Annotated in this window: 98 protein-coding genes, 4 tRNA genes and 1 pseudogene (2 of these 103 only partly in view); 62 read left to right on the plus strand and 41 right to left on the minus strand. The window is 50.7% G+C overall.

Going from position 1 to position 115,343, the window contains the following annotated elements; genetic code table 11:
* On the plus strand, nt 1–125 hold the final stretch of the coding sequence (locus ACJJI0_RS19340) for an Lrp/AsnC family transcriptional regulator (RefSeq protein WP_444883841.1). The gene continues 352 nt to the left of window position 1, outside the view; 125 of the gene's 477 nt are visible here — the last part of the coding sequence; its start codon lies beyond the left edge, outside the window; it ends in the stop codon at nt 123–125.
* A gap of 4 nt (nt 126–129) precedes the next feature.
* On the opposite strand, the gene ACJJI0_RS19345 is transcribed toward ACJJI0_RS19340, so the two are convergent.
* From ACJJI0_RS19345 to ACJJI0_RS19355, 3 genes are all read right to left on the minus strand, one after another.
* The gene (locus tag ACJJI0_RS19345; protein ID WP_444883842.1) at nt 130–840 is read right to left on the minus strand and encodes a DUF2238 domain-containing protein; all 711 of its coding nucleotides are present in this window, start codon (nt 838–840) and stop codon (nt 130–132) included.
* Nucleotides 841–937: 97 nt separating this feature from the next.
* The gene (locus tag ACJJI0_RS19350) at nt 938–1,510 is read right to left on the minus strand and encodes a tRNA-(ms[2]io[6]A)-hydroxylase (RefSeq protein WP_444885957.1); all 573 of its coding nucleotides are present in this window, start codon (nt 1,508–1,510) and stop codon (nt 938–940) included.
* A gap of 76 nt (nt 1,511–1,586) precedes the next feature.
* On the minus strand, nt 1,587–2,015 hold the full coding sequence (locus ACJJI0_RS19355) for an acyl-CoA thioesterase (protein ID WP_252084662.1): 429 nt from the start codon (nt 2,013–2,015) through the stop codon (nt 1,587–1,589).
* Nucleotides 2,016–2,495: 480 nt separating this feature from the next.
* Between ACJJI0_RS19355 and fabV the strand changes: the two genes are divergently transcribed.
* The 9 genes from fabV (at nt 2,496) to ACJJI0_RS19400 (ending at nt 11,150) form a co-directional block, all read left to right on the plus strand.
* Nucleotides 2,496–3,674: an enoyl-ACP reductase FabV gene (fabV, locus tag ACJJI0_RS19360; RefSeq protein ID WP_444883843.1), complete on the plus strand. Its 1,179-nt coding sequence runs from the start codon at nt 2,496–2,498 to the stop codon at nt 3,672–3,674.
* A 185-nt stretch (nt 3,675–3,859) separates the two neighbouring features.
* Nucleotides 3,860–4,903 carry an NADP(H)-dependent aldo-keto reductase gene (locus tag ACJJI0_RS19365; protein ID WP_444883844.1) on the plus strand — a complete coding sequence of 348 codons (1,044 nt, stop codon included), beginning with the start codon at nt 3,860–3,862 and terminating at the stop codon, nt 4,901–4,903.
* A gap of 73 nt (nt 4,904–4,976) precedes the next feature.
* Complete coding sequence (locus tag ACJJI0_RS19370) at nt 4,977–5,210, plus strand: DUF2789 family protein (protein WP_252084665.1); 234 nt, start codon at nt 4,977–4,979, stop codon at nt 5,208–5,210.
* Between the two features lie 112 nt (nt 5,211–5,322).
* Nucleotides 5,323–6,288 carry an LpxL/LpxP family Kdo(2)-lipid IV(A) lauroyl/palmitoleoyl acyltransferase gene (gene lpxL / locus ACJJI0_RS19375; RefSeq protein WP_252084666.1) on the plus strand — a complete coding sequence of 322 codons (966 nt, stop codon included), beginning with the start codon at nt 5,323–5,325 and terminating at the stop codon, nt 6,286–6,288.
* Between the two features lie 92 nt (nt 6,289–6,380).
* Complete coding sequence (gene dapA / locus ACJJI0_RS19380; RefSeq protein ID WP_252084667.1) at nt 6,381–7,256, plus strand: 4-hydroxy-tetrahydrodipicolinate synthase; 876 nt, start codon at nt 6,381–6,383, stop codon at nt 7,254–7,256.
* Nucleotides 7,257–7,290: 34 nt separating this feature from the next.
* Entirely contained in the window at nt 7,291–8,484 is a 1,194-nt protein-coding gene (locus tag ACJJI0_RS19385; protein WP_252084668.1) for an NlpB/DapX family lipoprotein, read from the plus strand.
* Between the two features lie 2 nt (nt 8,485–8,486).
* On the plus strand, nt 8,487–9,260 hold the full coding sequence (locus tag ACJJI0_RS19390; protein ID WP_444883845.1) for an MBL fold metallo-hydrolase: 774 nt from the start codon (nt 8,487–8,489) through the stop codon (nt 9,258–9,260).
* A 107-nt stretch (nt 9,261–9,367) separates the two neighbouring features.
* Nucleotides 9,368–10,192 (plus strand): sulfite exporter TauE/SafE family protein, encoded by an 825-nt coding sequence (locus tag ACJJI0_RS19395; RefSeq protein WP_444883846.1) that lies wholly within the window; start codon nt 9,368–9,370, stop codon nt 10,190–10,192.
* 133 nt (nt 10,193–10,325) lie between these two features.
* Entirely contained in the window at nt 10,326–11,150 is an 825-nt protein-coding gene (locus ACJJI0_RS19400) for a sulfite exporter TauE/SafE family protein (protein ID WP_444883847.1), read from the plus strand.
* A gap of 137 nt (nt 11,151–11,287) precedes the next feature.
* Here ACJJI0_RS19400 and ACJJI0_RS19405 read toward each other — a convergent pair whose 3' ends face one another.
* The gene (locus ACJJI0_RS19405) at nt 11,288–13,069 is read right to left on the minus strand and encodes a peptide MFS transporter (protein ID WP_444883848.1); all 1,782 of its coding nucleotides are present in this window, start codon (nt 13,067–13,069) and stop codon (nt 11,288–11,290) included.
* A gap of 241 nt (nt 13,070–13,310) precedes the next feature.
* On the opposite strand from ACJJI0_RS19405, the gene ACJJI0_RS19410 reads away from it, so the two are divergent.
* On the plus strand, nt 13,311–14,444 hold the full coding sequence (locus tag ACJJI0_RS19410) for a tetratricopeptide repeat protein (RefSeq protein ID WP_444883849.1): 1,134 nt from the start codon (nt 13,311–13,313) through the stop codon (nt 14,442–14,444).
* Between the two features lie 126 nt (nt 14,445–14,570).
* On the opposite strand, the gene ACJJI0_RS19415 is transcribed toward ACJJI0_RS19410, so the two are convergent.
* The 5 genes from ACJJI0_RS19415 to ACJJI0_RS19435 form a co-directional block, all read right to left on the minus strand.
* The gene (locus ACJJI0_RS19415) at nt 14,571–17,282 is read right to left on the minus strand and encodes a TonB-dependent receptor plug domain-containing protein (RefSeq protein ID WP_444883850.1); all 2,712 of its coding nucleotides are present in this window, start codon (nt 17,280–17,282) and stop codon (nt 14,571–14,573) included.
* A gap of 529 nt (nt 17,283–17,811) precedes the next feature.
* Complete coding sequence (locus ACJJI0_RS19420) at nt 17,812–20,805, minus strand: TonB-dependent receptor plug domain-containing protein (protein WP_444883851.1); 2,994 nt, start codon at nt 20,803–20,805, stop codon at nt 17,812–17,814.
* Between the two features lie 346 nt (nt 20,806–21,151).
* A complete protein-coding gene (locus ACJJI0_RS19425) occupies nt 21,152–24,061 on the minus strand; it encodes a TonB-dependent receptor (protein ID WP_444883852.1) in 2,910 nt (969 codons plus the stop codon).
* Between the two features lie 112 nt (nt 24,062–24,173).
* Complete coding sequence (locus tag ACJJI0_RS19430; protein WP_444883853.1) at nt 24,174–25,217, minus strand: FecR family protein; 1,044 nt, start codon at nt 25,215–25,217, stop codon at nt 24,174–24,176.
* Nucleotides 25,218–25,506: 289 nt separating this feature from the next.
* On the minus strand, nt 25,507–26,034 hold the full coding sequence (locus ACJJI0_RS19435) for an RNA polymerase sigma factor (protein WP_252084678.1): 528 nt from the start codon (nt 26,032–26,034) through the stop codon (nt 25,507–25,509).
* 235 nt (nt 26,035–26,269) lie between these two features.
* Here ACJJI0_RS19435 and dnaX point away from each other — a divergent pair, with 235 nt between their 5' ends.
* The 10 genes from dnaX (at nt 26,270) to ACJJI0_RS19485 (ending at nt 34,940) form a co-directional block, all read left to right on the plus strand.
* Nucleotides 26,270–28,264, plus strand: a complete 1,995-nt coding sequence (gene dnaX / locus ACJJI0_RS19440; protein ID WP_444883854.1) for a DNA polymerase III subunit gamma/tau — start codon at nt 26,270–26,272, stop codon at nt 28,262–28,264.
* A gap of 61 nt (nt 28,265–28,325) precedes the next feature.
* Nucleotides 28,326–28,670 carry a YbaB/EbfC family nucleoid-associated protein gene (locus ACJJI0_RS19445; protein ID WP_152451685.1) on the plus strand — a complete coding sequence of 115 codons (345 nt, stop codon included), beginning with the start codon at nt 28,326–28,328 and terminating at the stop codon, nt 28,668–28,670.
* 28 nt (nt 28,671–28,698) lie between these two features.
* Nucleotides 28,699–29,307, plus strand: a complete 609-nt coding sequence (recR, locus tag ACJJI0_RS19450) for a recombination mediator RecR (RefSeq protein ID WP_444883855.1) — start codon at nt 28,699–28,701, stop codon at nt 29,305–29,307.
* Nucleotides 29,308–29,312: 5 nt separating this feature from the next.
* On the plus strand, nt 29,313–30,443 hold the full coding sequence (rnd, locus tag ACJJI0_RS19455; protein WP_444883856.1) for a ribonuclease D: 1,131 nt from the start codon (nt 29,313–29,315) through the stop codon (nt 30,441–30,443).
* A complete protein-coding gene (locus tag ACJJI0_RS19460; protein WP_252084682.1) occupies nt 30,440–30,727 on the plus strand; it encodes a YcgL domain-containing protein in 288 nt (95 codons plus the stop codon). Before rnd ends, ACJJI0_RS19460 begins: the two co-directional genes overlap by 4 nt.
* A 9-nt stretch (nt 30,728–30,736) precedes the next feature.
* A complete protein-coding gene (locus ACJJI0_RS19465; RefSeq protein ID WP_252084683.1) occupies nt 30,737–31,186 on the plus strand; it encodes a YcgN family cysteine cluster protein in 450 nt (149 codons plus the stop codon).
* Nucleotides 31,187–31,245: 59 nt separating this feature from the next.
* On the plus strand, nt 31,246–31,626 hold the full coding sequence (locus tag ACJJI0_RS19470; protein WP_444883857.1) for a hypothetical protein: 381 nt from the start codon (nt 31,246–31,248) through the stop codon (nt 31,624–31,626).
* A 364-nt stretch (nt 31,627–31,990) separates the two neighbouring features.
* Nucleotides 31,991–32,671 carry a YEATS-associated helix-containing protein gene (locus ACJJI0_RS19475; RefSeq protein ID WP_252084685.1) on the plus strand — a complete coding sequence of 227 codons (681 nt, stop codon included), beginning with the start codon at nt 31,991–31,993 and terminating at the stop codon, nt 32,669–32,671.
* A 141-nt stretch (nt 32,672–32,812) separates the two neighbouring features.
* The gene (locus ACJJI0_RS19480) at nt 32,813–33,658 is read left to right on the plus strand and encodes an AAA family ATPase (RefSeq protein WP_252084686.1); all 846 of its coding nucleotides are present in this window, start codon (nt 32,813–32,815) and stop codon (nt 33,656–33,658) included.
* A gap of 100 nt (nt 33,659–33,758) precedes the next feature.
* On the plus strand, nt 33,759–34,940 hold the full coding sequence (locus ACJJI0_RS19485) for a vWA domain-containing protein (RefSeq protein WP_444883858.1): 1,182 nt from the start codon (nt 33,759–33,761) through the stop codon (nt 34,938–34,940).
* A gap of 128 nt (nt 34,941–35,068) precedes the next feature.
* Here the strand turns inward: ACJJI0_RS19485 and ACJJI0_RS19490 are convergent, their stop codons facing one another.
* Nucleotides 35,069–36,562 (minus strand): peptide MFS transporter, encoded by a 1,494-nt coding sequence (locus ACJJI0_RS19490; RefSeq protein ID WP_444883859.1) that lies wholly within the window; start codon nt 36,560–36,562, stop codon nt 35,069–35,071.
* Nucleotides 36,563–36,729: 167 nt separating this feature from the next.
* Here ACJJI0_RS19490 and hrpA point away from each other — a divergent pair, with 167 nt between their 5' ends.
* From hrpA to ACJJI0_RS19525, 7 genes are all read left to right on the plus strand, one after another.
* A complete protein-coding gene (gene hrpA, locus ACJJI0_RS19495) occupies nt 36,730–40,644 on the plus strand; it encodes an ATP-dependent RNA helicase HrpA (RefSeq protein ID WP_444883860.1) in 3,915 nt (1,304 codons plus the stop codon).
* 233 nt (nt 40,645–40,877) lie between these two features.
* Nucleotides 40,878–41,216 (plus strand): HvfA family oxazolone/thioamide-modified RiPP metallophore, encoded by a 339-nt coding sequence (locus ACJJI0_RS19500; protein WP_252084690.1) that lies wholly within the window; start codon nt 40,878–40,880, stop codon nt 41,214–41,216.
* Between the two features lie 81 nt (nt 41,217–41,297).
* A complete protein-coding gene (locus tag ACJJI0_RS19505; RefSeq protein WP_444883861.1) occupies nt 41,298–42,143 on the plus strand; it encodes an HvfB family MNIO-type RiPP peptide maturase in 846 nt (281 codons plus the stop codon).
* The gene (locus tag ACJJI0_RS19510) at nt 42,124–42,906 is read left to right on the plus strand and encodes an HvfC family RiPP maturation protein (protein ID WP_444883862.1); all 783 of its coding nucleotides are present in this window, start codon (nt 42,124–42,126) and stop codon (nt 42,904–42,906) included. The genes ACJJI0_RS19505 and ACJJI0_RS19510 overlap by 20 nt, the downstream gene beginning before the upstream one ends.
* A 173-nt stretch (nt 42,907–43,079) precedes the next feature.
* Nucleotides 43,080–43,979, plus strand: a complete 900-nt coding sequence (locus tag ACJJI0_RS19515) for an MlaA family lipoprotein (RefSeq protein WP_444883863.1) — start codon at nt 43,080–43,082, stop codon at nt 43,977–43,979.
* Nucleotides 43,980–44,017: 38 nt separating this feature from the next.
* On the plus strand, nt 44,018–45,196 hold the full coding sequence (locus ACJJI0_RS19520) for a PP2C family protein-serine/threonine phosphatase (protein WP_252084693.1): 1,179 nt from the start codon (nt 44,018–44,020) through the stop codon (nt 45,194–45,196).
* 204 nt (nt 45,197–45,400) lie between these two features.
* The gene (locus ACJJI0_RS19525) at nt 45,401–45,919 is read left to right on the plus strand and encodes an STAS domain-containing protein (protein WP_444883864.1); all 519 of its coding nucleotides are present in this window, start codon (nt 45,401–45,403) and stop codon (nt 45,917–45,919) included.
* Nucleotides 45,920–45,968: 49 nt separating this feature from the next.
* Here the strand turns inward: ACJJI0_RS19525 and ACJJI0_RS19530 are convergent, their stop codons facing one another.
* The 3 genes from ACJJI0_RS19530 to dusA are packed head-to-tail and all read right to left on the minus strand — an operon-like array spanning nt 45,969 to nt 48,437.
* Complete coding sequence (locus ACJJI0_RS19530) at nt 45,969–46,427, minus strand: tellurite resistance TerB family protein (protein WP_444883865.1); 459 nt, start codon at nt 46,425–46,427, stop codon at nt 45,969–45,971.
* Complete coding sequence (gene tal, locus ACJJI0_RS19535) at nt 46,408–47,403, minus strand: transaldolase (RefSeq protein WP_444883866.1); 996 nt, start codon at nt 47,401–47,403, stop codon at nt 46,408–46,410. Before tal ends, ACJJI0_RS19530 begins: the two co-directional genes overlap by 20 nt.
* A 56-nt stretch (nt 47,404–47,459) precedes the next feature.
* Nucleotides 47,460–48,437, minus strand: coding sequence for a tRNA dihydrouridine(20/20a) synthase DusA (gene dusA / locus ACJJI0_RS19540; protein WP_444883867.1), 978 nt, complete (start codon nt 48,435–48,437; stop codon nt 47,460–47,462).
* Between the two features lie 656 nt (nt 48,438–49,093).
* Between dusA and ACJJI0_RS19545 the strand changes: the two genes are divergently transcribed.
* Nucleotides 49,094–49,522 carry a GNAT family N-acetyltransferase gene (locus ACJJI0_RS19545; protein ID WP_444883868.1) on the plus strand — a complete coding sequence of 143 codons (429 nt, stop codon included), beginning with the start codon at nt 49,094–49,096 and terminating at the stop codon, nt 49,520–49,522.
* A 45-nt stretch (nt 49,523–49,567) separates the two neighbouring features.
* Here the strand turns inward: ACJJI0_RS19545 and ACJJI0_RS19550 are convergent, their stop codons facing one another.
* Together ACJJI0_RS19550 and ACJJI0_RS19555 are read right to left on the minus strand one after the other, a co-directional pair.
* A complete protein-coding gene (locus ACJJI0_RS19550; protein ID WP_444883869.1) occupies nt 49,568–50,776 on the minus strand; it encodes a glycerol-3-phosphate dehydrogenase/oxidase in 1,209 nt (402 codons plus the stop codon).
* Nucleotides 50,760–51,452, minus strand: coding sequence for a glycerophosphodiester phosphodiesterase family protein (locus tag ACJJI0_RS19555; RefSeq protein WP_444883870.1), 693 nt, complete (start codon nt 51,450–51,452; stop codon nt 50,760–50,762). Before ACJJI0_RS19555 ends, ACJJI0_RS19550 begins: the two co-directional genes overlap by 17 nt.
* A 271-nt stretch (nt 51,453–51,723) precedes the next feature.
* On the opposite strand from ACJJI0_RS19555, the gene ACJJI0_RS19560 reads away from it, so the two are divergent.
* Nucleotides 51,724–52,047: a hypothetical protein gene (locus ACJJI0_RS19560; protein ID WP_444883871.1), complete on the plus strand. Its 324-nt coding sequence runs from the start codon at nt 51,724–51,726 to the stop codon at nt 52,045–52,047.
* A gap of 182 nt (nt 52,048–52,229) precedes the next feature.
* Complete coding sequence (locus ACJJI0_RS19565; protein WP_444883872.1) at nt 52,230–52,913, plus strand: fimbria/pilus periplasmic chaperone; 684 nt, start codon at nt 52,230–52,232, stop codon at nt 52,911–52,913.
* A 267-nt stretch (nt 52,914–53,180) separates the two neighbouring features.
* Here the strand turns inward: ACJJI0_RS19565 and ACJJI0_RS19570 are convergent, their stop codons facing one another.
* The 6 genes from ACJJI0_RS19570 to ACJJI0_RS19595 form a co-directional block, all read right to left on the minus strand.
* Complete coding sequence (locus ACJJI0_RS19570; protein ID WP_444883873.1) at nt 53,181–54,188, minus strand: hypothetical protein; 1,008 nt, start codon at nt 54,186–54,188, stop codon at nt 53,181–53,183.
* On the minus strand, nt 54,130–56,559 hold the full coding sequence (locus tag ACJJI0_RS19575; RefSeq protein WP_444883874.1) for a TcfC E-set like domain-containing protein: 2,430 nt from the start codon (nt 56,557–56,559) through the stop codon (nt 54,130–54,132). Before ACJJI0_RS19575 ends, ACJJI0_RS19570 begins: the two co-directional genes overlap by 59 nt.
* Before the next feature lie 140 nt (nt 56,560–56,699).
* Nucleotides 56,700–57,227 (minus strand): hypothetical protein, encoded by a 528-nt coding sequence (locus ACJJI0_RS19580; RefSeq protein ID WP_444883875.1) that lies wholly within the window; start codon nt 57,225–57,227, stop codon nt 56,700–56,702.
* Between the two features lie 406 nt (nt 57,228–57,633).
* Complete coding sequence (locus ACJJI0_RS19585; RefSeq protein WP_444883876.1) at nt 57,634–58,584, minus strand: hypothetical protein; 951 nt, start codon at nt 58,582–58,584, stop codon at nt 57,634–57,636.
* A complete protein-coding gene (locus ACJJI0_RS19590; RefSeq protein ID WP_444883877.1) occupies nt 58,571–61,087 on the minus strand; it encodes a TcfC E-set like domain-containing protein in 2,517 nt (838 codons plus the stop codon). Before ACJJI0_RS19590 ends, ACJJI0_RS19585 begins: the two co-directional genes overlap by 14 nt.
* Before the next feature lie 48 nt (nt 61,088–61,135).
* Complete coding sequence (locus ACJJI0_RS19595; protein WP_444883878.1) at nt 61,136–61,663, minus strand: hypothetical protein; 528 nt, start codon at nt 61,661–61,663, stop codon at nt 61,136–61,138.
* A 275-nt stretch (nt 61,664–61,938) separates the two neighbouring features.
* On the opposite strand from ACJJI0_RS19595, the gene gltX reads away from it, so the two are divergent.
* From gltX to ACJJI0_RS19655, 12 genes are all read left to right on the plus strand, one after another.
* Nucleotides 61,939–63,414 carry a glutamate--tRNA ligase gene (gene gltX / locus ACJJI0_RS19600; protein ID WP_444883879.1) on the plus strand — a complete coding sequence of 492 codons (1,476 nt, stop codon included), beginning with the start codon at nt 61,939–61,941 and terminating at the stop codon, nt 63,412–63,414.
* Nucleotides 63,415–63,556: 142 nt separating this feature from the next.
* A tRNA-Ala gene (locus ACJJI0_RS19605) sits at nt 63,557–63,632 on the plus strand.
* A gap of 376 nt (nt 63,633–64,008) precedes the next feature.
* A complete protein-coding gene (locus ACJJI0_RS19610; protein WP_252084712.1) occupies nt 64,009–64,248 on the plus strand; it encodes a hypothetical protein in 240 nt (79 codons plus the stop codon).
* 326 nt (nt 64,249–64,574) lie between these two features.
* Nucleotides 64,575–65,129: a hypothetical protein gene (locus ACJJI0_RS19615; RefSeq protein ID WP_444883880.1), complete on the plus strand. Its 555-nt coding sequence runs from the start codon at nt 64,575–64,577 to the stop codon at nt 65,127–65,129.
* A 102-nt stretch (nt 65,130–65,231) separates the two neighbouring features.
* The gene (locus tag ACJJI0_RS19620) at nt 65,232–65,783 is read left to right on the plus strand and encodes a hypothetical protein (protein ID WP_444883881.1); all 552 of its coding nucleotides are present in this window, start codon (nt 65,232–65,234) and stop codon (nt 65,781–65,783) included.
* Nucleotides 65,784–65,887: 104 nt separating this feature from the next.
* The gene (locus tag ACJJI0_RS19625; protein WP_444883882.1) at nt 65,888–66,463 is read left to right on the plus strand and encodes a hypothetical protein; all 576 of its coding nucleotides are present in this window, start codon (nt 65,888–65,890) and stop codon (nt 66,461–66,463) included.
* A 151-nt stretch (nt 66,464–66,614) separates the two neighbouring features.
* On the plus strand, nt 66,615–67,334 hold the full coding sequence (locus ACJJI0_RS19630; RefSeq protein WP_444883883.1) for a hypothetical protein: 720 nt from the start codon (nt 66,615–66,617) through the stop codon (nt 67,332–67,334).
* Nucleotides 67,335–67,418: 84 nt separating this feature from the next.
* Complete coding sequence (locus tag ACJJI0_RS19635) at nt 67,419–67,751, plus strand: YnfA family protein (protein WP_444883884.1); 333 nt, start codon at nt 67,419–67,421, stop codon at nt 67,749–67,751.
* A 94-nt stretch (nt 67,752–67,845) separates the two neighbouring features.
* Complete coding sequence (locus ACJJI0_RS19640; RefSeq protein ID WP_444883885.1) at nt 67,846–68,145, plus strand: transposase; 300 nt, start codon at nt 67,846–67,848, stop codon at nt 68,143–68,145.
* 175 nt (nt 68,146–68,320) lie between these two features.
* Complete coding sequence (locus tag ACJJI0_RS19645; RefSeq protein WP_444885958.1) at nt 68,321–68,893, plus strand: IS3 family transposase; 573 nt, start codon at nt 68,321–68,323, stop codon at nt 68,891–68,893.
* The gene (locus tag ACJJI0_RS19650) at nt 68,883–69,038 is read left to right on the plus strand and encodes an IS3 family transposase (protein ID WP_444885959.1); all 156 of its coding nucleotides are present in this window, start codon (nt 68,883–68,885) and stop codon (nt 69,036–69,038) included. Before ACJJI0_RS19645 ends, ACJJI0_RS19650 begins: the two co-directional genes overlap by 11 nt.
* A 621-nt stretch (nt 69,039–69,659) precedes the next feature.
* A complete protein-coding gene (locus tag ACJJI0_RS19655; protein ID WP_444883886.1) occupies nt 69,660–70,670 on the plus strand; it encodes a KAP family P-loop NTPase fold protein in 1,011 nt (336 codons plus the stop codon).
* A 68-nt stretch (nt 70,671–70,738) separates the two neighbouring features.
* On the opposite strand, the gene ACJJI0_RS19660 is transcribed toward ACJJI0_RS19655, so the two are convergent.
* The 3 genes and pseudogenes from ACJJI0_RS19660 to ACJJI0_RS19670 form a co-directional block, all read right to left on the minus strand.
* Entirely contained in the window at nt 70,739–70,900 is a 162-nt protein-coding gene (locus tag ACJJI0_RS19660) for a hypothetical protein (protein ID WP_444883887.1), read from the minus strand.
* A gap of 509 nt (nt 70,901–71,409) precedes the next feature.
* Nucleotides 71,410–72,459, minus strand: a pseudogene (locus tag ACJJI0_RS19665) (IS3 family transposase).
* A 201-nt stretch (nt 72,460–72,660) separates the two neighbouring features.
* Nucleotides 72,661–73,950 carry a hypothetical protein gene (locus tag ACJJI0_RS19670; RefSeq protein ID WP_444883888.1) on the minus strand — a complete coding sequence of 430 codons (1,290 nt, stop codon included), beginning with the start codon at nt 73,948–73,950 and terminating at the stop codon, nt 72,661–72,663.
* A gap of 799 nt (nt 73,951–74,749) precedes the next feature.
* Here ACJJI0_RS19670 and cueO point away from each other — a divergent pair.
* Nucleotides 74,750–76,321 (plus strand): multicopper oxidase CueO, encoded by a 1,572-nt coding sequence (gene cueO, locus ACJJI0_RS19675; protein WP_444883889.1) that lies wholly within the window; start codon nt 74,750–74,752, stop codon nt 76,319–76,321.
* A gap of 31 nt (nt 76,322–76,352) precedes the next feature.
* Here cueO and ACJJI0_RS19680 read toward each other — a convergent pair whose 3' ends face one another.
* Together ACJJI0_RS19680 and ACJJI0_RS19685 are read right to left on the minus strand one after the other, a co-directional pair.
* Entirely contained in the window at nt 76,353–77,414 is a 1,062-nt protein-coding gene (locus ACJJI0_RS19680) for an FAD-dependent oxidoreductase (protein ID WP_444883890.1), read from the minus strand.
* Between the two features lie 336 nt (nt 77,415–77,750).
* Complete coding sequence (locus ACJJI0_RS19685; protein WP_444883891.1) at nt 77,751–78,212, minus strand: helix-turn-helix domain-containing protein; 462 nt, start codon at nt 78,210–78,212, stop codon at nt 77,751–77,753.
* A 1,236-nt stretch (nt 78,213–79,448) separates the two neighbouring features.
* Here ACJJI0_RS19685 and ACJJI0_RS19690 point away from each other — a divergent pair.
* Complete coding sequence (locus tag ACJJI0_RS19690; RefSeq protein ID WP_444883892.1) at nt 79,449–81,839, plus strand: chitinase; 2,391 nt, start codon at nt 79,449–79,451, stop codon at nt 81,837–81,839.
* A 150-nt stretch (nt 81,840–81,989) separates the two neighbouring features.
* Here ACJJI0_RS19690 and ACJJI0_RS19695 read toward each other — a convergent pair whose 3' ends face one another.
* Entirely contained in the window at nt 81,990–82,385 is a 396-nt protein-coding gene (locus ACJJI0_RS19695; protein WP_444883893.1) for a nuclear transport factor 2 family protein, read from the minus strand.
* Between the two features lie 925 nt (nt 82,386–83,310).
* On the opposite strand from ACJJI0_RS19695, the gene ACJJI0_RS19700 reads away from it, so the two are divergent.
* Nucleotides 83,311–84,696: an MFS transporter gene (locus tag ACJJI0_RS19700; RefSeq protein WP_444883894.1), complete on the plus strand. Its 1,386-nt coding sequence runs from the start codon at nt 83,311–83,313 to the stop codon at nt 84,694–84,696.
* Between the two features lie 523 nt (nt 84,697–85,219).
* A complete protein-coding gene (locus ACJJI0_RS19705; protein WP_444883895.1) occupies nt 85,220–86,380 on the plus strand; it encodes an NnrS family protein in 1,161 nt (386 codons plus the stop codon).
* A gap of 60 nt (nt 86,381–86,440) precedes the next feature.
* On the opposite strand, the gene ACJJI0_RS19710 is transcribed toward ACJJI0_RS19705, so the two are convergent.
* Complete coding sequence (locus ACJJI0_RS19710; protein WP_444883896.1) at nt 86,441–86,863, minus strand: GFA family protein; 423 nt, start codon at nt 86,861–86,863, stop codon at nt 86,441–86,443.
* A 75-nt stretch (nt 86,864–86,938) separates the two neighbouring features.
* Nucleotides 86,939–87,745, minus strand: a complete 807-nt coding sequence (locus tag ACJJI0_RS19715) for a PhzF family protein (RefSeq protein WP_444883897.1) — start codon at nt 87,743–87,745, stop codon at nt 86,939–86,941.
* A 168-nt stretch (nt 87,746–87,913) separates the two neighbouring features.
* On the opposite strand from ACJJI0_RS19715, the gene ubiM reads away from it, so the two are divergent.
* The 14 genes from ubiM (at nt 87,914) to ACJJI0_RS19785 (ending at nt 101,264) form a co-directional block, all read left to right on the plus strand.
* Complete coding sequence (ubiM, locus tag ACJJI0_RS19720; RefSeq protein WP_444883898.1) at nt 87,914–89,080, plus strand: 5-demethoxyubiquinol-8 5-hydroxylase UbiM; 1,167 nt, start codon at nt 87,914–87,916, stop codon at nt 89,078–89,080.
* Nucleotides 89,081–89,354: 274 nt separating this feature from the next.
* Nucleotides 89,355–89,431, plus strand: a tRNA-Met gene (locus ACJJI0_RS19725).
* A 39-nt stretch (nt 89,432–89,470) separates the two neighbouring features.
* A tRNA-Met gene (locus ACJJI0_RS19730) sits at nt 89,471–89,547 on the plus strand.
* A gap of 40 nt (nt 89,548–89,587) precedes the next feature.
* A tRNA-Met gene (locus tag ACJJI0_RS19735) sits at nt 89,588–89,664 on the plus strand.
* Nucleotides 89,665–89,800: 136 nt separating this feature from the next.
* Complete coding sequence (rimP, locus tag ACJJI0_RS19740; RefSeq protein ID WP_252083179.1) at nt 89,801–90,265, plus strand: ribosome maturation factor RimP; 465 nt, start codon at nt 89,801–89,803, stop codon at nt 90,263–90,265.
* 42 nt (nt 90,266–90,307) lie between these two features.
* The gene (nusA, locus tag ACJJI0_RS19745; RefSeq protein WP_444883899.1) at nt 90,308–91,810 is read left to right on the plus strand and encodes a transcription termination factor NusA; all 1,503 of its coding nucleotides are present in this window, start codon (nt 90,308–90,310) and stop codon (nt 91,808–91,810) included.
* A 64-nt stretch (nt 91,811–91,874) separates the two neighbouring features.
* Nucleotides 91,875–94,748, plus strand: coding sequence for a translation initiation factor IF-2 (gene infB / locus ACJJI0_RS19750; RefSeq protein WP_444883900.1), 2,874 nt, complete (start codon nt 91,875–91,877; stop codon nt 94,746–94,748).
* Nucleotides 94,749–94,838: 90 nt separating this feature from the next.
* Nucleotides 94,839–95,234, plus strand: a complete 396-nt coding sequence (gene rbfA, locus ACJJI0_RS19755; RefSeq protein WP_252083176.1) for a 30S ribosome-binding factor RbfA — start codon at nt 94,839–94,841, stop codon at nt 95,232–95,234.
* Between the two features lie 3 nt (nt 95,235–95,237).
* A complete protein-coding gene (gene truB, locus ACJJI0_RS19760; RefSeq protein WP_252083175.1) occupies nt 95,238–96,179 on the plus strand; it encodes a tRNA pseudouridine(55) synthase TruB in 942 nt (313 codons plus the stop codon).
* Nucleotides 96,180–96,323: 144 nt separating this feature from the next.
* A complete protein-coding gene (rpsO, locus tag ACJJI0_RS19765; protein ID WP_252083174.1) occupies nt 96,324–96,593 on the plus strand; it encodes a 30S ribosomal protein S15 in 270 nt (89 codons plus the stop codon).
* Between the two features lie 263 nt (nt 96,594–96,856).
* A complete protein-coding gene (gene pnp, locus ACJJI0_RS19770) occupies nt 96,857–98,980 on the plus strand; it encodes a polyribonucleotide nucleotidyltransferase (RefSeq protein WP_444883901.1) in 2,124 nt (707 codons plus the stop codon).
* Nucleotides 98,981–99,120: 140 nt separating this feature from the next.
* Nucleotides 99,121–99,771 carry a hypothetical protein gene (locus tag ACJJI0_RS19775; protein WP_252083172.1) on the plus strand — a complete coding sequence of 217 codons (651 nt, stop codon included), beginning with the start codon at nt 99,121–99,123 and terminating at the stop codon, nt 99,769–99,771.
* On the plus strand, nt 99,764–100,174 hold the full coding sequence (locus ACJJI0_RS19780) for a GFA family protein (RefSeq protein ID WP_444883902.1): 411 nt from the start codon (nt 99,764–99,766) through the stop codon (nt 100,172–100,174). Before ACJJI0_RS19775 ends, ACJJI0_RS19780 begins: the two co-directional genes overlap by 8 nt.
* Nucleotides 100,175–100,295: 121 nt before the next feature.
* Complete coding sequence (locus tag ACJJI0_RS19785; protein ID WP_444883903.1) at nt 100,296–101,264, plus strand: zinc transporter ZntB; 969 nt, start codon at nt 100,296–100,298, stop codon at nt 101,262–101,264.
* 40 nt (nt 101,265–101,304) lie between these two features.
* Here ACJJI0_RS19785 and ACJJI0_RS19790 read toward each other — a convergent pair whose 3' ends face one another.
* The 11 genes from ACJJI0_RS19790 to dksA form a co-directional block, all read right to left on the minus strand.
* A complete protein-coding gene (locus tag ACJJI0_RS19790; RefSeq protein ID WP_444883904.1) occupies nt 101,305–102,342 on the minus strand; it encodes an endonuclease/exonuclease/phosphatase family protein in 1,038 nt (345 codons plus the stop codon).
* A 436-nt stretch (nt 102,343–102,778) separates the two neighbouring features.
* A complete protein-coding gene (locus ACJJI0_RS19795) occupies nt 102,779–103,570 on the minus strand; it encodes an acyl-CoA thioesterase (RefSeq protein ID WP_444883905.1) in 792 nt (263 codons plus the stop codon).
* Nucleotides 103,571–103,659: 89 nt separating this feature from the next.
* On the minus strand, nt 103,660–104,472 hold the full coding sequence (gene panB / locus ACJJI0_RS19800) for a 3-methyl-2-oxobutanoate hydroxymethyltransferase (RefSeq protein ID WP_252083167.1): 813 nt from the start codon (nt 104,470–104,472) through the stop codon (nt 103,660–103,662).
* 5 nt (nt 104,473–104,477) lie between these two features.
* Nucleotides 104,478–105,164 (minus strand): deoxynucleoside kinase, encoded by a 687-nt coding sequence (locus ACJJI0_RS19805; RefSeq protein ID WP_252083166.1) that lies wholly within the window; start codon nt 105,162–105,164, stop codon nt 104,478–104,480.
* A 108-nt stretch (nt 105,165–105,272) separates the two neighbouring features.
* On the minus strand, nt 105,273–105,749 hold the full coding sequence (folK, locus tag ACJJI0_RS19810; RefSeq protein WP_444883906.1) for a 2-amino-4-hydroxy-6-hydroxymethyldihydropteridine diphosphokinase: 477 nt from the start codon (nt 105,747–105,749) through the stop codon (nt 105,273–105,275).
* On the minus strand, nt 105,749–107,128 hold the full coding sequence (gene pcnB / locus ACJJI0_RS19815; RefSeq protein WP_252083164.1) for a polynucleotide adenylyltransferase PcnB: 1,380 nt from the start codon (nt 107,126–107,128) through the stop codon (nt 105,749–105,751). The genes folK and pcnB overlap by 1 nt, the downstream gene beginning before the upstream one ends.
* A gap of 856 nt (nt 107,129–107,984) precedes the next feature.
* The gene (locus ACJJI0_RS19820) at nt 107,985–109,376 is read right to left on the minus strand and encodes a sigma-54-dependent transcriptional regulator (protein ID WP_252083163.1); all 1,392 of its coding nucleotides are present in this window, start codon (nt 109,374–109,376) and stop codon (nt 107,985–107,987) included.
* A gap of 127 nt (nt 109,377–109,503) precedes the next feature.
* On the minus strand, nt 109,504–112,464 hold the full coding sequence (locus tag ACJJI0_RS19825; protein WP_444883907.1) for an ATP-binding protein: 2,961 nt from the start codon (nt 112,462–112,464) through the stop codon (nt 109,504–109,506).
* A complete protein-coding gene (locus ACJJI0_RS19830; protein WP_252083161.1) occupies nt 112,454–112,630 on the minus strand; it encodes a hypothetical protein in 177 nt (58 codons plus the stop codon). The genes ACJJI0_RS19825 and ACJJI0_RS19830 overlap by 11 nt, the downstream gene beginning before the upstream one ends.
* Before the next feature lie 86 nt (nt 112,631–112,716).
* A complete protein-coding gene (gluQRS, locus tag ACJJI0_RS19835) occupies nt 112,717–113,589 on the minus strand; it encodes a tRNA glutamyl-Q(34) synthetase GluQRS (protein WP_444883908.1) in 873 nt (290 codons plus the stop codon).
* A 78-nt stretch (nt 113,590–113,667) separates the two neighbouring features.
* Nucleotides 113,668–114,105: an RNA polymerase-binding protein DksA gene (gene dksA / locus ACJJI0_RS19840; protein WP_152454721.1), complete on the minus strand. Its 438-nt coding sequence runs from the start codon at nt 114,103–114,105 to the stop codon at nt 113,668–113,670.
* Nucleotides 114,106–114,359: 254 nt separating this feature from the next.
* On the opposite strand from dksA, the gene sfsA reads away from it, so the two are divergent.
* The gene (sfsA, locus tag ACJJI0_RS19845; RefSeq protein WP_444883909.1) at nt 114,360–115,058 is read left to right on the plus strand and encodes a DNA/RNA nuclease SfsA; all 699 of its coding nucleotides are present in this window, start codon (nt 114,360–114,362) and stop codon (nt 115,056–115,058) included.
* Between the two features lie 49 nt (nt 115,059–115,107).
* On the opposite strand, the gene ACJJI0_RS19850 is transcribed toward sfsA, so the two are convergent.
* Nucleotides 115,108–115,343: the 3' portion of a Rieske (2Fe-2S) protein gene (locus ACJJI0_RS19850; protein ID WP_252083158.1), read on the minus strand. The gene runs 109 nt beyond the window's last position; the window shows 236 of its 345 coding nt (coding positions 110–345); the start codon falls outside the window, past its right edge; it ends in the stop codon at nt 115,108–115,110.

Consider the following 115,343-nt stretch of genomic DNA (forward strand, 5'->3'; position numbering starts at 1 on the left):
CTGGTTACGACCGCCTTTACAAGGCGCTGATTAAAGCTGACCTATTCGATGTCAGTTCCAGTTTTGTGATGGAGACCATGAAACAGACTACCCGCCTGCCACTGACTTACGCGGGTACAGGCTGACGGATTAATGGCTGTGCCGGTTGCGCCACCATTGCAGGAGTTTGACTTCTCCTCTGGCCCTGTCCCCTTCAGGAACCCGTATACTACTGCGTATTTCTTTCCAAGTATTGGAGTTCAGCCACAGGTTTAGGGCCAGTACAATCAACATAGCGACTATGGCGCCTAGGCCCGCCAGCAACATATCCTTCTGCGCATCCCAAATATCCCCCTGTGAACCGAGAAAGGCGATGCCCAATTCCGGGGAAACTGTGCGCGCCGCTTGCCACTCGATAATTTCATAAATGGAGGACAGGGCGAAGGTGACATCTACCGGGAAGAAGTAAGCCCAAAAACCGCGCAAGCCGGCGAGGCGGATCAATATCTCTCGTACCGGGTAGGCCAGTAATAAGCCAAAACTAAAATGCACCAACCGGTCGTACATATTGCGCTCGCTGCCGAGCCACTCTCCCATGGAGAAACCGAATGGTACCTCCGCGTAAGTGTAGTGGGAGCCGATGACATGCAGGCACATAAACAGGGTGATTAGCGTGTAGGAAACCCTGGATAGAGGAAATACCCGGGCGCTGAGCAAAATAACGGGAAGGGCTGCAAAGACCAGATAGTTTTCCAGCAACCAGTCATCCGGATGTAGGGGCTGCCAGGCGGACCAACCCCAAGTAAAGGCGAAAATGCTCAGTAGTACCAAGCGGTACCAGTGTTGGCGAAGGGTGGACATAAATGCGGAAACCTCATTACAGACAAGGTATATCCGCGCCAGCATACACGATTGCTTATCTCCGTGGGTTGTATCGGATTACTGCCTCCATCCCTGACTAGTGCAGAGCCGCACGGTAGGGCAGTGCCGCAGTGATTCGCGCTTCCTCATCCAGTAGATGGCAAAGGCGGTCTTCTACTGTATGGCTAGGAAAGTATTCCAGTGCCAACTCTAAAAAGAGTTCATGGTGGCGGGCTTCGCTCTCAGTGATTACCCGATAAAAAGTTTTCAGCGGCCCCTCTGGTAGTACTTCGGCCACCAGGCCAAAGCGCTCGCAACCGCGCGCCTCAATAATGGCTGCGGTGAGCAAGCGATCCATCAAGTATTCATCAGGGCCGCGGCGGATTAACTGTCGCAGGGCGTGGATATAGGGATCTTTCTCGTCCGCTGCTTGGTAGATACCTCGCTCGTGCATGATTTTGATGACCTGACGAAAATGGTTCATTTCCTCTAATGCCAGGTTCACCATGGCTTCCACTAACAGAGGTTTATCCGGATAGTGGGAGAACATGGAGACAGCCATGCCAGAGGCCTTCTTTTCGGCGGCGGCGTGATCCTGTAGAAAACGATTGAAATCTTTGAGCACTACCTCTGCCCAGGCCCTCGGAGTTTTAAAGCGTAGTTGCAACATGGTGGATAACGGCAGTGACAAAATGGTCATTATACCGCCATCCACAGGAATAGCTTTCTGGGGATTAAAGAGAGCTTTAACCGGCCAATCGACGCTCGCGAAGCTCCCGCTCACGCCGCGTAGCGATACGCGCCTGCTCAAGGGTCATCCCGGCCTTGGCGTGGGGAGTGGGTTTGCCGTTGGCATCCAGTGCCACGAAAACAATCTGTTCCACCTGCACAATCAGTTGTTGGGTCTGCTTGTTGCGCACTTCGCAGTGCACGGTCAGGGAGGTCTGACCAATACCAACCACTTCAAAGCCGAATTCCACGACATCGCCGCAGCAGGCTGAACTAACAAAGTCAATTTCTGACATCAGCTTGGTGACCAGCATGGGCGTGCCCATTTGACAGCCGGCAAAAATGGCGGCTTCTTCATCAATCCAGGCGAGCAGCTGACCGCCAAACAGGCGCTGTGCGGGATTCAGATCGCAGGGTTTGACGCAGTGACGGGAGTAATATTTCACGCTGACCTTCCTAACTTACTTTGGGTTTAACGCTCGACGGGTAAGTAATTGCGCAGTGGCTATTCGGATTGGATGCTTCCAGTATTCAAACCGATAGCTTTCGCATATGGAGTGTTCTGCACACAGCGTGCCAAGCCTGAGAAAGTCTAGCTGAGCTTTTCAGGTGGAATGCGTGCCATAACAAGAGATTTAAGCCGTATATCCGGCGTGAAATTAATCCTGATGCGCAAAAATAGTGCAAAAAGTCACTTTAGGGGTGTTTGGCCACTTTGGCCGCTATTGGGGAGGTTCTGGACAGTGAGGCTGTTTGAAGGGAAAAGGGGCTATGGGACTCCTAGGCCACAACCATTAGAATGACCTATCAGTGTGACTCAGGCGTCGATGCGCAGGGTTTGCAGCACCGTTTTCCCCGATGCGTGTTCCGCGTATCTGTGATCACATAACCACGATTCCCCAAGTGCATAGGGAGAGACTGTTAGGATGATTATCCAGCCGAAAGTTCGCGGATTCATTTGTACCAATGCCCACCCGCAGGGCTGTGCTGCCAACGTGCGTGAGCAGATTGACTACATCAAGTCGCAGCCAGCGATCGAAAATGGTCCAAAGCGTGTCCTGGTCGTGGGTGCTTCCACCGGTTACGGATTGGCCTCGCGGATAACTGCCGCCTTTGGCAGTGGCGCCGATACCCTGGGGGTGTTTTTCGAGAAACCGCCCACGGAGAAGCGCACAGCCTCTGCTGGTTACTATAACTCCGCAGCTTTTGAGGCCGAGGCGCATAAGGCCGGCCTTTATGCTAAGAGTATCAACGGCGATGCCTTTTCCGACACGGTAAAAGCCCAGGCTGTTGAAATGATTAAAGAGGACTTGGGGCAAGTAGACCTTGTGGTCTACAGTCTCGCCTCACCTCGCCGTACAGATCCCAAGACCGGTGAACTCTATAGCTCCGTATTAAAGCCCATCGGTGAATCCTATACCGCCAAAAACCTGAATACCGACAAACTGGAAATTTCCGATATCACTGTCGACCCCGCCAGCGAGGAAGAGATTGCCAACACTGTGAAGGTGATGGGCGGTGAGGACTGGGAACTATGGATGCAGGCCCTGGGCGAAGCTGGGGTTCTGGCCGATAACTGCAAGACGGTGGCTTACACCTATATCGGTGAAAAGCTCACCTGGCCGATTTATGGCCACGCCACCATCGGCAAGGCCAAAGAAGACCTGGATCGCGCCGCTAAGGCGATTACCGAGAGCGGTAAGGCAAACGCTAATGTTGCGGTGCTCAAGGCTCTGGTTACCCAGTCCAGCTCCGCGATCCCGGTAATGCCGCTCTATATCTCCCTGGTCTACAAGGTGATGAAAGAAGAGGGCACTCACGAGGGCTGTATTGAGCAGTTGTATCGTCTTTACACCGAAGGGCTCTATACCGATACGCCGCGCCTCGATGAAGAGAATCGCCTGCGTATGGATGATAAAGAGCTGCGCCCGGAGACCCAGGCTAAGATTGAAAACCTGTGGCCTCAGGTAACGGCGGAAAACTTGTTTGAGTTGACTGATTACAGTGGCTATCAGGCGGATTTTCTCAAGCTGTTTGGTTTTGGCTCTGAGAGTGTTGACTATGAGGCGGATACCAGCCCATTGGTAGAGGCGGAGTTCCGTTGATTTTTGCGGGGCTCAAGTTGGAGCCCCTACCCACGGGGAGTCGTGTCGCTACTCCCCTTTATTTTGCCTCACCGTTAAGGTCTGCATGGCATTTTCTCTCATTCCCTAATTACTTCTTCACCTCCCTGTTTTCTACCTGCGGCAAGGGGGCATAATTCCCATTTTGTTTTTGCGGGGAGGACTTCATGGAATACCGCCAGCTCGGTACCAGCAATCTCAAAGTGAGCCAGATCTGCCTGGGCACCATGACATTTGGCGAGCAAAATAGCGCCGATGATGCCGCCGAACAGCTGAATTATGCCCTCGAGCAAGGGGTGAATTTTATTGATTGCGCCGAAATGTACCCGGTGCCACCTCGGCCAGAGACCCAGGGGCGGACGGAAGAGTTTATCGGCAGATGGCTCTCGGCCCGCGGTGGGCGCGACAAGGTGATTATCGCCACCAAGGTAGCCGGGCGTGGGGAGGCAAACTCCGGCGTTGGGCATCTGCGCTCGGGCCCGCGGCTGAACCGTGCGCAGATACTGGAGGCCTGTGACCAATCCCTCAAACGGCTGGCTACCGATTATATCGACCTATACCAGGTGCATTGGCCCGAGCGCCTGACCAATTTTTTCGGCCGTCTCGGCTATCAGCATGGAGGGGATGATGGCATCGCTATTGCCGAGACTCTCGATGCCTTGGAGGAGCTGGTCAAGGTGGGTAAGGTGCGCCACATTGGCATTTCCAATGAGACCCCTTGGGGGATGCATGAGTATCTTAGGGAGTCGGTGATTTTAGGCAAGCCGCGCATCGCCTCGATCCAAAATCCCTACAACTTATTGAACCGTACTTTTGAGATTGGTTGTGCCGAGATGTCCCTGCGCGAGCGATGTGGATTATTGGCTTACTCGCCACTGGCCTTTGGGGTCCTCTCCGGGAAGTATCTGGGAGGGGAAAAGCCCGTCGGCGCACGCTTGACACTATATGATCGTTTCCAGCGCTATACGGGGGGGCGCACTGGTGCAGCTACCGAGGCCTATGTGAAATTGGCGCGTCAATTTGATCTAAACCCTGCGCAGATGGCCCTGGCCTTCGTCAATCAGCAGCCGTTTGTGACCTCTAATATTATCGGCGCCACAACCATGGAGCAGTTGCGCCAAAATATTGCCAGCCTTGATTTAAAGCTCGATGAGGAAGTGCTGGCAGCAATTGAGACAATCCACAGCGAAAACCCTAACCCGGCACCTTAGTGCGCGGGTGGAGATATCTATAATTGGGAGAGAAAATTGCGTAACCGGTAAGGGAAAATTTTAGGGAGTTTTTATGGAGACCACCGGGCATCACACTCTCAATGATTTGTTCGCCCAGCTGGGGCTGGCTTCAGAGGATGCGGAAATACATGAGTTTCTGATCACTCATTACCTGCATCGGCATGAGAAATTGTCCGCAGCATCTTTCTGGACCGAGGGGCAGCGACAATTTCTCGAGAGTGCCATAGAAGAAGATTCTGACTGGTGCGTCGCAGTCGATGAGCTGGACTCACTGCTGCGTCATTAATCCGCCGTGTCACTGGCCAGTTGTCCACCCCTGCGCCGTATCCCATAGGTTATACTACGCCGAATTCAACCGATTAAGCCGGGGGAACTCCCCGGCCGCGTAGCGATACCCGATGGAAAAACCTCGTTTTCGAGCGGCCCTGCTGCACCCCCGTTACTGGCCGACCTGGTTGTTGTTCGGTCTTTGGTTCTTGGTGGCTCAACTGCCCTATCGCTGGCAGCTGGCAATGGGACGCAGTTTTGGCCGAGCAATGCTTCGAATGGCCAAGAGCCGCCGCACCATAGCCGAGCGCAACCTGGCCCTGTGTTTTCCCGAGCTCGGTGATACCGAGCGGGCAAACTTACTTATCCGCAATTTTGAATCCAGTGGCATCGCGTTAATGGAAACCGGTATGGCCTGGTTTCGCTCAGCGCGCTGGTTGCGAAAGCGATGTACTTTCGAGGGCCTTGAGCAGTTACAGCAAATCCAGTCTCAGGGGCAGGGTGTGTTGTTGATGGCCATGCACTTCACCACTCTGGAGATGGGGGCGGCCCTGATGGGTATGAGTATTACCCTGGATGGCATGTACCGGCCCCATAAAAATCCGGTTTATGACTATATGCAACGCAAAGGACGCGAGCGCCATACAGGTGGTGGCAGCGTTTATCAGCGTAAGGATGTGCGTGGAGTATTGCGCGCCCTGCAACATGGTCGGGCGGTCTGGTATGCTCCGGATCAGGATTATGGGATTAAGCAGGGTGTTTTTGCGCCTTTGTTTGGTGTGCCTGCAGCGACCGTCACAGGGACTTCGCGATTTGCCCGTGTGGGGCGCGCTAGGGTTGTGCCTTACGTGCTTACCCGCCTGGATGACAATTCCGGTTATCGCCTCAAAGTGTACGATCCCATCGATGAAATTCCTTCCGGTGATGAACTACAGGACGCGATTCTGGTCAACCGCTTCATCGAAGCGCGTATCCGCGAGGCGCCAGAGCAGTATATGTGGGTTCACCGCCGCTTTAAGACCCGTCCAGAGGGCGCAACCAATGTCTATGAAGGTGTGCGCAAGAAGAAAAAGAAGCGCAGGAAGGTAGCGAGCTAGTGGCACTGGCATAGATTCTGCGCCCTAAGTAACATACCAGTTCGACTTTGGCGGTGCTATTCCAGGCCGAGCGCAATAAATAAGGAGAGAGGATGTTTACCGGCAGTATGGTGGCCCTGGTCACCCCAATGTTTGCAGACGGAAGCTTGGACTGGGACAGTTTGCGTAACCTAGTTGACTGGCATATTGAACAGGGCACACGTGCACTAGTGGCCGTGGGGACCACAGGAGAGTCCGCGACCCTCGACGTTAATGAGCATGTTGAGATTATCCGTCGGGTTGTGGATCAGGTCGCGGGGCGTATTCCGGTAATTGCCGGTACTGGCGCTAACTCTACCGCCGAGGCGATCGATCTAACTGAAGGTGCCGCCCGCTGTGGTGCCGATGCCTGTCTATTGGTGACGCCCTATTACAACAAGCCGAGCCAAGAAGGTTTATATCAACATCACCGCGCTATCGCCAAGGCTGTGCCGATTCCACAGATTCTATACAACGTGCCCGGCCGCACTGCCGTCGATATGTTGCCTGAGACAGTTCAGCGCCTGGCATCTATTGGTAATATCGTTGGGATTAAAGAGGCCACCGGTGATCTGGAGCGCGCTAAAGTTTTATTGGATACCTTGCCAGAGGGCTTTGCACTCTACTCCGGTGATGATAGTACTGCCATGGAACTGATGTTGATGGGCGGCCAGGGTAATATCAGTGTCACTGCCAATGTGGCCCCAGCGGCAGTGGCTCAGATGTGTGAGGCCGCGCTGGCTGGAGACGCCGTGACTGCACGGGCAATAGACCAGCGTATTCAAATATTGCACAAAGTTTTGTTTTTGGAGTCCAACCCGATACCGGTGAAGTGGGCTTTGCGGGAGATGGGCCGTATTGATGGTGGCATCCGCCTGCCGCTGACCAGTCTCTCGCCTGAGCATCATGCTACAGTGCGCGAGGCTCTTCGCAGTGCCGGCGTACTATAAACCTGCGAATCGTGAATTAACCAGGAAAGCTTTAATGAACAAATTGACCGTTGGAGTCGCGCTTTGTATTTCTAGTCTCAGCCTGGCGGGTTGTGGTGTGTTCGGCAACGATGGCTATTTTCGCGATCGCAGTAACGATTACCAGCAGGCGGACAGCCTGGCGCCGCTGCAGATTCCAGAGGGTATCAACGCCAAACACCAGGAAGAACTCTACGAGATTCCTCAGATCGCCGGAAATGGCTTAGAGGATGGGGACTTTGAAGTGCCGCGTCCACAGGCACTATCGGTCAATGCAGGGCTGGAGCGGGTAAAAATTCAGAAGCTGGGCAACAGCCGCTGGGTATTGATTTCCCAACCCCCCGAAGAGGTTTGGCCCCAGCTGCACTATTTCCTGCGCACTTCCGGGCTGACCGTGGAGATGTCTGATGCCAGTGCCGGTATTATGGAAACCGCCTGGATGACATTTAACGAGAGCCCCGATACCAAGGATAAATATCGCCTGCAGATAGAGACTGGTGTTCAGCCGGACACCACCGAGGTCCACGTGCGCCACTTATCTGTTGCGGTGGATGCTCCTGTGGGGGGAACGGTCAACTGGCCGCAACTCTCAAGCAGCCCGGAGCGCGAGGGCTGGATGATCGATGAGATGTCCACTGCCCTGGCCACAGATGCCTCCGGCGCCTCGGCCTCTCTGGTGGCCCAGGCCATAGGTGGTAGCTCTGTAAAGGTGCAGCTGCGTGAGCCCGTAGGTCACGAACCCTATATTTCCATGGGGCTCGAGATGGAACGTGCTTGGGCTACCGTTGCCCACGCTGTGAATGCCGGCGCTTATCGCTTGCATCGCGAGGATTCCGATATCGGTCTTTTCTACGTTACCTACGATGAAGAGCGCGAGTTGGCGGAGAGTGAAGAGGATGATGGTGGTTGGTTCTCCTGGGGTAAGAAGTCCAAGCAGGACGATGAGCTGGCCGAAAATGCCGACCAGATAACCCTGCAGCAGATCCTTGCCGGTATCGATACCTCTGAGGGTAGTGAGCCTGCGCTGTTCAAGGAAATCAAAGGCTTGGGTGTCGGCTCAATTCCTGAGGGCGGCTTCCCCGGCTACTTAATTGTGATTCGGGGTGGTGACGATGAGATCGAAGTGCGTATCCGCGATACCCGCGGTCAGCCTCTCTCGCGTAACAAGGCCTCCCAGCTACTGCTCTCTATTCAGCAGAACCTGATTTAATAATGGGTCTGCGCTTCGCCTCACTGGGAAGCGGCAGTAAAGGAAACGGTACATTGGTCGCCAGTGGCGACCAATGTCTGTTAGTGGACTGCGGCTTTACCATCAAGGAAACCGAGCGACGTATGTCTCGGCTCGGTATGTCTCCGGCTGACCTCGCTGCGATACTGGTAACCCACGAGCACAGCGACCATCTCTCCGGTGTCGCTCCGCTTGCGCGCAAGTATGGCCTGCCGATTTACCTGACTCCAGGGACTCTTCGCGCCCGTGATATCGGCAAGTTACCACAGGTGCACTTGATCGAAGGGCATCAGCCTTTCCTGATTGGGGATATTCAGGTGACACCTGTCGCCGTACCGCACGATGCCAGAGAAGCTGCACAGTATGTATTCCGCAGCCGAGGGAGTAGTTTGGGCTTATTGACCGACCTGGGCACAGTAACGCCCCATGTGGAATCCCATTTTGCAGGTTGCGATGCACTGGTTCTGGAAGCCAACCACGACCCACAGATGCTGGCGCAGGGGCCCTACCCCCCCTCTCTGAAACGGCGTGTAGGTGGTGCCTATGGGCACCTGAGTAACCAGCAGGCTGCGGGATTTTTACAGCGTGTGGGTTATGAACAGCTGCAGCATCTGGTGGTCGCCCATATTAGCGAAAAAAACAATACTCTCGAACTTGCTCGTTCGGCTCTGGCAGAAATGGTGGAGAGTGTCGAGAACTGCATTTTTGCCTGTCAGCAGGAAGGGTTTGACTGGCTCACCGTTGAAGCCCGAGAGTAATCGGCACTCGGGTGCCACCTAAATTCCCTCTCAAAAAATAGTGATAACTCACAGGCCCAAGGGCGCTGCGGTCAGTGCTAGCGGTTGTATTAAAGGATAGAGACTGGATGGAAACCTTACTTATTTACTTGTTGGTGGGGGCTGCGGCAGGGACTATTGCCGGCCTCTTTGGGGTGGGCGGTGGTTTAATCATCGTGCCGGCCCTAGTGCTGGTTTTTACTGCCATGGGTATCTCCCCGGATATCCTTACTCATATGGCGGTGGGGACATCTCTCGCAACCATCATCATTACTTCTATCAGCTCAGTGCGCGCACATAATAAAAAAGGTGCGGTGGACTGGCACTTGTTTGGAATGATGACTCCGGGGATTCTTATTGGCTCCTGGTTTGGCGGAATGACAGCAGATTGGCTGTCTGGGGCCTGGTTACAGCTGTTAATCGGTGTCTTTGCCATCGTTATTGCCATTCGCATGTGGCTGAGTGGCTTGCGGCACAGTGGGGCGGAGGAGGGTGCCGGTATTTTACCAGCAGCCCCCATATTAGCTGGCGCAGGTGCAGTGATTGGTTGGGTTTCGGCAATCTTTGGTATTGGTGGTGGTTCGCTCACCGTGCCATTTCTGTCCCGTTGCAAGGTGCGGATGCAGAGAGCCGTTGCTACATCCGCAGCTTGCGGTTTGCCCATCGCCATTGCGGGAGCTCTCAGCTTTGCGGTGCAGGGTTGGGGCAACACTCTACTGCCAGGCTGGAGCAGTGGATTTATCTACTGGCCTGCCTTTTTGGGGATTGTTGCGACCAGTACGATCTTTGCTCGCTTCGGCGCTAATCTGGCCCACCGCCTACCGGCAAAGTGGTTGAAGCATGGATTTGCAGTGTTGCTTTGCGTTATTGGTGGACGTTTCATTTGGCTGAATAGCGGCTTACTGGCTCTGTGAAGTAAGGTTGCTCAGGTCATATTGATCTGAGCTTTTGGCAAAGCGCAGTTAGGGGGTGAGTGCTTTGTACCTTCTCTGTTGCCCACAACCCATCCTAGTCCCACAGGGGTGGCTAAACTGAAGCAACATGGAAATGTTGCTTATTTATTTGTTACTCGGTGCTGTTGCAGGTACCGCGGCAGGCCTCTTGGGGATTGGTGGGGGGCTGATCATTGTTCCTGCTCTGGTACTGATCTTTTCCGCGACGGGTATTTCTCCCGAAGTGCTGACCCATATGGCTGTGGGTACCTCTCTAGCAACCATTGTTATTACTTCAATAAGCTCGGTATGGGCTCACAATGCCAAGGGCGCCGTCGACTGGCATCTTTTCTGGGTTATGACCCCTGGGATACTGGTGGGATCTTGGTTGGGCGGCGTGACTGCGGACCTATTGCCTGGAGCCTGGCTACAACTCCTGATTGGTGTCTTCGCCATAATTATGGCTGTGCGTATGGGCGTGAGTGGCTTGCGCGCAGCCTCCCAGAAGGAGAGTGATGACCGCTTACCTGGCTCACTCCCGCTGATTTGTTCGGGGGGGGTAATTGGTTGGCTCGCGGCCATTTTTGGTATTGGCGGGGGGGCGCTGATTGTCCCCTATCTGTCGCACTTTGCTGTCAAAATGCAGCGGGCAGTGGGTACCTCAGCGGCTTTTGGTTTGCCTATTGCCATCTCTGGTTCGCTGAGCTTTGTTGTCCAGGGGTGGGGTAATAACTTATTGCCGGACTGGAGCAGTGGTTACATCTATTGGCCGGCTTTTTTAGGGATTGTTCTTACCAGCGTGCTCTTTGCCAAGCTTGGGGCTAACCTGGCGCATAAGATATCTGCCGAGCGATTGAAACTCTGTTTTGCCTTATTGCTCTGCATAATCGGGATTCGATTTATTTGGCAAAATTTCAATCTGTTAGTGGGGCTGAGCTAGAGCTACTTTCTAACTTATTAGTGCTCGATAGGTGACGAAGAGGGCTTCTTCATTTATTTGTGTTTGAGGGGTGGGATATCAGAAATAAAAAAAGCCACTGTAAAAACAGCGGCTTTTTGCTGTGATGATGGTTTCCCTTAGCGGATACCACACATCCCTTTTTTCAATAACGGTGAGATAACAATCATCAGTACACCGACACCCAGGCCCCACCACATTAGATACTCATACAGGTTGGTATAAGTCGCCAGAGTGGAGGCGAGATCAGTTGCTCCATCCTGGGGAACAGCTGCCATCTTACCGATACGGGTTGCAACGGTTTCTGACAGAGCTGTTGCCAGGAACCAAGTGCCCATACTCACACTGACCACTTTGCCAATGGACAGCTTGGTCACGGCAGACAGACCAACAGGGGAGAGGCACAGCTCACCAGAGGTGTGCAACAGGTAGGCGAGCACCAGCCAGATCATTGCCACTTTACCGGCCTCTGTGGGGTATGCAGCACCTAGCACCAAGGCGCCGAAGCCCAAGCCAGCTTGGATAATGCCCAAACCGAATTTCACCGGTGTACTTGGTTCCCATCCGCGCTTGCCCAGCCAAACCCACAGGGTGGCGAAGGGAATGGCCAGCAGCATGATAAAGCCCGCGTTGAGTGAGCCAAACATGGAGGCGCGTACTTCACCGTCGCCGATGGAGCGGTCCAGTACACGGTCTGCATACAGGGTCATAGAACCTGCGGACTGTTCGAACAATGCCCAGAAGACGATAGTAGAAGTAATAAGGACCATCAGTACTACGGTGCGTGAGAACTCCTCACTATAGTGGCGGACAAAGCCGTAGCCAATAAAGGCTACCAGAGCCAGCAACATGCCGCCCAACCACAGGTCGTCGCCATTGAAGGCCCAAATCAGGCCAAGGCCGGCAGAGAGAGCTGCCATACCAATGGCGACAACATCTTTACTCTTATTGTCTTTGTACAGCATGGAGAACAGGATCAGGCCGACGATTGCGACGATCAAGAGGCTGTTCTGAGCCAGGTGCACCATGGGCTCACTCTGTACCAGGTACCAAACCAAACCAAGAGACAGGATGGCGCCGAGGTAAACAGCCCACTCTTTATTGATCGGACCCAGCGCCTTTTCTTTCAGTACTTCCGGACGGCTTGGTTCTGCCAGGCCGTCAAGGTACTTCTGGCCCCAAACAAAGGTGATCAGGCCGAAGACCATACCGATACCGGCAAGACCAAATCCATAGCCCCAACCGTAAGTTTCTCCCAGCCAACCGCACAGCAGAGTGGCAATAAAGGAGCCTACGTTGATGCCCATATAGAAGATGGTAAAGCCGGCATCGCGGCGGGAATCATTTTTCGGATAGAGTTGGCCGACAATGGTGGAAATATTGGGCTTCAAGAAGCCGACTCCCACGGTGATCAGCGCCAGGGCCATAAAGAAGACTTTGAGGGCCACCACATCCTGAATAATTACGTTTTCAGTCAGGGTGGTCCCTGCCGCAATCACGCTGCCATCATTCAAAGTAATGGCTTCTGAAAGAACTGTACCTGCCGCATAGGAGATAGCCTGATGGCCTTCCACAGCCATTAACAAGTGGCCTAGACACAGCAGTACACCGCCAAATAGTACGGCCTTGCGCATACCCAGGTAGCGGTCGGCCAGTAGGCCACCGATCAGGGGCAGGGCGTATACCAAGCCGGCATAGGCGCCGAGTACGTCGTAACCCGCGCTATCGGTAAAAAGGTGATACTTGGTGAGGTAGAGTAGGAGCAAGTACTTCATCCCATAGAAGGAGAATCGCTCCCACAGCTCTGTAGCAAAACAGATATAGAGCCCTTTCGGGTGGCCGAGCAATTCGCCCGAGCTCGGAGAGGCCGCCGTTGTGACGTCCGCGACATTAGAAGACATAGAAGTTCCTCTGTCTGTAATAGTTATTGGGGAACCTCCGCTAGCCACTCTCCCGGAATAAGGGGCGGGATTGATTGGGCTGCTTCCAGAGCTTCCAGTACAGCGGACAGAGTTTACCAGCTGACTAAATTACAGGCGAACCGTTGTGGAACAATTTAGAGAAATGGTAATCGGGTGCTTCCATTGCAGTGTGATAAGTGGTAAATCCTGCGTAACATGGAATTTTAAGGGGAAAATAACAATGAAAACCCTATTGCTGCTAAGTCTGCTCCTGTTCTTGAATGCATGTGCGAGGCTACCGTCTGGTCATCTTCAGTCTATTGACTTGGATAATGCCTTAAGCGGTGAGGCTTTGCTGGGCAGAGCGGTCTCCCTGGGGGAGTTGCCGCAAGAAGATCTTCTGGGGTTAGACTCAGATATACGCGCTTATTTGAAAGAGTTAGCTCCAAATGCCAGCCCACAACGTCGTTTGGCGGCCCTGATACGGGCCTTTGAGCAGCGCGACTTCACTGTGGAGTATGATGAAAGCGCTACCTTAACAGCCATGGAAACCTATCGACAGGCACGGGGTAACTGTTTAGCTTTCACACTGATGATGGTGGCGATGGCCAGGGAATTAGGGGCTGAGGCTTCCTTCAATCAGGTAGAAGTGCCTCCCGTCTGGAGCCACGATGAGGCCGAGACCTTCATCGTTTACCGACACGTGAATATGGTATCGGAAAGCTCGCGCGGCCGCCGCGTAGTCGATTTCAACCTTGCCGCTTATGAACCCGCTTACGATCAGCATATCCTGGATGACACAACGGCCTTTGCTCTCTACTACAGTAATCGCGGAGTTGAGTTGATGCGTGAAGGGGAGAGAGAGCAAGCCTTTTTATATCTGCGCAAGGCGCTGGAGCTGCGTCCACAGAGAAGCGATTTATGGGCCAATTTGGGAGCCATGTACAGCCACTTCGGCTTTCTAATCGAGGCGCAGCATAGTTACCAGCAAGCCCTGCATTTAGAAAGCAGCAACCTCGTTGCAATCAGCAATCTGGAGCGCCTCTACCGATACAACGACCAGCAAGCACTTGCCGATGAATATGCCAAGCGTGCCCGCTACCACCGGGAACGCAATCCCTATTATCTCTTCTACCAGGCACGGGATGCCTATGAGCAGGGCGACTTTAAGCGTGCCGAACATCGTTTGCGCAAGGCTGTATCGCGTTATGAGGGTGATCATCGCTTCCACTTCTTACTCGGGTTGGCCAGATATCAGCTTGGGGAAATGGCAGCATCAAGAAAGAGTTTTGAAGAGGCTTTCTCGCTGGTGACTAGTCCCTCAACAGTCAACGCCTATCAGAGAAAATTACACCTGATAATGCAGAACGATTAAGAACTTCTGCTACTTGTAATTAAATGTTAAGTACAAGTGCGTACTAAATTTAAATGCTTAATCGCTAAATAAAGAAAGGGGCCAGATTGGCCCCTTTCTTATTTATTGACTTGCGAGATTCGCTAATTAAAACTGGTAAGTAACACCAGCCCAGGCATAGCGGCCCTGATAGTCGTAAGTACTATTTGTATCGAAACTAACAGCACTATGGATGGAGGTGTAAGATGGCTCGCGATCGGTTACGTTGTCGATCCCCGCAGTTAAGCGCATAGCCTCACTAACATCCCAGCCTGCCTTGAGGTTCAGGTAAGTGTGAGAGGGCATATCTAACTCTTCACTATGGCCATCCCCGATGTACTGAATGTCGGCACCGAAGTCCCAGTTATCGGCGTACCAGGTTGCGCTGGCTAGGCCACGCCACTTGGTATAAGTACCACCTGTAGTGCCAATGTAGTCAAGGTAATCAGTAGTGCTACCTGTTTGGGTATTATGCTCTTCGTATTCAAGCAGGTGCGTAGCCTGAGCACGTAGTGCTAATTTACCAGCGTCATAGTGGAAGTTTTGTACTACATCGATATCAATCCCACTGGTATTGATCTCACCAACATTCATTTTTGCGCCGTTAATGTCGATGATCTCATTATTATTCAGGCGAGTGATATAGTTGCAGGCAGCCTCTTTGCCCTCGTTACGGTAACAATCGTCCAGTATTTGCTGGAGATCAGGAGACTGGATTGCGTCCTCAACTTTTATATTGAAGTAATCCAAAGTGATGGATAAATCTTCAGTAAATGCTGGGGTCCACACAACTCCTGCCGTAAAGCTGGTTGATTCTTCAGGTTGCAAATCAGCGTTGCCGCCAATATTAACGGGAATTTGCTTACTTGCTTGCACTAAAGTGTCGGAAACATTTTGTGAATCACAGTTAGCCCCTCGACCTTTAGAATTAACGTCTTTGTTAGTGGCGCAAGGGTCTGTTAGTGATGGGTAACTCTGAGCGGTACCGCTATAAAGTTCATAGATGCCTGGCGCACGGAAAGCGGTAGAAATACTGGAACGGAAGCGTAGGTTTTCCGTCGGTGCGTAAACTGCACCAACTTTGTAAGTTGCTTGGCCGCCAAAAGTATCGTAGTCGGAGTAGCGAATAGCTGCATCAACAGAGAGTTCATCGGCATACTTGGCTCCAGACAGGATTGGCAGGTTAAACTCTGCAAATACCTCAGTAACTGCGAAGTCACCGGAAGTTGCTTCCTGCTTGTTGCCAAAAGTATCACCACTTTGGGTTTCTTCACTTGGATTGAACTCGCCAGACTCTTTGCGGTATTCAACACCGGAAGCAAAACCTAAAGCACCACCTTGGAACTGAATGGCTTCGATGTCGCCAGTCAAGCTAGCGCCGAAGTTAAGCATCTCATATTCATTGTCTTCACGGTCGATGTAGCCGATATAGTTGGCCACTTCATCACTGATGCCACCGAAGAACTGAATATCCTCCTCATCAATACCACTGGTACCATCGAGAATCTCCTGCAGCTTTGTTTTGCTGATGGAGTTAGCCATGGTGTTTTCACCTTCATTTTTGCCATAGCTTAAGAAGGTGTCCCAGCCCCAGCCATTAGTCAGATCACCACGTGCTCCAGCAAGAAAACGGTAGGTTTCTGTTTTCTGTTCTGAGTCACGGGTTCCTGTGGCTACAGGACGTAGATAGAAAGAGGATACACCGTTGGCCCAAGGCTCCAAAGGCTCGCTACCTACGGGGTTGGCAGTCCATTCAGCGTGTGCGGCTTCATATGCGGCTAGGAGCTCTTCATAATCCTCATTGTCGTCTTGCCATATTTGTTTAAGCTGCGACTGAATCTCACTGGGAAGATCGTCTGTGGTCAAGGCTAAACCGCCACCAGTAGATAGTGGCTGTGCTGCCAATTGTTGGTTAGTGGTCTTTACAGTGTAGGAACCTTCGCCGTAAAGCTCGATAGAGTCGGTGAGAGAGAAAGAGCCGCTTCCTGACAAGCTGGTGCGTTCCATAGCACCAGACAACCACATATACTGACCAATATCATATGATGTGTAATCGCCGATTTTTTCAGCATTGTCATCAATAGTGTAATATTTATCACCATAGCTGGTAACAATTGTGCCTGTGACAGAGCTAGCACTTGTTAATCCCGCCCAGTCTCGGTCTTTATAGGTAATTTCATCACGCTTGCTATGGTTTAGATTACCGATAAATTGGCCACGATCGAATTCCTTGCCAAAGGTAATGGACAGCTCGCCATTCTCACCGCCGCCAGCTTCTGTGGCGCCTGCACGGGCGTTAACGCGAACACCATCGAAAGAATCTTTCATAACGACGTTGATCACACCGGCTACCGCGTCTGAACCGTATACGGCAGAGGCGCCATCGGTCAGAACTTCGATACGGTCGATCATATCTACCGGGATATTGTTCATATCTACCGCAGAGCTTACGCCAGAGCTGGAGGATACAAAACGACGACCATTCACCAGTACCAAGGTACGGGCAGAGCCCAGGTTACGTAGGTCCACAAATGACAGACCACCACCGCCGTTGTTGTCGTTGGCGTTGATACCGGTAGTACCCATGGAAGGAAGCTGGTTGAGCAGCTCATCAATGGTGCCTACGCCAGAACGCTGGATAGCTTCAGAGTCAACCAGGGTAATGGGGCCGGTAGTGGATAGTGGGTCACGAGCAATGCGGGAACCAGTAACAACTACTTCCTCAACCTCTGGTCCGGGAATAGATTCCTGGGCGAAAACGCCAGAGCTGGCGATGGTGCCCAGTGCTGCAATGGCAACGCTCAGTTTGGTCTTGATCATAGTGGAACCTTTTTATACTTAAGGTGCTTTTATGGCTATAAGTTTTAATTAAGATAACCTGTCAAATATGACTTTAAATGAAAATCCTGCAATATGGAACTATTGTGAAAGCTTACTAGTCCGACTTAGCATGAATTGACAGCATCAGCCACTGATCATTTTGGCTGAATTTTGATCTTGTTAGGCTCGATATATCGCTTTGTGGTTGTTTTTTGTAAGTTCGTTGCTCTCCCTGGCTTATCGCTAATAAATTAATTTTTTTAAGATTAATCTTGACCAGCCAGATGTAAGTCATGTTTGTGTAAGTACATTACATTGTTAATTGAGGTTGGCAGGTGGCTAGCTAAGTTCTGTTTTGTTCAGTTAGTGGGGTTTAGGGAGGGGGCTTTCATCTAGATGAGTGGTGATGCAGCAGTTTACTAGTTGAGTGGCTAACTGGTACATGTGGGAAAAAAAAAGCCCCGCAAAAGCGGGGCTTTTCATCTAAGCCTTGGGGGCTTAGTACTAACTGTACACAGTTATCAGGAAATTAGAATTCCTGAGAGAGGCGCAGATAGTAGGAACGGCCGAACAAGCGGTAGACGGAGGGGTCAGTGCTTGCGTTGAAGCCTGCATCAATATACGGAGGTTCTTCGTTGGTCAGGTTAGTGATACCGAAAGAAACGCGTGTATTAGTTTGGGAGAAATTATACGAAGCCGCTAAGTCGTGATACAGCTGGTAGTCAATTTTCTGGGTGTAATCAGAGTATGAAGCATCCGCTTTAATACCGCTGATGTATTCACCTAGATAAGAGACTGAAAGGTCATTCCAGTACCAGTTTACGGCATAGTTAGCTTTGTCTTCTGCGTAGGTCTCTGAATCGGAGTTCATTGTACCAACGTAGTCTTCGGTATCTGCTCCAGCAAAGGCCACACGGCTGTTTTCCAGCTGGCGAACCCACAGTAAAGAGGTTTCGAAGCGGCCAAAGTCTGTATCGAAACCGTAGCGAATCTCAGTATCTACACCCTTTGCAGTCAGAGAGGCCACATTGAGGTAGGTATCTTCAAGGTATGCAATGCTGTAATCATTATTGCGGACAATCAATGAACAAGCATCGGAGTTTCCGTTCTGATAGCAATCATCCAGAATGAACTGAGCGCCAAGATTATCGATCATGTCGTCGAGTTCGGTCTGCCAGTAATCCAGGGTAAGAGACATATCACCGTAGGGGAGTTCAGGCGTCCATACAAAACCAACGGTAAATGTATCACCAGTTTCTGGATCGAGGTTCTGGTTGCCACCTACACGCGCCAGTACTTGAGTGTCAGTCTGAGGTGCGGTTTGGGCACAGCCGGGAGAGTTACCAACATTGGCAGAGTTACAAGGGTCATCATATGAGGGGAAGGAGTCGGTTACGCCGCGATAGAGTTCTATGATGCTCGGAGCACGGAATACTTCACCCTGAGTGGCTCGGAATTTTAGACCATCGATAATCTGAGCTTCCAGGCCAACTTGATAAACAGTGTTAGCGCCGAAGGTGCTGTAGTCATCCCAGCGAACCCCTAAGGTCATGTCGAGAGACTGAGTACCATTGTCGTACAGAGGGGCAAAGAATTCTGCAAACAAGGAGTTAACATTGTAACCACCTTCAGTTCCGGCCCCAGTATTACCTGTTACTTCATCAGCTACTTTCGCTGAATCTGGCTGGTAGGCGTAATGTTCGCGACGATACTCATAACCAAATGCGGAGCCCAAGGTACCTGCTGGCAGTTCGAACAAATCGCCAGTAATTGAGGCCATGAATTGATCTTGCTCGGTAGTGGTCTTGTCGACGACTACAGTGCCCACATACGCCAGCATCTCGTCAGTGAGTGAGCCAGCACCACCAAACAAATCGATTGGTACACAGCCCTCAATCAGAGTTTGTGGGTTGTTAATATCTGTATAGCATTCTGGAGTCCCATCTCCGTCAAGGTCGGCGGAAGGACCCATTGCTTTAGATAGATTAGGGCCATAAAACTGACCGAAATCCTGATCTGATCGTTGGCGGTATCCCTTGTTGTAGCTAACTTCCCAGTCCCACTCTTGGATAGAGCCGGTCAGGCCAGCGATGGCTTGGAATTGAGAAATTTCCTGCTCGAAACGACGGTCGGATTCAACTACCCGGCGGCGAGCATCGATAATGGGCATGTCAAAAGGATTGTAAAAGTTATCCTCAGAGATACCGATATAGGATGAGGCTTCAACCTCTCGGCCGGCACTTTGGTCGTCAGTGTAAACCCAGTTTGGATCGTCATCGGTACCAACATTCACTTCGCGAAGAGGATTTCCGGTGAGAGGGTCAACTAGAGTATAGAAGCCATTGTAGCCTGGGTCGCCGCCTGAAGCGTAAGGTTGAGGAGCAAGCTGCTGTGCTGAAGTGCGTAGATTTGCGCGGAACTCAGAGTAGAACTTGACGTTATCTGTAAGATCGAAGTTAGCTTCAGTAAAGATATTCACTCGCTCATAAGGAGTCTGAATATAGTTTACCGGGGCATAATTATAGGTACGGCCGTCAAACTCAACGACGCCATTGCCCGCATTCATAAATACGTCGGCATGATTAAAGGTAGGATTACCTTGGGAGGCTACAAACTTGCTGTTTGCAACAAGATCGCCATCATCGTTAGTTATGTAATTAATATTTCCTGCGTGATCCACTAATCGAGCTGTATTAGCGGTACCATCCCCATTGAGGTCAAAGAATCTCTGAGTCAAATTGCCTCGCTGCAGGCGACCTTCAGGGATACGGGAGGAGCCAAGGGGGAAGCCACTGGTTGCCCCATTTGCCTCAAACTCGTCACCATCCAGAATGTAGTATGAATTCTGGAAGTAATCCCAGGGTACATCTGACTGGTAAATTTCTTTCTGCTTAACGTACTCAGCCCCGAAGACAACGTTGCCGCCATCAAATGACTTGCCGGCAAGGAAGCTAAAGGACTGCTGACCACCAGCATCAGCTTCAAATGAGTCAGAGGACTGAATGTCGAGTTGAACCCCTTCAAAGTCCTTTTTGGTGATAATGTTGACAACACCGGCAACGGCGTCAGCGCCATAGGCTGCAGATGCACCATCTTTGAGGATTTCAACACGCTCGATCATCGCCGCAGGGATGGTTTGGTAGTCACCACCATCAACGGTGCGTTTGCCATTAACCAGGGTTAAAGTGCGAACTACGCCCAGGCCTCTCAGGTCAACGTTTACTGCACCAGAACCGCCGTTGTTAGTGGTAGTACCAATTGGGGAACCAGACATGGCGGGCAAGCGTTGTAGCAGGTCGCCAACGTCAGTAATGCCGGTAGCCTGCATATCTTCTGCAGTAAGTACAGTAACCGGGCTGGAGCTGTCCAGGTCAGCACGCTTAATGCGCGATCCGGTTACGATTACTTCTTCTACCATTTCCGCGTCTTCTTGGGCGAAAGCTGGCATAGTCGGAACCATGATCGCTGCCACGGTGAGGCCCAGCGCCCCTTTTACGGCTGCGGATAGGAGGTTCTTTTTCATTGTCAATCCTCTCTTGATCGTTGGATTTATAGTCTTTTGCCATGAATGGCGATCGTTAGAAACGGGTACCCCCAAGTAGCCGCTTCTCTCCCAACATATTCAAAGACGGTTGGCATCAAGAACCCCTCCATAAAAATCACATTTTTTTTCCAATAATTCGCAATGTCAGTTTTGCCAGGTTGTACGGGCGTTTTCAGTTGACTTCAGCGAGAGAGGGATCGCGTATCTATAGTCGGGTAATGTTGAAGCTAGATAGAGGTTAAGTGCAGCTTTCTTAGGGGGGGAGGGGAGATATAGGCAGTTAAGAGGAGAGCGATTTTTTGGTATATAGGCTTGGCTTGTTAGCTTATAAACTGAATGAGAAACTGCTATACCAGTACCGACCTGTTAGATCGTAAGTACGATGATCAAAGTTATTTTCCGTCGCCGTTACAGCAAGAGGAGGCGGAGTGTTAAGTAGGTTGTTGACACCGATTGAGAATCGAAATCTGCTAGAAGGGTTGAAGGAGAGTTGTGCATCATGGCTAAACCAGCTGCCAATATCGTGGGTGATGATTTTATCGTTGTGAGTGTAGGTTTCCTTAGTGCTGCCGACGAAATGCACGGTGTAGCCAGCCTTCCATTGGTTGCTGCTCCAATAAATCCCAGCATTGGCTTTAAATTCTGGCAGTGAGCCTGCCCCGCCAGTTGTGATGTCTACAAAAGTGCCTGACAGTTCTTCTTCAGGTAGTCCTGCGGCTCCCTGGTTGAGGTAGTCCAGCATATGGCTTATGTTCATAGCTAGCTTGAACTGCCCAAGCTCATCCTCGGGTAGATCGTAGCGAAGCGCAACATCGTAACCACGGATGGTTCTGCGACCTTGATTGATTCTTGTTGCGAGAATTTTGGTGATTTCACCTTGCTCGTCTCTCAGTACTCTATCACTAAATAGCCCTGCATAGGCATTTTGCTCAACCAGGAACTGAGGGTTGCTGCCAATGACATCTTCCTGTTGGATGTTAAAAATTTCGACTGCAGAGCTTAGCCCCTCTATATGCTCCGGTGTCCAGGCAAGGCTAGCTGTAAGGGTTTTTGAAGTTTCAGGTGTGAGGCTGGGGTTGCCTCCAAACTCGGTAAGATACTGAATTCGTGCGCTGTCTGATTGCCCTGGGCAGCCAGTTAAAGTGCTTGCGCTCTTACTGGTACAGGGGTCAAAGATAAACTCCTGACTTTGATAGCCCTTTTGATACATATCAGTAAGAGTGGGGGCCCTGAAACCGCTGGCATAGCTGACCCGTAGATTTAAGTCCTCCAAAACCTGCCAGCGTATGGCGAGCTTGGGGTTGTAGGTATTACCAAAGTCGCTATAGCTGGATAAGCGGACGGCCCCATCGAGCCAGAGTTTTTCTTCCTGAATTGGGATTGAGACCTCGGCGAAAGTTTCTTTAATGGTGCGTGAGCCTCGAGTCGCTCCTGGGGAGTGCCCACCAATATAGGAAAGGCCGTTTAGGTCATTCGAGTCGCTGGTCAGGGTTTCATGTCTAATCTCAAATCCTGCTGCCGCTAAAATTTCTCCGGCTCTGGTTTCCCCTAGGGATCCGTCTGAGATAAAGGTGAGAGATTCCATTCTCGTGCGGCTGTTGGTAGTGCTTGTTCCTCGAATAAACTCCAGCTGTTCCTGAGGGATGCTGCCGCTGGGGCCGAGGAGATTGATAGGGGTGCAGGCGTTACTCGAATTGCAGCTGGTAGGCCCCTTCAAGCCTTGAGAGAGCGCTAGGGGGTTAATAAGGTTGCTGAGTTTTTCAGATTTTTTTGCCCTTTGCAGGGAGGTATTCAGTTCCCAATGCCACTGGTTGTAAACCCCTTTGATTCCTGTATTGAGTCTCCAGGTGGCTGTGCGGTTTTTTTGAATGCGTGGACCTAGTTCCGTAATGCGCTTCCTAACATCTGTAATTGTTTGGTTGAAGGGGTTGTAGATGTTATCTGCTGCTATTGTCAAATCACCGTTATCGAAGCGTGTGAAGACTGGGGAGGGCGCTTTAGTCGACTCTGCAGAGGTGCGTAGACCCATTGCCTCGGCAAATAAAAGGAGGTTGTCTGAAAGGTCAAAATTAGCAGATAGGTAAGCAGAGTTACTTTTGAGTGGAGTGACGGCAGAGGTGTGGTCGTTATAGTTGTAGCGATCTTCTAGGGACCAGTCCCGATAATTATTGGAGGTTTGACTGGTCAGAGTGGCACCGTTATCAAGCGCGATAAATCCTTCGGGGGTGGCTGATGAGCGTTTATCTGTGCCACCAAAATCTCGGCTGTCTGCAGACTCAGATAAGTTGCGGTCGCGGCTCATTATTGAGCCTTGGGTGTATTGTGCTAGGTTGAGCATGATGTGACCCCGCTCGCCGTGTCTCCCCCAGGTTAAATGGTGGGATTCGGTTTCGCGATCGCCAGCTCCTGATTGCCCATAGTAGCTATCTAGAGATAGGCCCTCGAAGTCCTTGCGGAGGATAATATTGATCACTCCAGCAATGGCATCCGATCCATAAACTGCAGAAGCCCCGTCTTTTAGGATCTCTACACGCTCAACTAAAGATAAAGGAATTGTGTTGAGGTCAGTGGCCTCTCCGTTATATCCATCCCCAATTATGCGGCGACCGTTGATCAGGACCAGTGTGTTACTGGCAGGAAGGTAGCGAAGAGAAACGGTGGCTGTTCCGTCATCCTGTTGGCTGACTGAGGTACTGGTGGAATTTCCCGAAATGGCTGGGAGAAACTTGAGTACATCGGCAACAGTTTGCGCTCCGGTAAGTTCAAGCTGCTCCCGGGTTAGTCTGTCGATAGGAGCATAGCCGTCTAGCTGATAATGGCGCAAATGGCTGCCGGTAAGGCTTTGGCCGGTAACTGTGATTTCTTCAGGTGCTTTGCTGGATTGCTGTTCCGATCGAGGCGGTGACTCCTTATTTGGAGTCACCGCGAAGGAGGTCGGGCCTATACGGTGATAGGAAAATGGAAGGCCTTCTAGTAGTTGTTCAATTGTTGCTTCAAATTGGTTTTGCCCTGTACTCAGTGTCTGCTTAGGTAGTTGATATAACGAAGCTGAGGAGGTTGGTACCAGAATAGAGACTTGGCACTGCCTTCCCAAAGAAATGAGGGCCTCTGGCAGAGAGCTCGCTGGAAGCTCGATTCTGGGCTTTGGGCACAGTGCATCGGCCGCACTATTTGCCGACAGCATGAGTGCTAAAAAAGCTGTAACCCAGTGCTTTACCGTCAAGAAATTGCCCATTTTTATTGCGCCCAGCAGTTTGAATTTAACTGAGCGGGTGTATCTATTGTGTTTGTGGGCGGGGAGTTGGTTATTTGCTTAATAAACGACCGCCATTTGAGACGGTTATAACCTAGTTGTGCTTGGGAGACAAGATAGTCAGGTTGTTGTTGCTGCGGTCCTGCTGAAGGTCCAGGGCCGTGGTAATGGCTTCGAGTGTGTTATCTGGGTCGGATATGGCAAAAGTACCAGATACTAGGCGTCCCTCGATTTGTGGTGCAGCGACAACAGGGGTGGCTAAGTAGCGGTTTAGCTCTTGCAAGGCCTCTTTGAGGGGAGTTCTTTCAAATACCAGGATACCGCGAGTCCAATCTGTCGCCTCTTCCGGTGAGGTGCGCTGGACTTGGGTGAGGCCTTGGTCAGATACGCTGACCTTTTGGTTCTTGATTAGCGTAACGGAGTCGGGGGTTAGGCCTGGTGTTTTCTCTGTTTCACTGACAGAGACTTTACCTTCGGTGACCGATACTCGGGTATTCTTTGGGTTCAGCTCTACATTAAATTCGGTTCCCAGTACACGGATACTTGCACTGCCTGCGGCAACGGTGAAAGGGCGGGCAGTTTGGCGAGCGACGTCAAAAAAGGCCTCTCCACGAAGGAGTTGCGTTTGTCTTTCCTTGCGGCTAAAGCTGACGCGAAATTCACTATTAGAGTTCAGCTTTACTTCGGACCCATCAGGCAGGCTGATGGTGCGAATCTCACCTAGCTGGGTGATATAAATTTGTTGGTCGTTCTTACTGTTTCCAAGCCATTGCAGGCCAACCCAGACAGCGAGGAATACACCACAGGTGGCGAGTCCGCCACCGATGAACCATTGCGGTAGTCCCCAATGAATAGGTTGTACTCTTTTCTTTTCTTGAGCTTTTCCATTTTGGGTGTGGGGGCTGGGTACACTCTCAGGGAACAGTTGATCGATTGGCATATGGGCGAGGGCACCCAGGTTGCCCCAGAGCTCGACCACCTCATCGAAAGCCTGCCGATGAGCTTCAGAAGCTGACAGCCAGGCTTCGAATTCATGCTTTTCCGCGCTACTCATGGCCTCTGAGCGTAAGCGAGCAACCCAAGCACAGGCCTGGTCCAGGCTCTCATCGCTTGTTTGACTTTGGGGGTTGCTGTTCATATTTGCTCTGGTAGTTAAGGGTTAAATAACGCTTTAAGAGTGGGACTCTGGTCTCAAAATTCAGTGCATCTTACTCAAAACTGCCCGACTTTTGCGATGCCGGTGAAGGTAAAGATCTTTCTACAGAATAATCGCAACTCAACTGCCTCATGTAGCAGCAAATAATTCTGAAAGTGCCTCACTTTTCAGGTTGTGTCAGGATTTAAGCTCCACTCATGCACACTGAGACGGCTGAGAAGGTGCCCCCCTCAACAAAAATTAGTGAGGAGACTGAATGGAAGCTTCGGGTTTACGGGGAGGAATCCACTTTGCGCCGGCAGGCCTTTAGTGCCTGTAGAATATATTTCTCCACACTGCTCACTGAGATGTTCATTTCATGGGCGATTTCACTATAAGAGAGTCCGCGAGTTCTATGCAGCAGAAAGGCTTGTCGGCACTTCAGTGGCAGTTTATCCATTGCCTCATAGATGGACTGTAACTGTTGGCGTGCAGCGAGAACCCGTTCTGGGGACTGGTGATCGGTATGGTCGTTACCGTGAGTCTCCCCCTCTAATGAGACTTGCTGGTTGAGGTACTCCACATGCAGCTTGCCTCGACGTAGTTGGTCAACAGCCAGATTGTTTGCGATTTGGTAGAGGTAGGCGCGAGGGTTTTCCAACTCCTTTTCATCGCTGAGTTTTTGTAGGCGCAGGTAGGCATGCTGAGCAATATCCTCGGCATCGTCTGGGCTTTTGACAATACGTGCGACAAAGCGCACCAAGGCTTGGCCGTGCTCGGCAAATAGCCTCTCCAGAAGTGTCTTCCTGGCTTTATTCATTGCGTATTGCTTTCCCCGTCCCAGGCTCGCTTTATCGTTGTGAATTGTTTGTTCTTAGTGCGAGCTGGCGCAGTTATATCACAAGGTTGGCTTGGGCTACGAGTGGCGCGAAACGATCTCTTGGGATGATAGCCTGCTATTCGCTATGCCTCGTCGTCTATGCCGGTATAATGGCGCCCGCGCCAAAGGCGTTGAGATATAAGTTGGCAGAGGTGTGCCGAGCACCGGAGACTGGATGAGCTATCAAGTACTGGCACGTAAATGGCGCCCGCGTCTTTTTAAGGAGATGGTGGGGCAGGAGCACGTGCTTCAGGCACTTATCAATGCCTTGGATAACGGCCGGCTGCACCACGCCTACCTGTTTGCTGGTACTCGGGGAGTGGGGAAGACCACAATTGCCCGAATTCTGGCCAAATGCCTGAACTGTGAGGAGGGTGTCAGCTCTGAGCCCTGCGGACAGTGCAATGCCTGCAATGAGATAGCTGATGGCCGTTTTGTCGATCTGATTGAGGTGGATGCGGCATCCCGCACCAAGGTGGAGGATACCCGGGAGCTGCTGGAAAATGTCCAGTATGCTCCGACCAGAGGTCGCTACAAGGTCTATCTGATCGACGAAGTGCATATGCTCTCGAACAGTTCCTTCAATGCCCTGCTGAAGACCCTGGAAGAGCCGCCGCCTCATGTGAAATTCCTGCTTGCCACTACAGACCCACAGAAGCTGCCAGTAACTGTGTTGTCCCGCTGCTTGCAGTTCAAGCTTAAGAATATGAGCCCCGAGCGGATTGTCGAGCATCTGCGCTTTGTACTGGGGGAGGAACAGGTGCCTTTTGAAGACGGCGCCCTTTGGCAGCTAGGCCGTGCGGCAGACGGTAGTATGCGCGATGGTATGAGTCTCACCGACCAGGCTATCGCTTTTGGCGGTGGCAAAATCAGCGAAGCCGAAGTGCGCGGCATGCTCGGTAGTATCGATACCGGTTTGGTGTGGAAACTGCTACATGCCTTGGCAGATGAAGATGCGGCGACGTTATTTGCTACTGTCGCTGAGCTGGCTCAACAGGCTCCAGACTTTGGCGCCACCCTGGCAGAGCTCTCCGATAACTTACATCGTCTGGCGGTCGCCCAGATTTTGCCCCAGTCGATAGATAACGCCCTGGGCGATGGTGAACGGCTAAGGCAGCTTGCCAGTCGCATAGCCCCAGAGAATATACAGCTCTACTATCAAATGACCCTGCACGCTCGCCGTGACCTGCCCCTGGCCCCAGATCCCCGTAGTGGCTTTGAAATGGCGCTGTTGCGCATGCTGGCGTTCCGTCCGCAGGGTGTAGCGACAATTCCAAGGGCAGAACTGCCTGAAACAACTGCTAGTGCGCAAACTCAGACGGCTCTTGGGGAGCAGGCGCCTATCGAGCAGGAGAATGCCGACGAAAAAAAGTCTGAAGCTGTGGTGCCTCAGCACTCTGAGAGTGCCGAGGCTGTGCCAACTCCAGGGCCTCATGCTGAAGCGATAGCAGCTGCGCATATTGAAAGCCCGGTTCAGAACTCGGTGCCGGCTAGAGGGGGTATGCCTCCTAAACTTGAAGAACCCGCGCCCCAGCAGCCTCCGTACCATGCAGAACAAGCCGTCGAGTTAGTACTGGATGCCCAAACTGCAATAGTTGAGCGGCCACTAGAGGTAGCCAGCGCTCAGCCCTCTGGCTCGCGGGAGGGTGTTCTAGCTGACCTTCGCCAACGCGTAGCGGAAGTCGAGGCCTCTCCCCCTGCGCTAGAAAACCAGGCCCCCACGAGAACGGAAGCGGTTGCTCAGGTTGCTGAAGCGCCGCCGGCACGCTTTGATGCCCTCACACCAGGTAGTTGGCCGGCACTCTATAAGCAGTTGGGCGTCAGCGGCATATTGCACTCGATCGCGCAGCATCTGGAGCTAGTGGGGCGCCAGGACAATATACTTTCCTTTACCCTGGACGAATCTTTTAGCAGTCTTTATGACGAGGTGCATCAGCGGCGCCTGGGGGACTTGTTGGGAGACTTTTTCCAGCAGCAGGTTATTGCACAGATTCAGGTGGGGCAGGTACAAGGCAGTACGCCGGCACGTTTGGCTGCGGCGACTCGCGATGCGCGCCTAGCAGCAGCGCGGGATGCCCTTACCTCAGACCCCCTGGTTCAGGAACTTCAGTCCGAGCTGGGCGCTGAGTTAGTGTCAGATACTGTTGAATCCCTGGCGAAGGCGGATTGATAGAGTTTTTGGTTACCCGGCGTCTAACCGGGCTCACACATAATAGAGATAGAGGTTACCTATGAAAGGTTTGGGCGATCTGATGCAACAGGCTCAGAAAATGCAGGCCGACATGCAGGAAAAAATGCAGAAGGTACAGCAGGAGTTAAATGAGCTACGCGTGTGCGGTGAATCCGGCGCGGGTATGGTTAAGGTCACCATGAATGGCCGGCACGATGTTATCTCTGTGGAAATCGACCCTTCCCTGCTGTCCGAAGACAAAGAGATGTTGGAAGATCTTTTGGCCGCGGCAGTGAACGATGCTGTGCGCCGAGCTGAGGAGAAGGCCCAGGAGTTACAAAAGCAGCAGGTGGGCAACCTCGCTTCTGGCATGAATCTGCCGGAAGGCTTCAAGTTTCCATTTTAAGGGGCAGAGCCCGGTTGTTTAGCCTTATATGTTTAGTCCCTTAATCGAAGAGTTGATTCGCGCGCTGCGTTGCCTGCCCAGTGTGGGCCCCAAGTCGGCCCAGCGCATGGCGATGTACTTGTTGGAAAAGGATCGCGACGCTGCAGAATTACTGGCACGCAGCCTGGCGCAGGCTGTGGAGAAGGTCGGTCGTTGTCAGCAGTGCCGTACATTGACCGAAGAAGTCGTATGCACCCTGTGCAACAACAGCCGCCGAGAACAAACCTCTCTCTGTGTCGTCGAAACTCCCGCCGACGTGCTGGCGATTGAGCAGGCTGGTAACTACCATGGCCGCTATTTTGTGCTGCACGGTCACCTGTCTCCGATTGACGGTATCGGCCCCGCGGATCTTGGTATGGACCTACTGGAGCGCAGGTTGGCCAGTGAGCCATTACAGGAGTTGATTGTCGCCACCAATCCCACAGTAGAGGGGGAGGCGACAGCCCAGTACATTGCCGAGCGCGCCAAAGCGCAGGGAGTGACTGTCAGTCGTATCGCCCATGGCGTTCCCATCGGCGGTGAGCTGGAATATATCGACGGCGGTACCCTGGCGCACGCCTTCAATAGTCGCACCGCCTTCTTCCCCCCAGCAGAGTAATACCGATGGTTGAAATAGATACTACTCCGCGCTGGGTGGACTCCTGCGAGCAGTTGGCGGCTTTGTGCGCACAGTGGCGACAGCAGCGCGCTGTGGCTCTGGATACCGAGTTTATGCGCAGTCGCACCTTTTATCCTCAGCCGGCCCTAGTACAGGTTGGGGATGGCAAGCACTGCTACCTCATCGATAATCTCGCCATTGAAGACCTGCAACCGTTGCGTGATCTACTGCTGGATACGGCTGTTACAAAAATTATGCACAGCTGCAGCGAGGATTTGGAAACTCTGGAGCGTCTGCTGGGGGTGATCCCCGAGCCCATTTTTGACACTCAGATCGCCGCGGCGATTAGTGGTATGGGGGCGGGCCTTGGTTACGCCGCTACTGTGCGCGAGCTATTGAGTATTGAACTGCCGAAGAGCGAGACCCGCTCGGATTGGTTGCAGCGCCCTCTCAGTGATGCGCAGAAAACCTACGCCGCACTCGATGTGGCCTGGCTGCCGGTTCTCTATGGTGCCTTGCTAAAGCGGTTGCAGGAGCAGCAGCGGGAAACTTGGCTAGTTGAAGACTGCACAACTTTGGTGGCAACTGCGCGAAGCCCGCAACCCCCTGAGTTCTATTACCAGAAAGTGAAAGGTGCCTGGCGCCTGCGCGGCAAACACTTGGCCGTGTTACAGGACCTTTGTACTTGGCGGGAATGTGAGGCGCGAACTCGAAATATGCCGCGCAACCACCTGCTCAAGGAAAATCTCTGTATGACCATGGCCCAGCAGTTGCCGCGGCATAAAGGCGCCTTGAGCCAGGCTGGCCTCGAGGGCCGTGCTCTGCGAGAACACGGTGATAGGTTGTTGCAGTTGATCTCCCGCGCTCTTGAGCGCAGCGATTTGCCGACGCGTTTACCGCAGCCGCTCAACCGACAACAGGGGGAGTTACTGAAGTTACTGCGTAAAGAGGTCGCGAGTATTGCAGAGCGTGAAAATCTGCCTGCAGAAATCCTAATTCGCAAAAAAGAGTTGGAAGCCCTGGTCCTTGCTCGCGACCCCCAGTTACAGGGGCGTCTCTGTGGTTGGCGCGCCGAAGTGGTTGGTCGGCCCCTGCTTAAAGCTCTGCGACATTTACGCAAAGAGGAAATGAAGTGAAAGTCTTGTGTGATATTTATCGCAGTCCCAAAAAAGAAGAAATGTATTTGTACGTCGATAAGCGTGAGGGGACTGCGCGGGTACCTAAAAATTTATTGGAGTTGTTTGGCAGCCCCCAGCACGTCACTACCATGCTAATGACTCCAGAGCGCAAACTGGCGCGTGCAAATGCCGACAAAGTCCTGCAAGAGGTACGTGTGCAAGGTTACTATTTGCAGATGCCGCCGGTGGCCGATTCTGAAATGCGTGAGATCGCATTGAAAAACAGCAAACTGCAGCGCTGAGTTAGATTAATGGCACAATTGCCTTTTTGGCGACGTAAAACTCTAGCGCAAATGAGTGAACCTGAATGGGAAGCTCTGTGTGATGGTTGTGGGCGCTGCTGCCTGCACAGCCTGGAAGATGAGGAAACTGGTGAGCTTTACAACACCAATGTCGCCTGCCGTTTGTTGGATACAGACTCCTGTCGCTGTAGCCAGTATTCAAGGCGAAAAGAATTGGTGCCTGGATGTGTGCAGTTGCGGGTAGAGGATATAGACCAATACACCTGGCTTCCGAGCACCTGTGCCTACCGTCGCTTGGCCGAAGGGCACCCTTTGCCGGAGTGGCATCCGCTTGTGAGTGGAGATAGCCAGTCTGTACACAAAGCGGGTATGTCTGTGCGCGGCAGTGTCATCAGTGAGGAGCTGGTTCACCCGGACGATATGGAGGAGCACATCGTCACCTGGGTGGAAGCCGGTTGAGCTAGTGAGGCATAGTCACTAGTTCTTGAACTGGGCGGGAAACATAGAGTAAATAAAAAATGTCTGAAGATTTTCAACTTGCCTGGTTGGTATATACCGGCTCGACACTGGTTTTACTAGCTGCAGGCTGGTGGTTTATGCGCAATTGGCGCTGGAGCTGGCTGCGCCGCACCTTGTTATTGGTCTTGGCTGGTGTACTACTGCTGCCGGTAAAAATACCGGTGGCCGAGTCAGTAGCCATGCCCGTACTACCCCTGTATCTCTACCAGGTATTATTTGAAGAAAATGGGGCTGCACCGGAAGTGACAGCAAATTTGGTATTTGCTGCAGGTGGTGCTTTAGCGGTAATGGTTGTGTGGGGACTGGTTTCGCTATTATCTAAGTTTCGTCGCAGTCGCCGCCGTCGTTTCGATGAAGACCCATACTTCAAGGAACAGTAACGGGATTTTTCATCCAGATCTTCCCTCAGCACAGGGCCCATCGCAACTGGGCCTACTCACTTTTCTCCCCTTGCTTATCAAAGGCGTTCCTTCCTTTCTCTAGCCTCTCTGTGGATGGTGACAGCTGCTATATCTATTAGGCTGCTTACGCACTTGGCGTGAGGCCAGACGAGCCGGCTTACTGATAAAGACCAATAAACAAGCCCTTGTTGGGAAATCATGGATTGTATTTCCTGAATATCCCAGTGGAGTGGGTTACTTGTTGGTAAGCCAGACTCACGACAGATAAAGTTTATAAATTGCCCTTGGCGTAGATTTTCGCCCATAGTTATGGCGCAGGTTGCCAGATGGCTGAGGAACCCTGATGCTCGACCACCTGCTGATTCTCACTGCAGTAATGCTGGTATCGGGCATTCTCGGTGGGCTGGTGAACTATTATCAAATGCTGTTTACGGAGGAGGATCCCGCCGGCCTTGCTCGCTGCCTGATTATGGGATTGTGTGGTGCCTTAATGGTGCCAATCTTCCTGAAGTTTACCCAAAGCGATTTACTGATCGAAATCCAAGGCGACCCTTCGCGGCTTTTGATTTTTACCGGTTATTGCCTGCTTGCCGCTATAGCTTCCCGCATGTTCGTGTTTAATGCTGCGCGTCGCCAGCTGCGCGATGCCAGTATTGCCCGTGCTCGAGTGGAAAATATGGAGCAGGAACTGCGCACTATGCAATTGGAAATGATGCCTTTGCTGGAACATGAGATAGAAGGGGATCTGGAGCAGGGGCCGGTGCTGGATTTCAACCAAATTCGCAAGCTGGACGACAATGCCCTGCAGGTACTCAATCTGCTAAATGACGGCGAGTGTGTATTCCGCTCCCTAAGTGGTATGGTGCAAGATAGTGGTATGGAGACCAACTCTATTGCCCGCGCCCTTAACAGCCTGCTTGTATTAGAAATGGTGGGTAAAATCCACAGTCACCTGGGAATTCGTTGGTATATCACCGGTAAGGGCCGCCAAGTGGTACATCGCCGCAGCACTCAGATGGCTTGAGCCATAGTCGATAACCCCCTTCATTTAGTCTCTACTCGGGCTGGTCATCCAATTTGATCGTTCCCGCCTCGCCACCCACCCCGCTGTTCAATTATCATTCGCTAAATCTGAAGATAGCGTGATGACAGGATTGGAGTAAGCATGAAATTTACCGGTACCGATAGCTATGTAGCTACCGAAGACCTGCAGATGGCGGTGAACGCAGCCGTCACCTTACAGCGCCCTTTGTTGATCAAAGGCGAACCGGGCACCGGCAAAACACTGCTCGCGGAACAGGTTGCCGAGAGCCTTGGAATGAAATTGATCCAATGGCATATCAAATCTACCACTAAGGCCCAGCAGGGACTTTACGAGTACGATGCGGTATCCCGCCTGCGCGACTCCCAGTTGGGGGTGGATAAGGTTCACAATATTGCCAATTACATCAAGCGCGGCAAGCTGTGGGAATCCTTTGCTGCGGAAGAGCGTGTGGTACTGCTGATCGATGAGATTGACAAAGCGGATATCGAATTCCCTAACGACTTGTTGGTGGAACTGGATCGTATGGAATTCTTCGTTTACGAAACCGGAGAAACTATCAAGGCCAAGCACCGCCCCATTGTCATTATTACTTCGAATAATGAAAAAGAACTGCCGGATGCCTTCCTGCGCCGCTGCTTCTTTCATTACATCAGCTTTCCCGACCGCGATACCATGCGCAAAATTGTCGATGTCCATTACCCGGAAATCAAAGGGCAACTGGTCGCAGAAGCGATGGATATTTTCTTCCAGTTGCGCGAAGTACCGGGTTTAAAGAAGAAGCCTTCCACCTCAGAGCTGATTGATTGGTTGAAGTTATTGATGGCCGATGATATTCCGGAAGAAGTACTCAAGAATCGCGATAACAGCAGTGCTATTCCTCCGCTGTATGGCGCCTTGCTGAAAAATGAGCAAGATGTGCATATGCTCGAACGCTTGGCGTTTATGGCGCGTCGTGACAACCGCTGAGTAAGCCTTGTTGCCTTTCATTAGGGGTAAACTTCTGCCCCTGATGATGTTCCGCTCGGTACCACTGAGCATTTTTTCCCATTGCTGACTGCGAATTACTATGCTGATTGGCTTTTTCCTGAATTTACGTCGCTATAAATTACCGGTATCCATCACCGAGTTGTTGGCCTTGCTGGAGGCTTTACAGCAGCGCCTGGTTTTTGCAGATCTGGAGGAATTTTATTTCCTCGCTCGTGTCTGCTTGGTGAAGGATGAAAAACATTTCGATAAGTTCGATCGCGCTTTCGAGGCCTATTTCAAAGATTTGGAAACCCTCGACGATATCGTTGAGCAAATGATCCCGGAAGATTGGCTCAGAGCGGAATTCCTCAAGCAATTAAGCGAAGAGGAAAAGGCCAAAGTCCAAAGCCTGGGTGGTTTGGAAAAGTTGCTGGAGGAATTCAAAAAGCGTCTCGAAGAGCAGAAAAAGCGCCACAGTGGCGGCAATCGCTGGATAGGCACCGGTGGCACCAGCCCTTTTGGTAACAGTGGCTATCACCCTGGTGGTATTCGGGTGGGAGGGCAGGGACGTAATCGCTCGGCATCCAAGGTTTGGGAGAAGCGCCAATTTAAAAATCTGGATGACAGTATCAGCCTGGGAACCCGCAATATCCAAGTGGCTCTGCGCAAGTTGCGTAAATTTGCCCGCACTGGCGCAGCAGAAGAACTGGATTTGAATAACACCATTTCTTCCACTGCGCGCAATGCGGGTTTGTTGGATATTAAGATGGTGCCAGAGCGGCACAACGCAATAAAAGTGCTGATCTTTTTCGATGTGGGCGGTTCTATGGACCCTTATGTGCGTGTGTGTGAAGAGTTATTCTCTGCCTGCCGCTCAGAATTTAAGCATTTGGAGTATTTTTATTTTCACAACTTTGTCTATGAACATGTGTGGAAAGACAACCAGCGGCGCTATAGCGAGAATACGTCTCTGTTGGAAGTGCTGCGTACCTATGGCAAGGACTACAAGGTTATCTTTGTCGGTGATGCCTCTATGGCACCCTACGAAATTACCAGCCGTTTCGGCAGTGTTGAGCATATGAATGAAGAGCCGGGGTCAGCCTGGATGGAACGTATCACCGATACTTACCACAATCTGATCTGGCTAAATCCGGTTGATGAGGAGTATTGGCAGTTTACGCCCAGTATCGGCATGACCCAGCGTCTAGTGGATGGGCACATGTATCCGATGACTCTTGAGGGATTGGATCGGGCGATCGCCTATCTAGTCAAAGGCCGCTAATAGCGGCGTCAATGAAGGTTCCTTGCAAGCAGCTCTAATCTAAGGAGTTTTAGGCAAGGAATTATCAGGTAGTACGGCACACTCTTGTGCCGCACTACCTGATAGATAACTTTAGAATTAATCAAGTACTACTCTTTATTACCGCTGAAGTGTTTGGGTGGCGTTCCCTCGTGATCAGCAGTGATACTGATTTCTTCTCTGGTGGTTTCGCCCACTGTAACATGCACCTCTTCTGCACCGTGCATCCAATCCACTAGTTTTTCACGAATCAAATACAAAATAAAACCGGCCACTATGGCAGTTAGTGCGACACCGCCGAAAGTGGCGAGTGGTCCAGAAACCCCTACTAATTTACCGATCTCTGCCGCCCCTTTGTTGGCGATACCAATAAAGGCAAACCAGAGTCCCATCATCAGGGATAAATAGCGCAGGGGAGATAATTTGGTCACCACAGAAAGTCCGATAGGTGACAGGCAAAGTTCACCAATGGTGTGAAAAATATAGGCGAAAATCAGCCACCAGATGCTTGCTTTAATGGTCTCGGAGTCGCCGATTTGTAGTGCCGCGCCGCACATAGAGAGAAAGCCGATCCCGAGAAATACTAACCCCAAGCTGAATTTAGCCGGTGAGCTCGGCTCGCGATCTCCCATACCTACCCAGATAGAGGCCATAATCGGTGCGAGGATAATAATAAATAAGGGATTCACCATTTGTAGCCAGCTGGCAGGAATTTCCCAGCCAAAGATATTCAGGTCGGTGCGGTACTTGGCAAATAGATTCATTGACCCGGCAGCTTGCTCAAAACCAGCCCAAAAAACCACGATAAACACACCTAGAACCAGAATAACTTTAATGCGATCCCGCTCTTCCTGTGTGAGGGGGTGGTGTTTATTTTCCTTCTCATTTATTTTATTTTTCAGTTCCAGATGAGCGGAGGGTTCTACGCCTATTTCACCCAAGTAGCGTTTGGCTTGAGTCATTTGCAGAATCAGGCCCAGCAACATACCAATGCCTGCAACAATAAAGGCGAGCTGGTAGTCCACCTTTTCCCCAATCCAGCCTACGACCAAATAACCGAGAATTGAGCCCAGGTTGATCCCCATATAGAAAATAGTAAATGCGGTATCGCGGCGGTGGTCCCCCTCTTCGTAGAGATCCCCTACCATAGTGGAGATGTTCGGTTTAAAGAAACCATTGCCGATAATCAGTAGGGCCAACCCCAGCCACAGCATGTAAATCTCACTACCGTTTGGTAGCCAGGCATGAGGAAAACCCAGGGAGAATTGCCCCAGCATCATCAAGGCACCGCCAAACATGATGCAGCGGCGCTGCCCCCAGCGGTTGTCAGCCATCCAGCCACCGATAATGGGGGTCAGGTACACCAACATGGCGTACCAGCCCAGATAGCTCAGGGCTTTGGACTGCAATTCAGTATCGGTGAGCTGTTCCCAGCCGAAGACTGCGGCAGTGGCTGTGGAAGTCAGGTAAAAGACAAAAATACCGCGCATGCCGTAGTAGCTGAGACGTTCCCACATCTCGGTGCCAAACAGCAGAAACAACCCTTTGGGGTGGCCAAACAGCTGTCCGGCGCTGGCGGGGGGCTTGGGCTTGATCTCTTGCATAGTACTGCTCGCAAGGTGTGACCCTAAGGCGCAGCACTGCCACCAAAAGCAGTGCGCCTGTGAAAAAAATCACTATCTGGACCAGTATAGTTGAGCGCCACCAAGGGATTTTCTGCCCCTTAGCAAAGTGCGGGTATAATCTCCCGTTTACCAATTCTGTATGAATTATGAGTCACACCGAAGCAGATAAAAGCCTGGGCGCTTTACAGGCCCGAATCTCCGGCTGTATGGGGCAGGACCGCTTCCAGCTGTATCGAACGGTTAAAAATGTGCGCCGGCGCCAGAAAGAGGGCAAGCCGGTCGATCGTATGTTGGCCCAGCTGGAGCAGCAGCTGCAGGTTTCCCAGTCTCTGGCAGAAGAGCGCCGGGGCAAATTGCCCGAAGTGCAGTGGCCGGAGTCGTTACCGGTGGTGGCGCGGCGTGAGGAAATCGCCGAGCTGATCGAAAAGCATCAGGTTGTTGTTATCGCTGGTGAAACCGGCTCCGGTAAAACCACCCAGTTACCCAAAATCTGCCTGTCCCTGGGGCGGGGTATTTATGGCCAGATTGGGCATACACAGCCACGTAGAATTGCCGCGCGCACAGTGGCCAATCGAATTGCTGAAGAATTGCAGCAACCTTTGGGGGAATCAGTCGGTTACCAGGTTCGTTTCACCGACCACAGCACCGAGCATACTCATGTCAAATTGATGACTGATGGTATTCTGCTGGCTGAAATTCAGCGCGATCCTCTATTGAATAAATACGATACGTTGATTATTGACGAGGCCCATGAACGCAGCCTCAATATTGATTTTCTACTGGGCTATTTAAAAACCATTCTGCCCAAGCGCCCAGATTTAAAACTGATTATTACCTCAGCTACGATTGATCTAGAAAAATTCTCTCAGCACTTTGATGACGCACCGATTATCGAAGTATCCGGTCGCACCTACCCGGTGGAAATTCACTATCGCCCGACGGCAAATAGCGATGCAGACCTCAATGAGCAGGTTGTCGCAGCAGTTGAAGAGTTACTGCATGAGGAAAAGGCCAGCAGCCGGCGCGGCGGGGACATCCTGGTATTTATGAGTGGTGAACGGGAAATCCGCGAGTGTGCCAAGGCTTTGCGGGATGCGCAGATAGCTCAGTTAGAGATACTGCCCTTATATGCACGGTTAAGTTTGGCAGAACAGGCTAAGGTCTTTCACGGCCATAAAGGTCGCCGTATTGTGCTGGCCACCAATGTGGCGGAGACCTCCATTACGGTGCCGGGTATTCGCTATGTGATTGACCCGGGTACTGCGCGTGTCAGCCGTTACAGCTATCGCAGTAAAATCCAACGATTGCCCATAGAGCCGGTTTCACAGGCCAGTGCCAACCAGCGCGCTGGCCGCTGTGGTCGTGTCAGTGCCGGTGTCTGTGTGCGCTTGTATGAAGAGCGGGACTTTGCACAGCGCGCAGAATTTACCGATGCGGAAATTCTGCGCACTAATCTGGCAGCGGTAATCCTGCAAATGTTGCAGCTGCGTATCGGCGATATCCGTGAGTTTCCCTTTGTCGATCCGCCCGATCCGCGCCTGATCAATGACGGCTATAAATTGTTGCAGGAATTACAGGCAGTCGATGACCAGGGCAGAGTAACCAAACTGGGCCGCGCACTTTCACGTTTGCCGCTGGACCCACGATTGAGTCGAATGTTGCTGGCCGGTGCGGACAATGGCTGTGCGCGCGAATTATTAATTATTGTCGCCGCCCTGGCCGTGCAGGACCCGCGCGAACGCCCGGCGGAAAAGCGCCAAGCGGCGGATGAAAAGCACCGACAGTGGCAGCATGAGCAATCGGATTTTCTATCCTTTGTGCAGCTATGGGATGCCTTCGAGACTCAGCGTCAGGAACTGAGCCAAAACCAGCTGCGCAAATGGTGCCAGAAAAACTTCTTATCCTGGCTGCGTATGCGTGAGTGGAGAGATATTCACCACCAATTGCGTGTGGCTTGCCGGGACCTCGAAGTCAAAGAAAACAAAGAACCTGCGGAGTACGAGGCAATACACCGGGCCATTGTCGTGGGTTTACTCGGTAATATTGGCGCTCGAGATGAGAATAAGGAATTTATCGGTTGTCGTAATCGTCGCTTCCATATTTTCCCCGGCTCCGGCCAGTTTAAAAAACCTCCGCGCTGGGTGGTTTCCGCTCAGTTATTAGAAACCAGCCGCTTGTTCGCCCACACTGTTGCGAAAATAGAACCGGACTGGGTGTTGGCTGCGTCTAAGCACCTGGTAAAACGCAATTATTTTGAGCCCCACTACGATGTCCGCTCTGGGCAAGTAATGGCTTTTGAAAAAGTCTCTCTGTACGGCTTGGTACTGGTAGAAAAACGCCGTATCCCCTATGGCAAGTTGGACCCGCAAATCGCCCGGGAAGTATTTATTCGCCAAGCATTAGTGGAACAGCGTTATCGCGGCAAGGGTCGTTTTTATAAGCACTACACTGATCTGTTGAAGTCCCTGGAAGAGTTGGAAGCCAAGTCCCGTCGCCGGGATATTTTGGTGGACGATGAAGTGGTTTATCGCTTTTTCGATGAACTAGTTCCCGCAGATATCGTCAACCTGGCCGGGTTTGAGCATTGGCGCAAGAAAGCTGAAACCAGTGATCCGCAGTTGCTGTTTATCCCCCGTGAGTTGTTGATGCAGCAGAGTGCTGATCACGTGGGTGAGGCGCAATTCCCTAACGAACTGCAGGCTGGGGGTATTGTTTACCCACTCCGTTATCACTTCGAGCCCGGCAGTGTGGATGATGGCGTCAGTATCCAGGTGCCCGTTGGGGCGTTACACCAGGTGCCTGCCGCTCGACTCTCCTGGTTGGTACCTGGAATTTTACGAGATAAATGTATCGCCCTAATAAAAGCCCTGCCGAAACAGTGGCGCAAATACTTTGTACCGGTACCGGCGGCTGTGGATAAGGCCCTGCCGCGACTGCGCGCAGACAATACTCCCCTATGGCAGTCGCTGGCCTTGGAGCTGCAACGTCAGACCGCTCAGAAGTTACCTGAAGATGCCTGGGAATCTGCGGAACATTCCTTGGAAGATTTCTACCGCTTTAATATTCAGGTATTGGATGAGTCAGGAAAATTGCTGGATCAGGATCGCGATCTCTCGCTATTGCAGGCACGCTATCGCGACCGGGTACAGCAGGGACTGGCAAATGCAGGCGATAGCTTCGAGCGAGATGATATTACCAGCTGGGATTTTGGAGAACTGCCGGAAACTCATACCCTCGATCAGGGAGGGCTCAAGGTACGCGCCTATCCGGCGCTCGTAGAAGCTAAGGAAAGTGTTTCCCTGAAATTGCTGGATAATCCCGCTGAAGCGCGACGCCTGAGTCGTGCTGGGATCTGCCGCCTGGCTTTGTTGCACTTGCCCGAGAAGGTGAAATATCTACGTAAAGAGCTGTTGCGTGGCAAAGAGTTGGGGCTTTCCGCCGCAGATCTGGGGCGCCGCGAAGAAGTGGCAGACGATATTCTGATGGCTGCCGTGCGTGAAGTCTTCTGGGGAGATGAAAACTGGCCACGCAGTGAAGCTGAGTTTCTATCTGCACTGGAGAAAGAGGGTGATTTGGTGGGAGTGGCCCAGGAAATTGGCGACCTTTTGGTCAAAGCCCTGGGGCAATTGGTCCCCCTGCGCAAGCAGATCAAACAGCAAAAGAACCTGGCAGTCGCTATGGCGGTGGGGGATATCCAGCAACAATTGGCAGGACTTTTCTACCGGGGTGTCTTGTTTGATACCCCTCTGCAATGGTTGCGCCAGTATGGCCGTTATCTCAAGGCGATTTCTGTGCGTCTGGAAAAGGCGGCCCTCGATCCAAACCGCGACCGCAAGTTGCAAGTGGAGTACCACAAGGCTGCCGAGTCTTTCGATAATCAGATTGAGAAGTTTTCGAGGAGAGAGCTGGCATCAGAGCCTGCGCTGGTAGAGTATCGCTGGATGCTTGAGGAATTCCGTGTGAGCCTGTTTGCACAGACGTTGAAGACTCTGATGCCGATCTCCGCCAAGCGCCTGCACAAAGTTTGGATAGAAATTGATGGCATGGAGCTGCTCGATTGAGTACTGCTTAGCCACAGTTCACAAAAAAATTTGTGGCCTTGTGTAATATTTCCCAAACTGGCCCGACAGATGAATGAGAGTCGGTAAGCATACGCGGCATCATTAAATATGTGATGGCTGTGAGCCGGTTTCACAATATGACGGTTTTTCAGTGCGCATCATTATACTGTTGCGGGACATAGAAAAAGTCATAGAGAGTTATATTACATTGGGTATTAGTTAGGAGATTCATTATGAACAAGAAGCATCTTTCCCCTGTAGCAGCTGCTGTTGGTGCTGCTTTTATTGCAACTGCTGCGATGAATGTATCTGCATCCACCGCTGAAGCTAACCCGTTTGCCGCTGCTGAGCTCACCTCCGGTTATAACTTGGCTCTGGCCGATCACGATGACAAGGAGAAAGAAGGCAAGTGCGGCCACGGCAAGAATAAAGAAGGTAAATGCGGCGAAGGCAAAAAGAAAGAAGGTAAATGCGGCGAAGGCAAAAAGAAAGAAGGTAAATGCGGCGAAGGTAAGTGTGGAGAAGGTAAAAAGAAAGAAGGTAAGTGCGGCGAGGGGAAATGCGGTAACTAATACCCCAACACGCGCGATTGGGGCGGCACTGTGTTAAGGGCCGCCCCAAGTACTTTTCACTATCACTAGAGGCAAATAGCGGTGCGTAATTATCCAGTGGAGGGTGCCGGTCTCGGGCTGCGTCGCTCTATGATGGGTGAAGAACTTTCATCGGGTGCGGTGGATTTCTTTGAGGTGGCGCCGGAGAATTGGATTGGCGTCGGCGGGCGCTATGGCCGCTGGTTTCACCAGCTCAGCGAACGACATCCATTTATCCTACATGGCCTGTCTCTATCTATTGGCTCGTCTGACCCGCTGGATATGGACCTGCTTGCTTCGATTAAGCAGTTTATCCGCGATCACAATATCCGTCTTTACAGCGAGCACTTGAGCTACTGCTCAGATAAGGGCCATCTCTACGATTTATTACCCATCCCCTTTACTGAAGAAGCGGTAATGTATGTCGCCGAGCGAATTCGCATTGTGCAGGATACCCTGGAGCAACGTATTGCCATGGAGAATGTCTCCTATTATGCGGCGCCGGGTCAGGAGATGAGTGAGCTGGCATTTTTGCAGGCGGTCCTGCAAGAGGCGGACTGCGACCTTCTGCTCGACGTAAATAATATCTATGTGAATTCAATCAATCATCGCTATGACCCCCTGGAGTTTTTGCGCGGGCTTCCCTCCGAGCGTATGCGTTATGTACATGTAGCCGGGCATTACGATGAGGCGGATGATCTGAAAGTGGATACACACGGTGCTGCAGTGATTGATCCCGTGTGGCAGTTGTTGAACAAAGCCTACGAGATACACGGTGTCATGCCGACCTTGCTGGAGCGCGATTTCAATATCCCACCGCTGCCGCAATTGTTTCAGGAAGTGGAACAGATCAAGAGCATTCAGGCCTGTCACCGAGAAGAAGAGAGCTATGTCATCAGTCGCCGATAAGACAGCCAGGTTCCAGGGCTTACAGCGGGCTTTAGCCAATCACCTACGCGCCCCTGATCAAGTTGAGGCGCCAGAGGATATTGAGGACCGGCGAGTTGCCATATATCGGGACCTGATTTACAACAATATCGAATCTTTTATTGCCAGTGGTTTCCCTGTATTACGCAGCCTCTACAGTGATGAGCACTGGCACAAAATGGTGCGTGATTTTGTTCAGCACCACACTTCCAAGAGCCCCTACTTTCTGCAGATTAGTGAGGAGTTTCTCACTTACCTGCAACAGGACAGGGAACCACGAGAGGAAGACCCAGCGTTTCTATTGGAGCTGGCTCATTATGAGTGGGTGGAGCTGGCGCTGGATGTGAGTACTGAGGAGATTCCCACCGACCTGGATCGCCAGGGAGATTTATTGACCTCTATTCCGGTGGTCTCACCGCTGGTGTGGAGTCTCAGTTACCGTTTCCCGGTGCACCGTATCGGTCCTACCTATCAGCCCCAGGAGCCAGCTGATTCTCCCACCTTCTTGCTGGTCTATCGCGACCTTAGCGATGAAGTCAGCTTTATGGAAATCAATGCAGTAACCGCACGACTATTGCAGTTGGCCTCAGAGGGTGATGTCACAGGGGAGCAGTTGTTGGCACAAATTGCTGCCGAGCTACCGCAAGTCGATAGCGAAGCCCTTTTCGGCTTCGGTATTGAGTTACTCCAGAAATTACTGGGTAACGGAGTGATCGCTGGTTTGCGGCCTCTGGCGACAGAGTAGATCGGCCGGGCCTAGGATTTCTGGCGCAAATTACCTTTCTGTGACAGCGTGTGCTTGCCTGAAACTGCGGCATCTTTGATGAATACCAGCTGCTATGCTGCCGAGGGTGGTTTACAGTTTGCGGGGGCGTTAGAATCCTTGACCTTGAAATTTGTTAGAAGAGGAGCAGGGTTTTGCTAGGACGCAGAGATTTATCGCCCTGGTTGATGGCCGCAATACTGGCCATCTCCCCCATGGGCGCTTTGGCGACACAGGACCCATTTGGTGACGCCGCCACTCCCTCAGCCCAGCCTGAGGCGGTAGAGCAGAATGACGTTAGTGGTGAATCCAATGGTTCACTACTGGATGAGTATGGCTTTGACCCCGCGGAAGAATTTGAGAGTGAGGAAGGTGAAGACTTTTCTCTTCGCGATCCCTGGGAGGGATTTAACCGCGCCATATTCAGCTTCAATGACGGTGCGGATCGCTATGTGCTAAAACCGGCGGCTGTGAGTTATCGGCAGATTACCCCGATATTTGTACAGCAAGGTGTAAGCAACTTTTTCAGTAATCTGGCTGAAGTGACCAATACCTTCAATGGTGTGTTACAGGGCAAGTGGGGCCAGGCGGGTAATGACGCCGGTCGTCTGCTAATCAATACCACCATTGGTATTGCCGGTCTTTTTGATGTTGCCAAGCATATGGGCTTGGAGAAAGGTGACGGTGAGGACTTTGGCCAAACTCTAGCGGTTTGGGGGGTACCCTCTGGTCCCTACCTGGTGTTGCCACTGCTAGGGCCCTCGACGGTGCGGGATACGCCAGCTAGAGTGGTGGATTACTACACCAATCCTCTGACCTATGTGGAGCACGATCCCACTCGCTATACGCTTAAGGCTACCGATATTATCCAGAGTCGCGCTAGCCTGCTGAAGGCTGAATCCCTTCTGCAGGGTGATCGCTATATTCTGCTGCGCGACGCCTACCTGCAGCGCCGCGACTTCTTGATTGTGGATGGTGAAGTGGATGTGGATACCGCGACCGAAGCTGCCGAGGCAATCGATCAGGGGGAAGTCGAAGAGTCCAGTGACTACTGAGCAACAGCTAGTTAACCCTCTTTCCAAAAGAGCCTGCCATGGCCGGCCCCAGTAGCCTGTTACTGACCGATGATGAGCGCTCCCGCAATTTCTTGCGTGGAGCGCTTTCGCGTCAAGGGCTTTCAGTTGCTGTAGCTGATAGTGGCCAGCAAGGCATAGAACAATTTACTCCCGAACTGTTTCAGCTGGTTATCGTCGATCTACTCCTGCCCGATATGGATGGGTTGGAGGTACTGCGCAAAATCAAGCTCCGCTCCCCGGCGACGGCGGTTGTAATGATTGCCGAGCAGGGTGAGCTTCACGAAGTATTACAGGCCATGCGTCTGGGGGCCTGCGATTATCTAATCAAACCCATTCAACAGGCTGCATTGATCGATAAAGTAATCTGCCGTATCACCGGCGCGGAAAACCTCGCCCAGCAGAATATTGAGTACCGCAACACCCTGGAGCAGCGCAATAGCGAGCTGCGAGAGCACGTAGAAGTATTGCGCCGTGATCAGGAGGCCGGTCGCTTGCTGCAGCAGCACCTGTTGCCACGCAGTCCCTATTTTTATCCCGGCGGCGTTGAGGCCGCCTACCGCCTGATCCCCTCTCTGTATCTCAGCGGCGATTTTGTCGATTACGGTTTGTTCGGCGAGCGCTTTGTGGCGTTTTATCTGGTGGATGTCTCCGGGCATGGGGTGTCCTCCGCACTGGTTACGGCACTGATCAAAAACAGCGTGATGCATCGCCTGCGTGAGCGCCCTTTGTTTTCCCAACTGGAGTCCCTGGACTCCGACTTGTTGGAAGTTTTGGAGTTGATTAACCGTGAGCTCTTATCCACAGGTATGGGTAAGCACGCCAGTATGTTTATCGGTGTGGTAGATACCGCCGCTAGCCAACTGCACTATGCCGTCGCCGGACAGATTCCCATGCCAGCGCTTGCCAGTGCCGCTGGCGCCGACTGGCTGCCGGGCAAGGGGCGGCCCTTGGGCATTTTTGAGCGGGGTGACTGGCAGGTAATGTGTGCCGAGCTGCCCAGCAGTTGGCGGTTGGTGGCCTGCTCCGATGGTGTACTGGAGTTACTCGAAGGCGATTTACTGCAAAAAGAAGAGCGGTTACTAGAGTTGATAAGCGCTACGGGCGGTGAGTTGGGAGTACTGTGTGAGAGCCTGAAAGTGGACACTTTTGGCGCATTACCCGATGACATTACAATTCTTACCCTTGCCCACGTTTAGAGGTGGCATTTCTGCGACTAAATAGTCGAATTTCATGCCCTAGCACTCTTGTCAGTCCCAGCAGTCAGGAGTAAGCTCCGCCCATCCTATGCACAAAAGTGCCGAGGCGGCAAAACCGCCGCAAGCATTTTGCTCTACCAGTGAACTTTCGCCATCCAGTACACTTTAATCCACTGAGTGTGTTCGGGTGAGCCAGGGGTTGTTATGCAGTCCGGGCAAATTATGGTTGGGGCCCACCAGGGCGTTTACATCATTAAATTGATGGGCGATGTTCGCCTCAACCTATGCACTTCTTTCGATAGTTTTATCGATAATATGTTTGCAAGCAGTGACTTTGCCGGTGTGGCCTTTGACCTACACGGTGCCGAGGGTGTGGATAGCACAACCCTGGGGCTGATGGCCAAGATCGCGATTCGCGCCCAGGAGCGCGGCTGCCAGAAGCCCTTGGTATTCCTTGCCGATAGGGGTATTCAGCACCTGCTAGATGCGATGGGTTTCGATTCCCTGATGGAAATCAGCGATGAGAAACGTGATTTCTCCGTGGAGACAACTCCGCTAGTCTGTAAAACCCCGGATGAATGTGCTGCTCGGGAGAAGGTGCTAGAGGCACACCGGGTGCTGATGAGTATGAACGAGCAGAATGCGGAAACCTTTCGCGATCTGGTCCATACCCTCGAGCTAGAATGTGGCTCTCACGGCAAGTCTTCCGCGCACCTGCATTGAGATTTAACAAACACCCTCCTACAAAGTTTTAACATCCCGGCAAAACTTTTCAGCTACCCCGCATATCTCTAGCTTCCGCCCGTGCGCGGGTAAAGAGTCCGTGGGGAAGGTAAATTAACTCGGAAACCCGGCGGATTAGATGTTCTTCAAAAGCCTCGATCACATCGTCGGAAAAAGCCACCTGCCACATCTGCCGAACCAGCAGGTACTTGTCTCGCTCGCTGAACTGGTCATTGACGGCCTGGGTAAACTCAAACAGGGAAGTGGCTCGCTCCCTTTGCTCTATGGCTTCATCAATAATCTCTGCCGCCGCATGGCTGCTCAGCGCGTAGTGTTGGCAAAGTAGTTCGATCAAAGTGTTACGTTCGCGCGGGTCTAGCTTTTGATCCACAGTAGCCACCTCAACCAGTAAGGCGGCACTAATCATTCGCACGTCTTTTTCATCGTGCATTTCAACATCGGCACTGTTGCCAATCTGTTCAAACAGCTTACGGATTTGTTGCAGCATCAGTTTCCCGGCGTCCCATCACTTGGCTCTGCAGCAGCATTTCGAGCCGCTCCTGGTCTTTGACAAAATTACGGATACCCTCGGCGAGCTTTTCTGTGGCCATGGCATCACTGTTGAGTTGGTAGCGGAATGCTGCTTCGCAGAGTCGCCCCTCAGGGCGTGGCAGCGGTTCGTTGACCGTGGGAAGCCCACCAACCAATAAACCCTCGCTCTCTTCCAGAGACTGGAGCAGCTGAGGGCTGATGGTTAAGCGATCGCATCCGGCCAGCGCTTCGATCTCCTCCGTGTTGCGGAAGCTGGCGCCCATCACAATGGTGGAGTAGTCGCGCGACTTATAATAATGATAGATATTGCGTACCGACAGTACACCGGGATCCTCTTCACCGCTAAAGGCTTTGCGGTCTCCATTGGCTAGATGCCAGTCGAGGATGCGGCCCACAAAGGGAGAGATCAGTGTTACTCCAGCTTCGGCGCAGGCAATCGCTTGGCTCAAACAGAACAGCAGGGTGAGGTTGCAGTGAATGCCCTCCCGTTCCAATATCTCTGCTGCTGCTATTCCCTCCCAGGTGGCGGCGACTTTAATTAGTACTCGCTCCCGGGCTACGCCTTCGCGCTCGTATAGGGCCACAAGGTGTCTGGCGTAATCAATAGTGGCGCGGGTATCGAAAGACAGGCGCGCGTCCACCTCGGTAGAGACTACCCCAGGGATCAATTGCAATATTTCACTGCCGATACTGACAGCCAGCTTGATTGCAGCCAGCCGCGCTGTTTCAGAGGAGTTAGCGCCACTGTGGTGGTGAGTTGCCCAGTCCAGTGACTCTTGGATCAGGCCCTTGTATTGGGGCAGTTGGGCAGCCTTAAAGAGTAAAGAGGGATTGGTGGTGGCATCCTGGGGGCGATAGCGGCGTATGGCATCAATATCGCCAGTATCTGCTACCACCTGGCTGCGCTGTTTGAGTTGATCCAGTTTATTCATCGCGATTCCCTCGATAGTATTTGGCTTCCCTTCCTATGAAATACTGGCCTTCCAAGTTAAGCCGCTTGGGTGACCAGTGACAAAGCTTGCTCCACAACCTCAGGCCCTGCCCCTTTCTTGTGAGCATTTTCACTCAGATGACGACGGAAACGGCGTGCCCCGGGCAGGCCCTGAAAGAGCCCGAGCATATGCCGGGTAATATGGTTGAGGCGTTGACCACTTGCCAGTTCTCGCTCGATATAGGGCAACATCTGCTCGACCACTTGCGCGGCATCGGGTCCTTCATTTTCTCCAAACAACACACTGTCCACTTGTGAAAGAAGTGCTGGGGTCTGATAGGCGGCGCGACCGAGCATAACACCATCTACCCGCTGTAAATGTTGCTGGCATTCTTCCAGAGAATTAATGCCACCATTAATGATGACTTGCAGCTGTGGGTAATCCTTTTTCAGCTGGTAAACCATATCGTAGTTAAGCGGTGGGATTTCGCGGTTTTCCTTTGGGCTGAGGCCCTGCAGCCAGGCTTTGCGGGCATGGACGATAAATGTCTCTGTGCCGATGGCTGCCTGCGCCTCCACAAAACGGGTCAGGCCAGGGTAGTCTTCCATATCGTCTATACCGATACGGTGTTTGACTGTGACCGGAATAGACACTGAGTCACGCATTGCAGATAAGCCGGCAGCTACAACATCTGGTTCCGCCATCAGGCAGGCGCCAAAACGTCCAGACTGAACCCGGTCACTGGGGCAGCCGCAGTTGAGGTTGATTTCCGCATACCCCCACTCCTCGGCAATTCGTGCGCACTCCGCCAGCTCGCGCGGGTCGCTACCGCCGAGCTGCAGGGCGACAGGTTGTTCGGCAGCGTCAAATTGCAGGTGGCGCTGGCGATCTCCGTGCAAAATTGCCCCAGTGGTCACCATTTCGCTATAAAGGCGAGCGCATTTACTCAGTAGGCGCCACATATAGCGGCAGTGACGGTCACTCCAATCGAGTAGTGGCGCGGTGCAAAAGCGGTGGGGACTGTAATCAGACATAAACTACGATGTAAAAGACTAATAAAAACAGAGTAGCCCGCCATTATATGGGATGTAAAACAAAGACCCCATAGTGTTAGGGTACATTGCATAAAAGAGAGGGGGCAGAAGTGGGCTAGAGGGTGGCTCAATATACTTGAATGCTTTATAAAAAACTGAGTGACAAAGTTAGCTCGCCCTCAGAGTGAGAAATTAAGGTAATTGGGAGTTGGTAGGAGTAATTCAATCAATATCTTAACTCTGTAAATTCGTATTTAATATTTTCTTCCAGTTGCTTATCGATTTGTACCTTTTAGAAATCAAAAGGGTTTTATCTTCTCGCGACAACGTTAAGAAACAGTCATATATAACACTTGACTTAAATCTCTAAAGAGTGGATTTTTTGTACTTTGGTGCGAGATGGGTTAATAATTGGTCATGTAAATTTCAACCATATCGCACTTGTGAGTACTACCTCTTGTTACTTATTGTGTAGTGCTTCAGGGAGTAATTGGTATTAGCAGAAAAATAATAATTAGACTAAGTTCAAGTGATTAAAAGTCTTGGTTGCAACAGTGGAAACCATACCATCTTCGATGGTCAATTTTTTATGCAAATTAAAAAGTGAAAATTGGTATTGGTCCAGCTTTATTGGTTGTTAAGTATAAGAGTGAAAAATGTTCAGTATAGATATTACAATGTCACCGTCTAAAGATGAATCCAATATATTAAGTCAAGGTATTATCGACTTTAACCAAGCAAGTGTTCCTGGGCTTGAGCGAAATGAAGATGAGGTTAAATTTACAGTTTTTGCTAGAAATTCCTCTAATGAGATAATTGGTGGTATCCGTGCTTCTTGTTATTGGAATACTTTGCATATTGAGTTGCTTTGGCTTTCGGAAGAGTGCCGAGGCCAAGGTGTGGGTGCGGAACTTGTAAAAAACGCTGAACTTTTCGCAAGAGAGAAAGGGTGTGAGAAAGCATTGGTTGAGACAACAAGCTGGCAGGCAAAGCCATTTTATGAAAAAAATGGCTATGAGCACATGGCAACCTTGTCCGGTCGCCCCAAGGGGCAAGCATCGCATTATTTATCTAAAACACTATAAATGGATCTAGGTATTTACAGACTTCTAAATGCTGTTTAGATAATTTTAAAGATTGCGCTCCCTTTCTGAGGTGCTGGACGTATTAATGTGTGAGGAATAGTTTTCGCTTGGGGGGCCCTTACCTTGCAGGGTGGCTTGTAATTTTTTGGCCAGCTTGCGTGCGGTGGCGCGGTAGCTGGTAAGCTTGCCGCCGGCGACCGCGAGAATACGCGGCTTGCGCTCATTATCACAGCAAATCATGGATTCCCGCGAGCGGGCGAAAGGACTTTTTTCCGCTTCCGGTAGAACCCGCAATCCAGCATAGCTATCACATATATCCTCCACCTGTAGGCTGCGTGTCTGGGAAAAATACTGCTGTACCGTACGTAGCAAATAAGCCTCCTCTTCCATGGTGGGAACCACTTCTCGTGGATCGCCGAAGAAGGGGCGCTCTGTGGTGCCAACTAAGGTTTTGTCTTGCCACGGCATTACGAAGACCGCTCGATGATCCTCGGCTTCCACATAGAAGATCTTATTGCCGAGCGACAGTGGCAACAATATGTGGGTGCCAGCGACAAGGTCTATAGGAGGTAGGGTTACAGAGGGAGAACAGCGCGCGTTGGTGGTCGCTACCCAGGGGCCGCTGCAATTAACCAGGGCGCGGGTGTGTAGAGTATTGAGTTTGCCGTCGGCAACGTAATCAACCCGCACCCCCTCCTCGGTAACTTCCGCCCCAACTAAACTGCCGGGACAGATGATTTGCGCACCATGCGCAATTGCTGAGGCGACTACATCACGGGTTAGGGCGGCATCGTCTGTTTGCGCATCGTAATAGCGAAATACTGCGAGTAGATCCTCTTGCTTGAGGCCAGGTAGGGTATCCCATTCGGATTTGGGTAAAGCGCGAAAGCGCGAGGCCTCACTGCCGATGCCCGAGAGGAGCGCGTAAAGGCTAAGCCCCAGTCTGACCATCCATGGTGGACGCTTGCTGTCACGGTAAATAGGAATATAGAAGGGCACCATACGCACCAGCTGCGGCTTATTTTCCAGCAGCCAGTGACGTTCGCGCAGGCACTCATAGACAAGTCGGAATTGACCGCTCTCGAGGTAGCGCAGGCCCCCATGGATAAGCTTGGATGAGCGTGAGGAGGTGGCTGCGGCGATACCGAGCTGTTCCAGAATCACGACTGAATGCCGTTCCTTGGCCAGGGCCTCTGCGGTGCCTGCGCCAAGAATTCCCGCGCCAACTACCAGTACATCAAAATCCGTAGACATCACTCGCTTCCCAGGAGCGCATCAATAGTGGCAGGTTGCCGGTGAGGATATGGTGCGCACCTCGCTTTCGCCAGAGTACAGCTTCTTCAGCAGAGTTAATTTCATAGACAACCCACTGCCAGGGGCCAGGGGGTAATTCTTCGCAATCGACGAAGCTGTCGCGAATCAGCAGAAACTCCGGGGCGAGAGTAACGATATCGGCAGACAGGCAGCGTGGAACGCTGTTGATTTGCAAGGCCACTCTATGCCAGCCCATGCTGCGGGCGGCCCGAAGACTGCGACAGTCTTTTGTGAGCAGCGCGAAGGACTCGCGTTCGTTACGCATTAACTCCATGAGCTTCTTTACCACGGCTGTAAAACCCATGTTGGTGATATTGGCTGCGGAGATGCCTACAAACCAATCCAGGTGCCGGTGACAGCTGGCCCAGTCCACCAATTTTATAAAGGAGTCGATAGGTAAGCGGTTGAGTTGGGAGTCCCTTAGATCGTGGAAGAAATGTTGGCGCTTATCACTTGGCATAGGCAGTGTATCGCTATGGTAGCACCAGGGAGTGCCATCCAAGCTAAAACGGACATCGCACTGAATGGCGCAGGCGCCCAGATTATGGGCCGCTTCGAAGGCGGCGATGGTATTCTCCGGGTGGCGGGTTTTGTCGCCTCGGTGCGCGATTAGCATGTGTGTCAAATCCGGAAAGCAGGCGTTATTGTCGAGTGGATATAGGCGCTTAGGCGCTCTGAAACCCAAGGGTCAAATGACCCAGGCTGGAATTGGGTCTTACAGGAAAAATAGACCCTGGAGAGGTTGTTGCAAGTAGAGTTGGGCGGAAATTTCAATGCTCAAGTGCAGTCCTCAAGACTAGGGAATAGCCAGCTAAACTTAAGGTGTGCCCTTTAGATGTCTGTGCAGCTGTGGCATAACTGCGCTGTTAAAGAGGTATATAGCCCCCGTGAGTAGTAAAAGACGTATTCTGCTTTTGGCAATTTCCACCACTGTGCTAGCGTTAGCGGAGCATGTACAGTCTGCAGGACAGACTGCCCAGGCAACTTCACAGATAGTGCTGAGTTTTACACCTCAGGTGCAGTGGCGTTATGAGCGAAGCAGGGAATCGGCAAGGTTTTGTCTACGCAACATACCGGCCAAACATTTTCGTTTAACAAGCGAAGCTCTGCTGTCTTCCTCTGAGCAGCGTGTATATTATTCAGGTGCTGATAAGTGCCTGGAAACAAAGTCCATTGAGAACTTTTCGGGAGTGATGATTTCAGCGGAGTAATCATTTCAAGAACAAATCATTTTTGAATGACTAGCTCTAAGTTAATTCTTTTGTATGGGGGTGAATTTCTGTAGGACTCCCTGAGTTGGAACAGAAATATGGCCAGAGTATTACAAACAGCCATATAAATTCGATGAATGCAGTTTTTAAAATAATGGTTAATTTAGGTGGATGATAGAGCGATGAAAAAAATACTGCTCTCTTTCTTGTTGCTATTGGGGCAGCCCGCACTGGCAGCTATGTCCCTGGATAAAATAATTTTTTATCTTGATGATGCTCCCAATGCGCGTGATGACGTGGTTATCACTAATCCGGATAAAGAGACCCTGTATGTACAGACAGAAATATTTCGGGTAGATAACCCCGGGCTAGATAACGAAGAGCGCATTCGAGTGATTAACCCGGATGAATTCAGGTTGTTGGTGAGCCCGGCCAAGGCCATATTGGCGCCAGGAGAGAGGAAACGTTTTCGTCTAATGGCGTTGGATAGAGATTTAAAGGAAGAGAAGGTCTACCGGGTTACCTTCAAGCCAGTAGTTGGGGAGGTCAAGTCGGAGCAAACCGCACTAAAAATTCTTGTGGCCTACCAGGCATTAGTATTTGTGCAACCTGAAGATGGAAGTTACCAGCTGGAGTTACAGGCTGACGGAAGTCAACGCTACTTAAAGAACATCGGAAATATCAATGTTGAAGTGGTTGAGGCCCGCCATTGCCCAAGCGAGGGTGAATGTCAAAAGCTTGATATTTCAGGTCGTTTGTATTCTGGAACAAGCCTGACGTTAGAGGACCTTCCCACCGAAGGGGAACTAGAGCTCTTTTTAAGAGGGCGTGATAGCGAGCGAGTGCGGCTTCCTTTGGGCAGTTAAGGGTCAGTTAGCTAAGATTTTTACTGACTAGGTGATATAGAATAAATACGATAAGGGGATATCTAAGACCTGGTTTGGTATCCCTCTTATAATATCGAAAGTTTATACCTGATTTACAGCATTGAAATTTTTTCAGTTTAAAGAAAAAGTCCATTTTTGTTTTATGCCTGGGGTTAAATCTAAACCAATCGTTCAAACTCTAAATGTACTGCTTGTATAGGGTATAGCTAAGCGGAAGTTCTCATTAATCATGGCTATTAGTATTGGCTACTGGCTAGTAACTGTCACGGTAAGGACGTCTGTATATTTGGATTCTGTTGCACGTTCCCAGTAAGGAGATGGTACTCTAATAGTAATTCTGGTATTGTCGCCAAGGCATCCCTCTGGGGTTGTGCGAGCATAAATACCGGGAATATGCCCGGATGCGTTGAGGTTTTTGAGCGCTCTCCCCTGTGCATTATTAGAAAAGCTGGCCATATAGGGCAATTCTTCTCTTATGCCGGTGAGCATAAACATTTCTTCTTGGAGGCTAGTGGTAATGCGCCCGCTATTACCAGCGATGATGCCGCTGCTACTGGAAAGGGAGATGGCGTAATGGCTAAAGCCGTTGCCAACAACGCAAAAATCTTCATGACCAACTATATCCTGTCCCGGTGAGATTCCTGTATCACTAAGAAATATATTGTCGAGTTGCAGGATCTTGATTGTTGGTTCAATTGTTAGTTCTATGGAAAAATTAATTTCCTCAGCTTTGCCTGATTCCTCTTGAATAGCCTGCAATTGAAAATTCCCTCGGTAACTGCTGGAGGTGAAGTTTCTATTCCCAACTAACTTTACTTTAAGGTCAGCATTGAAATCGCTTATGCTGCCGGGTATGTCCTGATAAGTTTTACCAGGGCGAAAAGTAAAGTATTTACGATGAGGGGCAGATAAAGCTAAAGATAAATCTACGGTATCACCATTATCGGCGTATAACCTATAATAACCCTCATGCTCTGGCTGAATCTCCAGTGAAAAAGGTGAGGCTGCCCCGAGTTCCTGGCTGAGGAATGTGAAGCTAATATTCTGCTGTTGTGCTTGGTTGTTGATCGTGTGCCATCCAGAGAGATTGCAGATGCGCAGGTAAGTGTCACCTTGGCAGCTGGCAAGGCTGCTATTTGGCAGATAGAGAAGAAAAATTAGTATAAGAAAATTTTTAATAAACTTTCTTGATTTTTTATTGGGTGTCATTTGTTTTAGCAGTCTGTGAGATTTGACAGTTGGCTGAACTTTCATCAATAACCCCGAGGTTTAACCAGTCTTCACTGGACTCCACAACCTCAACTTTGGCATTACAATCAAGCCAGGTGACTTCGAGATGTGAAGGGGGCTCGTCAGAAAGAGGTATTTCCAATTGAAAAACACCAAAGCTATCTGTGAGTGTTGACTCTCCTTCAATGGAAATTAACACATTGTCTAACCCCTGACCCTTAGCCATAACTCGACCTATGGTCAGATAGACAGGTTGAATCTTGTAAGTAGCGGTGGTCACGCTGCCAGGATAAAGTGTCACTTGATCGGTATTTTCACGGTAGCGAAAGAAACCATCCCCTAGAGGACGAAGTGATATATCGTAGCTTTTAAATGGGTGAAGATTGATCACGGACCTACTATCGCCTTTCGCATAACCTTGGCGGCTACCGTCGATTAATACTTCAAAGTTTTCCCGTTGGCTGCCTTCAATATCTACAATGATGGCACTTTCCAATGAGCGTTCACCGCCCCAGGCTATATGGTCCTTTGTGGCAATGATATTGGTGTTAAAACTCCCAATATAATTTGTAGAGCGGCTATTGTTAACGTCACTATGACTAATGGTGGAGCTGATAAAACCATATTTTCCAGCAAGTCGACTATAGCTTCTTAAATAGTAATCTTCCGGCGTTGCTTCTATAGTGAACTCCTGGTTTACTTCTGCTGCCCAGCGGTCGGCATCACGCCAGCGAGTTTGGACTTCTAGATATTGGTTGTCACCGCTTCCTTGTTGGCGCTCACCACGTAGGTTAAAAGAGTTTTGCCAATTTTTATTGGTTTGAAGAAGTTCAATACTCAGCAGTGTATATTTTTCCCCGTCAGCGTCACTGTAGGCCAGATTGGCTGTAGCTTGCCATTTTCTTCCTCGAAATATATTCCTACGATATTCCAAGGTCCTAAGTTCTTGGGCTTCACTGAATTGACTGTCCAGAGAGAGTGAGTCAGTGTAATTTCCCGGACTTCGATTGCGCTTACTGCGCCTTAGCGTTAGGTTTCCACCAAAAAGTGGGGCTCTCAGGCTAATACTGCTTTGAGACAACCTATTGCTTAGCAGGGTATATCTATCGGGCTTTACATCATTTCTCTGCTCATCAATCTTGATCCGATAGGCGCTCAACATTGCATAGGGCGTTTTTATCAGAGCCTGTAATTTATAGGCATCTAGACCATTGGACTCCCTAGCCATAGAGGGAGAGAGTTCTAAATAAGAGCTTACCCAACGGCCACCAACCTCCATAAATTGCTGACCTTCTGTAGCTGCTAGTGTAGAGAAAACGCCAAAATTTTTTGAAAGGCGGCGGGCAATATATCCTTGCAGTAACTCTTGCTGATAATGATCCGGCATTCCGGAGGATATTTCAGGTTTTACTGGCATTCCTCCCTGCAGGCTCCAGCGCCACTCACCCGGTGCGGGCAGTTGTGAATCCTTGGTAAAAAATTCAGTAGTATTATTAATTAATCTGCCAGCTTCGTCGTAAATACGAATTTCTATGTTGTAAGCGCCATGTGGTAAGGTGGTGGTATCCAGTAAGTGATTTCCAGCTTCCATTAAATCGGAGTGAATCATACGACCATCTCGGTACAGTTCCACCCGGCCACGCACTGGCATGTTTATTTCTACCAGGGCGGAGTGTTGATAACCGATGTCTGTGCGGCTGTACTGAGAGTCACGGAGCTCAAATCCGTAGAGACGATGTAATGATTGGAAAGTACTGAAATTTCCTTTTGGTTGCAGTAATCCCAGGCTATAGGCTTTTCCGCGGAAGTCCCTTTCCCAATGCAAGCTACTGACACGAGTACCAATTTCGTTGGCTGTGTACCAATCCCCGTAAATAGCGCTCTCACCAAATCCAATAATGCTGGTAGCAGATAAAGTAGTTTGTGTGTTGCTGTCTACTTCATCGCTTTGTGCTCCCGACCAGGAACCACTGATATTTTGCACAATGGAAAAACTATTGCTGGCTGGGGGCAAGTATCGGTCGGTCAGGGCCTCTTGTTGAGGAAGTAGCTCTGGTGAGAAAAAAACATCCAGTCGATACCTCTCTTCGTCATAGATTACTGCGAAGTATTCTGGATTTATAAATCCACAATCTGTTTGGGAGTTATCACGACAAATTCGATCACTATTTTTTTCCAGTGAAGCCTGTAATGAAAGCAGCAGGCGCTCGGGGTTTAGGCTGACAGGGAGAAGCTTGATAGCCTCCTCAGGTTCTACAAAACGCACGAATTCAGGCTCGGCAATAATTAGCGCCGAGCCCAAACTGCGCCCGCCATAGTACAGGTCTGCCACAATCCTTTGGGGCTTGGTTAGATCTGCAAAACCTGCAGGTACATCTGTGCTTACGAGATGCATTGGTTCTGTTGATACTGCAGTTGTATGCCAGAGCCATAGCGGTAAGAGCATCCAGGGAAACTTCCCGACGTTGCTTTTATTTACCATTACCATAGGGAGGTTGTTCCCTGACCAAAATTATATTTTATTATTTCTATTGGTTATTCTGACGTAACTGTCACTGTCAAAACGTCGGTATATATAGTGCCGCTTAAAACATTGGGATTTTCCCAATTTGCATTTGGAATTAATACTTCAAAGGTGGAGTTATCTGGAGCTCCATTACAGTTGCCAGGATTTTGAAGAATTTGTCCGTTCAGGGCTACACCTTCATTTGTGGGAGAAAAGCTTCCTCCCGAAACATTTCTAAAGCTAACTTGGTAGGCGATATCCGTGGAGCCATTACTTAGTATGTATGCACCGTCTCCATTGAGGCTGTCAAATTGAATCTCGAAGTTTGTGAATCCAATACCTCGAATACAAAAATCCACCCAGCCCTCGGCATCAGTACTTGGGGCGGGGTCTTCAAAGGTGAGGTTTTCGAGGCCATTTATATCAATCGACTCATTAAACTTTAGCATTATTTCTGTATTGGCCTGATCAGTGGCTGCTAGGGCAAATTGTGCCCCAACGGTGGATATAGCAGCCATCGCCACAGGGATGACACAACCTCTTAACATGTGCTTCATTATTGATGTCCTTTTGTTAAGTGTGAGCGGAGAAGGGTATAGTTGATCTTGCGGCTAAAAGAATAGGGAAAATTTCCCAGTGGGTCGGTAGAAAATAGTGATAATTTCTTATTTTTGGATAAATGGTGCGCCTGAATTGTCACAATATTTGCTTGCCTGGATTTGAGGGGTTTTTAGAGTATTTAAAATGCCGTTTTATATGAATCAAAAGTTCTTATGCGGCGCCCATGGAATTTGAGAGGGGTGTTAGCAGAGCGATTCCCATAGAAGCGCTAATGAGGGAGGTGTATAAGAGTTTTGATGGATTAGCGCCAGCTAATGGAGTTTTTTTGGTTGGCGTAATTATTTTATTTAATACTAAAGTTGTTTTACAAAGCTGGCGGTCAGTAAGAAGTTGTAAAAGTTATTATTGGCTACTAACCGTAATTGTCAGTACATCAGTATATACAGGTTCCCCGACCTGTTCCCAATCTGAGGGAGCAACTGAGATAGATACTCTGGCGTTATCAATAGTACAAGCTTCATCTGATTGTCTAGTAAATGACCCCGCGATATCACCCTGACTATTAGGACTATTGAACGTGTTGCTGTTTAACGTATTACTAAAGCCAACCGAATAGGTAATATTTTCATTAACACCTTTAAGGGAAAAAGGCTGATTCCCAGTTCCACCTGTGCTTCCATTACTGCTAGATAAATTTACGGTATAGCGGTCAAACCCAATACCGCCAATACAGAAAACTTCCTGTCCTTCAATTGCCTGGCCGAAGGAAATACCCGAGTTGCTGAGATTAATATCCCCCAGGTTACGAATTGCAATACGGGGCTCTACCTGTAAAACAATATCAAACTCTACTGTTTCGCTATCAACAAGGAAAATAAGGAAGTACTGCTCTAGGGTGATTTGAAAACTACCATTGTAGCGATTAGAGGAGGGCGTTTTAGTATCGTCTATGTTCAGGGTTAAGGAGGCGTTGACATCATTGCTACTACCGTTAAAGGGGCCAACGAGATTGTTCAGTGTGAGTAGCTGTGCATCACTATTGCTGGGGTTTAATGTAAAGGAGATATCCAAAGTGTCGCCATTGTCGGCAGTTAGAGAGTAAGTGCTACCACTTAAAGGAGTGAGCTCCGCGTAGTAAGCTAGGGCGCGGCCACTGAATGCGCTGCGACTGCGCAAGGTGAAGGGAACTACTTGGCTATTGGACTGGTAATTTAGGGTGTGTGTGCCGCCCAGATTACAGGTGCGCAAGCTGTCATTGCTGGAGCAGCTTTGTGCCTTGGCCGGATTATGACAATGTAAAAAAAGAACACCCAGCCAAAGGAGTTTTCCAATTAAGTGTTTAATGCTGCGCACTGGTTAACCCCGCAGTAGTTTCGATGTGGCAGTTGGCCTTGGATTGTTCAATGCTGCCTAGATTCAACCAGCTATCCCCAGAAGATAGAATTTTTATGGGAACCTGACAGTGATCCCAAGTTAATGCTTGAGTAAGCAGGCTCTTCTTGTTGGTATTTATACCTAATTGGAAAACGCCGTACCGATCGGTGGTGGTACTGTGTTCACCGATAAATAATCGGGTATTAGGCAATCCCTCACCCATATCGGTTAGACGCCCCAAAATAAGCAGCTGTTGCTCTATCTGATAAGTTGTGGAACTAACATTACCGGGATATAGGGTGAAGGTTTTACTTTGTTCGCGGTAATCAAAGAAACCATTATCCAATGGGCGCAGAGACAAGTCATAACTCTGAAATGCCGGCAAGTTGATTACAGACCTATCACCGCCTTTGGCATAGCCGCGCCGGTTGCCATCAACTAATACTTCAAAATTCTGTTGGTCGCTGCCATCGATTTCAATAACTACAGCACTTTCCAGTGCGCGTTCACCACCCCAGGCGAAGGTATTTTCTGCAACAATTAGGTTGGTATTGAAGCCACCCAGATAATTGAAAGCCTTGCTATGGTTAACGTTATTAAAGCTGAGAGTGCTGTTTAAATATCCGAAGTGGCCGGCGAGATGGCTGCTGCTCTCAAGATAACGGCCATGCGTGCTTTTTTCTGCAGTGATTTGTTGCTCAAATTCCGCTGCCCATAGGTCCCTATCGTGCCAGCGACTCTCCAGGAGCAAGCGCTGTTCGTGATTGCTGTGATTACTGCGCTCACTGTGTAGATTGGCGCTGTGCTGCCAGTGTTTGGCGCGGCGTCGGAGTTCTATCTCCAGGCCAGTATACTGCTGCCCGTCGGCCTTATGGTGTGAGAAAGTGGCACTGCCCAGCCACTTAGCACTTTGTAAGAAGTTGCGTTTGAAGGATAGGCTGGTGAGCTTACTCGCATTATCTAATTTGTCGACTTGCTCTCCGGGCAACAAGCGATACCCGCTGTCTCGCTCACGCAAGCGCAGAGAGAGTTGCCCTCCCAGTAGATTGCTCTGTAGAGCCAGGCTGCGCTGCGAGTAACCTAGTGGTAGCAGTTGCAGACACTTGGTTTGATCAAAATCGGCAGCGTCATCCAGCCTGGTATCAATAGCACTCAGTGTGGCGAATGGGGTTTTCAACAGCGCCTGAACCCTGTGACCACTGCGTCCATCCTTGTTAGTCACTATGCTCGGCGAAACTTCGAAGAAGCCACCTATCCAGCGGGCGCCAATCTCGTAAAGTTGTTGCTCACGGGTTGAGGCTGCCGAGGCAAAGAACCCCAGATTGCCACTTAAGCGTCGAGCTATAGATCCCTGAGCCAGCACATCCTCGTAGCGCTCGGGTAGCGTCTGATAGTTACTGTAATTGTGCGCGGGTTGCCCTGCATAAAAATTCCAGGACCATTCCCCTGGGGCCGGTAGCAGGGAGTCTTTGGTAAAGAACTCTGAGTGGCTGTGCAGCGAGCGCCCCATTTCATCAAAAGTTCGCACCTCAATTTCGTAGGAACCATGCGGCAGGGTGCTGGTGTTTAGCAACCGGTTACCGGCCTCCAGCATTTCTGTGTGGATCAGCCGCTGATCCCGGTAAATTTCCACACGCCCGCGTACCGGCATATTGATTTCCAGTGGGCTGCCCTGCCGATATTTAATGTCTGTACGGCTGAGCTGGGAGCTGCGCATCTCTAACCCATACAGGCTGCTGTGGTTACCGAAATAGTGCCAGCCCCCTTGGGGTTGTAGTAAGCCAATCGAATAGGCTCTTCCACGATAATCCCTAGACCAATGTAGGGCACTAATCTGATTGTGCTGCGCAGTGGCAGCCGACCACTGGGCGTGTAGGGCGCTCTCGCCAAAGCTGATAATGGTGTTGCCATTCAAAGTGGCGTTCTGACTGTTTTTACCGAGATTACTCTCCACACCACTCCAGGCGCCACTGAGGTTTTGAACAATGGAAAATTCACTGGTGGAGGCCGGGAGATAGGGGTCGCTGATGGCGGCTTCTTGTGGCAATAACTTTGCGGAGAAAAATAAATCGAGCCGATAGCGGTTTTCATCGTAAATGACCGCCACCTGCTCAGGCACTAGATAGCCACACTTTCGCTGCCAGCTTGAACGACAGAGATACTGTGAATTTCTGGGCAAAGGCTTGGCCAGCGCCGCTATTACGGTCTCTCTATCTAATAATTTAGGTAGAAGAGGGAGCAATTGCTCTGGCTCGTCGAATTGGATATGGGTGGGGTTAACAGTAATTGGCGCTGCGCCTATTTGGCGGCCGCCATAGTAGAGGTCTGCCAATAACTGCTGTGGTTCGGTCAGTGAATCAAACCCTTCCGGTGCAGAGGTCTCCAGCAGAAAAGTGGCTGCTGTTGCTGCAAAGCAATCGGCGTGAATGGCCTGCGCCAGACAAAATGCCAGCGCATGCCATTGGTTAAGACGTCCTGCCATAAACTGCGATGGGTTTGGCTGGAAATCCTATCCGGCCACGCCACAAAATTATTCTGAGGCTACAGTGATCAGCAGCGTATCGGTGTAGCTGGTGCCATCCAGCACATCATTGGTCTGCCAAGCGCTATTGGCAACAGTGATTTGGAATCTGGCATTGTCGGAACCACTGCAAGAAGCGGCGTTACGATCTAGTCCAGTTAGTGGCTCACCCTCATTAACCACAGTAAAGGAACCGTTAGTGCTGTTGTCGAAGCCGACGCTGTAGGGAACGTCTAGGCCGTTGCCGGAGAGGCTGAAAGCCGTATCGTTATTGCCATCATTGCTTTCAAAGGTAATGCTAAAGGTGGGAAAGCCAAAACCGCCGATACAAAAGTCATCGCTGGCAACGGCATCGGTATCCAGGGCAGGGTTGGTAATTGTGATATCGCCGACATCGGCAATTACAATGCTCGGGTTAAAGGTAAGGGTGATATCACTACTGGCACTATTGGTGGCTGCCATGGTGGCGGCCGAAGCGCTGAAAAGCATGCCTGCTGCGAGAGCAGAGGCCAGTGAACGAACTACATTTTTGTGCATGGCGTATCTTCCTGAGCCGTTGGTTATCGTTCTGTGAAAAGCCGCTCGCGAAGATCCTGCACTTGTCAGGGGTAATGCGTTAGTCAAGCTATTCCATCTTTATGGCGGGGATCATACTTTTTTTGTGATTCAAGTCACGTCATTTACGGGTAATTTTCGATTTATGGCGCCTAAAAGATCTTATTAGCGACCAGCTTGTATCTGTGCCCGACGCGCGGCCAGCGCTATAATCCCGCGCCTTTAGAGTCCTTTATTTATCTTCAACCAGGTTTGTCATGACCGTAAGAACCCGAATCGCACCGTCTCCAACCGGTGATCCCCACGTTGGTACCGCCTATATTGCCCTGTTTAATCAGTGTTTTGCCCGCGCCCAGGGCGGCCAGTTTGTGTTGCGTATCGAAGATACTGACCAGCAGCGCAGCACCCCGGAATCCGAGCAGGCGATTCTCGATAGCCTGCGTTGGCTCGGATTGGACTGGCAGGAAGGTCCAGACGTAGGCGGTCCCCACGGCCCCTATCGGCAGAGTGAGCGCGGTGATATCTACAAAACTTACTGCGATGAACTGGTGCAGAAAGGCCATGCCTTTCACTGTTACCGCACCGCCGAAGAGCTGGAGCAGCTGCGTGAAGAACTGCGCGAAGCCGGCCGCACCTCACTGAAGCCCAGTGACCTGGCGCTGTCGGAAGAGGAAGTAGAGAAGCGTCGCGCCGCCGGAGCCCCCTATGTAGTGCGCATGAACGTACCGGAGAGCGGTACCTGTGTAGTGGAGGATCTGCTGCGAGGTACTATTGAGATCGACTGGGCCCAGGTCGATGCGCAGATTCTGCTCAAGTCCGATGGCATGCCCACTTACCACCTGGCCAACGTGGTGGATGATCACCTGATGGAGATCACCCATGTGCTGCGCGGTGAGGAATGGATTAACTCCGCACCCAAGCACCAGTTGCTATATGAATACTTCGGTTGGGAAATGCCGGTGCTCTGCCACCTGCCGCTGCTGCGCAACCCGGATAAAACTAAGCTGTCCAAGCGCAAAAATCCCACTTCTATTCTTTATTATCAGCGCGCCGGTTTTATGCCCGAAGCTCTGCTCAACTATCTGGGCCGTATGGGCTGGTCCATGCCGGATGAGCGCGAGAAGTTTTCTCTGGAGGAAATGCTCGAACATTTCGATATCCACCGCGTTTCCCTGGGCGGCCCGGTGTTCGATGTAGAGAAACTGTCCTGGCTGAACGGCCTGTGGATTCGCGAGTTGGAAAATGAGCAGCTTGCCGACCGCCTTATGGACTGGATGTTTAACCGCGAGAACCTGCTCAAGGTACTGCCCCATGCCAAAGAGCGTATGGAGACCTTCGGCGATTTCGCACCGCTGGTGAGCTTCCTTGCCTCCGGTAAGCTGCCGCTCACCGAGGAGAGCTTCAGTGGCAATAAGTTGGAGCTGGATGAGCAGAAGAAATTGCTGCAATTCGCCCTGTGGCGTCTGGAAGCCCTGCGTGCCTGGGACCGCGACAGTATTTTCCAGGCGGTGAAGACTCTATCCACGTCCATGGAGATTAAGCTCAAGGACTTCAACGCGCCCCTGTTTGTTGCCATTAGTGGCACCACCGCCTCCTTCTCTGTGATGGACGCCATGGTACTACTGGGCCCAGACCTCAGCCGCGCCCGCCTGCGCCAGGCCATCGATGCTCTGGGCGGCGCCGGGAAAAAAGTCCTCAAACGTTGGGAGAAAGAGTACGCCTCACTCCCCTAAGTACCCCACAGCCCCCGGTAGGGGGCTGTGCCGGCTAAGTTGCTAACTAATTGATTAAAAAGTTATTTTTTCTGTTGACAGGCGTCTAAACCTTGCTAAAATGCGCCTCGCTTTCAACGGAAACGTTAAGCAAAAAGGATTTGGGGCTATAGCTCAGCTGGGAGAGCGCAACACTGGCAGTGTTGAGGTCAGCGGTTCGATCCCGCTTAGCTCCACCAAATTTCCCTTGTCTATCAAGGGGTTGTGAGAAGAGGCTAATGACCTCTTATCCGGTGAATAAAAACCGGACAAAACTCACAAGAAAGAAAAAAGGGCCTTTAGGCCCTTTTTTTTCGTCTGAAATTTTACCTTTTCACAAAAAATCCCTTTTAGTCACTCGCTTGCCTGGATAAATATTGATTTCTTCTCATGTGCAACATCACGCTCTTTGCCTGGGTTAATTAGAATCAACAGCGTCTTCACTCACCCATTCACTGGTAGAGGTGCTATTCAGTTGGTTTTTTAAGGGGGCTCAAGGTGTTCTATAGCAGCGAAAATACTTGCACATAACGAAGTTTCTATTGAATTAATTTTTTGCGCATTAAGGAAGATGGTATGAGTGGTAAAAAATCATTTTATTTAGAGCTTGCACGGTTGGGAGAGGTTTTGTCGTTAATACAAGTCCTTGCATATCATAAAGGCACGAGTAGAAGCGAAGAGGGGGTGGGGGGACAGCTTCAAAGAAAACCAGAATCAGCAGGTTCATGGATAGAGTTGGCAGAGGCTCACCCTGAACTATTTCGTGTTCGTGTAAAGGAAGGAAGAAGAAAGCTTGTAGCTTTAGTTTCTGGATAAGTTCTTTCGAGCGAAAAGCTGGACAGTGGAGAAAGCGTGTCGCCGGTGCGAGGGCCCGAATTATAGAGCCGTGGCTTACATCTACAGAAAGGTGCTCCCTAACTTATTGGTTGAATTATGGGTAAAGTGTGTTTAAGAACGGGAAGTTGAGTCGGACGACTTGAGTCAGTGGCTCACTATCCCTGGTTGCTATTTAGACAGTGGTTTATAGCCTGCTGTAAATAAAGGCTTTTTTGTGGAGCTTGAAGCCTCCATCCCAGAAATAGTAGCCAAAAGGATAGTGAGCCCCTGGCTCTTTAATAAACTGTTAGGGCTATGGACAGATAATGCATCGAGCCATATACATCTTCTTCAGTATTCACTTGTTTTCTGGATGCACCATACAATCTGCTGATTTCAGTAAAGATGCTGAATATACACACATAGTGGGTCAATGTTATGAGTTAAAGCAACCCGCTTTCGTTTTCGAAGGACGTTGCGCTGACCTCACAGGATTCAATAACAATAGCGAGCTATGTAATAGTATCCAAGCACAAGGAGTGGGCGGTTTTCCTACCAGCTGGGCTGATTATCGAAAAGATCAAGCTTTTATTGATAGGCAACTATTTGATCGGCTAATTTTTGAAAAGCAGCGCTCGATGCTATTTCCATTAGAAGCAGGGTCAAAAATTTATATATCCAAACTCGTACATCATGGTTGGGGTACGGACGGAAGGTATTGGGTAGTTCGAGGAAAAAGCTTAATTAATGGCAGTGACATCGAGGTCGAGCTACCTTCATTCAGCTATGTACACAGTAAGCCTTATTGGGTCGATGGTAGAGCTCAAGTTTTTCTAGGTATAAACCCTAGTTTCTTGGTGCAGTGCAATGAATCGCCCTAACAAGCGGCTGTTGTCGCCCCTACGGGGTCGGGACGGTCTTTCCGCTGCGTCGCAGCTCCAAGCCCGCCCCAAAGCCGGGCGTTATACGCAATCGGAGAAGTAGTGGAAGTAAGGCGTAATAGTAAGAGGAAAATTCTAAAGTCATTTCTTGGCTGGCTTCCTCTTGCACTGGTGTCGCTTGTGTTCTACGGAATGATTTTTGTCTTGTTAATCATGTATCTTCTTAAAAATATATTTGGCATCGATGAAGCTTTGGCAAGGCAAATTGGCTGGGTTATAGGTGGTGGTCTTCTTGTATTGTCTGGCTATCTCTATCTTAGTTGGTTAACAAAATCACTTTCGTCTTATCAGTTGTCAATTATCAATGAGACATTAAGGGTCAAAGGCAAAGCCGGATGGAAATCTCTAGATATTGAGGTTCCTGTAAGCACAATACGCGAAATCAATATTGACCAAAGTGCAAACAAGGCAGAGAAGCTTTCTGCTGGCCGTGGAGCTATCCAAGATCAAGTGGCATCTAGGCTTAATTTTATTCCTGTATCAGGCAAGCCGTTTAAACTAGACTTTGCCGCCAAGGCTTTTGATAATGAATCTCTGTATGAGTTTCTAGTCTTTGCCAAAAGCAAGGGAATACAAACCAATGTCAGCGTATAACAAAGCCAAGCAGCATCGCCAGCAAAGCTGGCTGGACCTCGCTACGCTCGGCCGCTGTTGGCGGCGTTAGAAAAAATTTTCATTCACAGAAAGAGGAAAGATAGATGTTTAATAGGTTGATAATTGTATTTCTTGGGGTTTTGTTTTTTTCAGGCTGTGCAACCCAAAGCAATCATATGACAAGAGTTACACCGGAATCCGTTGTAACAAAACCTGAAGACGGTAAGGCGTTGGTTCATTTCATGAGGCCTTCCAATTATGGCGGAGCAATTCAGTCGACGATTTATAATGACTCTAATTATCTAGGTACAGTATCAGCGCAAACAAGAGTTGCCTACCAAGCGGAACCGGGCAAGCATATGTTTATGGTAATTGGAGAAAATGCAGATTTTCTTGAAGCGAATCTTTTGGAAAATAAAACATACTATGTTTTGGTGTCGCCCAGAATGGGAGTATGGAAGGCTAGGTTTAGTTTAAATCCTGCAAGTGGAGACGTATCTCAACAACAGATTGATAGCTGGTACAATAGCACGGCTGAAGTTGTGCCTAACGAGACTGGTTTAAATTGGGCAAAAAACAAAGCAAGTGAAATTGAAAAATTGAAATCTAAGTATCTGCCTAAGTGGCAACAGAAAGCTGAAAGTGATAAGCAGAGATTAGAGCCAGAAAGCGGCATATGATGTTTCTAGCTAAGTGTTGAACGTGGATCCAGCTACGTTCTACCAGCATGTGGCTCGCTTTCGCTCACGTTACCACACGCTGGTTTCGCTACACTGGGCCAGTTAACACGGCGTTAGTAGTGATACCAAAAATAAATTAGCCTAAACTTAGATGTTATATATACTAAAAAAAATTCTACATTTGATCTCTCTAGCTTCTTTTGCGGGCCTTCTGCTCGCATGCAGCGGTGGCAGCGGTGGCAGCGGTGGCAGCGGCGGAGATAGTTCTGATCCAGTAGAGATGCCCGCTGAAATAGAAAGCTTTACCTCCTCCGAAATACTTTCAATTGATCCTCCTTCTTTTGAAGTTGTTGTACGATTTTCACAGAACGTATCGCGAGAAGACGCTCTCGATATAGGAGTAAAAGTTGTGGTGGCTACCGATGGAGCTGGTGATATTATGGGGCAGGACTTTGCCCTATTTTATAATATGGATTGTCCAAGCGGCTATGAAGATTGCGATCAGACAGATTACTTCTTTACCTGGAGCTATGGAGATATTATAGGCTGGTGCTGCACTCTTAGAGGGCGCGACCTTTCGTATGAACTCACGAATGTAGAAGGGTACTTACAGTTAACTATGAGCTATCACGGAAAATTTACTAAGAGCACATTTGATAATCTAGTTAGCGGTAACGTCTTAACAAATGTAGAAGTAATTCTTTTCTCTGGGCCAAATAAAGAAACTGTTTTATCAAGGGACTACTACCCGCTGGTGAATGAGTTTACTGATCAACTTGGAGAGTTGAATGATAATCTCCGTGATTATGATGGTTCCTCCGATTTAATTGATATTCAAAGTATTACTATCACTAATTATTTGGCTCCCTAAATTCGTCAAGGGTACTAACAAATCAAGGAAGCGGGACGCCGTAACTGGCCCCCTTCTTGAGGCGTTAAGCATTCATAAAGAACTATGGAAATATTAAAGGTATTATTTCTTTTTATAGCTACTGCCATAGCGGAAATTGTGGGCTGTTATCTCCCATACCTTTGGTTGCGTCAAGGTTATTCTATTTGGATGCTCGTTCCTGCTGAATTAAGCCTGGCATTGTTCGTTTGGTTGCTTACCTTACATCCACAAGCTGCAGGCCGTACCTATGCAGCATATGGTGGCGTCTATGTTTCAGTCGCGCTACTTTGGCTTTGGGCAGTAGAGTCAACTCGACCAGTGGTCACGGACTTTGTAGGTGTTATATTTTGCCTAATTGGGATGGCAATCATCATGCTTGGGCCGCGTCATACTTAACAAGCGCACCTTGTTCGCCCCTATCGGGGCGGGACGGCTTACGAGACCTTCCCCCATTGAGTAGACGCCTACCTTTTGAAGAGGGCAGGAAAAAATGCCGAAAATACTGAGTGAAGAGTGGGTTGTTGAATATTCAACAGAGTTCAAAGTTCGAGTGGTAGCTCTCACTAATCACCTGAAAGTAGATACGACCACTATCGCCAACATTATTGGTTTGCATCCAGTAATGGTGTATAGATGGCGACAGGAAAGTAGAGAAGGCAAGCTGGTCGAGAAGCCCAGCCGTAGAATAAGTATGATAAAGATAACGAAAACTCAGTCTCAAATTGATGATAAAGAGATAAAATGTCTAAAAAGCAGGTTGAGAAATTGCAAAAGGAGAATGATTTCCTAAAAAAGTGGGAAATGTACCTGAAAGATCCAAAGCCGAAAGATTCTCGTTCATAGCTCTTAATTGATCAGACTTTGGTGTCAGGTACTTATGTAGATACTTGAATAGTTCACCCCACGGGTTTTATAAGTGGCTCAACCGCGATGAGAGCACTTGAGACATAGAAAATAGGCGAATTCTGGCGTGTATCGAAACTATCTATGCACAGTATGATGGTAATTATGGAAGTCCAAGAATTAGCGCAGAGCTGAAAGCTAATGGTGAACGAATAAATCACAAACACGTTGAACGTCTTATGAGAGAGGTTGGAATCGTGGGGAAAGCTGGAAGGATCTATCGTCGACGCCCTTTGCCTGGAAATCCTTGCATTAAGGTTGAAAATTTACAAAGAGAGCATGGTATGCCGAGTAAACTAGACTCTCAATGGGCTGGTGATGTAACCTATCTGAAGATCAATGGGCAATGGCAATATTTAGCTGTGATTATTGATCTTTACTCTCGAAAAGTTTTGGGTTTGGAGCTGTCAGATACTAGAACTGTTGAGCTAACACTGTCAGCGCTAAATAAAGCTATTCGTCGTAGAAATATAGAATCAGATCTAATATTTCACAGCGACCGAGATTCTGAGTACGGTGTTTATGCATACCAAAACCGACTCAAAGAACTGGGTATTGAGCCGAGCATAAACCGTCCAGGGTTTATGAATGATAATGTGTATGTAGAATCATTTTTTTTAAACACTGAAAACTGAGAGTTTTAAAGGATTTAATTTTGAGTCCGTTGAGGAGCTAAGAACTAACTTAGCTTGGTATCTTGATAGGTCCTATAACTTTAAAAGAAGACATGGTTCACTTGGGTTCAAAAACCCAGATGAATATGAAAGAATAGCCGTGTAAGATGAATATAAGGTGGCGTCTATTTTAAAGGGGGAGGCTTCCTCCGGTGTTGTCACGCCTCCGGCCCCAAAGCTTGGCCTTATGTGTTCGTACAAATAAAGAGGGAACTTTGAACCTTACTCAATTCGATATTGAAACAACCATTTTGAAGTGGGGTTTACTCCCTTTGGTGTCTGCTGGAGGATTGTTGATATTCTGGAAAACGGGAAGTGGCAATAATTAATGCCAGACAACCAGCAAGGACAAATTTACAAGCTTCTTTACTATTAAATTCAGCCATTGTCACACTAGCTCCACTCTCACCTCTACCGGTTTTAATGCCACAGTTAGTATTAATGCAAGCTATTCCATTCTTTTATCCTTTTGCTACGTGCCCATCTGATATTGAGGCTTTCCCTGTTCTGATACACATGCTAACTCTTGGATGTAGTTGGTTCATGGTAGGGTTTTATACCTACTTTAATCACGATTGTACTGCTAAGTGTCTAGAGGCTGTTTCATAACTTGAAATCGGCTCACTATTGCTGGACTTTTTTCTATGTAATTATATGAGAATAGCCGATTTCAAGTTATGAAACAGCCTCTAAGCAATATGTTCCAGAAATACTCAAGAGGCTTACGGTGGCTGTGGTAAAAATAGCAACTGTAGGCGCGGTAGAAGCTGATAAAATTACGGAAAAAGTTGTTGCAGACGCTATTGGGGATGGAACTAGGAAGCTATTTGAAGACTTCCAATCAAAACAAACTGCCTTGAAGAAATTTAAGGAGAGCTTATCGGAGGCAATCACCCGGCTACCTCAAGGGCAAGAAAAGCTAATAATATTTATTGATGAGTTAGATCGCTGCAAGCCTACTTTTGCAATTGATCTATTGGAGATGATCAAACATTTATTTAATTTAGAAAAAATAATTTTCGTTGTTGCTGTAAACCGAGAACAACTCGACAGTAGTATAAAAGGCGTTTATGGAAATGAATTTGATGGACATAGCTGTCTAGATAGATTTTTCGATTTTGAGTATCAGCTTGCCGAGCCTGAACGATATAAATACATTGAAGCAGTTTGTGTCAAAACTGGGTTGTATGAAATCTATGAAAAACTACCAAGTGATCCAGACCTTGGCTATGTAGAAAGTATACTCCACTGGCTTTGTGAACGTTTTTCCTACACCCTTAGGGATACCAACAGAATCATCAGCCGCTTAGCGGTTATTATTAGGTCAATACCTGATTATAATCACAGGGATATAGAGCTAATCATAGTTATGCTCTTCTTAAAAAAACATGACGAGCATCTTTATAAAAGATATTTAGAAGATAAATGTACGACACATGAGGTAATTAAATTCCTTGTTAGTGTTTCATTTGAGTATATATATCAGATAAATGAATCTAATAGTGTAGCAACAGCAATTGGTATCTTAATCGAGCTTGAACAAGATTCAGGAGCGCATAAAGAGTGTCTTTCTTTTTGGGAGGAATATGGCGCGACAACTGAGACTATTGAGATGGCACGAATAGCACGCAGAATAACTGATCTTGCGACAGGGCCGATCGGCCAGCATGCCAGACCAAGGCTCAAGAAAGATATTCATGAGAAAATAACGCTGCTACAAAGATTACGGATAAGATAGCTCCTAGAAAAAATTCCTGCAAAGCCCCTCAAAGGCTCTACAGGCACCTTCAACGAATCTTAAGCGGCTTACTGGACGTATCCAGTCGGACGGCTGACAGTGGTTCCTGAGGCATCCATAACGGACACAACGGTACTACCAGCACTCATAAACTTCTCTACATTATTCAGCAGGTCATCAATAGCCTGCTCTCTCTGTTCCCTACTTACCTTTGCAGTGTCAACTGCCATTCTTTCTACCCAGGCATTTCGGTAGGTAATTACAAATAGACTTGAAAGGGTATGGAAAACTGTAACGCAATTAAGCTGATAGAGGCTTACTAAGGGGCTGGGATAAGTAGGAAGTGGTAGTTTGATTACGTATGGTTTTTAGTTACGCAATTAGTGTTGAAGGATAGGTGTTCTTAAGTGCTCCGTAACTGTAGCAGTTGTCTTTGGGAGTTTCTTTACACGGCTCTTGGGCCTAAAAGTGTATAAGGAACACTGATTGAAAGTGCAGTTTTCTACTTGCTGGCGCCATGCCCCTAAAGAAAGTTTGTCATAGATGCATTCTTTACAGTGGGCATTTATCGCTTGTTGTCGTGACATTATTTTTTACCTATAGGTTGAGCACCCAAAATCTCTGCTGTAAGTGCCACATAGAGTGAGGTCATTGTATTTAGGGAATTTTTAAACTGAAAAGCTTATTTATGAGTCCCTACGGACGCGCTAGAGGCCTTTAACAGGTTGGGCTGCAGTGGTCAACTATTTCCGGACAGTAAGTTAAGTTTTTCTTCCGCTTTTACGGGTGGTAATCCGTAATTGGGTTGGTGAGGGCGCTCCCAGTTGTAGTAAGTCATCAAAGTAATGGCTGATGTCTCAGCTTACTTGTAACCGAGAGAGGGTATCCATTCACTTTTCAGACTCCGGCACAGTCTTTCCATTGGTGCATTATCCAAGCAATTTCCACGTCGACTCATGCTCTGGGTCATTCAGTAGCGCCATAGCCGTTGGCGGAACTGGTGGCTGGTATACTGACTGCCTTGATCTGAATGGAACATAACCCCATTAGGCTTTCCTCGCTGCTCCCAGGCCATTTCCAGTGCCTTTATCGTTAGTGTGCATCTGGTTTCCCTGAGAGGGCCCATCCAACGATACGGCGAGCGTGTAAATCTATAACGGTAGCCAGGTAACACCAGCTTGAACCGGCCTAGATATAGGTAATGTCACCACACCAAAATTGATTGGGTTTCTCAACATTAAACTGGCGATCAAGTTCATTCGGTATATCTGAGTGCTCGACTATTGCTCTCTTATGCTTATGAGGACCAGGTTGTTTACACACTAAGCCGGCCTCACACATTAGTCTTCGGACTTTAAAGCGTCCGGTTGATACCCCCTGCTCTTAAAGCAAACTTACGACTGTACGACTTCTTGCAGAGCTACGGCTGCGCTCGAAGACTTCAATGACTTTGGAGCGGAGCTTTATTCTGGGAACATCAACGGAGTTCTTCTTTATCCTGTATTCGTAGTAGCATGATCGCGGTATTTCAATCGCTTTGCAGACCAGTTCCACAGGCTCCTGCTCACTCAATCGGTCTAGCAGTGCGTACGATTCATCTCGTCGGACATTAAAAGAGCGGTAGCCTTCTACTCCGATCTGCCTCAAGTTGCTACATCCAACGGCGGATAGCCGTTGTACCAACATCCAGCGATCGGGCTGCTTCAGCAATTGAATAGCCTTGACCTACAACCAAGCGGGCAGAATCTAATTTAAATTCGGGAGAAAAGGATCGACGTTGTCTACTCATTGAAAATCTCTATTTTCGATGGCAACTTTACCACCTAAATTGGTGTCCGGGTTTAGGAGACCACTACACAGCGACTAGTTCTAAAGAACAATTCGAATGAGTGCGATATCTCAAGCCTTGCCTATTTGTTAGCCTCAAATAAGTAAGACAGGGAATAGTTGATACAAAGTAGAGACTTAAGTGATCAGTAATAGATAACCATCATTGATATACCCGACTAGTATTACCTTGTCCTACTTGATGCAAAGAGGCCCGGTTACTAGAGTTGCTTTGCACTATTTTTTGTCGGTTCCCATTTCCAATCTGGACACTTTCAATAACGCTAAAATTACTTTTCTGAATAATTGAAAGGCTATTTCTATCGCCAAGCTGCTTGGCAATTATGTTTAGGTCACTTCCCATTTGATGAAAGGTTGACTGATTTTCATTGCCAATCTGGCGAGTAAGGATGGTGAGGTGCTCTCCAGCTTGATCAACTCTTGTAACATTTTTATTGCCTTGTTGTTCATTAGAAGTGTTAATGTTTAGACCGCTCTGGTTAATGGTGAGTTGGTTAGCTGAGCCAAACTGATTGGAGTTAATGCTGCTTAACTCAGTACCTTGCTGATTGACAATTACTTGATTGTTGGAATTGGTTAGTTGTATGTCTTTGCCATTTTCAGTGGACTTCTGGCCTGGAATGTCAAGTACGCGGTCTCCACTCTGGCGTAAGACGATAGTGTTGTCAGAGCTACCGGTTTGGATGATCAAAGCAATATCAGAAGTTCCCAATTGTCGAATTTGCACACTATTTCTAGTAGACAAGCGCTGCAATATTCCTATGTGATTTTTGCTTTCCTCTTGAAATATATCAATGCTGCTATTATTTGTTGCAATTAAATTAATAGTTGCTGAGTTTTTTAGATTCAGCTGAATAACTGAAACAGTATTGAAAAAGCTAGATTTGCTTTCTTCTACAGAGGTATGCTGAACATTGCCTTCTTGATGCACTTTTATAGTACTGGATATGCTCCCTTCTTGTTTGGCGATGAAATAATTTGAACTTCCTATCTGAGTATTAATGACTCTATTTTTGTCTCCAGAAATTTGGTTTGTGTTTGAATAGTTTTGGTTGCCCTGTTGATTAATGAATATGTTGCTGTTGATGCTGTTAGTCTGGGTGACAGATAAAATATTTTTACTGCCAAGTTGGCGATTAATAATGGATGAGGTTGTGGTTCCTGGCTGAGAAATATTTGCCTGATTTAAGTCGCCTATTTGAATGAATTGTATGCTACCTCCAAGTGTTTCGTTATTTTTCTGGGTATCCACAATATTTTTATTGCCATTTTGAATGCTCCTCCTGAAATTATCGTTATTTGTTTCTGTTTGATCGCTGCTGGAGTTGAAATCTGTTTGTAAGTGATTTTGAAGTTCATGATTCCCTGCGGCAAAGGCTGCAATGCTAATAAATGTAATTATCCCCGTGAATAAGTTGCAATATGGCTTCATGTGTGACTCCTTTACTGCATGAGTCTGAAATAAATGGCAGGTCTATATTGAGATCTAATTATTTTTTGGATTCTTTAGGTGGAAAATAAGGTTGAAATGATCTCCTTCGTGAATTTAGTGGGGGCCCCGCTTGTACGAGAGTGTTCCATCTAGAGTTGCGATTGGTCTGCCTTCTAAGTAAATCTTCTCATAAAAGTATCTATAGGTGTCAGATTATCCGCCATGGGAAATAAGTGTTGAAATTATGAGAAAAAAGTATGGGCTTGGCGTATGTTGCTTTTTTTGTGATTCTGCATATGCCTAGAGCGAAGGTCTGAAAAAATTTGTCAATTTATTCTACGGATTGTTTTATAGTTTTAGGCGCTTTATTGATTATTTGAGTTAACTGTATAGGAATATTTTCTTAGATTTGTTGAGTGTCTATTTCTATAGTTACACTGGCGGATTTATTATATTGAGGCTCTATTGAGAGACCATGCTTTTGATTGTGTCGCCCCAGCTTTTTTCGGTTAAATGATAAAGCTAGTGGTTTTAATAAGCATTGGCGTCTGGATATGGATATTATTGTATTGAGGAAAAATAAGAGTTCAGCCTGTATCTCAAATGACAGTAATACTGGTGGCATCTAAAAATAGATCAATGTAAGGCCACCTAACTCCTACTCTTGTAACCATTTATTACTGATGCCACCGCGGTCTATGCTGCTTTGGGGCCTATTAAAGGTGTGTAGTTGGCGAGAAGTTTAAGCCGCCAGAATATTACCAGATTTTAACGTTAAGATTATGAGGAGGGATTCTTCTTGTCTCATTTATCACGTCGCGATTTCTGTCTTGGTACCTTGGCGGCATCTCTATTGGCTAGCTCTAATATGAGGGCGCAAACCAATGGCACCAGGGATTCCTCTACAAGGCCTGTACTGCCAATTCCTCCGGAGTTGAGGGCGGACTCAGCCGGAAAAATCAATCTAGTAGCCAAGCCAGCAGAGAAAGTATTTCTCAAGGGAGTAACAACGCCGACCTATGGCTTTAATGGCCCCTTTTTAGGCCCGGCTTTGCGCTTGCGCAAGGGTGAAACGGTAACGGCTAACGTACATAATCAATTGACCCAGAATGTAACTGCACACTGGCATGGCCTGATTGTGCCGGGTTATGCCGATGGTGGTCCCTATATGCCCATCAAGCCGGGTCATACATGGACTGCAAAGTTACCGATTATCCAGCCGGCGGCGACGCTTTGGTTTCATCCGCATCTCTATCCCACCACTGCCGAGTTGGTACTTAAGGGGCTGGCAGGGCTGATTATCATTGATGATGAAAATAGTGATGCCTTGCCTCTGCCGAAGCGTTGGGGGGTGGATGATATCCCTGTGATTATCCAAGATAGGCGCTTTAACAAAGACGGCAGCTTCTTTCATCGCTTTAATGAGATTACTGTTGCTGCGGGCTATTGCGGGGATATCTTGCTTACCAATGGCGTGGTCAACCCGGTGGTTAATCCCCCAAGAGGATGGGTGCGCTTCAGGATTCTGGATGGATCAAACGCTCGTAACTACCGACTCTCCACTAGTGATCAGAGGCCCTTCTATGTGATTGCCACAGACGGTGGATTTTTACCAGAACCCGTAGAGGTTAAAGAGTTACCCATAGCTGCCGGGGAGCGTTACGAGGTAATAGTGGATGCCCGCAATGGCCAGCCCTTTGATTTTATAACTCTACCAGTGCCCCAACAGGTGATGCGGTTGCCCCCATTCGATGGGCCTGTAGTGTTTCTCAGTGTGGTGCCCACTAATGAGGAGGGGCGGGGTTCTTTGCCTGAGCGGCTGGTATCAATGCCTGAAATACCGGCTAAGCTGCCGCCGATCAGCCAGAAGTTGGTAATGCAGATGAACCGCTGGCAGATCGCAGACAAACTTATTGATGCGACCGGGCTGGAAAAAATGGTAGCCTCGGGAAAAACGGACCCTGCTGTGGTAGCCAGGGTGCTCAAACTCATCACTGAGGCGCCGGCGTTGCCTTTGAAAGCACAATTGACCGCTAATGCGGTTAATGGTGTTTCATTTTCCTTCACTGAACCTGGGTTCAAGGCCCCCATTAATACAGACTTGCACTGGCGAATTTCTGAGGGCAAAGACACTATGCTGCACCCGGTCCATATTCACGGTTGCCAGTTTCGCCTGGTTAAATTTAACGATGCTACGCCACCGGCCTATATGCGTGGCTGGAAGGATACGGTGCCTATATCCAATGCCGGTAGTGCAGAAATCTATGTACGTTTTCCTTTGGAGGCGATGCCGGATATGCCCTACATGGTGCATTGCCATGTTCTGGAGCACGAGGACTCTGGCATGATGACAGAGTTTAGTGTGGCTTAGTAAAGAGGGCCGCGCGGTATTATTGCTCTCTTTAAAACTCAACCACAAACCTACTGAGTCTTCTTTTAACAAATGGTAGATGATTGGCTGCGGCTAATAAGGCAGAAAATTCGAGCCTGGTGAGAAATGATTGTGAAGTGACAATTTTTCTTCCTCGCTCTGTGATATCTATTACCTTCTTATCTTCCCGACGGCGTAGCGGCGAGTAATTATCCAGCTGGCCTTCTGCAATACATTTGGCTAGCTCGGCTGCATCGGCGATACCCAAATTCATACCTCGTCCGCCAACTGGGGAGTGGCAATGTGCAGCATCACCGGCTAGATGTATTCTGCCCTTGGAGTAGCTCTGTGCCTGACGGATAGATATCTTGAAGACCCCTTCCCGCCTCACCTTGTGAATTCTTAGCGGCAGCGGAAAAACTTCCAAAACCTTTTCGCAATTACCAACAAAGCGATAGCGATTTTTACCGATGGGGACTGAAACTGCCACTATTCCCGGCTTGGTCTGCGTGAGGGTGAACATTTGTGGATGAGGCCAATCATCCAGTTCCACATCGGCGATTGACCAGTCTTCGTTTAAATCAAATCCGGGATAGGGGATATTGGCACCTTGTCGAACTGCGCTGCGAACACCATCTGCGCCGATAATAAGATCGAAGCTACTCTCCTCTCCACTGGATAATTGAGCTATAACGGATTGCGCTTCCTCATGAAGCTCATTGAGTGCGAGTTTATACTCGACTTCCACACCTATGGAGGCCAGAGACTCCGCTAAGATTGTTTCGGTGCGGTCTTGGGGTAACCCCAATATGGTAGGAAAATAAGAGGTACTTGAATGCAGCGGCAAGGTCAAAGCAAGGTGGTTATCTTGATAGATACAAGCATTTTGAATGGGCACCCCCTCTTCAATCAGCCTTTTAGATACACCGGAGTGTGATAGTAGCTCTAAACTTTTAGAGGTAATACCAACGGCCCTACTCAGAGTAGAGGCACTATCACGTTTATCTATAATCCTGGCAAATATATTCCGGCGTGCTAATTCCACGGCAAGAGTAAGACCAGTTGGTCCCGCACCGACAATCAGTACCTTCATAATAGCAAGCTGTTGTTTTCCTTATCACAACGATAGTACAGCTCTCAAGGGAAGTATCTGGTTGGTAAAGTACAAAATGGGGGGCTGTGAATCGATACCTTCATGACTTTTTTAAATGTACCGGTCATTAATCGTTTTATTTGTAGATTGCTTTTCTTGTTTTCAGAACTGGCGGCATCCTCAATAAGATCTTGGGCAGCCAGTATTGATTTCTTTGGAAGGTGCATTTATAGGTATCACAATATGTAGTGATTCATTTAGCTCTCTAATAAACCTTTAACCGTTTACAAGTTTCCCCACAGGTTAGTGGGGTGGCATCTTTAAGAGAACAACAGATTATTGGCTGTGACTTAGCTTGTTCTGAGTCGTTTCGGTAGAGTCATCACTAGGCTCTTGCTGTAATTTCATTGCTCTTTTCACAAGGTTTTGGAAGTTTGAACACTCCAGCTGATTGTCCTCTGGGCAATTTGCCACATGCCTCAAACCATCGCGCATAGCTTCCAGGCGGCGGATATTCTTATCCACTGCATCGGCCTTTTCGAGCAATTGCTCCCGATCAATATTGGGTTTTCCGTTGTATGTAAACATACTAGCGATCTCATCGAGAGAGAAGCCCGCATAGCGTGCCAGAGCTATTAGAGAGAGCTGCTCCAGCACACTGATATGGAAGACTCTGGCAATACCTCGTCTACTGATAGATTGGATCAGACCCTTCTCCTCATAATATCTAAGGGTAGAGGAGGGAAGCCCACTGCGTTTCGCGACTTCGCGAATATCTATATCCTGTTGACCACTCATCTGTATTGACCTCAAGCAGACTTGAAGTTGTATCCTAGTTTTGACTGCCCCCGCTGGCAACCCTTCATTACTTAGTGGGTAGAGCCTGGAAGAGGAATAGAAGTTGTGATACGTCCGATGCCTTATTGGCTCGTGTCTTTATCTTTATATCGATTAGATTCCAAATAAGTTTCTTAATGTTGCTTTATTTTAATGATTGCTAATCTCAGAGTCATCAGAGGTTGCTCTAATTACGGGGGGTCATTGATGCTAAGCCTAGCATTATGACTTAATGCCTTGAGTGCGATTAGCACCAATATCTTGCTCTTTGATCTATTAGTTTTTTTCTCTGTGTTTTTTTAATGTTTTTCTCTATTTTTTCATATGGCGGGAAACAGTTGCTAGGTAATCCTGGTTGTCCTTTAAGGGTAATTCGTATGAGGCTCAAGCTGGGCTGTAGGTTGAAGGGATAAGTTCGATAGCCGATTCAATTGTAAAGCTTGAGTTGAGGCTGAATGGGAATTGATAGTTTTACCAGAGATTTTCTATTGAGGCTCTAGCCCACTCATAGGGAAAGGGAGGGATGTTAAGCTGGATTGTTGGAAGTACGAGAGAAATTGCTCTGGAGAATGATATTGGCTCGTTTAGTTTTTTTACATTTGCCGACAGCCTGAAATATATAAATATGGAAGAAATATGCAAAAGATTATCTATGGAATGATATTTATGTGCTTTTTGTGTATTGATTTGTCTGTTTTATTAAAAATTAAATTTCTATTTAAGATGGGCTGGGTTGGCTCTAGGTTGAGGTGTTTTTGATATGCTTTGGAATAGCTTTCCTATTTGCTTCCGCTTCCTAGTACTTTATGTGTGTTTTGAGGTGGCTGTTTTGTAAAGAATTGTTTTTTATGGTGGGAACCATTCTGAGAAGGTTCTATCGAATTTGCAGTGTATGTATGGGGTTTTGGCTATAAAGCGCGGAAAAATTTTAAGTATTTGTTGAAGGTATCATATGGCTCAGTTTATCTGTGCCGAAATAAGAGTCTAATTGGATGGGAATATTATTCCTCTCAATGCCTGGGGCTAAAGTCAGATGGCTTATAAATTCTGACCACATAATTAGAAATTGAAAACCCACTACAGAGTTTAACGATAAAATCTTAGCCCGCGCTTCTTGTAATAACACTAGCGTGCTGCACTACCTCCTTGCATACATCCATTTTTAATAGAACCCTAAAAATGAATAGTGGAGACTCCATGAGCCACCTTTTTATTCGTACAGCGATTGCTTCGGCATTGATCATTGGTGCCCAGGCTGTGGCAGCCGATCAGCCCGCAGAAGACTATGTGGAAGGCCAGCATTACCGGGGAGGTAGCCAAGTTTGCTATGGCGGCGATCTTTTTAAAGCGCAGTGGTGGGCTACTGCAGAACAGCGTCCAGCTGAGGCCCTGACTGCGCAGAACACCTGGGATTCCCCCTGGATCGTGCAAGAAACGGGAGTCTGCGACGCCTCTGATGATAGTAGTGACAGTGATCATTCCGATAATCACAATGACAACGACAATTCTGATTCCGGAAATTCTGCTGGTTCAGATAATTCCGGTAGTGATAGCTCCAGTGACGTAGCCGCTTACCAATCCGGGCAAAGCTATCGCAAGGGTAGTGAAGTTTGCTATGCCGGCGATATTTTTGTTGCTCAATGGTGGGCAAATGGCAGTGACTTACCCTCTGATGCACTGACAGCGGAAAATACTTGGGATTCACCTTGGGTTCGCAAAGAGGCCGATGGATGCAGCGTTAACGATGAAAACAATGGAAGCGAAAACGGCGGAGACTCTGGCGGCAATAACGGCGGTAATAGTGGAGGAGATACTGGTAACAGCGGTGATACCGGCAATACTCCGATCTCTCTCAACCTGTCTACTTCACAAACGCAAGTGACTGGTGGTGGTACGGTGCAGCTCAGCGCTAGTGCTTCCGGCGGTGATGGCGCGCTCAGTTATAGTTGGGCACAGCTCTCACCGAGCGCTCCTAAAGCGGATATCGCCTCAGCGACAAGCGCCTCGACTTCTGTGACTCTGCCGGCCACAACCTATGATGTGAACTTTGTTTTTAGTCTGATTGTCAGCGATGGTGAAACCAGTGAGGAGGCGCAGGTTACAGTGCAAAATCTCGCCATTGACGCTGGTAACGGTGATGACGCCAATGATAATGGCAACTCAGGTGGTGCAGTGAATGCGGTGATCTCCGCTTCTGCCAATAGTGTGGGCTGTACTGGCAGCATTACTCTGGATGGTTCTGACTCTACCGGTGGTAGCGGTATGCGCTATATCTGGAGCCAGACAGGTGGCCCTTCCATCAAGCTCTCAAACTACGTGGGCAGCTCCACTCAGGCGGTATTGTCTGAGGTTTACAGCAATGTGACCTATACCTTCCAGCTGACGGCTACCGATTCCTCTGCGGCCAGTGACGTTGCAGAGGTAAGTATCAATCAAACGGGTTGTGCCTCCGCAAGTGGTCATGTCATGGGCTTGAGTGAACTGAAGGCGGAGGAGAGTGCCCGTACCACTGATTCGCTTCTGCAAGAAGTGAAAAATACTGTTGAGACCCGAGATAACGCGATTGTGGAAGCGGTTCAACCCGGTCGCAGTGCTAACCCGACAAATGTTCAGCGTGTTGAGAGTATTATTTCTGAGGATACCTGGGACTATTTGTTCCCCCTGCGGGCCGATGCATACACTTACACCAATTTCCTGCGCGCAGTGGCCAAGTTTCCGGCTTTTTGCGGTGACTACACCGATGGTCGCAATTCCGATGCTATTTGCCGTAAAGCGCTGGCAGTTATGTTTGCCCATTTTGGCCAGGAAACCGGTGCCCATGCGGCGGCCTGGGATGAGCCGGAATGGCGTCAGGGTCTCTACTGGATTCGAGAGATTGGTTGGACTGAGGAAACTTCCGGTGGCTATGGCGCCTGCGAATCCAGCAGCAGCTGGGCGGCGGATGTATGGCCCTGTGCCATCAATGCCGATGGCGGTTACAAGAGTTATTTTGGCCGCGGTGCCAAGCAGTTGAGCTGGAACTATAACTACGGGCCTTTCTCCCAGGCTATGTACGGTGATATTTATACACTGCTGGAAAATCCGGAGCTGGTTGCGGATACCTGGTTGAACTTGGCGAGCGCTATTTTCTTCTTCGTGTATCCACAGCCGCCCAAGCCGAGCATGTTGCATGTGGTTGATGGGACCTGGGAGCCCAATAGTGTTGACCGGGCCAATAACCTGAGTTCCGGTTTTGGTGTCACTACCAATATTGTGAACGGCGCTATCGAGTGTAGTAAGGGTTCAGAGGACGCTCGCTCTCAGAATCGCATGGACTACTACAAAAGTTTCACCGACTATTTGGGCGTGAACATTCCTGCGGATGAAGAGTTGGGATGTGCCAATATGGGTCAGTTTGAGACCGGTGGTGCTGCCTCCCTGAGTATCTATTGGGATAAGGATTGGGGCTGGTCTGCCGACAATCCCAATAATGAGAGTTTTGCCTGTCAGTTGGTGAACTATCAAACCGCCTACTCCGCACTGAATCAAGGCGATTACGCTAAATGTGTAGAGGGTAATTTTGATATGACTATCGATTACCAAAACTAACTAATAGTGGCGACTTAAAATCTGGGGCCGTAAATATGCGGCTCTTTACTGATCAGTGGGCCCGGTAGCAAGTATTGCTACCGGGCTTTGTACAGATAATTTTTATACAGTCTGAAGCCAAAGCAAGTTTTTCGGCAATAAAAAATTGGGTTAAGAGTTTTCATCCAAGACCTGCTGTACCAGTGCAGAATCCACATAGGCAGTGCCTTCAGTAATTAAGCCATTCTCAAATTTAACAATCCAACAGTAGGTATTGTTGTACCTTCTACCATTTAATGCGATGCAGGTGCTCTCCATTTCAACCACCGCATAGTCCCCGTCGATTAGTATTCGCTTGACCTCCATCATTACCTTACCTCCTTGGAGTACCTTGCCAATTCCATGAAAGGCACGCTCAACCAATTCTCTCTTGGAGGAATATTCACCAGCCATAGCATGGGTGCCCTTTACAACCCAGTGCACATTGTTCGCAACGCGCTCTAAAAATGGTTGGGGGTCGGTACGGAGAGCGTTGAATACCTCTTCGACAGTTTTCCGTTCGAGCATAGCGGTAGCTCTCCACTAGATTAAAATTAATAGTGTTTTCGATAAAGTGCTGGCAGATATGAATATAGCGCACGGGGATCGTATATGGTGTAACATAAATGGTGAGTACAAAAAGACAGCTAGGGTGGTTGCTATAGAATAACAGCCCTATTACTTTTGCCTGGCTCGACTGTAAGTGTAGTCTGGCCTAAATCTTTAACTATGACGGTAAATCGCTTTAAGTAAGCGGGGTTATATCGTAAGTGTGAGCCATTGTAGTTACAGTGTGTACACTGGATGTTATTCACAGCTGGCACTGAGATCTATGTATTATTTTTTTGTTTGTTCGTAAAAGTCCGACTTCAAGCGCAGGCGACTACTTTCCGCCTCTGCCTGGCGCTGAAGTCGGTTTACTGCATTGGATCGGCTTTAGTGGCGGATCAGTTCCAGAACAGCTTAATAGAACCCTTCCCAAACCACTGTTAATGGCACTACTGCTTGTCTTTACCTAGGTGCCGGTCGATGGCGGAGTTTGAATCAGGATGGGTTTCACTATTCTCATCCTGATGAATTAAATTCATGGCGCATAGGATTAAATCCGAATTCTACTGCCTCGTTCTCACTGTGCCGTGAGATACCCTAATTCATTTCTGAGAGTAACTTTCCGGACTCACCTTGTTACATGGGTAAGTGTTGGTGATAAAACGGGAAGGCGGTATGAGAGAGAAGTGTAGAAATCCTGGGAAGAAAGTAGGAGGTTATTGGGTGGCTACAGTTTATAAGGGGATTTTCTCAGTAATATAGGACTTTGTTATCAGTAATTAGATCCCAGCTCTTAAAATGTCAAATTGAACCCTCTCCTTTAAAGTTTGAGATCAACTTTTTACTTCTAAAATTGTGAATAGATTGAGCCGATAAATTCAGCTATTGGCAGCCTGGAGTACCTATGGCAGCAGCAAAAGAGGCACTTTCAAAAAAGCAGATCATTGCTCTAACCGCATTAACCTTTGCGATTTTTCTAATCGCCAATGACTTTACAGCTTTCTCTGTGGCAATACCGGCTATGCAGAGACATTTCCAGGCAGATATTTCTACGATGCAGTGGGTAATTAACGGTTATGCACTGGTATTCGGTGTGTTGATTGTCACCGGAGGTCGCCTGGCTGATATGTTTGGGCGTCGCCGTCTGTTTTTTATTGGCAGCAGTATTTTTATTCTGTTTTCTCTATTGGGTGGCTTTGCGGTTAATGTCTGGATGCTATTGGGCAGCCGGGCGCTGATGGGGGTGGGTGGGGCCTTGATGTGGCCGGCAATTCTTGGAATGACCTATCAGATTATGCCAGGGGATCGCGCTGGACAGGCTGGTGGTTTGATTATGACAGTTTGCGGGTTTGCCAATTCGGTTGGGCCGCTACTCGGAGGCCTGCTTACTGATTTCCTTAGTTGGCGTTGGATATTTCTTATTAATTTCCCTATTGCGCTTATCGCTATGTTGATCAGCTGGCGAGTAATTGATGATGACAGTCCAGAAAAATCTGGTGAGCAGGTGGATTATGCAGGAATTATTTTCCTGTCGATTTCTTTATTAACACTCCTGCTGGCTCTGGATTTTGTTGTGGATATGGGCTTGAGTAGCTCCTTGGTTTTGGGGTTGCTTATCGTTTCTGTTATTGCATTTTGTTCTTTTTCCTGGGTGGAGGCTCATGCGAGGGTAAGCCCACTCATCCCTGCGGATGTGGCAACAAATGGGCGATTTTTTACTGTGGGCATTACCACGCTGTTACTCTCCGTGATTTTTGTCTCGATGTTGCTTTATGTACCACAATTTTTAATAAAAGAATTAAAACTCTCCGCTGTCTGGTCTGGTGCCGGCTTGCTGCCGGTTATGATTACTTATGGAATTATTTCCTATGTTGCTGGCAGGCTATATGCCATGCTTGGGGCCAAAGTGATTTTGTCAGCGGCAGCTATCTTTCTTGGTGGAGGGATGTTTTTGTTATCGAACCTCTTGGAGCACACCCGTTATTTTCATTTAGTACCTGGCTTAATTTCTCTAGGAATTGGGCTGGGTCTATTTTTTCCCACCATTACCACTGCTGCTGTTACTGCAGTGGGCCCTGATCGAGCTAGCCTTGCTGCAGCCCTGATTTTTATGTTTCAGATTATTGGTGGGGCGATAGGACTGGCAATGAATACCACCATAGTATCCTTGGCCCCGAGTTTAGCCACAGGTATTGATCGTGCGTTTGTGGTCAATGCTTACTTGGCTTTATTGGCGCTGCTGGTATGTGTTCTGTTTGTACGAGGAAAGCCTGCAGATAACAAAATGTAAAATATAAATCCTAGTTGTTTAATTGTTGATATTTCGATGTTTATAAATTTTATCGATAGCCAGTGAGGATTCTTTGAATAAAGTTGTTGGCTTACTAACTTAAAGTTGAACTTTAAGTTAGTGGTTTTTTGCTGGGGTTGCTTTTTTGTCAATCATTATTTGATTTTTTTATGGGGAAAATGCCCGCTTTTTGTATAGGGTTATAAATTTTATAAACTATGCCCCTTGCCTATTAACTAATAGGGTTGATTGGGGGAAAATAAGCGGAGTGCTCAATTCTTAGAATGGACTCTCAGGTGTTAATTCACACTGTGATGAATCATCAGGCTGGCATTGCATTGGGCATTGAGTAGAAACGGGACTTATTGGTGCTGACCCCTTTCTTGGCTCCTGCGTTTAAATTGCTGATTTCGAAGCAGTGATAATGGCGTTGTGCAGTGCGTGTTAACTGTGAATGGAGCCTTGTGAAGGCAAATGCCTGCCCCGGGAGAATTAACCTCCCTTTGTTTAAGGAGAAAAGATTGTGATACCCATTGTCGACCGCGCGAGCGCGGAATCCATTGCCCCTTTCTGGCGCATGCCTTTTCGACCTTTCTTTTGGGGTGGTGCCCTGTGGAGCATGATCGCATTACTGATCTGGCAGGCCTCTCTGTTCGGTTGGCAGTTGCCCGCCCTACGTGTGGGGGTTGCCTGGCATTCCCATGAAATGTTGTTTGGCTTTGCTGCGGCAGTAGTGGTGGGCTTTTTGGGTACTGCCATGCAAACCTGGACCGGAATTCCCTCACCAAAGGGGACTCAGCTAATAAGCCTGGTGGGTTTATGGTTGCTGGCACGCCTAGGATATCTCTTTGCGGCAGTGCCTCTGTGGATGCCGGTCGTGGCCGAGGTGTCTTTCTTCCTACTGGCTGCATTCTTGTTAGGGGCGCGTGTACTGCGCACCAAGCAATGGCGCAACTTATTTGTACTGCCGGCTATGTTGGCCTTTGCTGGACTGGCGGCCAGCCACTGGTTGCTACCCGCTTCGCAGAGCCGGGTGGCGTTGATGGTTCTGCTCTTGGTGACGGCGATTATTTTGGTGATTGGTGGCAGGGTTATTCCTTTCTTTACTGCGCGGCGCTTCCATTTGAGCCCGCGTGAGAAGTTACCCATTGTGGAATGGGGCACGCATATTGCGGCCGTACTCTTACTGCTTAGTGTGGCCCTGGATTTGCCCAAGATGGTTTGGGCATTGCTGGCCATTACCCTGGGTGTTTTGCAGCTGGTAAGAGTGTTGCGCTGGCATCCCACCAAGATCTGGGCGGAGCCCATGGTTTGGTCCCTACACCTCAGTTATTGGTTGGTGATTTTGGGTTGTTTTCTCGCCGCTTTGGCCTGGAGCGGAATCGCACCCGCTTGGCAGAGCCCAGCGCTACATGCTTTTGCGGTGGGTGGCATTGGTGGTTTGATTCTGGCTATGACCAGCCGTGTGAGTTTGGGGCATACCGGCCGTATTTTACAGGCGCCGCGTCTTATGCCGTTGGCGTTTGCCGCACTGGCGTTATCCGCCCTGGCCCGTATTTTCTGGGCGCCAGCTCCCAGTGGCTTTCTCGCTGCTATTGTTGCCTGGGTGCTGGGTTACTCACTTTTCCTGATTTACTACACCCCAGTTCTATTTCAACCCAGAGTTGATGGTCACCCAGGCTAAAACTTACAAAAGGTTGTGAGGTGCTGCTTTGTTTATTTGCAAGCGGCACCGTTGTTCCTTTCAGGGGGTGTCGGCTTTATCAACCTGGGGGAAACCATCGAGTTCTGGTACTTTGCCAAGGTCCTTGTCCCAATCGGCTTTACTGGCCATAAAGATATGTGCATTGGGTCTAATGGTTATGGGGCTATTAAGGCTGCCAGCGGGCACTGCCAGTAATCCTGCTTCTTTGTCGGCAAAGGGCAGGGCGGACCCGCACTGACCGCAGAAGCTTTTTACGTGCCGGGTTGAAGGGAGTTTAAAGACCTTGATGAGTTCTTCCCCGTGGTTCCAGTGGAGCTTGGCCGAGGTGGAAAAGAGGCTGGCGGCATGGGCGGAACCAGTGTCTTTACGGCAGTGGTCGCAGTGGCAAAGGAAGAAGCTTTCAAAAGCCCCCTCCACTGTGAACTGGACTTCATTACAGAGGCATGAGCCTTTGTGATTCATTTTTTTCTCCATTTATTTTTTTGTGGCAAAGGATTTTTTGTGCGTGAAATCTGACGATCGTGCAGTGGCTAAGAACTACTTGTCCTTTTCGACTACATCAATCACGCCGCTAAGGTATGGCACTGCGTTACCGGAGATGATCACTCGCTCCCCATCAAGCTGGCAGTGTAGCAGGCCTCCGCGTTTTGAGGCTTGGAAGGCTATCAGGTTTGATCTTCCCAGTTTTTCTCCCCAGTAGGGTGCCAGTCCGGTGTGAATGGAGCCGGTTACTGGGTCTTCAGAACCACCATTGGTGGGCCAAAAATACCTGGAGATAAAATCGAATTGCCTAGATTGTGCGGTGACTACCACATCATAGGGAGCGAGTTTTGCCAGTCTGGCGGGGTCCTGCTGCAGTTGCAGAATATCCTCTTCGTCAGCGTAAATGGCAAAGTAGGCTTGATTGTTGCGCAGAACTTCTCTCGGTGTGATCGATAGCCCTTCGAGCAGGTCACAGGGAATGTTAGCTAATGGCTGTGGGGTGCGGGAGGGAAAATTCATAGCGATCAGGCCGTCCCCTCTGTGAGTGATATGCATCTCACCGACTGCCTCAGCAAATAAATCCAAAGCCTTTAAATGTGGGTGCTTTCGAAAGACCGCAAAAGCGGAGGCCAGGGTGGCGTGGCCGCAAAAGTCGATTTCGGTTAGCGGAGAAAACCAGCGGATTTGATATTCGCTGTCGCTGCGCTTGAGTAGGAATGCTGTTTCCGAGAGATTGTTTTGTGCGGCGATGGATTGCATCAAGGGCTCGCTGAGCCACTTTTCAGTAATGATTACCGCTGCAGAGTTGCCTCCAAATTGGGCGCTGGTGAAAGCGTCGACGATATCGATTTCTACCTGCATATACGATCCTTTGTATGTGTCTATTCTCTTGTTGCGCCTGCCTTGAGATTTTCTGATTTGTATCAGTTGCCCCGCTGTTACTCCAGCATACAGTGAGCTTCGATCGGTCGATAACAAAAGTTATTTATCACAAGCAGAAATTGAAGTGGGATGTTCTAGGGGGGGAGGATGCTGCACACAGATGTCGCGATTGTAGGGGCGGGCCCTGCGGGTCTGGCTTTGGCGCTTATGCTGGCTGCTCGGGATTGCAGGGTAACGTTGCTGGAGTGCCAGGATGATGAAATGCTGGCGTGTCCAGCGAACGATGGGCGGGAAATTGCGCTCACTCACAAATCCGTAAGATTGTTGCAGTCTCTAGGAGCCTGGCAGCGGCTGAAGCCCGAGGAGCAGAGCTCGCTGCAGTCTGCGCAGGTGGTGGATGGCGATTCCCCCTCTAGTCTGGACTTCGATACTCGGGGGCGAGGTCCACTGGGCTTTATTGTGCCCAATGCTGCAATTCGGCGGGTGCTTTATGAAGCGGTGCGTGAGGATAGCAATATACAGCTGCTGCCTAATAGTAAGGTGATTGGCACAGGTTGCGAGACGAGTCGGCGACTGGTACAGCTTGAGGGGGGGCAGGTTGTTACTGCGGCCTTGTTAGTGGCGGCGGACAGCCGCTTTTCTGAGGTTCGTCGTATGGCTGGGATTGGCGCAGATATGCGCGACTTCGGCAGGGTTGCGGTGCTAGGTCCGGTGCGTACAGAGCGGGAGCATGGTGGCGTTGCCCGGGAGTGTTTTCGCTACGGTTCAACCCTTGCTCTGCTGCCAATGCCCGATGCGCAAACCTGTTCGGCGGTAGTGACGGTATCCGCCAATTGTGCCGAGGAAATGATGGCCTACAGCGATAGGGAATTTGCGGCCCATGTACAGAGAGAGAGCGCTGGGGCTCTTGGGGCTGTTGAGGCGTTCAGTAGGCGCCATTGTTACCCGCTGGTGGCAGTTTATGCCCATCGATTTATTGCTGAGCGCTTTGCCCTGGTGGGAGATGCTGCGGTGGGGATGCACCCCGTTACGGCGCACGGTTTTAACCTGGGCTTGGCCGGCGCGAATACTCTCGCTAGCCAATTGCATAATGTAACGCGGTTGTATCAGCCGGCGGGGCTCTCCCTTGCGTTGTCTCGCTATCAGGCTCAGCACCGTTTGGATTCACACCCTATTTATACCGGTACTAACCGGGTTGTGGACCTTTTCACCGATGATCGACTGCCAGCGAAATTATTACGCAGAGCGATATTGCGTATCAGTGAACATTTTCCACCGGTACGGCGTGCCATAGTGCACCAGCTCACCCGCTAAACAGCAAGGCTTGATGTGATGAATGCACGCAGGGCCGTGGCATTGGAAGTAAGAATCGGCATATGCAGTGGGCTGTATTTGCGGGATTTTCTTCCTTTTCTATACTGATCAGCGAGGTATATTCGAGGCTGTTCCCGACTGAAGGGGAAAACAAATGCCAATTGTGGCTTGACTCATGGGGACGCTAACCATAGAATGCGCAGCCTCTTGAGTGGTTGGGCTGGTCCCGCCGCAGGGAAACAAAGGTCAACCAGGCTTTGTTTCTCGGAGTTGTTGCGGGGTGGAGCAGCCTGGTAGCTCGTCGGGCTCATAACCCGAAGGTCGTAGGTTCAAATCCTGCCCCCGCTACCAATTTTGCTTTTAGCAAAAACTTTGATGTGCATTTGTTGTTGCGGGGTGGAGCAGCCTGGTAGCTCGTCGGGCTCATAACCCGAAGGTCGTAGGTTCAAATCCTGCCCCCGCTACCAATTTTGCTTTTCTATAAAAGCTTTGATGCGCATGTGTTGTTGCGGGGTGGAGCAGCCTGGTAGCTCGTCGGGCTCATAACCCGAAGGTCGTAGGTTCAAATCCTGCCCCCGCTACCAAATTTTGCATTCATGCATACTGGCTGCGTGAATGTGCGGTCAAAGCCCCGTCAGGGGCTTTTTCGTATCTGCAAGAAAAGTTGCAGATAATTTTCGAAGTGGGCCGCAGGCCCATTTTTTGTATGTGGTGACGTAAATGGCGAGCAAACGCGAATTGCTGGAAGAACTTCTGGCGCCGGTGGTGGCATCGCTGGGGTGTGAACTGTGGGGGATCGATTATCAGACCCATGGTCGCAACGCGCTGCTGCGCATCTATATCGATTCTGAAAATGGCATAGGTGTGGAGGACTGCGAGAAAGTCAGTCGCCAGGCCAGTGCCGTACTGGATGTGGAAGACCCCATTAGCGGTAGATATACCCTGGAGGTCTCCTCCCCAGGACTAGACCGTCCCCTGTATAAGCTGGAGCAGTACGAGCGTTTTGCCGGTGCCCAAATCGAGGTGCGCCTGCGTATGCCGCTCGACGGTCAGCGCAAGTGGCGCGGCCTGCTGGCCGGTGTGGAAGGGGATGAAGTCGTTCTGCGCGTGGACAGTGAAAATGAATACCTGCTGCCGATCGACAGCATCGAGAAAGCAAATATTATTCCCCAATTTACCAAGTAACCTGTAGGAGCCTGAGCTCAGGCGATTTTGAGGCACAGTTGCATGAACAAAGAGATCTTGCTGGTAGCCGAGGCGGTATCCAACGAGAAGGGCGTTGACCAGGAGATTATTTTCCAGGCCATCGAAGCGGCATTGGCAACGGCCACGAAGAAGCGCTACGACGAAGATTCAACCATTGAGGTTATCATTGATCGTCGTTCGGGCGATTACGAGACTTTCCGCAGCTGGGAAGTAGTCGGTGATGAAGTTCTGGCGGAGCTGGGTACCCAGTTCACCCTGGAAGAAGCTCACGAAAAAGATGCTGACCTGAAAGCAGGTGACGTTTTCCGCGAGCAGGTGGAAAATGTAGAATTTGGCCGCATCGCTGCACAGACCGCAAAGCAGGTTATCGTGCAAAAAGTACGTGAAGCCGAGCGCGCCAAAGTTGTAGACGAGTACCGCGATCGCGTAGGCGAGATGGTCAGCGGCACTGTGAAAAAAGTGACGCGCGACTTTATTGCTGTGGACCTGGGGAATAACGCCGAAGCGCGCCTGCCCCGCGACCAGTTGGTTGGCCGCGAAATTTTCCGACTCGGTGATCGTGTGCGCGCAATTCTGTTGGAAATCCAGCCGGAAGCCCGCGGCCCTCAGCTAATGCTGAGCCGCTCTTGCCCGGAAATGATTATCGAATTGTTCCGCATTGAAGTGCCGGAAATCTCCGAGCAGGTAATCGAAATTAAAGGCGCGGCCCGCGATCCCGGCCTGCGTGCAAAAATCGCAGTAAACACCAATGACGGCCGCATCGATCCTGTCGGTGCTTGTGTGGGCATGCGCGGTGCGCGTGTTCAGGCAGTTTCCAATGAGCTGTCTGGTGAGCGTGTGGATATCGTGCTGTGGGACGAAAATCCGGCCCAGTTTGTAATCAACGCCATGGCGCCGGCGGAAATTGAATCCATCGTTGTCGACGAAGACACCGGCTCTATGGATGTGGCGGTAGCTGAGGAAAATCTCGCTATGGCTATCGGCCGCAGTGGCCAGAATGTTCGCTTGGCTTCAGAGCTGACTCAGTGGCAAATCAATGTCATGAGTTCCGACGAGTGGCAGAATAAGCAGGAGGCTGAATCTAGCTCCATCATGCAGGTGTTTATCGATCGCCTGGATATTGATGAAGATGTCGCCTCTGTACTGGTGGAAGAGGGCTTTACCTCCCTAGAGGAAGTGGCTTACGTGCCCATCGAAGAAATGCTCGGAATCGAGGGCTTCGATGAGGATATCGCCGAAGAGTTACGCGCCCGAGCCAAGGATTCCCTGCTCACCCAGGCCCTGGCCTCTGAAGAAAAGCTGGATGCTTCTGAGCCCCAGGAAGATCTGTTGAATATGGATGGTATGGAGCGCCACCTGGCCTTCCAGCTGGCCAGTCGCGGTATTTCCACGATGGAAGACCTGGCGGAACAAGCAGTGGATGACCTGCTCGATATCGAGGGTCTCGATCAGGAGCGCGCCGCAGCGCTGATTATGAAGGCGCGTGAGCCCTGGTTTGCCGACGATGATGGCGAGCAGGCTTAAACACACCGCAACAAGTATTACGTATAAGTAACCCCCTCCGACCAAGTGACTTTTAGGAGAGAGAATGGCCGAAGTAACAGTTAGCGAACTCGCCAAATCGGTTGGTGCCACCGAAGACCGTCTGCTCAAGCAGATGAAAGAAGCGGGTTTGCCTCACACCTCTGCGAATGCAGTGGTGTCAGATGAGGAAAAGCAGGTCCTGCTCAGTTTCCTGAAAAGCAGTCACGGGGAGCAGGGCGCTAGCCCACGCAAGATCACCTTGAAGCGCAAGACCACAACCACGCTGAAAACCGGCTCTGGCACCGGCCGTAAAACTGTAAACGTGGAAGTGCGCAAGAAGCGCACTTATGTGAAGCGTCCACAGGCTGAGCTTGAAACAGGAGCTGGTACCGAGAGCGCTGCCGAGGTGGAAGAGGCTCTTCAGGGCGCGGATGCTACTGCTATCACAGAAGCGGAAGCCAAAGCAGCCGCTGAAGCTAAAGCAGCAGCGGAAGCCAAGGCTGCCGCTGAAGCTGAGGCCGCTCGTCGCGCTGCTGAGGAAGAGGAAGCACGTTTGAAGGCTGAGGCAGAGGCGAAGGCCGCTGCCGAGGCAGAAGAGAAGGCTCGCGCGGAAGCTGCCGCAGCAGAAGCCGCTAAAGAAGCACAGAAAGCCGATAATAAGGCAGAGGGTAAACCCGTAGATAATGTAGCGAAAAAGGCGGAACCCGCCGCACCCATCCGCTCAACGTATGTAGACGATATTGAGGCGATGCGTATCGCCGCGATGGAGCGTCGCAAGCAGCAGGCTGAGCAAGAGAAGCGCGAGCTAGAAGAGAAGAAGGCGAAAGTAGAAGCCGACCGACGCGCCGCCCAAGAGAAAAAAGAGAAGGCTGCTCAGGCCTCTCAGGCTGCTAAGGCGAAGCCCACCAAAGCTACGGAGAAAACCGAAGAGGTTAAACCCTCTTTGCGCCGCAAGCTAGAAGCCGCCCCAAGCGAAGCTGCTCGTGCTGAGGACGAGCCCCGCAAGCGTCGAGGTCGTCGCTCCAAGTCCGGCCCGAAGAAGTCCAGCAAAACCTCTCTGTACGAGCAGGCACTGGAAGTATTTGAGGAAGATGAAGCCAGCAAGCGCAGCACGCGCTCCCTGTCTCGTCCGAATCTGAAAATTAAACCGACTCATGGGTTTAAACGGCCCACGGAGAAGCAGGTGTACGAAGTACAGTTGGGCGATACCATCACCGTCGCAGAACTGGCCAAGCAGATGAACGTGAAGGCTGGAGAGCTGATCAAGCGCCTGATGAAAATGGGCGAGATGGCTACTATCAACCAGAGCCTGGACCGTGAGACTGCACAGTTGATCATCGAGGAAATGGGCCACAAAGTCGTAATGCGCTCCGAGACCGAGCTGGAAGACAGCTTGGTGGCGCATGCCAAGGCTCAAGAGGGCACCGAGGTTACCCGCGCACCGGTAGTAACCGTGATGGGGCACGTCGACCACGGTAAAACCTCTTTGCTCGACTATATCCGCAAGACTAAGGTGGCTTCTGGTGAGGCTGGTGGTATTACCCAGCATATCGGTGCCTACCGAGTGAAAACCAGCCAGGGCGAGATTGCCTTCCTGGATACTCCGGGACACGCCGCCTTTACTGCCATGCGCGCCCGCGGTGCTCAGGCCACCGACGTGGTAATCCTGGTAGTGGCCGCCGATGATGGCGTTATGCCGCAGACCGAGGAAGCCGTGAATCACGCTCGCGCCGCTGGTGTACCGCTGGTTGTTGCCGTGAACAAGTGCGACAAAGAAGCCGCGGATCCCGATCGCGTGAAAAATGAGTTGGCCGCAAAAGACGTAATCCCAGAAGACTGGGGCGGCGATACCCAGTTCATCAACGTATCCGCGCATACTGGCCAGGGTATTGATGACCTCCTGGAAGCGGTGTCCCTACAAGCGGAAATGCTGGAGCTGAAGGCCAAGGTAAATGTACCGGCCACCGGCGTTGTGATTGAGTCCCGCCTGGAAAAAGGCCGCGGTGTTGTTGCTACCCTGCTGGTGCAGAATGGCGAATTGAAGCGCGGCGACATTATCTTGGCTGGTCAGAGCTATGGTCGCGTACGTGCCATGACCAACGAGCACGGCAAGCAGGTGAAGGAAGCTGGTCCGTCCACCCCAGTAGAGCTGCTGGGCCTGGATTCCACCCCGAATGCCGGTGACGAGTTCATGGTGGTTGCCGATGAGCGCAAGGCCCGTGAGGTGGCTGAACAGCGCGCTGACAGCGAGCGACGCGATCGTATGCAGCGCCAGCAGGCGGCCAAGCTGGAAAACATGTTTGCGGATATGGAAGCTGGCGAGCGCAAAGTGCTTCCGGTTGTCATCAAGGCTGACGTGCGTGGTTCCCTGGAAGCTATTCTGGGTGCACTGGCGGATATCGGTAACGAAGAGGTTTCCGTAAATGTAGTCTCCAGTGGTGTGGGTGGTATCGCCGAGAACGATATCAACCTGGCACTGACTTCCGGCGCTATCGTACTGGGCTTTAACACCCGTGCCGATGTTGCAGCGCGTAAAACTGCAGAGACCGAAGGCGTAGAGATTCGCTACTACAGCGTGATCTACAACCTGCTCGACGAAGTGAAGCAGGCACTGTCTGGTATGCTGGAGCCGGAAGTTCGCGAAGAGATCGTGGGTATTGCCCAGGTTCGCGATGTATTCCGCTCACCGAAGTTTGGCGCGATTGCCGGTTGTATGGTTACCGAGGGTACCGTTTACCGCAACAAGCCGATCCGCGTGCTGCGCGACAACGTTGTAATCTACCAGGGCGAGCTGGAATCCCTGCGCCGCTTCAAAGACGATGTGCAGGACGTGCGCAACGGTATGGAGTGTGGTATCGGGGTGAAGGACTACAACGACGTTAAGTCCGGTGACCAGATCGAAGTTTACGATATCGTCAAGGTTGCCCGCGAACTGTAAAGCGTTCCGGCACCTGGTGAAGGAAAACCCGCGCGGCTTTGGCCGTGCGGGTTTTCCTGTCTTTAAACCGCCATTCTCAATAGGTAAACAATGGCAAGAGAATTCCAACGCGCCGACCGCGTCGCCGATGCTATGCGTCGCGAACTGGCCCAGCTGATTCAGCAGGAAGTGCGCGACCCGCGTCTGGGCATGGTCAATATCAACGATGTTGAAGTCAGCCGTGATCTGACCACCGCAAAAGTGTTTGTCACCTTTGTGGGTGAGGACGACCGCAGTAAGATCAATACCTCGATGGAAGTGCTTAACAAGGCCGCAGGTTTTCTGCGCAGCCAGTTGGCGCGCGCCATCCAGATACGCACCATCCCGCGTCTGTATTTCCGCTACGACGAGACCTCGGTGCGCGGCCAGGAGCTCTCCGCTCTGATCGACAAGGCGGTGCGCGCCGATCGCAAGCACCAAGACGACAGCGACTCTAACGAAGATTGATCCATGGGCCGCAGACCAAAATGGGGCCGGCCGGTTCACGGCGTGCTGTTATTAAACAAGCCCGCCGGTATTACCGCCAATGACGCCCTGCAGAAAGCCAAACGACTCTTTTTTGCCAATCGCGCCGGTCATACCGGGGCCTTAGATCCACTGGCAACCGGTGTGCTGCCGATCTGTCTTGGCGAAGCCACCAAGTTTTCCCAGTACCTGCTCGATGCTGACAAGCGTTACCGCAGCACCTTTGTCTTCGGTATGACCACTGCCAGTGGCGATGCCGATGGTGATGTACTGGAAACCAAAGATGCTTCCGGTTTGACCGAAAAAGCAGTGCTCAAGGCCATGGAAGCCTTTCGCGGCAGCATCAAACAGGTGCCCTCCATGTATTCCGCCCTTAAGCACAAGGGGCAGCCTCTATATAAGCTGGCGCGCCAGGGCTTGGAAGTGGAACGCGAAGCGCGTGAAGTGGAAATTTTTGAGTTTGAACTGCTGAGCTTTACGCCGGGCGCACAGCCTCGTGCGGAAGTTGAGGTGCACTGTTCCAAGGGAACCTATATTCGCAGTATTGCCGAGGACCTGGGTCAAGCTCTGGGTGTAGGCGCCTATGTGGAAGTACTGCACCGCAGTGCCGCCGGCCCCTTCGATGAAGCCGACGCAGTGACCCTGGATGAGCTTACAGAAGAACGCGGTGAAGATAAGGCAGAAGTGCTCGATCACCACTTGTTGCCGATGGATTCTCCAGCGTCCTCACTGCCCAAACTCGTCCTGCCGGACGACTCTGGTTACTATGTGCGTCAGGGGCAACCGGTAATGGATTTGCAGGTCTACCGTATCGGTACAGAAGGTGATATGGTGCGCCTCTTCCTGGAAAACGGTGATTTTCTGGGCGTAGGAGAAATTACCGACGAAGGGTGCGTGGCACCACGACGTCTGGTAAGTGGCACCTGAGTGGAAGCTGCTTTTTGGTGAAAGCCAACATTCGGTAACCCGCAAGGTGCCCGCGCGGCGCAGCCGCATTCACGATTAGCTGGTCTGTAAATATGCACGGGCCAGCCGAATCTTTTAAAGCATATTACGACGAGGTAATTCGTTATGGCACTGTCTGCAGTTGAAAAAGCAGCCATCCTGAAAGAGCACGGCCAATCTGAAGGCGATACCGGTTCTCCGGAAGTCCAGGTAGCCCTGCTGACCGCTAACATCAACAAACTGCAGGGTCACTTCTCTGCGCACAAGCAGGATCACCACTCTCGTCGTGGTCTGATCCGCATGGTAAACCAGCGCCGTAAGCTGCTGGACTACCTGAAGCGCAAGGATCTGAATCGTTACGCACAGCTGATCGCCAAGCTCGGCCTGCGTCGCTAAGACCCTGGAATGCCCGCCTCTGGCGGGCATTCTTTTTTAATGCTTGCTGAAAAGTGGCCTTACTGTCATTTTTCAGAAGTCGCACTGCACAGGCCAGCGGAAAACAACCCGAGCTGGATGTGTAGTGTTTGCACCGGCCACCCCAGGTCGGTGGTGGCACATCCCCGTGCCGCCTCGGGTGAGGCTTTCGGAACTCTCTCCCGGGCAACTATGTAGGGGTTACTGGAATGGGCCAGTAACCGTAAGGAAATAGGAAAAAACTAGTGAATCCAGTAAGCAAAACTTTCCAATACGGACAACACCAAGTCACCATCGAGACCGGCCGCATCGCGCGCCAGGCAACCGGTGCTGCCCTGGTTAGCATGGGTGAGACCGTCGTCCTGTGTACTGTTGTCGGCGCTAAAGAAGCCAAGCCAGATCAGGGCTTCTTCCCGTTGTCCGTGCATTATCAAGAAAAAGCCTACGCGGCTGGCAAAATTCCCGGTGGTTTCTTCAAGCGTGAAGGCCGTCCGTCTGAAAAAGAAACCCTGACTTCCCGTCTGATCGATCGCCCGATCCGCCCGCTGTTCCCGAATGGCTTTATGAACGAAGTTCAGGTGATGTGTACCGTTCTCTCCGCTGAGAAGGACATGGATCCGGATATCGCTGCCATGATCGGCACTTCTGCAGCGCTATCTGTTTCCGGTATTCCTTTCGCAGGCCCAATCGGTGCTGCGCGCGTGGGGTACACCCAGCAAGACGGTTACCTGTTAAACCCGGGTTATGAAGCTCTGAAGACCTCCGAGCTGGACATGGTGGTTGCCGGTACCAAAGACGCTGTGTTGATGGTGGAATCTGAAGCGCAAGAGCTGCCGGAAGACATCATGCTCGGTGCTGTGCTGTATGCACACCAAGAGATGCAGGCCATCATCAAGGTTTGTGAAGAACTGAAAGCGGAAGCGGGCAAGCCCCAATGGGACTGGCAGGCACCTGCAGAAAATACCGAGCTGAAAACTTCCCTGGAAGGTCAGTTTGGCGAGAAGGTTGCCGAAGCCTACCGCATCACCAACAAGCAAGAGCGCAGCACCCGCCTTGCGGAACTGCGCAGCGAAGCCGCTGAAGCCCTGGCTACTGAAGAAATTAGCGCCGATTTGGTAAAAAGCTACTTCGGCAAGCTGGAGAAGAAACTGGTGCGCGGCGCTGTAGTGCGCGGCGAGCCCCGTATCGACGGTCGCGACAGCAAAACTGTACGCTCGATCGCAGTGGAAGTTGGTGCTCTGCCCAAGTCCCACGGCTCTGCGCTGTTCACCCGTGGTGAGACCCAGGCTCTGGTAGTGGCTACCCTCGGTTCCACTGGCGATGCACAGATCATCGACGCCCTGGAAGGTGAGCGCAAAGACTACTTTATGCTGCACTACAACTTCCCTCCCTACTCTGTAGGTGAAGCGGGTCGTGTAGGTGCTACCGGTCGTCGCGAAATCGGTCACGGCCGCCTCGCTCGTCGCGGTATCGCTGCAGTTCTGCCGAGCCCAGATAGCTTCCCCTATACCGTGCGTGTGGTTTCCGAGATCACTGAATCCAACGGTTCCAGCTCCATGGCTTCCGTATGTGGTTCCAGCCTGGCGCTGATGGATGCGGGTGTTCCGCTGAAGGCACCGGTAGCCGGTATCGCTATGGGTCTGGTGAAGGAAGACGAAGGCTATGCGGTTTTGACCGATATCCTCGGTGACGAAGACCACCTCGGCGATATGGACTTCAAAGTAGCGGGTACCGCTTCTGGTGTAACCGCGCTGCAGATGGACATCAAGATCGAAGGTATTACCGAAGAGATCATGGAGACCGCTCTGGAGCAGGCTCTGCACGCGCGTCTGCACATCCTCGCGGAAATGAACAAGGTGATCGACTCTTCCCGCACCACCGTGAATGAGAACGCACCGCGCTACGCGACCCTGAAAATCCATCCAGACAAGATCCGCGACGTGATCGGTAAGGGTGGTGCGACTATCCGCTCTATCACTGAAGAGACCGGCGCCTCCATCGATATCGAAGATGACGGCACTATCAAAGTCTTCGGTGAAGACGGTGAGAGCCTGGAAGCGGCGGTAACCCGCATCGAGGAGATCACTGCGGAAGCTGAGATTGGCGCTATCTACGAAGGTACCGTGGTACGCATCGTAGACTTCGGTGCATTCGTTAACTTCCTGCCGGGCAAAGACGGTCTGGTGCATATCTCCCAGATCGCTGAAGAGCGTGTAAATGCCGTAACTGATTACCTGAGTGAAGGTGAGAAGATTAAGGTTAAGGTGCTCGACGTTGACCAGCGCGGACGTATCAAGCTGTCCATCAAGGAAGCAAAGGCTGACCAAGCCGCTTCCGAAGAGGCGAAACAGGGTTCCGAAGAGGCATAAACCTCTCGAGCTGATGAAGCCTGAAAAAACCCGGCCTAGTGCCGGGTTTTTTTGTAGCTGTTCAAAGTGGCTTCACACGGAATAAAGGCACTTGCCCCAGGGATTTTTCGGTTAGAATTTGTCGAAAAGGGGGGGAAATTTTGCACAACTACTGGCTTCTCGATGCACTCCTTGGTCTCGCTAGCCTGCTGGTTGCCAACCAGTATTGGTATCTCACCCGCGCGCGCTTTCAATCGGCAGCTCTGATAATCGTGGCCGCCCTGATGATTATGGCCCTGGCCGCCCTGGTGGGCGCTTATCGCTATGGCATTGATCCTGGAGTGACAGAGCTGCATCGGGCACTTGCGCAGATCTCCGGTTTTGCCTCCTTCCTGTTGATCGGCATAGGTCTTGCCTGGGCACGTCTGGAAATATCTTGGGGCCGAGATACTCGCGCGCCGGCTTATCTGGTAATGGTTTTGATATTGGCTGGGGCAATTGGTCTCGCGCAAAGTACCAGCATGTCAGCCCTTACAGTGATCGACCTCTTTTCTACTGTGGGGCTGGTACTGTGGTTATTGGTAGCATTATTGGAGCTGATAGCGCCGCGCCGGCTCAAGCGCAACCAAGCCCTGGTAATTGGCGCTGGTGCACTGTTAGTAGTGTTCAATGGGCTCTTTATTGGAACCGGAGCTTCACGACTGTTGGGCCTTGCCCGTACTAATTGGTTCCACTTACTTCTTGCCCTCTCAATTTTATCTCTATTGTGGGCACGTCCATTATTTAATCTGGATCAATCTAATAATGAGTGAAGTTATCTTGCCGCTGCAGGGCGGTTGCCACTGTGATGCTGTGCGCTTTCATGCGATACATCGTCGCCAAGATGGAGAGCCGCTGGTGGCGCACGCCTGTAATTGCTCTATGTGCGAAAAGGTGGGTTACTTACATCTGATCGTACCTGCGGCAAACTTCCAGCTGGAGCGGGGAGAGGAAGCCCTCACTTGTTACACTTTTAATACGGGTGTGGCAAAACACTATTTTTGCCGTCATTGCGGTGTAAAACCCTTTTACATACCGCGCTCCAATCCCGATGGTTACAGCCTCAATGCGCGTTGTCTCGATATTGTGCCTCAGGAATTAGAAGTCGAGCCATTTGATGGGCAAAACTGGGAACAGAATGCTGCGGGATTAGCGCACTTGAGTCAGGCCGAGTAATCCGTATGCGTTATGTCTGGATGTTCTTGTAACTTAATTTTGTTTGTTGGGTGAGGTTTAAGAGCGCTCCTATGGGGTGCAATTTTTTAAATGAAAGTTCAGTAAATGGAAGTCTATGTCCATGGAATCTGAGCACGTTCGTGCAACCTTGCTCGATCGAAATGGATCGGGCCGAGAAGTGGCTTGGCCGGAGGTGGAGTCTTGGCATCCCCGCCAGGGGGTGTTGTGGCTCCATTTTGATAGTGCTTGCGAAGAGGTTTTAGCTTGGGTAAGCGATAGTAGTGAATTGCCTACTGTGGTTAAAGAAGCATTACTGGCCAAAGAGGTGCGACCGCGTACCCTGGCTGTAGGTGATGGATTATTTCTAGCTTTGTGTGGAGTCGATCCAAAGCATAAAGCACGGAGAGAGAGCCGGGTCTCTATTCGAATATGGGTGGAAGAGAATCGTGTCATCAGTATTGGTAAGAGACGCCTGTTGGCTGAGGAGGATTTGATCTCCCGGTTGAGCAGTGGTTGTGGGCCACGGGGGACAGCGGCATTGGTAGTGTCCCTGGCAGATTTACTCGTGCTGCGTATGGGAGACCGGGTTGATGACTTTGAGGAAAAGGTCGATGAACTTGAGGATCAATTACTCGAATGGTCGGTGAAAGATCTGGGGGCGAATCTGGTTCAGTTTCGTAAGAGGACAATAGCATTGCGCCGATACCTCTGCCTACAGAGGGAGGTTTTAACTCGTATGCAGCAGGAGTCGGCTCCCTGGTTTGATGAAGGGAGCCATATCCTACTAGCGGATATTAATGAGCGCCTGCAGCGGCATATCGATGATATAGATACAATTCGTGAACGGGCGGCAATTGCTCAGGAGGAACTACTAAGCCGTAGCTCCGAACAGCTGAATAGTCGTATGTATGTATTGTCGATGGTTGCAGCAATTTTCCTGCCTCTGAGCTTTTTAACTGGATTGTTTGGAATTAATGTTGGTGGGATTCCTTGGGCTCAAGCTCGAGAGGGATTCTTGGTATTTTGTATTTTGTTAGTAGCTGCACTTGCCGGACAAATCGCCTTTTTTTATTGGAAAAAATGGCTCTAAGGCTCCCTCCACATTGCAGTGGAAGGAGCCCTTTTAGGGATTAGTTTTTAACCCAGGAAAAATCTACAAAAACTGGGTCGTGGTCGCTTAACCCAGAATAGGTTGCAGAACCGATAAAATAATCAGTGACTTCCAGTGTGTAGTTGGGATTATTGTTGATGATTACTACATGGTCTGTGTCATTTTGTAGCTCATCGGAGCAGGCTTCCAGGCTGGTGTCATTGCCAGAGAGCATATATTGGCAGGCGTGCTTACCGCCGGTTTTTTCGAAAAAGGCCTTCCAGGTTTGGTAGTTAACGCCGCGCCAGCCATCATCATTTTCATCGAATGCCATATTGAAGTCCCCTGCCAAAATAACAGTGGCATTATTTGAGTGGGAGACAATCATATCGGCGATTTGATCAAGTTGCTTTGCCTTGGCGTTTAGGTCGGCATCTTGATGGCCCGCATCCATGTGGGTGTTATAAATATGCACATGATAGTTCTCCGTCACTTCAACGTTGGCCACGGTGAAACCTTTCTCGGTATCACAATCGTTGCCTGAGCATTTATCAAAAGTTTCCTCTTCATAAGTGGCAAAGGAATAATCGTTATCGTCGCGATTGTCCCGGTCAAAGGGGAATTTGGAAAAAGTCAGCAAGCCGTTACCAAAAGAGGTGCCGCCACCTTTCCAGTGTTTTGAACGATAGGGAACCGTATCGTTGCTCAGTTTGTCATCGTCATCCAGGTAGTTGGCTTTGGTTTTACTCCACACTTCCTGCATTAACCAGAGATCCTTGGGGTCATCATTAAAAGTGCGGATAATTTGTTTGAAATCTGACTTACTGTTGCCACCAATACATTGTAAAAATCCATCCATGTTATACACCATCATGTCAAAGCTGCCTGAGTTGGCATCTTCGAAGCTGGTGTCACCATACTCGTAGCCATCCAGATCTTTTGAGCCCGTGTCATCCACATCATCAATAAATTCGAACCAGTTGCATGAGGTGATCGCATCCCATACATCCTCAAAATCTGCCGCGCTAGCGGGATAGCTGATCAGTAGAGCAAGGGATATACAGATTTTTTTTATCATTTTTTATTCTCCATGGTTCTTATCGCCGGTGGATTGAAATTAAAAAGGCGTGGCCTTTTTGTCTCGGTCTTTGATTTTTCGAGGGTGGGATAATGGATAGCGTAGATTACAAATTGGAGTAAGGAAGGTTTTTTTTATTTTATTTTTTACTTTAATTGACGTTAATTTGTACGCTTTGCCAGGAAAATACTCAGCGTCAGAAAAGTTAGACACTAACAGGCCGGTCAGTTGAGATTATCCTGACAATAAAGCGGCGCCAGCCACACGATTGCTCACAGGTTTTTCTGCGTCAGTATTTTCTGGTTGGCAATTAAGGAAATAACCTAGTCGCAGAGCACTTTCTTTTACTTTATTAGAATATGGCCCTGCGTGGTATTGGGTGTGGCTTCTATCTATATGGAGCGCCTAAAAGAAGGGAAGTCAGTAGTGAGTTTGCTTAAGCAAAAATAGTCACCATTTGCCGGGATAAAGCAACGAGTCTGCCCGCGTTATCCCAAAGGCGCGCCTGGATCACCGCATAGCCATCTTCAGCCTGCTCCACCTCTGCCAAATATTGCCACCAATCCGACGCGCTGCGTTGTGGTAGCGGTTCCATCAGCTCCAGCGTCCAGGTGAGCGAGCTGGCCGGTGCTGGAACTTTTAGCATCGGTAGAGTAGCTGGTGGCCAGGCGTCGATGAGTGTGAGTAGATGGCTAATGCCTACAGTAGATTCGCTGCCGTCTTTGAAACGCACCCAACCACCCAGTTGCCGCTCCGTGGTGCCGCTGAAGGGGAGTTGGCCACGAGCGATGCGATAGTCATATTTCTGAGTGAATTCTGGCACCACACCCTCGATATAAGGTAGGGCGATACATTTATCCGGGCTGGCAAACTCAGGAGCGGCAGGGGTGTCGACTTTAACGGAGGATTCCCTGCCGCTGCCAAAACTGGCAAGTCCAGCGAGTACAGTCGCGTTATTTTGCAGTAATTGGCCCTGCACCTGGGTGACGGAGCGGCCTGCGCGCAGTAGCTGCGCTTCGACTTTTACCGCATCCGCGCTAACCGGGCTGACGAAGGAGAAGGTGAGTGAGCGTAAACTGCTTTCTGCAATCACCTCCGCTGCCATTTTCTCATAGAGCATGGCAGCAACCAGGCCGCCAAAAGTGGCGCGGCCCTGGCTCCAGCCTGTCGGTACCACATTGGCGCCATGTTTATCGCGCCAATCAAGGAGAAGTTCATCAAAAGTCATAGTGTTACCGCTGGGAGAGCGGGCTTTGTGCAGTCCGCGGGAGGAGGTGTCTGGGCCACTGCACTGTCGTTAAGTGGCCCCGTAGAAACTTAATTGAAAGTGTGGCTGTCTTCTGGGAATACGCCGAGTTTAACGTCCCCTGCATACTTGCGCAGGGCACCGGGGATATCGCCGGCCTCCACTAAAAAGTTCTTGGAAAATTTCGGCGGCTGTTCGGTAAGGCCGAGGATATCGTTGATAACCAGGACTTGGGCATCGGTATCGCGCCCAGCGCCGATACCGATTGTGGGCATGGAAACTGACTCTGTGATGCGTTTGGCCAGGGCGCTGGGCACGCATTCGAGCACGAGTAGGTCGGCGCCAGCCTGATCTAGGAGGATCGCATCTTCCAACATTTGTTCGGCGTGTTTTTCGTCGCGCCCCTGAACCCTATAGCCGCCCAGCTTGTGAACGGACTGAGGAGTGAGCCCAAGGTGAGCACAAACCGGGATGCCGCGGTCTGTCAGCATTTTGACTGTGTCGGCAAGCCAGGCGCCACCCTCAATCTTCACCATATGGGCGCCAGCCTGCATGATACGGGTGGCGTTTGTGAGTGCTTGCTCCGGTGTGGCATATGTCATAAATGGCATATCACCCATGATCAGGGATTTTTTATTGCCCCTTGCCACTGCTTCCACGTGGTAGATCATCTGTTCCATGGTGACCGGCACTGTGCTGTCGTAGCCCAGTACGGTCATACCGAGGGAGTCGCCTACCAGCACGGTTTCCACTCCGGTTTTCTGCGCCATGGCCGCCATGGGCGCATCGTAGAGGGCGACGGTAATAAACTTCTCGCCGTTCGCTTTCATTTTGCGCAGGGTTTGCACGGTAACGAGCTTTTCTAATTCTGAAGGTGCATACATAGCGGTTAACTTCCCGGGTTGTAGTAATGACGGCCCTTGGTGACGGTGAGCATATACTCCACCAGTTGTTGGTAATCCTCGGGGCTATCGACGATATCGATTTCCTCACTGTTGACAATCAACAGCGGTGAGCTGTCGTAAAAGTGGAAAAATTGCGTGTAGGCGTCGTTGAGTGTGGCCAGATATTCGGTGCTGATAACGCGTTCCGCTGGGACGCCTCGATTGCGGATACGAGCCTGCAGGACTTCCAGTGGGGCCTGTAAATAAATAACCAAGTCGGGCTTGGGGGCCTCTAGTGTGAGGTGCTGAAATACCTGTTGGTAGAGCGCGAGTTCATCCGCGTCCAGCGTGACTTGGGCAAACAGTTGGTCTTTCTCGATAAGAAAGTCTGCCACCCGCACGGGTTCAAACAAATCATCCTGGCGCAGGGCCTGAATCTGTTGGGAGCGTTGCAGCAAAAAATGTAACTGGGTGGGTAGTGCGGCGTTTTTGGGGTCGCGATAGAAGCGCTCGAGAAAGGGGTTTTCCTCGGGTAGCTCCAACAGAGTGTCGTAATTGAAGGTACAGGCCAGTTTTTTGGCGAGGGTAGTTTTGCCCACTCCGATATTACCCTCAACGGCAATAAATTTCGGTGGCGTTCTCTCCGGCTGGCCAAACTCACACGAACTGGTTTCGCTGTTGTCGATAACCACGTGCTCGACTCCTCTGGTTGGGGCGTCTTCCCTGATGGGTTACAGGCGCCAAAATACTATCAAGCGGGGCGGCCAGTCGAGTACTTTTAGCGCTGTATTTGAGGCTGTTTAGAATTTCTCCAGGCGGTTTTGTGGGCAATCCTGCAGCAACTGTTGCAATAGCTCCCCCGATGGCAGTTGCAGTTGTGGATCGAGCTCAGCGAGTGGCTGCAGTACAAAATTGCGCTCAGCCATACGCGGGTGCGGTACCTGCAGACGCGTCTCGTCTAATTGCTGTTCGCCAAACAAAAGTACATCCAAATCGAGGGTTCGCGCTCCCCAGCGCACCGAGCGCTCGCGCCCGTGAGCCTGCTCAATCGTTTGCAGCTGGTCGAGTAACCCAATGGGCGTTAGTGCGCACTCCAGCTCAACCACGGCGTTGACATAATCTGGCTGCTCGCCAGGGCCTATGGGCGCACTGTGATAAAAGCTGGAGCAGCGCAACAGGCGGCAGTCGGGGATTTCCTCCATGGCCGCCAGGGCACTGCGCAGCTGCTTCTGTGGCTCAGACAGATTACTGCCGAGCCCGATAAAAACCCTTTCCATTATTCGGCAGCCTTTGGCTTGCGTCGGCGTCCGCCACGGGAATTGCGGCCACGTCGATTGTTGCCGCCGCTGCGCTGGAGTTTGCGTACCATTTGCTGGCGTTGTTCATCATCGGCTTGCTGAAAGTCGGTCCACCAGTTGCCCAGACCAGGTTCAATTTCTCCACACTCTTCGCGCAATAGCAGGAAGTCGTAAGCGGCGCGGAAGCGGGGGTGCTCCAGCTGGCGCTGGGCGCGACTGCCGCCGCGTTGTGGCAGACGATGCTGGAGATCCCATATCTCGCGCATGGGGATAGAGAAGCGCTTGGGAATAGCGGTGTGGGCCAGTTGGTTACTGGTAATTTTTTGAGCCGCCTGGGCCAGTGCCGGCGCCGGTGGAATCCCTTTCTCGATGAGCTTTTTCTGCTCCTCGTCCACAGCCGGCCACAACAGGGCCGCGTATAGGAAGGCGGGGGTCACGCGCATATCAGCCTGGATGCGCTGGTCGGTATTGCGCAGGGCGCGCTTTGTCAGCTCCAGTGCTGCGGGGTTCTTTTCAATTTGGGCTGCATTATCTGGGAACAGGTGCTGCCACAGATGATAGCGGCGCAATAGTTCGAAAGTGCGCTCGCCCTGGCCGCTCATCAGCAGTTTGAGGATCTCGTCAAACAAGCGCGCGGGGGCGATATTGCGCAATAGAGGAGCCAGCTCTTTTAGCGGGGCCTCGGTAGCGGGTTCGATGGCAAAATCCAGTTTGGCTGCGAAGCGCACCGCACGCAGCATCCGTACAGGGTCTTCTTTATAGCGGGTAGCGGGGGCCCCGATCATGCGGATCAGGCGATTATTTATGTCCTCAACACCCCCGGTGTAGTCGTGAACAGCGAAGCCATCGGTGGTGTAATAGAGGGCATTGACTGTAAAGTCGCGGCGCATGGCATCGCTTTCCAGGTCGCCGTAGACGTTGTCGCGCAGCAACATACCGTGTTCGGATTGTTTTGCTTCGTGCGTTTCGCCATCGCTGTGGTGCCCCCGAAAAGTGGTGACCTCAATAACCTCGCGGCCAATACGCGCGTGCAGGATTCGAAAGCGCCGACCGACAATGCGTGCGCCGCGAAACAGTACTTTAGCCTGTTCTGGTGTAGCGTCAGTGGCAACATCGAAGTCTTTGGGGTGGCCGCCGAGCATTAGATCCCGCACGCCCCCCCCGACAATGTACGCTTGGTAACCTGCTTCCTGTAGGCGTTTCATGACCGTTAGGGCTGCACGGCTGATATCCCGGCGGGAGATATTGTGGTCGTTGCGGGCGATAACCCTGGGGCCTTTCTTGGCCGGCTTGCGCCAGCGTTTGATACTACTAATCAAATTATTGAGCATACGGCTGTCTGTCTTGACTGCTGCCATCTGTTGGTGACCGAAAATGCCCTGTTGGTGCTGAGGCCACATCTCCGGTGGCGACAGGCATTACACCTGCACTTTCCTCCCCAACGGAGTTGGGGCATGTTGTTGCACTACTGGGGCCTCTGTACCTGGGCGGGCCCAGGGGGCGAAGTCCAAAACAGGGGGCGGCAATGGCATCTGCTGTCAGTGTGGAGGACTCGCTGGCGCGATTCTAACACACGCAAAGCAATGCGCCCGCAATCTGCGGGTGCCGGAAAGTTGGGGAAAAGTTTGGGAATTATTATTACAGGTATGAAGGCAGCGGCTTCCTTGCGCTCTTAATTTGCTATCAAGCAAACACCCTCTCCCAGGTATAAATCAGTCAGTTTGCAACGCGCTTGTTGTTATTTTTATTCTTCTTTCGAAATTATTGTTATTGTTTATTGTTGTTCTTGCGGTTTTGGCCACTCATTGCTTTTGTTATCGGCCGCCCCATTATTTTTATTGTGTTTCGCCCACTTATTTTGAGTAGTTATAGGGCTTTTAACGGTCATTTATTTTTATTGTTGGCCGTTTTTAATTTTTGTACTAAGAGTAAAGCATTTAGTGTGCCAACTTTTAAAAATCCTTACAAATCAATAAGTTACAATCTTTACGAAAATTGATGGAACTTTTCTGAGTGGCATTGCGTTACGTAAGGTGCGGCAACTGTTACTTGAGGTAGGTCTTGGGTAACACTTCCCTCTGTTACCGGTGATGTAACAAAGTGGGGCATCGGTCACGGACGTGGCTAAAGCCTGTTGAAGAGAAGTTTAAGGGGCTACTTGTTGAGGAAGAGTGGTGTAGGTGAGGGAGGGGGCTCAGCCCCCAAGAAAGTTGATTAGGCTTCGGCAACCGCACTGCGGCGGGTTTTCTTGCGGGGAATGCCCAGTTTTTGGCGACGCTCCCACAGGCACTTACGGCTGACCCCCAGCTTTTTCGCCAGCTCGGTCTCGCTCATGGTGTCCTGGTGCTCGATTACGAAGCGAGCGAAGTAGTCCTCCAGCGAGAGATCCTCGCGGGGATCGGTATGCAGGCTGCGCGGGCGAGGCTCGCCGATGGCCTCCTCCACGGGGACCAGGTCCAAGTCTATATCTAGGGTTTTGTGGTCGATTTCCCGGCTGTCACGGTCGGTGAGGATGACCGCGCGTTGTATGGCGTTCTCCAGTTCGCGAACGTTACCAGGCCAAGTGTACGTGGTGACTGCCTGAACTGCCTCGGGAGAGAGGCGCAGCAGAGGGCGCTCAATTTTGGTGCAGAACTTTTCGAGAAGGTGCTCTGCCAGTGCAAGGACATCGCGGCCGCGCTCGCGCAGCGGTGCCAGAGTCATCTGCACCACGTTGATGCGGTAGTAAAGGTCTTCGCGGAACTTGCGTTCAGCGGCGAGTTGACGCAGGTTGCGGTGGGTGGCCGTAACCAGGCGCACATCCACTTTGTGCGACTCGATAGAGCCAATCGGGCGCACCTCCCCCTCTTGTATCACCCGCAATAGCCGTGCTTGAGCCTCTAGCGGGAGTTCACCGATTTCATCGAGAAACAGGGTACCGCCATCAGCGGCGGCAACCAGTCCCTCGCGGGCACTCTGGGCGCCGGTAAAAGCGCCTTTTTCGTAACCAAACAGCTCCGATTCGATCAATGTCTCGGGAATGGCGGCACAGTTGACCGAGATCAACGGCTTGCCAGCGCGGCGGCTCTCTTCATGGATAGCTTTGGCCACCAGCTCTTTACCGGTGCCGGTTTCTCCATGCACCAGTACGGTGGCGTCTGTGGGTGCCACTTTGTGAATGCGCCTATAGAGTTCGCGCATAGCCATGCTGTCGCCGATCATTCCGGCGATAGTGCCTGGGTTACTTTTATCCAAAGGCGCTTGGGCGCGACTTTGTTCGGCCTTGCCGATGACGCGGCGCACGGTGGCGAGCATCTCGTCGTGGTCGAATGGCTTGGCGATATAGTCCGCGGCGCCCATGCGCATGGAGTCCACAGCGGAGCGCAGGCTGGCGTAACTGGTCATGATCAATACCGGTACTTCACCGGCATGTTTGAGCAAGTCGGTGCCCGGTGCACCGGGTAGGCGCAGGTCTGAGATAACCAGGTCAACTTCATTGACCCGGTGCTTACTAAGGGCCTCCCTGACTGAGCCCGCCTCACTGACCTTATATCGGTGCCGCTCTAACAGTTTACGCAGCGCCGTTCGAATAATGGCTTCATCTTCGACGATCAGGATGTGGCTCATATGTTACGCCTGGTTACAAAATGCTCAATAAACGCCTAGTTTTACCCGGCCGCCGTTTCGATGCAACTCAAAAACGGATAACCGGGTTATTTTTGCCCAGTTCCTGGCCGGTTTACCGGCTGGAGTCTTAGCCTGCCAAGGGCAGCTGTACAGTAAATCTGGCGCCGCGGCCGGTCTCCGGATTGGCCGGGCTCTCTAGCTCTAGCTGCCCTCCGTGCTCCTCAACAATGCTGTACACCATGGCCAAGCCCAGGCCTGTACCTTCTCCGGGTTCCTTGGTCGTGAAGAAGGGTTCCAGAATACGCTCGCGGTGTTGGGCAGAGATACCGGGGCCGTCGTCGGTGACTGACACACAGGCACAACCCTTGGCCTCTCGACCTTCAATGCGGATGAGACCGCCATCCGGGCTGGCGTCGCGGGCATTGCTGAGCAGGTTGATAAATACCTGGATCAGACGCTGGTTATCCCCGGGGGCGATTAGATCTGCTGGGACTGCATTTTCGAAGCGCACCTCGGTTTTATCCCGTTGCAGGGATAGCAGGTGTACCGCTTCCTGCACACAGGCGTAGAGGTCTACCGGAGCCCGCTCGCTCTCTTGGCTGCCACTGTGAGAGAAATTCACCAGTGAGTGTACGATGCGGCTGATGCGCTGGGTCTGGCTGAGGATTTGGTCGGCGGTTTCCAGCACTTCCGGGTTGTCGCAATCGAACTGGAGGTTCTGTGCCAGGCAGGCGATACCGGTCACTGGGTTGCCCACCTCGTGGGCGACACCTGCGGCGAGGCGTCCCACCGAGGCCAGGCGTTCGCTGTGAATCAGCTCCTGCTCCAGTGTCTGGGTCTCGGTGATGTCCTCGAGCAGTAGCATCTGCCCATCGCCACGCTGGTTGCGGGCCCGCCCGCTGCGGCTGCGTTTCTGCCGGGTTTTGTGCAGGTTGAGCCAGTGGCTATTGCCGCCGAGACTGACTTGCTGCTTGAAGCGGCTGGCATCGCTGGATTCGGCAAACTCCGCTAGCAGACTGCGCCAGGGTTCGGCCAGATATTCCAGCTTGGAGCCAATTACCTCAACGGCGGCAATCCCGGTGAGATCCTGCATGGCGTAATTCCACAACAGTATCTCGCCGTCGCGCCCCAGAGAGCAGGCGGCCATGGGCAGCTCCTCCAGCATTTGCCGGTGGTACAGCCGCAAATTGTTCAGTTCTGCCGCCAGCCCGGTCAGCTGGTGCTTGTAACGCCCCAGGCGTGTCTCGATCAGGTGGATATCCTTGTTGGCCGGCTGATCGCTGTTCTGAAAGGGAAAGTGGCGATCGATAATCTGGCCGGCCAGTACCCGTCCGAGCAGCCCGGACAGGTTGGATTCAATGCGATTGCGAAGCTGGCGCAGGGCGTAGGGGCGACGCTCGTTATCGGGCAGGTTGAGTTGATTGAGGGCGCGCTTCACCTCGGTGTTGGCGGTGGCCGCCCCCAGGCTCTCCGCCAGGCGCAGGCGAAAGTCCGCTGCGGACTGCACATCGAGCCCCAGGCGTAGCGCTTGGGCGATGGTGTCGTCACTGCATAGGTCAGCGGCGTATTGCTCCAGGCTGCTCGTTGAGGTGAACAGCGAGAGGCTGACGAATAGGAGTATGTTGACACCGAGAGACAGGGTAGTGACCTGGGTCCAGATGGACATGCCCAGTGGTATCTGCAGAGAAGTACCCGGTAAGGTGATGCCGGTTAGTTCGAACACCGATGGCAGCAACAGGCCGCAACTCCAGATCAACATCCCCGCCAGAAGTCCGCCAATCAGGCCGCGTCGATTGCCTCGCGGCCAGTGAATAACAGCGAAGATACCCGGTAGGAACTGCAGGGAACCGATAAAGGCCAGCAGGGCTAAATCCGACAGGGTTAGGCGATTGTCCAGCAGCAGGTAAAAGGCAAAGCCCGCGATAAACAATGCAGCGATTAAAGCGCGGCGCAGCCACACCAACTGGCGGTACATATTGTCTTCGGAGTCCCAGCGGGTGCCCGGTAGCAGCCAATGATTCATGACCATGGTAGATAATGCCAGGGTGATCATAATCAGTGCGCCGGTTGCGGCGGAGAGCCCGCCAATAAAGGCCAGTGTTGTGAGCAACGCTGAGCCACTGGCACGCGGCACCGCCAGCGAGAAGTACTGTACCGGTTCAGCCACATCCAGGGCGAAGCCCGCCCACATAATCGGAAAGATCGGCAGCGCCATTAGCAACAGGAAAAGCGGAAAACCCCAGCTGGCGGTGCGCAGGGCCTGGCCGGTGGGGCGCTCGGCGATGCTGAGGTAAAAGATATGTGGCATGGCCACGGCAGTAGCGATAAAGACTAACAGCAGCGTATGCGAGGAGCCCTGTTCAATGGGGGTGTAGAGCAGCTGCTGCATATCATTGTTTTCCAGCAGCCACTGGTCGAGCCCCGAGAAACCGCCGAACACACCGTAAACGGCATAACCACCGACCGCGGTCAGTGCCACCAGTTTAACTAGGGATTCCAGTGCCATGGCACTGGCGAGGCCCTCACCGCGCTCGCGGGTGGCGCCGTACATACTGGTGAAGACTGCCAACAGCACACAGTAGAAAAAGGCGATCAGGTTTTTACTGGAAACACCACTGTCGGGTAGGCCGAGGGCAGCGACGCTGTCTCGTGACAACAGTGCCAAGGTTTCCGACACCGCCTGGATCTGTAGGGCGACCAGTGGTAGCAGCGCCAATAGCATAAACAGGGTGGCCAGGGTGCCCACCTGGCGGCTGTGGTAGCGGAAAACCAGCAGGTCTGCGGGGGAGTAGAGCTGGTAGCGTTGGGCCAGGCGCGCGAGGGGCTCCAGTGCCACAGGCGCAAATAAAAACATGGCACCGGTGCCCAGGTAGTAGGCAAGAACCCCGTAGCCGTATTGCCAGGCGAGGTCGACAATGCCATAGAACGTCCAGGCAGATAGAGAGACCCCCAGCGAGAGTACGTACACCAGTGGATGGCGCACCCAGCGTGCGGGCAGCCAGCCTTTGGAAGTGGCGAAAGCGACAAAGAACAAGGTAGCGATATAGGCAACCCCGATCAGGGCAATATGGGCGATCTCAAAGCTCATTCGAGTTGCGCCTCCACTGGATAAAAATCGCCAGCAGGATCAAAACGAACCAGAGGATAAAGGGCCGGTACCAGGCGCCAACGGGGTTGATCATCCAGGTAAATATGGTGGGGGAGAACACATAGCCCACCAGCACGAGCAGGATTAGCAGGGTGCGGTTGCTCATAGGTTGTTATGTAAATCCGCGTGGAGGGTGAAAAGTTAAATGGCGAGCCTGTCGGCTGGCGCAAAAATGTTAATTGCCTCCAACGATCAGTGCAATTGTCGGTCGCGTTTATCGATCTGATGACGCTGCCAGCGTGCAGCAGCCCACTTGAGAATATGTTCTGGCGCCTCGCCCTCCAGCCCATCCGTGACATGAAAGCCGAGAAAATCCAGTGCGGTGCAGAGATTGCTGGCGGCTCGGTTGTCGTCGATAGCCGGTGCGTGGTTTTGTTTGCTGAGTTTTTGCGCCCCCCCCGGTCCCATGACCAGCGGCAGGTGGCCGAAGATCGGTGCTCTGTTATCGAGCAGGTGAAACAGGCGAATTTGTGCAGCGGTGGTGTCGAGCAGGTCCGTTCCGCGCACGATATGAGTAATGCCCTGGGCAATATCATCGACCACTACCGCCAGCTGATAGGCGTAGAGGCCATCGCGGCGCTTGAGAATGGTGTCTTCACGCACTGGCTGGGATTGGGGCCCGCGCCAGATATCTTCGAAGTGCTCCTCACCTCCGGCACAGGACAGGCGCAGGGCGCAGGCACCTGTGCCCTCGTCTTTTATCCGGCAGGCTTGATTGTCGTGCCCACCATTTTGACGGATCTGGCTGCGTGAGCAATGACATGGATATAGGAGTCCGCGTTGGCGTAACTGTGACAGAACTGCCTCGTACTGGGCGTGGCGCTTACTTTGCCACACCACGGGGCCGTGCCAGTGCAGCCCATGGGATTCCAGGGATTTCAGTATTCGAGTGGCTGCGCCGGGCTCCTCGCGCGGGGGGTCGAGATCTTCCATACGCACGAGCCAGTGCCCGCCATGCGCAAGGGCGTCCAGATAGCTGCCGAGTGCGCACACTAGCGAGCCGAAATGCAGAGGACCGCTCGGCGAAGGCGCGAAGCGACCGAAATAGGGCGTTTTACTATTCAAAGTGATAGGGGCGGTCCCGTCGACCGCCCTGTCGAGCCGGGCGATCAAGGGTGATCGCCGCAATACGATGGGAAAAAATCAGCCGGAAAGCTGTTTTTCTTTGATTTCCGCCAGGGTTTTGCAGTCCACACACAGGGTTGCGGTGGGGCGCGCTTCAAGACGGCGGATACCAATATCGACCCCACAAGCTTCACAGAAACCGTAATCATCCTGGTCGATCAGTTCCAGGGTGGCGTCGATTTTCTTAATCAGCTTGCGCTCGCGATCGCGGGTGCGAAGTTCAAGGCTGAACTCCTCTTCCTGGCTCGCACGATCAGCGGGATCGGGAAAGTTTGCAGCCTCGTCTTTCATGTGGGAAACGGTGCGGTCCACTTCCGCCATCAGTTCGGCCTTCCAGGCCAACAGCAAGTTGCGGAAATGCTCCTGCTGCTTCTCATTCATGTACTCTTCGCCCTTAGTCTCCTTGTAGGGCTCAAAGCCGTGCAGAGAATCGGTGCTCGCAGCAGTTTTGGGCATAGTCGTTGCCTCTCTTTCTTTACGGGCCCCCGATAATGGGGGCGATACCACCAAATTCAATCTAGCCTAGACCGGAATCTTTTTGGGTGATGCTTTTTTCACCTATCAAATCAGTTGCGGTGGCAGGCTAATCCTTGCCCCGATTGCCGGTACCCCGGCGACCGAGAGCGAGGAAGCTATCAAATCTGCGCGATTCGCGCCACAAATAGTTGTCTGCTATTTTGTGGCGCTGAAATGTACAAGAGTGCCAGCCAGTGAAGTTTTCCCCTGAGTTACAAAAGGCCACCCTGTTGCGTCGCTACAAACGTTTCCTCGCTGATGTGGAGACGGCTGATGGCGAGAAATTTACCATCCACTGCCCAAATACCGGTTCTATGAAAAATTGCTGGATCGAAGGCGGAGCCTGCTGGTATTCGGACTCGGGCAATCCCAAGCGCAAGTACCGTCACACGCTGGAAATTTGTACAACACCGGATGGATCTCTGGCCGGCGTTAATACTGGGCGCGCGAATGCCCTGGTGGAAGAGGCAATAAATTCCGGTGTGGTTAGTGAGTTGCAAGGGTATGAATCCCTGCGTCGGGAAGTGCGTTATGGTGAAGAAAACAGCCGCATCGATTTTCTGTTGTCTGGCGATGCTGGCGACTGCTATGTGGAGGTTAAGAATGTCACCCTGGCGGATGGTGCGCGGGGTTATTTTCCCGATGCGGTGAGTGCTCGCGGTGCTAAGCACCTGCGTGAGTTACAGAAATTGGCTGAGAGTGGTGTGCGTGCAGTGCTTTTTTACTGTGTACAGCACAGTGGCATAGATAGCGTAGAGGCAGCGCGAGAAATCGACCCGGCTTATGCTAAAGCTCTCGACAGTGCTGTCTCAGCCGGTGTGCAGGTGCTCGCTTACCGGGCGCGGATGAGCGCCGATGAAATCGTTTTAGGCGAAGCTCTGCCGTTTCGCTGAGGGAATTTAGAGTAACTGGTCGGGTGGGGGCCACCCAGCCAGTAAAATCTTATTCAGGCAGCAGGGCGTAGAGGCCGTCTTGGGCGTATTCGACGGGTATGGGAGTCAGTGAATCGCCGGTGCAGGGCCCGGCAATACACTCGCCGGTTTCAATGGTGAACAGCGCCCCATGGGAGGCGCATTGGATCAGTGCGCCATCGGGATCGAGGAACTGGTCTTCCTGCCAGTCGAGATTGATGCCGCGATGGGGGCAGGTGTTTTTATAGGCGAAAACCTCGCCCCCTT

It is taken from the genome of Microbulbifer mixtoriginis (SeqCode), assembly GCF_052466695.1.

Coding starts and splice junctions, on each gene's coding strand:
- ACJJI0_RS19795 (WP_444883905.1), bottom strand. CDS start 103,570: ATGACTTTTGATGAACTTCTCCTTGATTGGCGCGATAAACATGGCGCC.
- ACJJI0_RS19395 (WP_444883846.1), top strand. CDS start 9,368: ATGGAAACCTTACTTATTTACTTGTTGGTGGGGGCTGCGGCAGGGACT.
- ACJJI0_RS19480 (WP_252084686.1), top strand. CDS start 32,813: ATGAAATTTACCGGTACCGATAGCTATGTAGCTACCGAAGACCTGCAG.
- ACJJI0_RS19485 (WP_444883858.1), top strand. CDS start 33,759: ATGCTGATTGGCTTTTTCCTGAATTTACGTCGCTATAAATTACCGGTA.
- ACJJI0_RS19700 (WP_444883894.1), top strand. CDS start 83,311: ATGGCAGCAGCAAAAGAGGCACTTTCAAAAAAGCAGATCATTGCTCTA.
- ubiM (WP_444883898.1), top strand. CDS start 87,914: ATGCTGCACACAGATGTCGCGATTGTAGGGGCGGGCCCTGCGGGTCTG.
- ACJJI0_RS19410 (WP_444883849.1), top strand. CDS start 13,311: ATGAAAACCCTATTGCTGCTAAGTCTGCTCCTGTTCTTGAATGCATGT.
- ACJJI0_RS19550 (WP_444883869.1), bottom strand. CDS start 50,776: ATGTCTACGGATTTTGATGTACTGGTAGTTGGCGCGGGAATTCTTGGC.
- ACJJI0_RS19470 (WP_444883857.1), top strand. CDS start 31,246: ATGTCTGAAGATTTTCAACTTGCCTGGTTGGTATATACCGGCTCGACA.
- ACJJI0_RS19575 (WP_444883874.1), bottom strand. CDS start 56,559: ATGCATCTCGTAAGCACAGATGTACCTGCAGGTTTTGCAGATCTAACC.
- ACJJI0_RS19400 (WP_444883847.1), top strand. CDS start 10,326: ATGTTGCTTATTTATTTGTTACTCGGTGCTGTTGCAGGTACCGCGGCA.
- ACJJI0_RS19710 (WP_444883896.1), bottom strand. CDS start 86,863: ATGAATCACAAAGGCTCATGCCTCTGTAATGAAGTCCAGTTCACAGTG.
- ACJJI0_RS19580 (WP_444883875.1), bottom strand. CDS start 57,227: ATGAAGCACATGTTAAGAGGTTGTGTCATCCCTGTGGCGATGGCTGCT.
- ACJJI0_RS19790 (WP_444883904.1), bottom strand. CDS start 102,342: ATGATAAAAAAAATCTGTATATCCCTTGCTCTACTGATCAGCTATCCC.
- ACJJI0_RS19825 (WP_444883907.1), bottom strand. CDS start 112,464: ATGAGCTTTGAGATCGCCCATATTGCCCTGATCGGGGTTGCCTATATC.
- ACJJI0_RS19405 (WP_444883848.1), bottom strand. CDS start 13,069: ATGTCTTCTAATGTCGCGGACGTCACAACGGCGGCCTCTCCGAGCTCG.
- ACJJI0_RS19385 (WP_252084668.1), top strand. CDS start 7,291: ATGAACAAATTGACCGTTGGAGTCGCGCTTTGTATTTCTAGTCTCAGC.
- ACJJI0_RS19510 (WP_444883862.1), top strand. CDS start 42,124: ATGTCATCAGTCGCCGATAAGACAGCCAGGTTCCAGGGCTTACAGCGG.
- lpxL (WP_252084666.1), top strand. CDS start 5,323: ATGGAAAAACCTCGTTTTCGAGCGGCCCTGCTGCACCCCCGTTACTGG.
- ACJJI0_RS19630 (WP_444883883.1), top strand. CDS start 66,615: ATGTTATATATACTAAAAAAAATTCTACATTTGATCTCTCTAGCTTCT.
- ACJJI0_RS19625 (WP_444883882.1), top strand. CDS start 65,888: ATGTTTAATAGGTTGATAATTGTATTTCTTGGGGTTTTGTTTTTTTCA.
- ACJJI0_RS19545 (WP_444883868.1), top strand. CDS start 49,094: ATGTTCAGTATAGATATTACAATGTCACCGTCTAAAGATGAATCCAAT.
- ACJJI0_RS19780 (WP_444883902.1), top strand. CDS start 99,764: ATGAGTGAAGTTATCTTGCCGCTGCAGGGCGGTTGCCACTGTGATGCT.
- ACJJI0_RS19785 (WP_444883903.1), top strand. CDS start 100,296: ATGGAATCTGAGCACGTTCGTGCAACCTTGCTCGATCGAAATGGATCG.
- tal (WP_444883866.1), bottom strand. CDS start 47,403: ATGAATAAACTGGATCAACTCAAACAGCGCAGCCAGGTGGTAGCAGAT.
- ACJJI0_RS19660 (WP_444883887.1), bottom strand. CDS start 70,900: ATGGCAGTTGACACTGCAAAGGTAAGTAGGGAACAGAGAGAGCAGGCT.
- truB (WP_252083175.1), top strand. CDS start 95,238: ATGGGCCGCAGACCAAAATGGGGCCGGCCGGTTCACGGCGTGCTGTTA.
- ACJJI0_RS19390 (WP_444883845.1), top strand. CDS start 8,487: ATGGGTCTGCGCTTCGCCTCACTGGGAAGCGGCAGTAAAGGAAACGGT.
- ACJJI0_RS19565 (WP_444883872.1), top strand. CDS start 52,230: ATGAAAAAAATACTGCTCTCTTTCTTGTTGCTATTGGGGCAGCCCGCA.
- ACJJI0_RS19520 (WP_252084693.1), top strand. CDS start 44,018: ATGGCCGGCCCCAGTAGCCTGTTACTGACCGATGATGAGCGCTCCCGC.
- nusA (WP_444883899.1), top strand. CDS start 90,308: ATGAACAAAGAGATCTTGCTGGTAGCCGAGGCGGTATCCAACGAGAAG.
- ACJJI0_RS19555 (WP_444883870.1), bottom strand. CDS start 51,452: ATGCTAATCGCGCACCGAGGCGACAAAACCCGCCACCCGGAGAATACC.
- ACJJI0_RS19350 (WP_444885957.1), bottom strand. CDS start 1,510: ATGTTGCAACTACGCTTTAAAACTCCGAGGGCCTGGGCAGAGGTAGTG.
- panB (WP_252083167.1), bottom strand. CDS start 104,472: ATGTATGCACCTTCAGAATTAGAAAAGCTCGTTACCGTGCAAACCCTG.
- dapA (WP_252084667.1), top strand. CDS start 6,381: ATGTTTACCGGCAGTATGGTGGCCCTGGTCACCCCAATGTTTGCAGAC.
- ACJJI0_RS19530 (WP_444883865.1), bottom strand. CDS start 46,427: ATGCTGCAACAAATCCGTAAGCTGTTTGAACAGATTGGCAACAGTGCC.
- ACJJI0_RS19445 (WP_152451685.1), top strand. CDS start 28,326: ATGAAAGGTTTGGGCGATCTGATGCAACAGGCTCAGAAAATGCAGGCC.
- ACJJI0_RS19435 (WP_252084678.1), bottom strand. CDS start 26,034: ATGAATAAAGCCAGGAAGACACTTCTGGAGAGGCTATTTGCCGAGCAC.
- ACJJI0_RS19525 (WP_444883864.1), top strand. CDS start 45,401: ATGCAGTCCGGGCAAATTATGGTTGGGGCCCACCAGGGCGTTTACATC.
- dnaX (WP_444883854.1), top strand. CDS start 26,270: ATGAGCTATCAAGTACTGGCACGTAAATGGCGCCCGCGTCTTTTTAAG.
- ACJJI0_RS19615 (WP_444883880.1), top strand. CDS start 64,575: ATGCATCGAGCCATATACATCTTCTTCAGTATTCACTTGTTTTCTGGA.
- ACJJI0_RS19595 (WP_444883878.1), bottom strand. CDS start 61,663: ATGCACAAAAATGTAGTTCGTTCACTGGCCTCTGCTCTCGCAGCAGGC.
- ACJJI0_RS19570 (WP_444883873.1), bottom strand. CDS start 54,188: ATGAAAGTTCAGCCAACTGTCAAATCTCACAGACTGCTAAAACAAATG.
- ACJJI0_RS19430 (WP_444883853.1), bottom strand. CDS start 25,217: ATGAACAGCAACCCCCAAAGTCAAACAAGCGATGAGAGCCTGGACCAG.
- ACJJI0_RS19670 (WP_444883888.1), bottom strand. CDS start 73,950: ATGAAGCCATATTGCAACTTATTCACGGGGATAATTACATTTATTAGC.
- gltX (WP_444883879.1), top strand. CDS start 61,939: ATGACCGTAAGAACCCGAATCGCACCGTCTCCAACCGGTGATCCCCAC.
- ACJJI0_RS19640 (WP_444883885.1), top strand. CDS start 67,846: ATGCCGAAAATACTGAGTGAAGAGTGGGTTGTTGAATATTCAACAGAG.
- recR (WP_444883855.1), top strand. CDS start 28,699: ATGTTTAGTCCCTTAATCGAAGAGTTGATTCGCGCGCTGCGTTGCCTG.
- ACJJI0_RS19425 (WP_444883852.1), bottom strand. CDS start 24,061: ATGGGCAATTTCTTGACGGTAAAGCACTGGGTTACAGCTTTTTTAGCA.
- rbfA (WP_252083176.1), top strand. CDS start 94,839: ATGGCAAGAGAATTCCAACGCGCCGACCGCGTCGCCGATGCTATGCGT.
- rimP (WP_252083179.1), top strand. CDS start 89,801: ATGGCGAGCAAACGCGAATTGCTGGAAGAACTTCTGGCGCCGGTGGTG.
- ACJJI0_RS19420 (WP_444883851.1), bottom strand. CDS start 20,805: ATGAAAAAGAACCTCCTATCCGCAGCCGTAAAAGGGGCGCTGGGCCTC.
- ACJJI0_RS19370 (WP_252084665.1), top strand. CDS start 4,977: ATGGAGACCACCGGGCATCACACTCTCAATGATTTGTTCGCCCAGCTG.
- ACJJI0_RS19820 (WP_252083163.1), bottom strand. CDS start 109,376: ATGAGCCACATCCTGATCGTCGAAGATGAAGCCATTATTCGAACGGCG.
- dksA (WP_152454721.1), bottom strand. CDS start 114,105: ATGCCCAAAACTGCTGCGAGCACCGATTCTCTGCACGGCTTTGAGCCC.
- rnd (WP_444883856.1), top strand. CDS start 29,313: ATGGTTGAAATAGATACTACTCCGCGCTGGGTGGACTCCTGCGAGCAG.
- ACJJI0_RS19680 (WP_444883890.1), bottom strand. CDS start 77,414: ATGAAGGTACTGATTGTCGGTGCGGGACCAACTGGTCTTACTCTTGCC.
- hrpA (WP_444883860.1), top strand. CDS start 36,730: ATGAGTCACACCGAAGCAGATAAAAGCCTGGGCGCTTTACAGGCCCGA.
- ACJJI0_RS19415 (WP_444883850.1), bottom strand. CDS start 17,282: ATGATCAAGACCAAACTGAGCGTTGCCATTGCAGCACTGGGCACCATC.
- ACJJI0_RS19465 (WP_252084683.1), top strand. CDS start 30,737: ATGGCACAATTGCCTTTTTGGCGACGTAAAACTCTAGCGCAAATGAGT.
- ACJJI0_RS19610 (WP_252084712.1), top strand. CDS start 64,009: ATGAGTGGTAAAAAATCATTTTATTTAGAGCTTGCACGGTTGGGAGAG.
- ACJJI0_RS19830 (WP_252083161.1), bottom strand. CDS start 112,630: ATGAGCAACCGCACCCTGCTAATCCTGCTCGTGCTGGTGGGCTATGTG.
- ACJJI0_RS19690 (WP_444883892.1), top strand. CDS start 79,449: ATGAGCCACCTTTTTATTCGTACAGCGATTGCTTCGGCATTGATCATT.
- ACJJI0_RS19475 (WP_252084685.1), top strand. CDS start 31,991: ATGCTCGACCACCTGCTGATTCTCACTGCAGTAATGCTGGTATCGGGC.
- ACJJI0_RS19490 (WP_444883859.1), bottom strand. CDS start 36,562: ATGCAAGAGATCAAGCCCAAGCCCCCCGCCAGCGCCGGACAGCTGTTT.
- folK (WP_444883906.1), bottom strand. CDS start 105,749: ATGGAAAGGGTTTTTATCGGGCTCGGCAGTAATCTGTCTGAGCCACAG.
- ACJJI0_RS19635 (WP_444883884.1), top strand. CDS start 67,419: ATGGAAATATTAAAGGTATTATTTCTTTTTATAGCTACTGCCATAGCG.
- ACJJI0_RS19685 (WP_444883891.1), bottom strand. CDS start 78,212: ATGAGTGGTCAACAGGATATAGATATTCGCGAAGTCGCGAAACGCAGT.
- ACJJI0_RS19590 (WP_444883877.1), bottom strand. CDS start 61,087: ATGGCAGGACGTCTTAACCAATGGCATGCGCTGGCATTTTGTCTGGCG.
- fabV (WP_444883843.1), top strand. CDS start 2,496: ATGATTATCCAGCCGAAAGTTCGCGGATTCATTTGTACCAATGCCCAC.
- pcnB (WP_252083164.1), bottom strand. CDS start 107,128: ATGGCAGCAGTCAAGACAGACAGCCGTATGCTCAATAATTTGATTAGT.
- dusA (WP_444883867.1), bottom strand. CDS start 48,437: ATGTCTGATTACAGTCCCCACCGCTTTTGCACCGCGCCACTACTCGAT.
- rpsO (WP_252083174.1), top strand. CDS start 96,324: ATGGCACTGTCTGCAGTTGAAAAAGCAGCCATCCTGAAAGAGCACGGC.
- ACJJI0_RS19695 (WP_444883893.1), bottom strand. CDS start 82,385: ATGCTCGAACGGAAAACTGTCGAAGAGGTATTCAACGCTCTCCGTACC.
- ACJJI0_RS19715 (WP_444883897.1), bottom strand. CDS start 87,745: ATGCAGGTAGAAATCGATATCGTCGACGCTTTCACCAGCGCCCAATTT.
- ACJJI0_RS19345 (WP_444883842.1), bottom strand. CDS start 840: ATGTCCACCCTTCGCCAACACTGGTACCGCTTGGTACTACTGAGCATT.
- ACJJI0_RS19500 (WP_252084690.1), top strand. CDS start 40,878: ATGAACAAGAAGCATCTTTCCCCTGTAGCAGCTGCTGTTGGTGCTGCT.
- infB (WP_444883900.1), top strand. CDS start 91,875: ATGGCCGAAGTAACAGTTAGCGAACTCGCCAAATCGGTTGGTGCCACC.
- ACJJI0_RS19365 (WP_444883844.1), top strand. CDS start 3,860: ATGGAATACCGCCAGCTCGGTACCAGCAATCTCAAAGTGAGCCAGATC.